Genomic DNA, 115,343 nt, shown 5'->3' on the forward strand with positions numbered 1-115,343 from the left:
AATTCCAAACTGCCTGGCATATAAAACTTCCGCTCCTGAAGCAGGTCATCATCATGACCACGGTTTTATCAATTATTGGTTCACTTCAATTATTTAATGAACCATATGTGCTTTCTTCTCTGACAAGTATACCGGCTACTTTTACACCAAATATGGATATCTATAATATGGCGTTTGCTTATGGGAATTTCACCTACTCTGCAACCCTATCGATTACTTTGGTTCTGATTACTTTTATTGCCTCCTTATTGTTTATGTATGCCACTTCTGAACGAACAACAGCTAAGAAGAAAAAAATTAGAAATAAAATCAATCGTCATACAACGGTGAGTTCGTCGACACTGTCCTATACAGGAGAAGGAGAGAAGACTACTATATGAGCCTAAAATCGAATTCATTTATAACAACTAATCTACAACGTGAGAATCATAGCAAATCAAAAAAAGAGAGAATAACCACTTCATTCTCGATGATTCTGATGATTGTAATGGCCGCTTACTTTTTATTTCCTCTTTATTGGCTGCTAGTCGCGATGACTAAAAGTACGAACCAATTATTTACTACATCGATGCTCGCCTTTCCTGAGCATTTACACTTAATGGCTAATCTAAAGTGGTTAAATTCTTATCAAGACGGTATGTTTTGGCGCTGGGTTTTAAACTCAGTGATCTATGCTGTAGGCGCGGGCCTCTTAGGAACTTTAGTAAGTTCGATGGCAGGCTACTCTCTAGCTAAATATGTGTTTAAGGGAAAAAATTTTTTAACGGTTGCTGTTTTAGGATCATTAATGATTCCAGGAGCGGCACTGTCGATACCTGTCTTTTTAATGATTAAATCGCTAGGTCTTATCAATACTTACGCTGGCGTCCTGTTACCCATGATTGTAAATCCATTTGGTGTCTATTTCATGATGGTTTTTATCAAGGAATCCATGCCGAATGAACTGATTGACTCTGGGAGAGTCGATGGGGCGAGCGACTACGGGATCTTTTTTCGAATTGCCCTTCCTATTATTCGTCCCGGTCTAGTGACACTCTTTCTAATCACTTTCATAGGGTCTTGGAATAACTTTTTCTTACCATTAGTTCTATTAAATAAAACAAGCCTTTATCCTTTAACAGTAGGCTTGCAAATCTGGACGGCTAACTTAAATGCGGCTGGCACAGGACAACCATTATATCCGTTAATTTTAATTGGTTCCTTCCTCTCGATTTTGCCAATGTTGATCCTGTTTCCGATTCTCCGAAAACATATTGTTTCAGGGATTGCAATGGGAGGGGTTAAATCTTAATTTTTAAAAGGCAGGTCTTTGAGTGGGGGTTGATTGAATTAATCTTTAAAGTAATGGATAAATCACTTAAATCAAATACATTTACTCTTGGAGCTTGTTATTATCCCGAACATTGGCCAGAAAGGCTTATGGGAAGAAGATTTTCAGAGAATGAAAGCAAGGGGACGGTTCTCTTGCTTTTTTTTTGTGAAAATAAAACTTGAATTATGGTGGTTTCCGATCTCAAAATAAGTTAAGAGCAGGGATATTCATTGTGCCTATTGACGAATTTGTATCTAATATCCCTTTTGTTTTTTGTTGTATTCTGGCTGGATTTTCCTTTTTGCTTTAACTATTCCTCAGGGTGATATTGATATTGCGTCAAATCTATGAGGCCATTCAGGCCAATTTCAACGCCTTCGCTTTCAAGGGAGAACAGCTGCTCATGATACGATTCATCGTCTGAGAGGGCAATCTTACCCTTGCTGTTGATAACACGGTGCCAAGGCAGTTTATACTTCCTGCTCATCGAATGAAGGACGCGAACCACCTGGCGGGCCGCACGGGGACTTCCAGCGAGTGCAGCAATTTGGCCGTAGGTCATCACTTTGCCTTCAGGGATGCTGCGAATAATCTGAATGACATTTTCCGTAAATGGGGTCATGGGAGTTGATCCTTTCCATGCAATTATTAGTTGCGCATAATTTATGATAAGTACATTATATAATATTTTGAACAGGCAAGCGGTCCGTTTTCGATTTGATGGCTAGTGATTTCATAGTTTCCTCGAATGATCCATCCTAAAAACTGAAAAATAAATTGCAGTAAAATAACATTTTTAAAAAAATTCTTTCGACAAATTCTTTGCGAGCCCATAGGCCCTTCAGCTTAAAATTTAAGGGAAAACCCTTGGTGCACGTGGCTTTCTCGCAAATGTCGAAAAAAAAGGAATTGTCCTATTTTCGAAAAGTTTCCTGACTGGCCTTGTCCCGTTTGTCTATTTTGTGCATAAACCCGTATCCAAGCTAATAAAATGGTTACAAACCTTTACAAAGAGAGTGTTTGAGGTGAGGAGTCGTTTGAAGATAACAGGTATTCAGCCGGGGACATGATTATTCATCGTATTGACAGAAGGTTACAACTTTCTGCCGTGTGGAACAAATATGCATTTGGTGTCCGCCTAACGTGGACAATGTCTTTTTGTGGTGCCTGTCACCATTAATACTACACACGGAAGTAGAATTCGTCGAAGTGATAAGCGGGTCTCATTTCACACTACTCACATCCAATTTAGGGAGGGCGAGAGTGTGCACGATTACATCAAAGAGAGAACTATCAAGATTGGAAAGTATATCGTGGAGACGAGGAAAACGGTTCGCGTTATTGCGAAGGAGTTTGGCGTATCCAAAAGTACAGTCCATAAGGATTTGACAGAAAGACTTCCTGAGATTAATCCAGAGCTGGCAAATGAGGTTAAAGAAATTCTAGATTACCATAAATCAATCCGTCACCTCAGGGGTGGAGAGGCGACAAAAATGAAATATCAAAAAGAAGAAAAGGAAGGCGAGGCCGTCAAGTAAGCAGATTTGCTAGAACCTGATCGAACAGGAATCTTCCATGAACCCGAAAAAAGAGAAACAAGCAATCTGATCCCAGATTGCTCTTTTCATGCAAACGATTCGATTTTCAATCAACGTCTCCCTTATTTTAACAAAATCCAACAAAAGTCATTAATATTGCATTAAATTGTTATGGAAAAGGTAACGAATATGATAAAATAGTCAATTAGGAATAGAATGTGGATTTTTGTTTCCAAGGAGGAAAGAAAAGAGAATGTTTGCAAGGGATATTGGGATTGACTTAGGGACGGCCAACGTGCTGATTCACGTTAAAGGCCGTGGTATTGTACTGAATGAACCTTCCGTCGTGGCGATTGATAAAAATACAAATAGAGTTTTAGCTGTCGGTGAAGAAGCGCGCCGCATGGTCGGCCGTACACCTGGAAACATCGTGGCAATTCGTCCGCTTAAAGACGGCGTAATCGCTGACTTCGATGTAACAGAGGCGATGCTAAAGCATTTCATTAATAAATTAAACGTAAAAGGCTTTTTATCAAAGCCGCGCATCCTGATTTGCTGCCCAACGAACATTACAAGTGTTGAGCAAAAGGCAATCAGAGAAGCTGCTGAAAAAAGCGGCGGCAAAAAGATTTACTTGGAAGAAGAGCCAAAGGTAGCGGCAATCGGTGCCGGAATGGACATCTTCCAGCCTAGCGGTAACATGGTAGTAGATATCGGGGGAGGAACAACCGATGTAGCGGTCCTTTCAATGGGCGATATCGTGACTTCTTCCTCCATCAAAATGGCCGGTGACAAGTTCGACATGGAGATCCTCAACCACATTAAGCGCGAGTATAAGCTCCTGATCGGGGAGCGCACGGCTGAAAATATTAAAATTAACATCGGTACAGTCTTCCCAGGTTCTCGTTCAGAAGAGATGGAAATCCGCGGCCGTGACATGGTCAGTGGGTTACCACGTACGATTTCCGTTCGTTCTGAAGAAATCGAAGGGGCATTACGTGAATCGGTGGCCGTTATTGTTCAAGCGGCAAAAAGTGTCTTAGAGCGCACACCACCAGAACTTTCTGCTGACATCATCGACCGCGGCGTTATTTTAACGGGCGGCGGCGCATTGCTGCACGGCATCGACATGCTCCTTGCTGAAGAGTTAAAGGTACCTGTATTAGTGGCTGAGAACCCAATGGATTGTGTAGCGATCGGAACAGGCATCATGCTCGATAACATTGACCGCATCTCACACCGCAAATTAGGATAAATAGTACGATACAAAAAGTCTAATGAAACAGGCCGGACAAGCCTCACTTCATTGGGCTTTTTTATTTTAAAAAAACATGGGGACGGTTCTCTTGCTTCGAAAGAAGCAAGAGAACCGTCCCCATGCTTCCAAAAAAAAGTTAATGAGTATTTGGGAATAATTTTTTATAATAGAGATAATGAATCGGATATAATATGTATTAACTCGTCGAATTCGTGAAACGTGCCGAATTTGGTTAAAGGGGAATTAACGAATGACAGCAAATAATGGACAAGTCAGTACGAGAGAAGAATATAAAAAGTCGAAACAAGAGGCAGTGGAAAATACGAAAGAGGAAAAACTCAAAAAGACAGAAACTGCAACAGCGCCTAAGACCGAAAAAAGAGTTCGGATCCGCTTGATTCCGATCTGGCTCCGCCTTGTTCTTTTACTTGCCAGTATCATCATCTGCGTGGTGGCGGGAGCTACGGTTGGTTACGGTATGCTCGGCGGCGGAAATGTGGGAGATGTATTTAAAGAATCAACTTGGACGCATATTATAGACTTAGTCGATAAGGAATAACCGGGAAGGGAGTAATTGCCCTTCCTATTTCTATATAGTAGAATGGAATCAGTTACTAGGAGGAGGTACTAAATATGTTGGATATCGAACAAATCAAAGAAATTATTCCGCACCGCTATCCATTTTTGCTCGTTGACCGTATTTTGGAAGTGGAAGAGGGAAAAAGAGCGGTTGGCATAAAAAATGTTTCAGCAAATGAGGAGTTTTTCAACGGCCACTTTCCTGATTACCCTGTCATGCCCGGTGTTCTAATTGTCGAAGCACTCGCGCAGGTCGGGGCTGTCGCCATGTTGAAAAAAGAAGAGAACCGCGGGCGCTTAGCGTTTTTTGCAGGTATTGATAATTGCCGTTTTAAAAAGCAAGTCAAGCCAGGCGACCAGCTGCGCCTTGAAGTGGAAATGACGCGTCTGCGCGGACCAATCGGCCGAGGAAAAGCGGTTGCGACCGTGGACGGAGAAATTGCCTGCGAAGCAGAAATCACTTTTGCACTTGGAGAGAAAAAGGAATAGGATTGTCAAAGCGGCTGAGGTGATCTCAGTCGTTTTTTTGGATAAAAGGCATTGGATGGAGGGTACCCTAATGAGGCAGACAACATTGCGAAAGGGGACCTCAACTTTGAAGATAAAACTTTTTCAATTATTCATCGGGTCTATTTTATCCGGGGTACTTTTAGCCGGCTGTAACAACAACGATGATGATCGAAAGGTGCCAATAACCGATAATAATATTCAAAATCCAACCAACAATAGAATTCAAAACCCTGCTGATAATCATTTAAGGGATGATAACAACGACGGTCTTGGCGATAACAATAATATTGATGACGATGATGTAAACGATAATGATCGTTATAGAAATACGAATGACATAAATACTGATACCGATAAGGATCCATCTAAAGACATCAACACAAGGCGTGAGGAAATGATGGAGGATGACCTTGATCGAAATGATAGAGACAACCGAGATCGATAAAAAAAGGGACAGGCGTACTGCCTGTCCTTTCCCTCAAGAAAATCCGTGGACCATGAATGCCGCTGCTAAAGCAATCAGGACAATGATGACAATATAGAAAAGAATCGCTATTATCGTAATGATCCATCCCGCCACTTTACGGCCTGTTTTTATAAAATAAATCCCTAAAGCAATGGGGCCAAAGATGAACCCTAAAATAGCCCACAACCAGCGGCTTTTGTTATACTTTGGTGCGTCAATAAATAAAAAAATGGCAAATGCTAAACTTATAATAAAACCAATTGCACTCTCCAAAAAACATCCCCCTTTCTCTCTTACTTTTAGTATCACTTAGAAATCCCCTAAAAGGCAACAAAAATTTACAATTCTGTTTTTACGAAAAAAACTAAATAAAAAACCAGCCTGGGCTGGTTTTAAGGATGTTTCACTTTAATTTTGGGTTTACTTTGCATTTTTTCCTTAAATTCTTTTAATAGTTCAGGTCCTTTGAAGCCCTTTTCAATCAGGTTGTCGAGCAATAGTTCAGAATAATCACTTTTATTCCGGCGTAATTGGCCTTGGAAAAGGACACTTATATGTTTTTCGAATTGAAGCAGCGAGCAGATCTTAGTTTGAAAATAGGCAGGGGCGTTCTCCTTCTTGGTGATAACCGCTTCAACAATAATGTCACGGTCCTCTTCGGAGATTTTTTTAAAATATTCATAGAGGGACAGGTTTGTATAAGCCTCAAGCAGCCAGGTGGAGTTTTCGTCTTCTTTGTTCAAAATCAAGCCATCCACTAATGGGATTTCCAGTGAGTTTCCATCATCAACTACATCCAATGAGTACAACTTAAAAGATTTCATCGCTACCTCCTGTTTATTTTTTCCTAATTATAGCATATGTCGGGCAAAAGCGAATGTCGAAAACTTTTTGTCGAAACTTGGTTATTCTGTTTTATCAGGGAAAAAGAAGCGGGTCGATGACAAAAACACGGGAGATAAATGAAATTCTAAACAAAAACAGCCCTGATAATCACTTTATCGCCATTTTACAACAGTGTAACACTAGCGCTATGATAAAGCCATCAAATGGTGAAGGAGATGAAAGCATGATTAATCAAGTCACACTTGTCGGCCGGTTAACCCGGGATCCAGAGTTAAAAAAGACGACGGAAGGAACGGCTGTGACGCATATTACCCTGGCAGTCAATCGCCCGTATCGCAATCATAATGGCGAGATTGAGACAGATTTTGTGCAATGTACACTTTGGCGGAAGGCGGCAGAAAACACCTGCCAATATTGTCGAAAAGGAGCAGTGGTTGGCATCACCGGCAGACTTCAAACGCGCAATTACGACAATAAAGAGGGGAAAAAGGTGTATGTCACGGAGGTAGTGGCAGAAACGATTCGTTTCCTAAGTACTAAGCCGCACGATATTGTACCAGAGCAAAGAAGGGAGGAAACCGCCGTTGGGATATCATGAGGACGACCTTGGCAGCTTAGAGCAGCTGCTTGAAAGTTTAATTAAAATGGTTGGAAAAGCTAATAAAAATGCCGACAGCCTGCAAGTCCGGGTGCGTCAGCTGGAATTGCTGATTCGGGAGCAGCAGATTGTCGTCAAGGAACGAGACCCCTTAGACATCTACCCGCGTCATCACCATCATTCTTCTGAAAAATTCCCATTACATCTTTGAAATACAATGAAGTCCAAGACCATTACCTTTGCCCTTTGGGGCTGTGGGTATTTAGATTGTTGAGCTCATGCACCAGGTGATTAGTGTTCATTTGCTAAACAGGTGCTTCCGCTATTGTTTTTTCCTTTATTATAAAGAATCAATCATTCCCCCGATCGCATCCCCATTTTTTCGGCATCCTCTCAGATGCCGTTTTTCTTATAAATACACACTTTTCAGAATATTAAACGTATAGATTTCAGCGTACAGGGTAAACTAATAGAAAAACCCCCCCTGTTTTTTAAAAAGAAGCCGCTGAAATATCTCAGCGGCTTCTTGGTGTTACATTTTGTCTCTATGCCTCTTATTTACCTTTATGAATGTGGTAATCGCGTCCGAATAGAAACTTTTACGTTTAGGGGGCATAAGGTGCAGCTCAATAAGTACCTTTTTTAATTCGGGCTCATCCTGTAAAAGCTGATAAATCATGCCAACATCCGGATCATTGAGTTTTTCCTTTAATACAAAGCCCGGGGCCTCTACATTGGGAAGCAGCTGGTTGAGTTCATCCACAAGATACTCCTTGTCCACCTTATAGACCTCCGCAAACCGTATCACTGTTTGGTAATTGGGAATCGCTTTTCCTGTTTCGTAACGACTAATCGTGGATCGGTGCATCTTCATCATGTCCGCCAGTGTTTCTTGCGACCAGTTTTGCTTATCACGCAGTTCTCTTAATTTATCTGATAAAGCCATCTCTCTCACCGCCGTAATAACAATTCATGTTTTTAACTTAACGGTTTAAAAGATTGAAAAGCCGTAATGTGAACGTTGTGCACATTTAATATCGTGAAAATCACGCACAAATGAAAAAATCTTGTACTTTTCGAAGCTTTATTAACAGGAGTTGCTGTTATTATTGTCGAATAATAAAAATTGGTGTAAATAATTGTCATTATTGGAGGTTTTGTGTTTGGATAATACTACTATATTGATGTTTATTGGAGAAATAATCAGCAATCAAGAAATACGGATTACGAAAAAACCAAGTATTTATGATGCTTTCTTAATAGCAGACGAGTCGTTCCCAGCTTTCTCATCATCATTGAGCGAATCCTATCAGTCAATCCCCCTAGTGGAACAGGCAAACCTTTCAATTCATATTCAAAATTACGAAATTGTACTCTCCTATGAACAACATTCCTTGCAAATAACCAAAACCGGTGAAATTCTTTCGGAAGATGAAGCATTAGAGGTGTTTACCAACTTTATTGTCAGGGTAGCCGACAAGGTTACCTATTTAGGCACTTCTCCCTATCGTAAAAAACGGTCACAAAGAAAGAAAAAAGAACGCATCATCGCCGTAGAAAAGAAGCTATAAGCAAGCTGCAGTGGTGCCTGTCACCATAAATGGTATTAACACTATATTAATCTATGAAATTAAATAGCTCGGACAAGCTGTCTAAAAACTGACACTGTTATGCCACAGAAAGGACACTTTCTCTTCAAATAAGACAAATTGTGATACACTTTTATTGTTTTTGTAACATAGCTGTTACATTAGTCTGGTATAAATATAGTTAATAAGGAGGGAGAAGCGTATGCAAACGACAAGAAAGCGTATAATTCTCGTGTTACTTACAACTATGTTATGTGTATCGGGATCAATGGTTACATATGCACAAACAAACACTGAGGCACTACATAATGCACAAGCTCAGCTCGAGCAGAAGCAACAAGTAGTAGAGCAAAAAGTACAAGAACAACAAGCGGTTAATAAAGATATAGAAAATATTCAAAATGAATTAAAATCCATTTCCGATGAGATTGCCAAAAACAGAGATGAAATGGCAAGTACACAGGAAAAAATCGACGCAACGAATAAGTTAATTGAAGAGAAAAAACAAGAGATCGTTGCGATTGAGGATAAAATGCTGGCTCGGGAAGACGTTATGAAAAAGCGGGCAGTAGCGATGCAGCAAAGCAGCAACGCTAATTTAATTATTAACATATTTTTTGAATCTGACAGTATTACAGATTTTATCCAGCGTGCTAGTGCTGCTTCTGAATTAATTGATGCAGACAAAGATATTTTGACAGCGCAGCAAGAGGATCTTAAACAGATCGAAAAAGATAAGGCAGAAATTGATCGCCAAGAGAAAGTGTTAGAAGAGGATCAGAAAGCGCTTGCAGATCAGCAGGCGGCACTGGATCAAAATATGCAAAAAAGACAACAAACATTAACCGTGATGCAACAAAAATTGGCGCAAGTTTCACAACAGGTGGCAGTAGCTCAGCAGGAGAAGGCCGGGATCGAGTCACAAATGAAAAACCTGCAAGCAGCCATCCAAAGAGAGCAAGCAGAAGCGAAAGCTCGTGCGGCAGCAGCGGCAGCTGCAGCCAAATTGAACGCAGCTACAGCTAGACCAGTGGCTGCGCCAGTAAAAGTGAAAGCAGCCTCAAATGATAACGGAGCTTCACAAGGCGTTGCACAAGGTAAAGAAATATATGTGACGGCAACGGCATATACAGCCGATTGTGCTGGCTGCTCCGGAATTACAACTACCGGTCAAAATGTTAAAGCGAATCCTAATATGAAGGTAATCGCGGTAGACCCAAGAATTATTCCGCTTGGAAGCAGAGTTTGGGTAGAAGGCTATGGCGTAGCCATTGCTGGTGACACAGGCGGTGCCATTAAGGGCCACAGAATCGATGTATTAATGCCAAATAAAGCAGCAGCACTTGCTTTTGGAAGAAAAACCGTAAAAGTTGTCATCTTAAATTAGACGCCATATAAGCGAGAGTACTAGAATTAGATTACTAACTAAAGCTTGATAGTTTTATAACATCACAAGAGACCTAACCAATAAAACGGTTAGGTCTCTTTTTTATGGTGCCTGTCACCATTTGTGGTATTAACACCATAACAATCATGATTTCAATGTCGTTGTGACAAGTTTCTTGAAGGAAAATTGCTGAAGCGAAAGAGAAGCGTCTAAACATCGATTAGTCTTGCTCGCTGTCACTTTCCTTAGGCAGCGTTGTTTGATTCCCTTTATTAATACTCTTAGAGATAATCGTGCCGTTATCCCCAATATTAATAGTACTGCCAATGATGGTTGAATTGGCGGTATGACTATTTTGATAAGTCGGGCCATAATTAATGTTGGCATTATTAGAAAGGCTGTCCACAATAAAATTAGTGACATTGATGAAGAATTTCATTTTAAAATCACCGTCCTAATTCATCCTATTGTGTACGATCAGGAATGATTGTCCAAAAACCTAATATTTACGAAAGAGGCTGTATCCCTATAAAGAAGGCTCTTTTTGTAAACTTCAGAATTCAAACCCTGACTTTCCGTTAGGGTTTTTTCGTTTTTCCTCCATACGTTTTGTCACATACATATCCTTATCTAATTAATAAATAGGGCCTCTCATTGATACCAGCTGAGAGTTTCTGTCTTCACACAATTGTTTTTTTCTATAAAAAAGTCCTTGCATTAACTATGTAAATGAGGTTACTATTATGGTAGTAACCAAATGAGAAAATCAGTGAAAGGCAGGTTGGATTCGTTGAACTTTAGAGTATATATTTTAGCCATTGTTTCTTTTGTTGTTGGAATGGCCGAATTAATTGTGGGAGGAATCTTAGACATTGTTTCGGACGGGCTAGGCGTTTCCATTAGTAAAGCTGGTGAACTAATCACCATCTATTCGCTTGTCTTTGCGATTTCGTCGCCTGTCCTGTTAACGTTAACGGCAAAGGTGGAAAGAAAACGATTAGCACTCATCACATTAACTTTATTTATTGCAGGGAATCTTGTCGCTTTTTTTAGTCCTAATTTTGCCGTACTTTTCCTATCGAGGATCATCTCAGCTGCATGTGGGTCATTATTAGTTGTTCTATGTGTAACAATTGGATCAAGCTTGGTGAAAGAGGAATTTCGTGCGCGGGCAATTGGCATCATCTTCATGGGAATCAGCGGCTCCCTAGTATTAGGTGTACCAGCGGGACTTATCGTCGGAAATCACTTCGGCTGGCGTTCACCATTCCTGTTCATTGCCATTCTTTCGCTTATTTCGATGCTTGGGGTTTATTTTTTCATGGATAAAATTGAACCTAAGCCAGTTATTTCGCTTGGCCAGCAATTAAAGACGTTAAAAAATTCAAAGATATTGTTTGCCCAATTAACCTCTATCTTATTTTTAACAGGCCATTTAACCCTATATGCTTACTTGACACCATTTCTAACATCTACCTTACATTTAGATGCGACATGGGTAAGTGTTTTTTATTTTATCTTTGGTATTTCTGCTGTGTTTGGCGGCGGCCTGGGCGGCTTTATGGCAGACAAGTGGGGTTCAAAGAAAAGTATTTTGACGATTGTGGCGATCTTTTGCCTTGTCATGTTTATCCTGCCAAAAGTAACCTTTTCCATTACTTTGTTTGTCATCGTGATGATGGTATGGAGTATGTTAAGCTGGGCGATTACACCGGCACAGCAAAACTATTTAATTGAGACTTCACCGGAGACAGCCGACATTCAGCAAAGTTTAAATAATTCCTCCCTGCATGTTGGAATTGCGTTAGGATCTGTGATTGGCGGTATGGTAATCAATCATTATTCAGTTCAATCTAATGCCTCGATTGGCGGAATTTTTGTTTTCTTCGCCCTGCTATGTGCGATTTTTTCGATTACACGGGGGAATGTGACAAGTAGTGAGGCTCAACAAATTTAAATATAGGAGGTGAGCATGGTTACAGCGGCATAATCGCTGTAATCATGATCAAATGAGTGTTCATATTAATGCAAAACAAGGTGAAATTGCTGAAAAAATTCTTTTGCCTGGAGATCCATTAAGGGCAAAGTATATTGCTGAGACCTTTTTAGAAGATGTTATTTGCTACAATGAGGTTCGGGGAATGCTGGGATTTACGGGAACGTATAAGGGCAAAAGAGTATCGGTTCAGGGAACAGGAATGGGGATCCCCTCCATTTCGATTTATGTAAATGAATTAATCCGCGATTATGGTGTAAAGAACTTAGTTCGGGTTGGTTCCTGTGGCGCGATTCAAAAGGATATCCATGTGCGCGATGTGATTCTTGCGATGACCTCATCTACTGATTCAAATATCAACCGCCAAAATTTCCAAGGGATTGATTATGCTCCATGTGCAGATTTTAATTTGTTAAATAGAGCTTTCGAAAATGGGGCTCAAATGGGAATGGACATTAAGGCTGGTAGTGTATTGTCAGCTGATGTGTTTTACCGTGATAGCATGGAGATCATCAAGAAGTTAGGAGACTACGGGGTATTGGCGGTTGAAATGGAAACAACAGCATTGTATACCTTAGCAGCTAAGTATGGGGTTTCGGCACTATCGATTCTAACTGTCAGCGATCATATTTTCACTGGAGAGGACACAACAGCTGAAGAGCGGCAAACAACCTTTAATGATATGGTAGTTATTGCTCTTGAAACCCTCACAAAATAAAAGGCAGGGGGATTTTCCTCTGCCTTCTTTTATAGAAGCTGTTTTTTTCGCTTTGACTAATAACGAAGCCGCAAGAGCAGCTGTTTAAATTCTTCATCATTCATTAGCTGATCTTCATATTTTTTTGGTAACTTTAGTTAACACAACGTCATGGTAGAAAAACTCAACAAAAAACTTCACAAAGGGCTTTGATTTTGTAATCATCGCTTGCCATGATTCGTTTTCAACGCCGGCAAACAAAATAGTCTCCTCATCAATAATGATGAGACGGTTTTTTTCCAATCTTCGGTGTTCTTCATTAGGCGACAGAATGTGGAGGGAAGATAAAGCAGATTCTGGAACATCCCCGACAACTAGTGCTTCCACTTTTACACCTGATCGTTCTTTTTCGATTAGAATCGGCATAAATGCTTGGAAATCTTCTTTCCAAACCGAGATCTGAATCGAATGCTGTGCTTCTTGGAGAAGCTGTTTACATTGGAGTTGAATCGAGGAATCGACCTTTAAACTCCAAACACGATCATCCGTCATGTTGTTTTGAGAGGTTTTATTTTTCAATTCACTTATATTGGCCTGAAATTCCTTGGTTAACTTTTCGATAACTAGATTCAAAGGCAGAGCCGTATAGAGTTTTTTCTTTTCGGAAACAGAGTCTAATACAAGCCCTTTTTCAATCATCCGCGAGAGCACTTCGTAGATTTTTGCTTTCGGGACACCGGAATATTTCACAATGAACGTCGCATCGAGCGGCTCATTTGAAGACGCGAGAACTTCATATACCTGGCTTTCATATTGAGAAAATCCAAACTTTTTAAGCATCATTCTGACCTCTTTTAAAAAAATTGGAAACACTAAATTAATCATATGGGATAAAACAAGCGTTGTAAAATATTTCTTATGACTAAATTGTGATTTCTGTCTTTACAAGATTGGTTACTACTGATATAGTAATCTTCGTTGTTAAAAAATTTGTAAGCGAATTCAAATAAACAGAAAGACAGCATGGAGGAACATAACTATGAAGTACATCATTGCTATTATTGGATTATTAGTTGTTTTTGGACTTGCTTTTCTGGCAAGCCATAATCGGAAACAAGTTAAATGGAAACCGATTATCCTTATGATCGTGATTCAAGTAATCTTATCTGCCTTGTTATTAAATACAACATTTGGTTTAGTGCTCATCAGAGGATTTGCTGGAGTGTTTAGTAAATTATTAGAATATGCCGCAAGCGGGGTATCGTTTGTGTTTGGCGGGCTGGCGAATAAAGGAGAGGCACCGTTTTTCTTAAACGTTCTTCTTCCGATAGTGTTCATTTCCGTCTTAATTGGGATTTTTCAATATTTAAAAATACTTCCATTCATCATGAAAGCAATTGGTTTATTACTAAGCAAGGTAAATGGCATGGGGAAATTGGAATCTTACAACGCAGTGGCTTCGGCCATTGTGGGTCAATCGGAAGTTTTTATAACGGTTAAGAAACAACTCGGTCAACTCCCGCCAAATCGTTTATATACGCTTTGTGCCTCAGCGATGTCAACTGTCTCTATGTCGATTGTCGGAGCCTATATGACCATGATTGAACCGAAATATGTGGTCACCGCCCTGGTTATTAATTTATTCGGCGGATTTATCATCACCTCGATTATTAACCCCTATTCGGTGAATCCAGATGAGGATATTCTAGTGATCCAAGACGAAGAAAAGCAAAGCTTCTTCGAGATGTTAGGGGAATATATTATCGATGGGTTTAAAGTAGCCATCATTGTTGGCGCGATGTTGATTGGTTTTGTTGCCTTAATGGCGGGAATTAATGACGTATTTGATTTGATTTTCGGAATTTCATTTCAAGAAATTTTAGGTTATGTTTTTTCGCCGCTTGCCTTTATCATGGGGGTCCCATTTTCAGAAACAGTCAAGGCTGGAGGAATTATGGCAACGAAGCTTGTCACGAATGAGTTTGTAGCGATGATGGATTTAACGAAAATACAATCTAGCTTTAGCCCTCGGACATTAGGGATCATTTCTGTATTCCTTGTCTCGTTTGCAAACTTCTCTTCGATCGGCATTGTTGCCGGGGCAGTAAAAAGCTTGCATGAAAGGCAGGGAAATACAGTCGCTCGCTTTGGTTTAATGCTCTTGTATGGCTCCACATTAGTCAGTGTTTTATCAGCCGTGATTGTAAGCATTGTTTTATAAATATTGGTCATAAAAAAATACGCCGCGTCCGCGGCGTATTTTTTGTGTTCACTTACCCAACTGCATGGAGCAGAAAATTAGTAAAGAACAACAGTGATATGATGACGCTTGAAACAGAAATCTGTTTTGATTTATTTGAGAAAACTTTTACAAGCGGATAAGCGATAAATCCGAAAGCAATTCCATCGACAATACTATAGGTTAATGGAATCATGATGATCACCAGAAAAGCCGGAAATGCTTCAGTAAAATCAGTGAAATCGATATTTACCACATTTTTCATCATCAATCCCCCGATAATGATCAGAATAGGAGTGATGGCGGCATCTGGTACTAGTTTTATAAACGGCATGAAAAAAAGCGATAGCAAAAGGAGTGAACCTGTTACAACAGAGGTTAAACCGGTTCTGCCACCCGTCGTAATACCCGCCGCTGTTTCAACCGTCGAAACAGCCGGACTTGTGCCTAATAATCCGCAGACAATGGTTGAAATAGAGATCGCCTTTAATGACTTTCCGTTCTTTTCGGGTGCCTGCAGCATCCCATTCACTTGGGAATGCACCAACCCAATATTTTCAAAGACGAGCACTAACACCAGTGAGAAGACAGCCGACCAAAAGGGAAGAAAAGACCACTTTCCTAAATGACTGCTTAGGAAAACATCCTTATAGCTCTCAAAGGAAATAAAGCTAGTGTCCATCCCGTTCATTGGGACAAGTCCAAAAAAGTAGGAAACAATCGTACCTAGGATGATAGTGATTAAAAAATTGCCTGGAATTTTCTTTAAGAACAGAAATAAGGCGATGATCAGATTAATGATCGAAGCCAGCACAACAGGCGATGATAACTCACCAAGGGACACAAAATTGGTCGGGCTCCCAGCAACAATTCCACTTTTTTGCAGACCAATAAAGGCAATAAAAAGGCCAATTCCTACTGAAATCGATTCTTTTAAAGAATCGGGAATCGCGCTGGTTACGATGTTGCGTAAGTTGGTAAAGGCAACGATCACAAACAGAATTCCAGAAAGAACAACAGCCCCTAAAGCCTCCCGGTAATCCAGCCCTAACGAACCGACAATCGTGAATGTAAATAAGGCATTAATCCCCATTCCCGGAACGATAATTAACGGTGTATTGGCAATAAAAGCAACCAATAAACATCCAATAAACGAAGAAAGTACGGTTGCAATGATTCCAGCCTCTAAAGGGATCCCTGCATCTTCCAAGATCTTTGCATTGACGGCCAGGATATAGACAATGGAAAAAAACGACGTTAACCCTGCAATAACCTCCTTTCGAATAGTTGTTTCATGCTGCTTAAGCTTAAATACTCCTTTCATCATATTAATCACACTTTCGCGATTTCCCTCTCCCACCCGCATCAAGTTCATATAATTAACTTATGCCGAGGGCTATTATAACACAAAATGCCCTAGGATAGAGGACCAAACACATAAATAATACAGCGAGGTAAAAAATGGTGCCTGTCACCATTTCTCACCTCGCTGTATTGGTTTGTACTAAAATAAAGGCTATTTTCCAACATTTACCCTTTTGATTAATAGGTTGCAAAGACCTGCTGTGGCAACAGGTCTTTCTCGGTTCATCTCCGTTTAAAACATCGCTGCCCACGTTTTCGGGCCGACGATGCCATCTGCTCCTAACCCATGACTTCTTTGAAATGCTTTGACAGCTGCTTCTGTTTTTGGACCGAAAATGCCATCAGCGGCAACCCCGACTCTTGCTTGGATCAGTTTTATATTATTGGTATCCGTAGAGCCCTTTTTGATCATGTGACCAGGGTAAGGACGATTTGGCGTGTTGGCCACTGCTTCGAGTTTTGCCTTGGTCTTCGGTCCAACAATTCCATCGACAGCAAGCCCATGCTTTGCCTGAAAGCTCCGAACTGCTGCTTCTGTTTCTTTTCCAAAGTCACCATCTGCCCCATATTTCGGGAGTCTTTCCCCAGCTTTAATGAGATACTGTTGCAGTTTTTTTACATCAGGCCCCGTATCGCCTAATTGTAACAAATTGGGACTGGATTTGGTTGTGGATGAGGAGGGTTGTTCCGTATGTGCGGCCGCAACCAAGGTGGGGTGAAGGGTATTATAATTGATGGCCTGACGAACAAACGCTTCTCTGTTGATGGAGGTTCCAGGGCAGGTTTTACTAGCATGCTCGCGATGGAACATGATTTGCGCACCACATGCTGTCACAAGATAATGCTGCAGTTTTAACATCGAATTCAGCTGGGCGCCTTCTAACACATCATGTCCGATGTCAAAGTTACCTAGCATCTCGGTCATAAAGGCCCCTTCGTTGTAGCCGGCAATACCAGCGGGTGTTTCATTAAAAGGCCTTCCAGTGACAAATAAACCATCTGGCATGAGGGTGACATGTTGTCCGATATCATCCCAACCACGCGTGTTTACATGATAATTCCTCATTGCTTGTTGTAGTTGGAGATGGTTCTTGCCGTTAAAATCATTATGACTAGGTTCCCAGGTATGGTGCACCTGTGAATATCTGTACTTCCTGCCTTTTAACCTTTGAATCACCTGGTCAACCGTGAGAATCTCAAATGCCATTTGTTTTCCACTCCTTCGCTCAACATATGTTACACTATGCAATCTTGGGTGGGCGGTGCCTGGCTATTTTGCGCCAACACCGAGAACTTCTAGCGAAATGAGCAAAAAAAAGATCCAGCTGACGGTCAGCTGGACTAAACTTATATGTTTAAAAGGGGGTCATTTATGAAAAAGAGGTAAAATCAATTTCATAGGTTTATCTTACTCCTGATAGATGAACAAACTATGAACAAATCGTTAAGGTTGTATAAAAATTTTTAAGTGGATCAATGGGCCGGAAAGTTCTATATAGTACATGATTTTTTACCAAAATTAATAGTATGATTGAATTTTAATTAAATTAGTATATAATACATTACTATATAGGAGGGTGTGAACATGCAACAAGTGAGTAAAGAATATCTCGAGTTAATCCCTAATTTGTTTAAAAGTTTTCAGCGCTTGAATCAAAAAGCTAGCAGCTTAACGCATTTACAAAATCAAATCCTTGAATACTTGTTTATGTATCAACATCCATTGGCCATTAAGCAAATAAGTGAAGGCCTCAATGTCCCGAAACAGCAAATGACAGACTTGCTTAAGCGATTATTTGAACAAGGACTTATTATAAAAAAACAAAATAAAAATGATAAACGGTCATTTCTGATCGAGTTAACCGAACAAGGAAAAATCACACAGCAAGAAAAGTGGTCAAAGATCTATCAGAATTTCGTTGAGGATCTATCCAAATTAGATGAAGAAGAACAGCTTGATCTCCAGTACGCCCTGCATAAAGTGAACTTTCTGCTGAAAAAAATGGAGGGATGAATAAATGACGATAAACTTACAATCCGTTCAAGCCACCATGCTCATCCCTCTTTGGGGCCGGGCAACAGCCAGTGAGAAGAATCCTGAGATCTTGTATGACAAGGAAGCAATCGAAATCATTGCCGGCTGTAAGGTCGATTTTACCGAAATTGCTAAAACATTTGGAGAATACGGGGGCATTAGCTATATTGTTCGGGCTCGTAAAATGGACGATACGATCCGGGCGTTTATCCATAAACATCCACGCGCCACCATTGTTAACATCGGGGCAGGGCTTGATACGACCTTTTCCAGAGTGGATAATGGAACGATTAACTGGTACAACCTTGATTTACCTGATGCGATTGCCTTTCGAAAAACGCTGATTGCCGATACACCAAGGAATAGCTGCATTGCCAAATCCTTTTTCGATGTATCGTGGTTCGAGGATGTTATTTTTAATAAGGAAGATGGCATCCTATTGATCTCGGCCGGAGTTTTCTACTATTTTGAGGAAAGTCAGCTCAAAGGAATGTTTCGGGAAATGGCCTCACGGTTTCCTGGCGGAGAGATTTATTTTGATGCAGAATCGAAGTTTGCCGTAAAGATTTCTAACCGTACTGTTGAAAAAACAGGAAACAAGGGCGCAAAAATGCATTTTTATGTTAACAATCCCAAGGTATTAGAAGGATGGTCGCCAAACCTTAAAGTGGTTTCGTGTGAAGCGTATTTTAAGGGGATACCGGTTAGCAGGGAGTGGGAGAGTGGGACGCGGCTCATGGTGCGGTTTGTGGATTTGATTAAGATGCTGAAGTTTGTTCATTTGCGTTTTTTGAAAAATTAAGGGATTCGGACTGATCTTGGGAGAGCTGAAACAAAATAGCAAGTTCATGTTATTCATGAGAACTTAACCTAGACCTTTCACGATAAAAAGCAAACCCTTCATAGGATAGGATATGATATACTTATTTTACTAAAAATTCCATTTTATTTGCTTCATTTATTTTACTTTTGGTTGAAAAAAAGGGGGGACGTTGAAATATGAAATCTGTTCAGGTGCTCCACTATGACGCGTTTAGCAAGGAGCCTCACAAAGGGAATCCTGCAGGGGTGGTTTTGAATGGAGAGAATTTGACTGATGAGGAAATGCAAGAGGTTGCGTTAAAAGTAGGATTCAATGAGACAGCTTTTCCTGTTCAATCAGACATCGCGGACCTGAGAATTCGTTTTTTTACACCAGGTCACGAAATGAATTTATGCGGACACGGAACGATGGCTATGGTGTACGCGTTAAAAACGAATGGCTTGTTAGGTGACAAGACTGATTTTACGATTGAAACAAAAGCGGGCATTTTACCGGTCAATATCAATGATACGAATATTACGATGAAGCAGGCCGCACCGCAGTTTAAAGAGTTTAGCGGTTCAAAAGAAGATTTAGCTATGGCAATTGGATTAACGAAAGAGGAAATCGACACTGACCTGCCGGTTCTCTATGGGAGTACGGGGATTTGGACACTTTTAGTCCCAATTTCAAACCTATCATCCTTTGAAAAAATGAAACCAAATAATAAGCTGTTTCCAACGATTTTAAAAGAAATGCCTAAAGCCTCAATCCATCCTTTTTGTTTGGAAACCTACCATCCGGAAGCAGATATGCATGGCCGCCACTTTTCGTCTCCTTACTCTGGTACCATTGAAGATCCGGTAACGGGTACGGCATCAGGTGTCATGGGGGCTTATTATGCCAAATACATAAAGAGGGATGTTGAAGAGTCTCTGAATCTAGTGGTGGAGCAAGGACAGGAGATGGGGAAGGATGGGCTGGTTAGAGTCCATGTCGAAAAGAATGAGGATACCTATAATATAGAGATTACTGGGAATGCGGTGTATGTTAAGGAGTTTGAGATAATTTTGTAGTCTTATATGAAATTTTTAGTACATTATTGTGTGGCTGTTTATAACGATATATCGAATTATGCACCAAAAAAGGCAGAAGGATGATCTTCTGCCCTTAGGCTACCCTAATATTCGTAAAGATTCTTGGACAAAGGCCGGGATATCATCCGGCTGCCTGCTCGTGACCAGCTGATTCTGGCACACGACCACTTCTTTGTCATGCAAATTTCCGCCGGCATTCTTTAAATCCACATGAATCGACTTATACCCCGTTACATCGCGGCCCTCAAGCGTTTCCGCTGTGATTAGCAGCTGGGGTCCGTGGCAAATGGCTAATACTGGCTTTTTAGCATCCATAAACGCTTTGGCGAATTGGACAAACCGCTCGTCTGCCCGAAGAATATCCGGTGAAAATCCGCCAGGGATGAACAGGGCATCAAAGTCCTCAGGAGAGGCCTCATCAATACTTTGATCGATGACCACTTCACTCTCGCCTTGTTTTCCTTTCACCGTTTTGCCTTTTTCCATTTCGATGGCGGTGACCTCATGCCCTTTTTCCTTAAAGGCCTGCACCGGTTCACTATACTCGGAATCCTCGAAATGATCTGTTACTAACACAGCAATTTTTTTGCTCATAGCAATCAACTCCTCTTCTAAGACTCCATATTAAAATACCCTCTATCACAATGGTTGAAACGTAACCATGGCCAATGAAACGACAAGAGGCTGACCCAAAAGGTGATTGATGAATAAATTTTGCACACTCTGTTGATTGGAGCGGAAGGCGCGAAGACTCCTGCGGGAGTACGGGGCAGGGGAGACCCCGCAGGAGCGAAGCGACGAGGAGGCTTCCCGTTCCGCCCGCGAACCGCTCGCGCCTGGAGCGGAAATCAACAGACTAATTTAATGTATAAAAAAGAAGGTGACCCTAAAAGTTATACTTTTGGGACACCTTCTTTGGTTCATATGAAAAATTTAATGCCAATCAAGATCGCTTCTACTACGGCAACGGCTAACAAAATGTTCATTTTTTGTGTGCTTTTCTTCTCTATTTTTTTCAGGTCTTCTTTGCTGGCCGTCTGGTTGGAGAGGATGTGGAGGAGCTCATTATGATGTTTACTCATCGATACCACTTTTTCCTGCAATAGTTCGATTTCCGACTTGTAGGATTCGAGCTGCTCAAGGTGTTTATGGGTAGAGTTCTGTAGCTGATAGATGACTTTATTGATGAGTGCTTCTTCGCGAACGACAAGAATGGTATTAATCGATTCGGAATGTTTATGGAACATTTCTTTGTATGATTTCTGCAGCCGCTCGAGGCGGTCCTCCATTTGCCGTAGTGCGGTTATGTGGGCAGCTAACTTTTCCTCTGTTTTCGCTAACTCTCCTTTAGTAAGGGCAACATACGCCTCATTTTGCTTCAAAAAGTTTCGGTTGTTCTCGGCTGAAACGGCTAGATCGCGGGTAAAGGCTGCTATTTCGTTAGAAGCGGTATCAATCACCGTTACAGCGTTGTCCAAGAGCTCCTTGTTATTGCTCTCTAATAGTTTCATTTTTTCTTTAAAATCACCGTAAAAAATATCTTCGTTCAGCTTCTTTAATTCTTCAACAGCCTTTTCGTATTCACTATTTGTAGGAAGTTTTGTGGTAACCATCTATATCATTGCCTCCTTTGTTTAATGATTCGATCATGTTTTCACCGTCTCGCCGCAAAAGCTGCAAATAGTGTGCCGCAAGAAAGCGGTCTTCCGTCTGACCATACAGGAAAGGCTGCTGCAGCTCTTCCTTATACTCCATCCAGTACTTGATCAAATAGCCTTGCAATTGAGAGGCGTGCTCACTGAATTGTTCCCACAATTGACAGGCTTTCAGATAACGGGCCTTCAGCTCCGCTTCTTCCTTTTGATAGGTGACTAATTGATTCTCGTGGCTGCTAATTTTGGCGCGGGACTCAAGCTTTAATGCTTCGACCTCTTTTAAGGCCTGTTCTTTCTGCTTTGTTAATTCGGTTAAAATCGATGTGAGTAATTGATTATAGTTTTGATACATCTCTGTAAGCCATTCGTGTGCTAGGTTGCGCATATGGGCCAGGGCTTTTTCATAGGTAGTTTTAAACCAGAAGGCGTCAATTTTCTGCTCGATTTCAGGTATAGGTGGCAGGAAGGGAAGTTCTAAAGGTTGTCCTAGCTCGATGTTTCCAGCACTAGCTTTCTGGTTGATGGTTAAAATCGAGTTTCCTAGTTCTCTTTCGGCCCAACTCTGTAATCTAGACACATCATAATTGATGACACTAGCTTTTTTATTATAGGGAGTATGCTCAATGATATCATCCACTAATTGCCAGAGGTGGTCGGGATCTGTGTTTTTAAGCTCTATCTGTTGGAGAAATTGATCATAATTATTTATTTTATTCAAAAATTGCTCCTCTTGTAATTGGGCCGTTTCTTTTTCATGGTCAATGATAGCTGTTTGTTTAGTGACTAACATCTGATAGGGAGCTAATTGTTTTTCATAGTTTTCTAGCTCAGTTTGCCGTTCTTTTTCCACTTCTTTATAAAATTGCTTGAGGCCATTGGTGGACGCTTCATTGGGATCTTCAAAGCGCGTTTGCAACATCCGCACCAGGCCCTCCGCTGAGTTGGTCATTCCCTTTGTATAAGCGGCTTCCGTTTTCAATTTATTAAACCGAGCGGAGAAATCCTTTAGGGCCTTAGAAACCCATTCAAACCGTTTTTTATGGAAATCAATAAATGTAGGATTCATTTTTATCGTCCAACTCCTGCATTTTAATCTATCAAAATCAGATTACTAGATTATTTTAACATTTTTACCGAGAAACAACTGATTTTTTCTCAGAGATTTGGAAAATGATTTATGCGGGGGAGAGAGGAGAAGAGGGGAGTAGTTGAATTAAAAAAGGGAGAAGATAAACTTCCCCCTTATGGAACGGTGTTAATCATCGTTTCGTTGGTCCGCGCGGGCGTTTCCGCCTTTTTCTCCGATTTCCTGATAAAATTCTTTATCGTGGTTCTCGGAAGTGGCTTCTCCGCCTTTTCTACCAATTTCTTGATAGAATTCCTTGTCGTGGTTCTCGGAAGTGGCTTCTCCACCTTTGCGTCCAATATCTTGGTAGAATTCCTTATCATGATTCTCGGAGGTAGCTTCTCCGCCTTTCCGTCCGATTTCTTGATAGAATTCCTTGTCATGGTTCTCAGAAGTGGCTTCTCCACCTTTGCGCCCAATTTCCTGGTAGAATTCCTTGTCATGGTTTCGAGCAGTCGCCTCTCCGCCTTTCCGGCCTGCTTCCTCCAGTGTCATATTACCTCTGTTTTCATTATCTTTGTTTGCCATAATAAAATCCCTCCTAATAATATTTGGAATTGCTATTTGACTTACAATTTTTTATCTACCCGTCCTTTTTGGTTTTCAAACCCACTTTCACCTTTTCCAAAATTACCCGCTTATTTGCAAAAGTGGTCAAATAGAAGGATATCAAAGGTTTAAAGCGAATAAAGGAATAGACGAGAGTATTGAAATGATAAGGAGTTAGTAACGATCATGCCGAAAAAAACAATACATATTCTAAATGGACAAGCCATGTACAATTATTACAAAGAGACCGATTTCCTTAAAGGCGAATTGATGGTCCCGTTTAACGAGGCAATGTGTTATGGAAGCACCTGCAAGGATTTATTCTCACCAGAATTCATCGACATACGTGCAAAAGCTCATCATGTCACGCCCGAACAATACACGGAGCACACAATAAAGCCATTGCATCCACTTATAAATAAAGAATTTACGAATATCATCTTATGGTTTGATGCCGATATGTTCTGCCAAATCAATCTTCTGACCATTCTTGCTTGGTTAGACAGGGCCGAGTTTAGTGAGGTTATTGATATCAATATAGTCGGCGATCAGTTTGAACCTGTCAGTCACTTTGGAGTAGCCGCCAAAGGGTATCAATCAATGTACGAACAAGTTCTCATTCAGAAAATACTACCTGATAATATTGAACCAGAACCTTTAAAAAAGGGGATTGAGCTATATTTAAGCTATCTTCATAATGACAGTGATCTGATGCTTTATATACAGGAGCACCAAGATGTCCCAGAAAAGGAACTTGTCCTAGCATTAATCAACAGATTTTCAACTGATTATGGATTGGGCGATACACAATACCTAGAAATCATAAAAACCCACCGCCAAAGCCAACAATAAATTGTTAGACAATAGGCTGCAAATAACAAAAAGGGCTGATTCAAGAGGAATCAACCCTTTTTTCCATGTTCAGTGTTGCTAATGGTGCCTGTCACCGTTCCTCATCTTATCACAGTACGAATCTTGCCCTCGCCGGCGCACTGCGGCCTCACCCCAAATAGACAAGGTCCTTCAGTTCATCGGTTGACAGCTCTGTGAGCCAGTTTTCACTGGTGATGATTTGGTCGTTCAGGAATTGCTTCTTCTCGAGCATAGCGTCAATCTTCTCTTCGAGTGTCCCGGTACAGATTAATTTATGGACATGGACAAATCTCGATTGGCCAATCCGATAAGCTCGGTCGGTTGCCTGGTTTTCAACTGCCGGATTCCACCAGCGGTCATAGTGAATAACGTGGTTGGCGGCCGTTAGGTTCAATCCAGTTCCGCCGCGCCTTCAATGACAACAGGAACACAGGGAACTCCTGATTTTGGAACCGTTCAATCATGGTATCACGCTGCGTTTTCGGGACACTTCCGTTCAAGAACGGCACCTCAATGCCAAACTTCTTCTTCAAGGTGCTCCGAATCATTTCGCCCATTTCAATATACTGGGTAAAAATCAAGCAGCTCTCGCCTTGATCCAAGACCGCATCAACGAGTTCAACTAGTTTCTCCATCTTATTCGAGCGGTCAAGCAGCTCGCGGCCAATGGCCTGCTCCTTTAAATAGAGGGCAGGGTGGTTACATAGCTGCTTCAAACGTGTCAGCATCTGTAAGATTAACCCTTTACGTTCAAAGCCGGACAATTTCTCAATCTCCGCAAACGTATCGTGGATCAGCTGCTCGTACAGCGATGCCTGCTCTGCAGTAAGCGGGCAGTACTCTTTCTGCTCCAGCTTATCAGGCAGATTAAGAGCAACCTCTTCATCTTTTTTCGTCCTGCGCAGCAGGAATGGACGAATCAACGACTGAAGCTGTTGAACCTTTTCCTTCTTTTCATCCTTTTCAATCGGGATGACGAACTTTTTCTGGAACTGCCCTAAGCTGCCAAGATAGCCGTGGTTAGTGAAATCGAAAATCGACCATAACTCGGAGAGGCGGTTTTCCATCGGTGTTCCGGTCAAGGCAATATGGTGTTGGCCGCGCAGCCGCCGTACGGCCTTCGATTGTTTTGTTTGGGCATTCTTAATGTTTTGCGCCTCATCAATCGCAATCGAACTCCAAACCATCGACTCAAACTCTTCCGAATCGAGATGGCTCAACCCATATGAAGTCAACACCACATCGGCATCTTGGACACGTTCCGAAAAGGCTTCTTCCTTAAGCCGGTTCGAACCATAATGAAGATACACTTTCATCTCCGGAGCAAACCGCTCTAACTCCTTCTGCCAGTTCCCCAACACAGACGTCGGGCAAATAATCAGCGCCGACCTCGTAGGAACCTTAACTTTAGGAGCAGAGTCTGGTTCATCCGCCGTTTTCCTACGCTTGGTAGTGCTAATGGTGTCAGGCACCATTTCTACTGTATCCTCATTCTTTACCTTTAATAGGTAGGAGATGAGCTGGACGGTTTTGCCGAGGCCCATGTCGTCGGCGAGGACGGCACCGAAGCCGAATTGGCGCAGGAACCAAAGCCAGCTCATGCCGAGCTGCTGGTAGGGACGGAGCTCACCCTGCAACCCTTCAGGGACGGTCTCAAGCGGTATTTCATGGACCTCAGACAGCATTTTGACCATCTGTTTCCATTGGCGGTTCAACTCGATTTGGATCTTTGCAAATGCCTTTGGATTTTCCAATTCTTCTTCCGTATCTGTTGAATCAACCAGTTCCTGCTCGAGCAAATCACGGACATGCAAGCCCTCTTTTTCGGCACGTTTCATCAAATCCTGAATCTGCCGAATAAACTGCGGGTCAAGCTTTACCCAGCGGCCGCGGATGAACACAAGCCGTCGTTTTTCCTCGACAAGCTTTCCAAACTCATCTTCTGATAAATCCACACCATTCATGGAAAAGCGCCAGTTGAAATCAAGCATCGCCTGCAGTCCCACGAAGGACGGCCGATGGCTGGATGATCCCTTCAATGACGCCTTTACCTTCAGGTTGGCATTCTTCATCGCCTGCCACCACGAAGGGAGGAGGATTTCAACATCCAGCGCGACCAAGGTTTCACTTGCATCGGTTAAAAACATCCAGGCCTCTTCCTCGGTAAGGTGGGTCTTAAAAAAGCCATCCTCCTCCAGCCATGGAATTAACCGGGCCCAGCGGATCCGCTCTTGATCTACCTTGTCTAAAAAGGGCTGCCACCTCGCAGGAATTTTTCTGACTCCCTCGACATCATAGATTTCATCGGTATTTTTCTTACTGCGCAAAAATACATCCAGAATCCAAGCACCCTCGCCATCAACCGGTTCATCGAGCCGGAGCCCAATCGTAAATGGCGTGTCGCTATCCTTAATGCCAACCCATTCGAGCCAGCTTTCTTCATCAAAATATCGGGCGAGCTCCACCCCTGAAATATTTTGTTTTCTTAGCAGATCCAGCTTTGGACCGAAAAGCTCTTTCATCGCAACATTTCTGGTTAGGTAAGCATCGAGAGCCCCATTATATAAATCAGAAATATAATCTTTGGTAGTGCCGAGCTCTCCATCGCCGCTGACTAAAGGAGCGGTGTCTTCCTCGACGGACTGTTCCCAAAAGGAAGAGTCGAATTCGTCCTTGACCCGTTCCGGCAGCTTCCAGCGGAAGTCACCATGCTCCCACACGGAGAAATCCGGAAGCCAATCCTTTTCGACAATCCCTTCATAAAGGGTCAATGCAGAAGCAAGACAAATTTCAGATTGCTCATTCCAATCCCAATCAATAAAGCGATTGAAGGACTCCTTGGCAAATAACGAGACGAGCTGCCAGCCGCTCACAACAATCCCTTCGACATCGTTGACCGTTTCTGTTTCTAGAAGAGTACCGAAAAAGCTTTCTTCATGGCTGCTAAAAACGAGGTTTTTCCACCTGAACGGGTTCATATAAGAACCTTGTTCGTTCTGGGCCGTCAACAGAAAGCGCCCATCCCCTAATTTAGTTGTCAGTAATTTGATAAACCTGGTTTTAAGCATAAAATAAAGTACCCCTTTAAATCGAACTACAGGCCTTAACCTGGGTAACTATGTTTATGTATATCAATGTCCACCTGGAATGAACAGTGTCCTCAAGTGGTGCCTGACACCATTTCCAATGCTGATGTATTGTAAAGTGGGCATCTAAACTGTATTCTTTAAAAAATCCATATTCCTATATTATACCCAAAATTTTGTGGTTAGAGGAGTAGGGAGCATAAAGTGTTTATGGATGCGGGTATTTTTTTGTTGAACTAACTGTTTACTTAAGTACCCATTATATATATTGGAGTCAATACAAGGAAAGTGAACAAACTAATAAGTACAAATAATTTTAATCATCAACTCATGAAGAAAGGTGGGTAGATAAATGGTTACCAAACGACAAAAAGACATCCTGTTGTCTTTAATGAACGAGAAAGAACCTGTTACAGCAGAATGGATGGCAAAAGAACTTGGTGTGAGTGATAGAACCATTCGCTCCGAGATCAAAGAACTTCAATCACAATGCTCTTCGTTAGGAATCATTATTGAATCACTGCGAGGAAAAGGATATCTATTAGAAATAAAGGATTATGAAGTGTTTGAAAAAGAAATTAATGGTCATGCCAATGATGCAATAGATGATCATCAATCTGATTTTTCTGATCAGGCAAGTAGGGTTATGTATATATTAAAACGATTTTTATTAGAAAAAGAACCAATAAAATCAGAGAGTCTTGAGGAAGAGCTATTTGTTTCCAAGCCTAAGCTCCAAAATGACATAAAAATCGTCCGTGAAATATTGGAAAGTTACAATTTGAGGTTAGTTTCCAGACCGCATTATGGTACACAGGTCGAAGGCGATGAATATAGGAAACGGCTCTGTTTTTCAAATTATATTTTAAGCCGAAATAGCAACTTAAACATTGACAGTACATCTTTTCAACTATTGGATGAAAAACTGTTTGAAAAGATAAAGGAAACGATCATAAAAAAGGTGAATCAATACAAAATTGAGATATCTGACATTGCACTCGATAATTTGGCCACCCATATCACAATTGGATGCAAGCGAATTGAAGAAGGATTTGTCATTGAAAACCTGGAACACGAATTAACAGCGAAATACCCCTTTGAAAAAATAGTTGCTAGTGAAATTGTAAAAGAAGTAGAGGAGTTTACCGGTTTAAAATTTCCAAAATCCGAGATTGATTATATTATTGTCCATTTGATGGGGACAAAATTAATACATAAAAATACATTGAATGAATTTAGTAAATTTGATGAGCTAGGAACCATTATTCATTGCATGCTGGAAAGATTAAAAAACGAATTAAATTGGGATTTTTATGACGATTCCGAATTCATTCAAGCGCTGACTTTGCACATTCGGCCGGCAATGAACAGGCTGCGCTATAACATGAGCATTCGCAATCCATTATTAGACGACATTAAACGGAAATATCCCAGCGCTTTTGAGGGCGCTGCCATTGCGAGCAGATGTATCGACGAATATTTGGACATTGAGGCAGGAGAACACGAAATTGCTTATATTGCCTTACATATCAGCGTGGCCTTAGAAAGAATGAAGTCAAGGCAGAAAAGGGCAAAACGGGTGATTGTGGTGTGTGCTTCTGGTGTTGGGAGCGCAAGGCTTTTATTTTATCGTTTGCAAAATGTATTTAAAGATGAAATCGATATTACGGCTACAACCAATTATTATCAATTAAAAGAATACGACCTATCCTCTATTGATTTTATTATTAGTACGATTCCAATAAAAGAAGAGATTGGCGTTCCCGTACAAGTCGTTAATACCTTTTTAGGAGAAGGGGATATTGCAAATATCCGGGAAGGTTTATCGTCTGTAAAAGAGTCTGAGGAACGGAGCTATTTAGATGAATCCAGGGTTTTTATTCATAAAGACCTTGAGGATAAAGAAAGCGTTATCCGTTTTATCTGTGACGAATTATACAAACAAAAGCTCGTCTCCAAGGATTATGTAAATTCGGTGTTGGAAAGGGAGGCAGTCGCTCCAACCAGCTTTGGGAATCTGGTGGCCATCCCTCACTCACTTACACCGGAAACAGAGGAAACATTTTGGACCGTGTGCACATTAAAGAAACCGATCGAATGGACAGATAAACAGATGGTTCAATTTATCTGCTTGTTAAATATCAGAAAAGGACCTGAGGGTGACTTGGAAAGGATGTATAAAAGGCTCCTTACTCTAATTGAAAACAGTACAAGGGTCCAAAAAATTCTAAAGAGTGACTCAGCTCAAGAAATTATTAGGATTTTAAATGAATCTTAAATGATCGATGCCACCTGAGGCAAACGTCGATATGGATAGAAAAGAATGGGGTATTCCAAATGGGATACCCCTTTTTAAAATTGTCCGGAGCTTTTTTCCGTTACAAACGGAAAAATCCTTTCTGTAAAATAAACCGTTTTCAACATAAACTATAAACAGAAAGTGATTAAAGCACACTTAAAACAGTTGCCAAACAGTTTAGATTAATTGGCTAATTGTTTTTGAAAAATAACTTATATGGATAAATAGGAGGAATAGATCGATGAATATTTTATTATGTTGTGCAGCAGGAATGAGTACAAGTTTGCTTGTGACTAAGATGGAAAAAGCAGCCCAAGAACAAGGGTTAGAAGGAAAAATCTGGGCGGCTCCGGCTAATCAAGTCAATCAACACATCGACAATGCTGATGTCATTCTCTTAGGACCGCAAGTTCGATTCCTGCTTGCTAATATGAAAAAGTTAGGTGAAGAAAAAGGCATTCCGGTCGATACGATCAATCCAGTCCACTACGGTATGTGTAATGGCGAGGAAGTCTTAAAAACAGCTATAAATCTAGTAAATAACAAATAATAAAAAAGGGGAAAAAAATAAAAATGAGTAAATTCAACAGCTTTCTAGAAGAGAAAGTCATGCCTGTTGCAGGAAAGATTGGTGCACAAAGACACTTATTAGCTCTTCGTGATGGTCTTATTGCGACTATGCCATTCATTGTCATTGGTTCATTTTTCTTGATCCTGGCGAACTTGCCAATTCCAGGTTATGCAGATTGGATGACTTCTATATTTGGTCCAACCTGGGCAGCTAAATTAAGTTATCCAGTAGATGCCACGTTCAATATCATGTCAATTATTGCAGCGTTCGCGGTGGCTTACCGACTAGCAGAAGGCTATAAGCTCGATGCGATGAGTGCGGGTGCTATTTCAGTTGCTGCTTTCCTTTTAACAACACCATTCAGTTTCATGTTTACTCCAACTGGAGCTGAAGACGGAGTTTTGGTTACTGGTGCGATTTCAAAAGCATTCTTGAGCAGTAAAGGGTTGTTTGTTGCGTTACTTTTTGCCATTATATCAACAGAAATTTATCGTTGGGTCGTCAAAAAAGATATTGTGATTAAAATGCCAGCGGGTGTTCCGCCAAGTGTTGGTAAATCATTTGCAGCTTTAATTCCAGGATTTATTGTTATTCTTGTAGTTTGGGTAATCCGTTTACTTGTTGAATTGACTCCTTACGAAAGTATCAACGGCTTAGTTACAACCCTTTTAGGTGACCCGCTAAAAATGGTAGGTCTTACGCTGGGAGGATCGATTGTTGCTGAATTATTCGTAACGATATTATGGGCTACTGGATTACACGGTACAAACATCGTTAAAAGTGTTATGGAACCAATTTGGTTTGGTGCGATGGGTGACAATATGACAGCCTATCAAGCCGGTCAACCGCTGCCACACATTGTTACACAACAATTCTGGGATAACTTCGTCCACATCGGTGGAACAGGTGTAACAATTGGTTTGGTTCTTTCAATGGTAATGTTTGCTAAATCACAACAAATGAAAAGTCTTGGTCGTTTGGCATTGGCTCCTAGTATCTTTAACATTAACGAACCATTAATCTTTGGTATGCCAATCGTGTTAAACCCAATCATGATCATTCCATTCGTCCTTACTTCAATCGTTACTGTTATTGTAACATTCCTTGGAATGGATATGGGATTGGTCGCAAAACCTTCAGGTATTGCCGTACCTTGGACAATGCCGCCAATTATCTCAGGATATCTGGCTTCTGGCGGACATATTTCAGGTGCCGTCATGAATTTAATTAACATTGTTATTTCATTCGTCATTTATCTTCCATTCTTCAAAATATATGATAAAGCGAAGAAGAGAGAAGAAGATGCGATGAAACAGAATATCGCGTAAGAAGTCCATGGGCATTAGTATGGCTAGTGCCCTTTCTCATTAATATTGAACCAAAATTGGCAGGAGAGGGGAATGTTCCTTTCCTAGTAATGATATGAAAGGCTGTTAATCATGAATAAATTAGCCATGAATAAAGAAGAACTTTACAATCTGGCATTTCAATTAATCCTTCATGCAGGGAATGCAAGAAGCTTGGCGATGGAAGCGATGCAAGAAGCGAAGAAAGGCAATTTTGCTGAAGCAGAAGCAAAACTAAATGAAGCAGATTCTGCCTTCAATGAAGCACATCATGTTCAAACTGATTTAATCCAAAAGGAAGCAGGCGGAGCAGAATTCAATCTTCCTCTGATTATGATTCATGCACAAGACCATTTGATGAACGCAATGACCCTTAAAGATATGGCCGGAGAAATCATCGATTTGCATAAACTGATCAAAAAGGATTAAAAAAGCAGGACAAGAAAAGCATAGCATTCAGACAATTTTCAATAAGTTTTTTAAAAAGTCATTAGAAACTATAGTTGAAAAAATGTCTGTCAATCTTTAATTGCCCAATTTAATTTGGGCTTTTTTTATTAAAATGCCTGGCATACTAATTCTAGCGATGATAATAAGGGGAGAATTTATTTTTTAGTCTTTCTAAAAAGCAAATGTGAGTTATATATCCGTTTAACCTTTATTTCAATACATTTAGAAAGGAATGAACGTTAATGAAAAAGACATTCCCAGAATATTTTTTATGGGGTGGAGCGACAGCGGCAAACCAATATGAAGGTGGATACAATCAAGGCGGAAGAGGGCTTGCAACAAGCGACTTCATCACAAATGGTACTGCAGACCGTCCAAGAAAAATTACCATCCAGTTAAATGATGGCACAAAAACAATGGTAAACCGACGACCAACTGGGGACCCCAAAATTGATACCATTCCGGAAGGCGCATCAGGTTATATTGATGAAAATGTTTATTATCCAAGCCATGAAGCGGTTGATTTTTACCATCATTACAAAGAAGATATTGCCCTGTTTGGAGAAATGGGTTTTAAGAGTTTCCGGCTATCGCTTAGTTGGTCCCGCATTTTCCCTAAAGGTGGAATTGAAGGGGAGCAACCAAATGAAGAAGGGTTAAAATTTTACGAAGATGTTTTTAAAGAGTGCAAAAAATATAATATCGAACCATTAGTCACTCTTTATCATTTTGAAACTCCTGCTTATTTGGCGGAACATTTTAATGGCTGGGGCGGTCGTGAGACGATTGACTGTTTTTTAAGAATGTGCAAAGAAGTCTTTACACGATATAAAGATTTAGTTAAGTATTGGATCACCATTAACGAAATTAATGTATTAAATGGCTACGCCTTTATGGGAACCAGGGAGGCTACCGCACAGGTTCGTTATCAGGCAAAGCATCATATGTTTGTTGCGAGTGCCCTTGCCAATAAGCTTTGTCACGAGATCATTCCAGAGGCAAAGATTGGCTGTATGGTGGCATTAAGCTGCATTTACCCGAAAGATTGTAAGCCGGAAAATGTATTTGGCGCTTTGGATTATCGAAGAGGAGCGTTGATTTATTCGGATATCATGATGAGGGGATATTACCCATCTTACGCCGATCGCTTTTTTGAAGAGATGGGGGTAACCATCAAAAAAGAACTAGGGGATGACGAAATAATCAAGGCGTATCCTTCTGATTTTTTATCATTTAGTTATTACCGCAGCAGTGTTTACCATACGGAAATCGTTCAGAATACGGATACCGGCGGACAAATGGGGGATGCAAATCCGTTCGTTGAAAAAACGGAGTGGGGTTGGGCGATTGACCCGATTGGCCTAAGATACACGTTATCAGAACTTTATGACCGTTATCAAAAACCTCTTTTTATTGTTGAAAATGGAATGGGAACGATTGATATACGGGATGAAAATGGATATGTAGAGGATGATTATCGAATTCAGTATTTCCGAGACCATATTGCAGAAATGAAAAAGGCGGTAACTTTAGACGGTGTTGATTTAATGGGCTATACACCATGGGGTTGCATTGATTTAGTTTCAGCAGGAACTGGCGAGATGAAAAAACGCTATGGTTTTATTTATGTAGATATGGACGACGAAGGAAATGGAACTTTAAAAAGAACAAAGAAAAAATCATTTGATTGGTACAAGAAAGTGATTGCAACTAACGGAGAAGACCTTAGTTTTTAGATTAAGCAGCCAAAAATAAAAACAGGTGCCTGGCATCTGTTTTTATTTTTATCAGTGAAAGTGGCCGGTAATACCAAAAATGGCTGGTAAAACCGCCAAAGCATTAAAAATGTCAATCAAATCACCATCAAATAAAGCCAGCTCCTACCGACAAAATCGATAGCGAACTGGCTCTCTTTTTTAAATATCCACCAACTTACTCCGACGGCACTCCTCATGAAACGCCCGCAATCGCTTCGTCCGCTCCATCAGTGTCTCCAAGAAATACTCCCAATCATCAACCCGCTTCAGCTTCTTATACAACGTCCGCAGCTTCTTCAAATGCCGCACCGCCATCTTGTAGCTTGAGCGGTTCTTCTGGTCAATCTCCCGCTGTGCTGTCTGATGAAGCATCCCAAGCAGTACGTCAGGCCGCTCCTTCTCAATCACCTTCAAGCGATCTTTCGGCAAATCATAAAAATCCAGCCCAACAAACGCCTGAAGCTCGCCCCAGCGGTCATACTGCTTGCGCTCAAACAATAAATACTCATACTCCCCAAAACTATACGGCAGCATCACGAGCAAACCGCGCTCATACAGATCGACCCGATCATTTTCCGCACAATATGCAGTCACAGTCTTGAGCGCGTTCCGAGCAAACGTCACACAACTATGATAGCCGCCCAAAGCAGTTAAATACGCCTTCACTTTTTGCAAAAATAACTCAATTAAGGCCCCAACCCGGCGCCACGCCTTTAGGCCCGACAAATAATCAATCCAATACAACAGATAAGGAACAATCTCTTCATCGGTAAATTGGCCGATCAGCTTCATCGCCGCCTCATCATTCCCGACGAGCAGGTGAAGATGAATCCCAGCCACCATCAGCGTAAGCGGGTTTTCCCAATCCTGAAGTCCCTTTAGCCCCGCTTGAATCTTCGTTAACTCTTCCTCACGCCAAGCCTTCTTTTTGAAAAATTGCACCCACATCAGCCGGTACAAAAAAATCCGTTCATATTCTAACCCACTCGCACACCGGAGCAGCTCAAAGGCATCATCCTTCAGCCGCTCAATAAACTCATCGAATGCAAACGGCAGCGACTGCACGCCAATTTTTATCGCCAATTCCTCCGCATCCTCCAACAAATTTTGGAACAAATGCAGATAGGCCCGCCGTACGGTCTCCTCATCATGGCCAAGCTGCTCACTCAGCGCGGCCAGCTTGCGGAATGAGACGACAATCGCAACCATTTCATATAACAGGCGCCATTCCTGTTCAACCGGCGCACTGGCATGGACCCGGCGCTCATAAATCCCATACAGCTCCGGAATCACATAGGGGCTTGTATACTTTTTCGAAGCCAGCAGCGTATCAAAGCTGACCTCAAACGAATGCACCCAGCGGCTGTAATCTGGCTTCAACACGCCGTTGGCCTTAATCAAATCCTTCGCCGTCTGCATGCCCCAGTCCGTAACTTCCTTCTGCTCTCGTGCAGGCTCGCGCCAAGCTGTTACCCAGTCGCCAACACTGCCGAACTTGGAAAGAGCGGCGAAAAAGGTAGCAACCTGGTGGCGGCAAAAGCCCTCGGCCGGACAGGTACACGTACTCATAGAGGCAAACACCAAATCGAGCTTCACATAGACACGCGTCACGTCTTGGACCATGGAGGTAATTTTATTATTAAATATTTGTAATTGCTTAACCGCCCCTTGGCGGTACAGCATTAAACCCTTTTGGACCAGCTTCGCATCCTCCGCATCCGTAGGAATGAGCAGTTCGCGAACTTGTTCCTCAAAATATTCCAATTGTTCATTAGCAGGTGTGGACGCCAAGGCCGCAACCCCCTTTATAAAAAAATCCATATTCATCTATTATATCCAAAAAATCAAGATAAGCGAAGCATGGGGACGGTTCTTTTGCTTCTTCGGAAGCAGAAGAACCGTCCCCATGCTTCCAAAGTAAATGCCCGGGCGCTTTTCTGCGCCCGGGCATTTTTTATGAGTTTTTTTAAAAGTAATTTCTTTACAAGCCGAAAGATTTTTTTAGAGTTTCTTAACTTAATGTTTAAAATAAGGGGGCCTGAGTGAAGTGGTTAATAAATAATAAGTGGTCGGTAAATCGTTGGTAAAAAATGAGCTAGTTCCCGTCTTAGTTAGAATTCCAAGATTACTCCGATTCTGCATAAGCTTCGATGGTCGTTTCTCTACACTCCCAGCACTCCACCCTATTTCTTTCCATGATAGCTAATTCTTCTCCGCATGAAATACAAATATCCATTAGTCATCCCTCTTTTCATGTTTTTTAATGAACAACTGCCAACCTTGTTTAGGATCTAAGTTGTTACCATTATTATAACACAAAATATTCTGAAAAGAAGGGCCTATATATGTTAATTTAGTGACAAAAGTTGCATTCATATCACATGACCATGTCAAATTTTCAGGCAGCCAGTAACGAGGGCAGTCTATTAATTACAAACGTTACTTTTATATTAAAAAGCGACAAAAACAATAGCATAGAATGATGGTTTTTATTAGAATGGGAGTCAAAATTAATGGTTCATGGAGGGATTAATTTGCTATTCAAAGCCAAAAAGAAAGCAGACATAGGCGATCGTATCTTTTTTAAAAATGGAGTAAAAGGAATCGTTGAGAAGGTTAATGATAATTCAGTCATAACCAAGATAACCGAAAATAAGACGGAGTTGGAGTTTAAAGAAAACATCACAGTGGTCGCACACAAAAATTATCAGGTTTTGGCATAACTGTACTGGATAGTCTTAAAAGGCTATCCAGTTTTTATATAACTGGGTTTATCTTCACCAGGAGAATAGTCTTATTTTGAAAAAAGTGAAGAAGAAAAAAGGAATTGGACATTAATCAAAGAATTAATTTGTATCAAATAATAAGGAGTGTGCGAAAATGGAAAAAATACATTTTTTAGTAAGTGAATTTTTCTTTAGTATAGCCTTATGTGTTGTTGCATTGTTTTTCGCTTTAAGATCAGATGTATTTACTATAAATGTTGTCTTTTTAGGATTGATTGCTGGGTCACTGATTGATATCAATTTACGTTCAATTTATAAAAATAAAGCTGTTAAAATTAGCGGGTATCTCGAACATAAACAAAGAATAGTAGAAAAAGAAACCAGTATGTAATTTCCCTCGATGAATGGGTGTGTGGGAGCATGGGGACGGTTCTCTTGCTTCTTTGGAAGCAGAAGAACCGTCCCTATGCTCCCACAATGTTACAAAACCATTAAAATATTTACAAATTCATTTATAATTCTAGCATTCTCTCTATTTCAACCTTTTAGTTGTTATAATGGAAAAAAAGTGAAATGCTGGAGGATACATACATATGAAGAAAATATTTAGTATGGCAGCTGCCGCATTTATGGGGTTCGGTCTATTTACGGCATCAGCCGAAGCATCTACCGTTGTCAATGCAGATGTATTGAATGTACGTCAAGCGCCCGCTACGAGCTCACTCATCATTGGGAAAGTAACAAATGGCCAGGCGTTGAACGTGACAAGCCGCCAAACTGGGTGGCTAAAGATTAACTATAATGGAAAAACAGGTTACGTAAGCTCACAATATACAAAAGAAACAAGCACTACAAGTAGCACAACTGCAATTAGCGGAACGTATTACGTCAATGCTACTTCACTGAATGTACGTTCTGGTGCCGGTACGGGCTATGCTTCAATTGGCAAATTAAACAGCGGACAAGCTGTCAGTGTAAAAAAGGACCTTGGGAACGGCTGGTATCAAATTAGTTATAATGGCAGAACAGGTTATGTTAGTAAGCAATATGTAGTTAAAACCGCTGTAAAAGCAGCAGCGGAGTTCATTGTTGAAGCGACGGCTTATACACCGCAGGAATCTACAAGTGGAATTACAGCTGCAGGCTACAATGTTCGTAAAAATCCAAACATGAAGCTGATTGCGGTAGATCCAAAAGTAATCCCGCTCGGTACCAAAGTCTGGGTCGAAGGCTATGGAGAGGCAATTGCAGGCGATACTGGCGGCGCCATTAAAGGAAAGAAAATTGATGTACTTTTTCCTACAGTAAAACAAGCCCTTCAATGGGGCCGAAAAAATGTAAAAGTAAGAATACTAAACTAAGGCGCGAAGCGCGGGGACGGTTCTATTGCTTCTTTGGAAGCAGGAGAACCGTCCCCGCGCTTCCTGTCATGATTAACATAAGGATTAAAATGCCACCGCTTATGTAGTATTGAAAATTAGGTTTGTAACCAAAACTGTTAAATATAAAAAAAGAGATAATGAACAAGAAAGATAGAAATAATTCAAAAATGAAGGCAAGGATTAAAAATAATTGATAAGGAATAACTACCTCTTTATGAGACACGTGTTGTAAAGTTAATCCTTCCCAACATAAATCTGCTAATTTACTTATTTTCCTCATTTTTACCACCTCTATTAATCCTCATATTTCTCTTCTCAGTTTTGACAATATTATGAGTTTCATAACAATGAATATTATTATTTTTTAACTGATGGTTGAGGCTCTTGAAGGCATTATGGAAAACGACTAATATATAATTTATGAAAAAACTCGTCAAAAAAGAGCATTGCTTACGAAAGCAATGCTCTAATCAATTAAGAGGGGATATTCATTTAAGCATGCCTAGATGATTGTTGCATTTTCGATCTCATTTCCACCACTTCCACCATTTCTTCTGACTGGCGGCCGCAATCTGCATTCTTGTTTCTTCCTCTAACTTACCTCGTTCAATCATCAATTGTTCTGTACGTTTTACATAATTTAAAATTTGATTAAGCCTCTCTTCTTGAGAAGCTTCCCGCACTGCCTTCTCCTTCAAATGAATGAGTAAATCTAAGTTTACTTGCTCCAAATGTTCGATACGGCCTAGTAGCTCGTCATGGTTACATTCCTGATTCATATCACGGTCATTAGTCGTCTCTAACGGTACTGCTTCTGTAACAGTTTCCGTAACAGTTTCCGTACGATCCTTTTCAGAAACAATTGTCATCACGGATATTGCTGCCTGTTCCAAAGGCACACCTTCTTGCTTACTAAGTACGATTAATTGGCGGAGAGTGCTAACATCTTTATCAAAATAGCCTCTGTGTCCTTTACTATTACGGTGAATGGGATACCCATGTCCTTCTAAAAGAGTGGCATACTTCCGTAAAGTACTACTATCTATTCCAAGCAAATCTTGTACGTAACTAGGTGAATATATTTCCGTCATGACATTACACCTCCGCTAGAAACTTCTTCAATAGAAATTTTACAGAATGATCTTTGTCCTTGAATTTGGCAGTTTATTTGATAAATTGATCAAAAGTAATTCTAACTAACCAGCCAAGAACAAGAGCAGCTGATAGATATGTACCAAGATAAAGCAAAATCTCCGGCAAGATTTCTCCTCCTCTAATTTTTTACTATGGGTTTCGAACCTCGAACCTCGAACCTTTATATAAAGCCATTATAACCAAGCGAATTTTAGAAATTTGTCGAACGAACAGAGAGTAACGTATTTGTTAGAAGAATGTTAACCTGACTTAACAAAAGTACAAGAAGATGGTAAGCGTAAACTTATTCATGGAGGGGGTTAGAGCCAGATTTCCCTAGGACACTATAAATGGAACTGTGCTATATTAACTATTTTAATAAGTAGGTAAGACTTAACTAGACAACACTATCATTGTTACTTAGACTAAAAACTAACCACGATAAACAACCTTGCTAGTCTACTTAATATAAAAAAGTGAAAATCCACAAAAAATTGAAAGAGAGTTCTTCGAGTAACCTTGATTTGTGCAAAACAAATCAGTTTGGATAACGAGGAGGAGAGATCATGTTGGAATTTGAGATGAAAAGGGACCAATTGGCCACGATTAAAGTAATCGGGGTTGGCGGCGGGGGAAACAACGCTGTGAATCGTATGATTGCGGACGGAGTGGAGGGCGTAGAATTTATTGCCGTTAATACAGATGCACAAGCGATTCATCAATCTAAAGCAGGGATCAAGATGCAAATCGGTCAATCCTTGACAAAAGGTTTAGGTGCAGGTGCAAATCCGGAGATAGGTAAATTAGCGGTGGAGGAAAGCAAAAGGCAGATCGAAGAAGTGTTATCAGGCGCTGACCTAGTTTTCGTTACTGCGGGAATGGGCGGCGGAACTGGCACGGGTGCAGCCCCTGCCATTGCTAAAATTGCCCGAAAGCTGGGTGCTCTGACAATTGGGGTTGTCACACGCCCGTTCAAATTTGAAGGCAGAAAACGTTCAGCAAATGCGGAAATTGGTATTGACGAAATGAGGGAAGCGGTTGATACCCTAATTATTATTCCAAATAATCGCTTATTGGAAATTGTAGATGAAAAGACCCCGATGCTTGAAGCCTTCCATGAAGCAGATAATGTACTTCGCCAAGGTGTGCAGGGGATTTCCGATTTAATTGCTGTCCCTGGTTTAATCAACCTTGATTTTGCTGACGTGAAAACGGTCATGTCCTATAAAGGAACGGCCTTAATGGGAATTGGGATTGCTACGGGTAACAATCGCGCTGCTGAGGCGGCCGAGAAAGCCTTAAATAGTCCATTACTCGAGACTTCCATCAATGGTGCACAGGGTGTCATTATGAACATAACGGGCGGTCAAAATATAAGTCTTTTTGAAGTACAGGAGGCTGCTGAAATCGTTGCTGCTGCTTCTCACGAGGAATTAAATATGATTTTTGGCTCGGTCATTAACGAAAATCTAAAGGATGAAATGATTGTCACGATCATTGCCACTGGATTTACGGAGCAAGAGAGTGAAAAAGAGAGTCCTGTAATACAAAATTCTCCCGTTCCATCAGAGGAAAACGTGTTTAATCCATATCGAAGGGAACGACGTAAACAACCTACTCTGATAAACCATGGCGAACCCGTTCAGGATTATCACCGGCACTCAGAAAAACCGGCAGATTCGCTGGATATTCCTACTTTCTTGCGCAATCGAAAAAGACGATAATGACCATTTAATAAAATGCAAAAATTCCTGCCTATGATTAAAAGGCAGGAATTTTTTCTATTGTTTATGATCTCGAAATTACGTTTCAATAGTTTTTTAACAGCATTTTATCTATTGTACGTACTTTATCATATGATTTTAATAGTTTATCAGGGACAAAGGTTCTGCCGTAATCCCAAGAATTCTTTTCGATTAAAGCTAGAAGCTGTTCTTTTTCTTCATCCTCACCATACTTTAGAGTCCGTAAATCATGTTTGTTTTTCTTAAAATCTAAAAAGTAGCCGAGCTGATGAAAAAGAATGAGTTTAACACAGTCTTCATCTGTCTCTTTAATTTTAAAGTTAATGTTGGCTATGTAACCATTTATTTGCAGGTAGTTAAATTTAATTGTATTGGTCGAAACGTTATAACTCATAGGTGCAGGTAGTTGATTGTTTAATTCATAATTAATGTCTAATTTATGCTCTTGCAATGTATTTTTAATGATTTCCTCAATATCCCATATATAAAGCAACTCTCCCATCACTACCTTCCCGAAGAATTTGATGCCTCTCATCTCTTTATTTTTAAAAAATGAAGGTGGAAAGTAAATCCTGCTATTTTCCTGTAGCCTTTATACCTATGTCGGATCGAACCATATTTATCTATTATTTTGAAAGCTGCCACCAGGTTAAAATAAACAAGCTGAAGGCAAAAGCTGTAATTTATGCCACAAAAAAGAGGTAAGCACGTTACAAATGCTTACCTGTTAAAACCTCATCCAGAGAAAGGATTCTATGTTTTAACTCATGATTTGAATCTAAAAAACCGATCACAATTTGATTATCCTCTGTAATGGTCGCATATCTAAATAGGTCATCCCCATTCATGAGAAAAGATGTTCCTTGTTTTGCCTCCATCTTCGCAAAGACGGTGTCTGTGTACTCAAGCGGGGAGAAAATCATCTAATCCTTCTGAAGGTTTACCAACCCATTTGAATAGGAAATCTTTGATTGAAAATTGCTCAATCATCGATAAGCTTTTCTTAAATGTTAGCTTATTTACGGCTACTGTTTTCAACTTAATCACTCCTCAAATAGTAAGTAAAGCTTACACCTTCAAATTCCTAACATCAACGGTATTACGGTGACAGAATATTTACATTTTGATTTCGGGGAAAATTGTATATTGAAGTAGTTGATAAAATAAAATCATATTACAATAAACTTAAGAGGGGAGATGGCAGTTATGAAAAATGCAAAACTATATGAAACACATGTAAATACGAGAAATCTGGAGCGGGCAATCGAATTCTATCAGTCACTTGATTTGGAACTTGCTCATGTAATCAAGGAGAGGCGGGTAGCTTTCTTTTGGCTGGGAGAAAGCACAGTGAAGGAATACATGCTAGGGGTCTGGGAAGTTTCGGAAGAGGAGTTCACTAGTTCGCACTTTGCCTTTGGCGTCTCGTTAGAAACACTAATGGAGGTGCCTGCATTCTTGGAAAAAAGGGGAATTAAGCTCCGTCCGTCATTCGGGGAAGAAACAATCGAACCTGAAGTCCATACCTGGATGCCGGCTGCGTCCTACTACTTTCGAGACCCTGATGGCAATTCACTTGAATACATAGCACTTCTGGAAGGATCGCCAAGACCTGAACTCGGAAGGATTCCTTTAAGTCAGTGGGTAAAATGAAAAACTCGGGAATCTCTTTTCCGGGTTTTTTGCATGCCGCCGTTAAATTCCTGATAACAGTTGATAAAACCAAAAGGCGGTCGGTAAAAATCAAAAGCAGCCCAAATCAAAAAAAGGCCAACTCTCATGTTTTATAGAGTTGGCTCAGTATTTAAATCATCATTTTTTGATAGAGTTGAAATATGTTCGAATAAATGAGTAAGGTAGCCGTTCAATTCAAATCCATCTTCCTTAACAAACTCCGATAATAGTAATAATTGATTGTTCATTTCATCCATCTCCCTTTGAAATGTCTTTACTATTACTATTCCCAATCTAGTACTCTTTTATACATGAAAAAATCTCCCAATTTGAGAGATTTTAATAGAAACGCTTAAATGCCGCAAAATGATCGGTATAGTATGGACTTGATAAGGTTGAAATCTTAATACCGTATTTTTCATCGGCGTGGATAAATTGATTATCACCAATAAAGATGCCTACGTGGGAGATTCCCTGTTTATATGTATTTTCAAAAAATACAAGGTCACCGGCTTTAGGTGAATTCACATAATAGCTGCGGTCATAATAGCCTGCAGCCGAAGTACGGGGCAGTGATTTGCCTGCTTTATTAGCAACATAATAAATAAATCCGCTGCAATCAAAACCAGAAGCCGTACTGCCACCCCAGACATAAGGGACTCCGATTAAACTTTTAGCAGTCGAAACAATCTGTGAGGCAGCATCCGTCTGAGTGACTGGTGCTGGCGCAGATACCGTTTTAACGGTGCCTGTCACCTTCAGCGTTTGCCCGACATAAATCCTGTCAGATGTTAAGTGGTTGAGCGACTTTAAGTCTTGGACGGTCATATCGTAGGTGATGGCAATTTTTCCAAGGGTATCGCCACTTTTGACAATATAATTACTAGTGGAAACCGTTGGAGTTGCCGCTGCCGGTTTAGCAGCTGCAGGAGCAGCCGGCACAGCGGGAGCTGGAGTACTGTTTTGCTTCGCATAAACCTTGAGCGTCTGTCCGACATAAATTAAATCTAATTTCAAGTTATTGAGTGTTTTCAATTCCGCAACAGTCATCCCAAATTGACTGCCGATTTCACTTAGACAATCGCCGCTTTTGACAGTATAAGTGGCAGTTGCTTGTGATGTAGAAGGAGTTGGCGTTGCCGCTGGCGCAGCCGTAGTGGGAGCGGATACTGTCACTGTTTTTCCAGGAGCAGATACCTTCAGTGTTTGTCCAACATAAATCAGCGTCCCCTTCAAATTATTCCACTGCTGCAGCTCGCCGACTGTAACATCGAAGCGGTTGGCTATTTTAATTAAAGCATCGCCGCTGACTACCTTATAAGTCGTCTGCTGAACTGCCTGAACGGAGGCAGTGGGTGTATTGGAGGAAAGCTGGAGCGTTTGATTAACATATATCCGATCAGAGCTTAAACTATTTAATTTCTTGATATTTTCCACACTAGTATTGTTATCTGAGGCAATTTTTGAAAGACTATCACCTTTTTGAACCTTATATGTAGCCGCCAATGCGGAACTAGCAAAAACGCAGGAAAAGAGAGCTGTTGTCGATAGAGTTCGAACGATTGTTTTCTTCATCTAAGAGAAATCACCTCGAATTTTCATATTTTTATTAATTTTACCATAGTTTGCTAATATTTTCAGAAAAATTCCCCATATTTCTCATGGAATTTTAATTTAACATGATTAATTCTACGTTTTACGAACTTTCATGAAATTAAACGACAAAACATTACAATTTGGTAACGTTTTCGACATATTATGGCAATCTAGCAAAATAGTTCGTAAACTGGAAATAGATTAATATCATTTGGGGGAAAGTATGAAAAAGAAACTTCTATCGTTCATTACTGCTACCGTATTAGGGACATCACTATATAGCACTTCAGCCATGGCTGCGACAATAAAAGTAAAAAGCGGGGATACTTTATCGAAGTATTCTAAACAATATAATCTATCAGTATCAGAAATTATGGCGGCTAACAAATTATCAAGTGATAGAATCAAAATAGGCCAAAATATCATCATTCCTGAAAAAGGCAAGGTCGTCGCTGCGGCTAAAACTAGCATCAGCCCGGCTTCAACAGTCTATACCGTTAAATCTGGTGATAGCTTGTCATTGATCGCTAAGAAATATAAGACAACAGTGGCACAACTTAAATCGTGGAACGGCCTGAAATCGGACATGCTTAAAATAGGTCAACAACTAAAGGTGAATGGAGCTCCTGCAGCGGCCGCACCAAAAACCACGACAACAGTGGCTGCTAAACCGGCAGTGTCCACGATTAATAAAGGCAAGTTAATACAAGACGCAAAAGCAATGATTGGCACTCCCTACAGATGGGGAGGAACGACGCCAAAAGGATTCGATTGCAGCGGATTCATTTACTATGTCATAAACAAACAAAAAACCGCGCCCCGTCAGACAGTTGATGGGTATTGGAATATAACGAAACCAGTATTTTCTATATCGGCTGGTGACTTCGTGTATTACCAAACCTATAAGAAAGGTCCTTCGCATATGGGGATCTATATTGGTAATGGTCAGTTCATTCATTCCGCGTCCAGCGGTGTCCAGATTACTGCTATGAGTAACTCGTATTGGAAAGCGCGGTATCTTGGAGCAAGACAATTGTAATAGAATTGAAAACCCATCTTCGATTTTGAAGATGGGTTTTTTATCTCTTTCCCAAAAAATCATAGAGTTAAAGACACTGCTAATAATAAATTTCAGATTGTTAACATACTAGCTTATGAGGTGATTTCCAATCTTTAATAACTATGAGAAACTGCAATCTTACGTGCAATTGACTCTGTTAAACGAGATGCTACTTTGGGAACAGCCCATTTGATAACGGGTGTTAACACTGCACCCGATAACCCGCCTGCACGGACTTCCACCCTGCAAGTCATTGTTGTTTTACCATTAACATCTTCTGAAGTAAAGTGACCGCTTCCTGTAAAATTATCTGATAAACCTTTTAGATCAAACTTAATATTAGAAGGTTCATTCCATTCGGTAATATCTACCTGCGCTTGGATTGTTTTTTTTATACCTTTCATACTGCCTTCAAATGTCCAAATAGACTGCTGGTCATTTATGATTTCATGTTCTTTATAGGCTGGTACTGTTGTTGCCCATTTTTCAAGGTCACTGACATAATCCCAAACTGCTTGTACACCTACTGGAATTTCTACTGTATGTACTCCTGTTGCCATTATGATTCCCACTTTCACTATGTATGTATTGTAAATATATATTTCTACAAAAAATAATTATTACATAAAAGACATAAACTTACATCCCTCATTACTCCTAGCTTTCTTTCTTCTAATAATCTTATTAACTCTTGTGCTGAGAATCATAAATTTTTCAAAAAACTAAGATTTTCACCACAAAAAATTGTATGATTTGTATATTGATAATGGTGGTAAATATAGGCGATACAAGAAAAATTATCTATAAGTATATAAAAGAAGGGGGATACAAAATGATACGTAAAGTACTTTTTACGCTTTTATTGTCCTTACTATTGCTCATTCCGAACATGGTTGATGCAGCAGGATTTAGAGGAGGGAGTTCTTCTCGTTCCTCCGGCTCATTTAGTTCTCACGGCAGCAGTTACAGCGGTTCATCACATGGTTCTTCTTATAGTGGTTCAAGCGCTAGACGCTCCTCATCGAGCAGTTCAAGTACAAAAAGTTCAACTTCAAAGTCCTCTTCCTTTTCAGGAGGTTCGAGTACAAAAGGTTCAACTTCTAAGTCCTCTTCTTTTTCGGGTGGCTCAAGTACAAAAAGTTCCTCTCATTCTCCAGGAGGAACTAGTACGAAAAGCACCACAAACAGTTATCAAAGGTCAGGTTCTTTCTCAGGCAGAACTTCAACGGTAACTGGAAAAGTCTACTCAGGTAACACGACAAAGGGATATTACCGTGGTCATCCAGTAAGTGTCCATCACTATTATCATGCGGGATATTCTCCATTTGGCTGGTTTGGTTATTACCACGGATTTACAATGGGGATGTTCATGGGAAGCATGTTCCATCCCTGGGGAGCAACTTATTATTCGGGTGGACATTATACCAATTATGGACCCTCACCATTAGCATGGATTATTGATGTCATTCTATTAATCCTAGTTATTTATTTACTATATGCATTTGTAAGAAGAAAGAAAAGTGGTAAAACAATCTATACGAGGAGATTTTAAACGATGAGATTGAAATTAAATGAACAGGAAGTTGTAGATGGGATTTGTGTATTGGTGGCAAATCAAAGGAACTGTCGTCCAGAAGATGTGGATGTGAAGGAAATTGACGCCAAGGAAAACGGAGATATTATTGCAAAAGCTTCCACGCATGGTGGCCAGACTCATAAGTACGACAATGATGAAATCTTAGAGGGAATTTTTCAATTCCTAGAAGAATATCACAGCTTCAATCGTGAAGCGATGTATGGAAACGTAGGATTCACAAAAACAGAAGGGTTCTTTGCTGAAATTTTCGTAAATGAACGGTAATTTTCCTAACTGAATAGATCGTAAGTAAAGTAGGACCATCAACATTGTTTGGTGGTCCCTTTCGTATGGAATGGAAAATTTTTCAAATTAAATCCGTCTAAATCATATATTATTTAAGTGCTGAACTTTGGCTTTGGAGACGAAATAATAATGCAAAAAGAAGGGACCCTTTTATTTGAGTGAATGTTAAAAATAATCAAAAAAATCTGCGGGATTTAAGTTAAATCATGGACAAAAATGGTAAAATAAAGTCAGTGGTGGAAATTTGCCTAGGTTAATAGATTAGAAGTTTGGAGGGATACATATTGAAGAGAAAATGGTTTAGTCTTTTTGCCATGGCGTTTCTTCTGGTGTTTAGTGTAGGTATTGCTGTGCCTCCAGATTCCGCATCTGCGGCTGGATCATCTACTCTTGTTAGTACAAGTGGGACCATTCTTAAAAGAGGAAGCCGGGGACCTTCTGTCACAGAGCTACAGAAAAAACTTACATCGCTTGGATACAGCACAAAAGGAATTGATGGTATCTTTGGAGTAAACACAGAAAATGCGGTCCGGCAATTTCAAAAAGCTCGTCATCTACAAGTAGACGGAATTGTGGGCCCGGCTACGGCAAAAGCGCTAGGGACAAACATTCAAAGCAGCATTGTATTGAATGTTCCACTGCAAAATCAATTGGCTGCACCTCGTTTAAAAAATGGATGTGAAGTGACCAGTTTAGCTATGATTTTAAACTATCACGGTGTTAAAGTGACGAAAAATACATTAGCAAACCAGGTGAATAAAGTTCCTTGGATGTATAGTAATGGCTTAAGGGGAAACCCAAATGTAGGGTTTGTAGGTGATATGGCAAACGGACCGGGTTTAGCTGTATACAATGGCCCAGTTTTATCACTTGCAAAAAAATATGTAGGAAATAAAGCTGTTAACTTAACGAAGAAGCCTTTTTCTGAAGTATTAGGCTATGTCGGAAAAGGACTTCCAGTTTGGATTATAACGACAACTACTTTTGCACCGGTATCTAATTTCCAGTTGTGGAATACACCACAAGGACCGATTCGAATTACGTTTAGCGAGCATAGCGTTGTGATTACCGGTTATGATCAAAACTATATTTATATTAATAACCCTTATGGCAATAAAAATCAAAAATTAAACAAGACTAACTTTATTAAAGCTTGGGAACAGATGGGTAGCCAAGCAATCGTCATAATAAAATAAAGCTCACATGAAGAAAATGCGGAAGGTATTTCTGTCGTATGCAATATCTTCATACGAATACCACCGGGATGCATGATCCCTTAAACAGACTTGCATTTTTACTTAATGAAGAGACATTTCATTTACCGTATCGAGGGTAAAATGCATCTCATCGGGCAAAGAAAAGACATTTCATTTACCGTATCGGGGGTAAAATGCATCTCATCGGGCAAAGAAAAGGCATTTCATTTACCGTGTCGGGATAAAATTCACCTCATCGGGCAAAGAAAAGGCATTTCATTTACCGTGTCGGGGAAAAAAAGCATCTCATCGGGCAAAGAAAAGGCATTTCATTTACCGTGTCGGGATAAAATTCACCTCATCGGGCAATGAAAGAGCTCTTCATTTACCGTGGCCTTTCCTGCCGGAACAGATTGTACGCAACCCCGGCCAGCCAAGAATTGAAATTGTATTTTTAGCCTAAGGGAATGTTTCTTCTATTCAAAGAAAAATAGGATGCCTCCAATTTCCATTTGGTAGCATCCTATTTTATGGTCAGCTGCTTTCCGTGTCATAAAGCCATCCCTCGATAATGGTATTAGGTAACTTTTTATTTTAATTGGATTTCATTAAATAAACGGATTACAGGACGTATAAGCATTTGGGTACTTCCTGTTATAAATAAACAAACAGCTAGAATTTCCGTAGATGGAAAAAGAAATAATACACTCCCTATTAAAAATTCAAGCCCTAACAAAATATCATTTAATGTATAAATCACCTTAAAATTCCTTTTAATAAATAAGCTGAAAGGACCGGCTTTTACTTTAATATTTCTTTTCTGAAACTTTATTTTAAACATTTGCAGCCTCCTGTGAAATGTATATCAAATAATATCATTTCATTAGAATCCCTAAAAATCTGTAATGAGACTAATGACATAAGGACGATTACTCCAATTATGTAGTTGCCAAAGGGCAAAAAAGAAAACAAAGGAAACGAAAAACTCTCCTTTGTTTTTTTTAAATCGACCGGAATTTCTTGACTATTAAGTAATGAACCTTTTACAACCAAATTACTTTTGCTTGTATCTTTTCTTGTGCAGACACAACAAACATCCCTTTACGAATGTACTACCCCATTGATAGTGGAAAGTAACAATTTTTTACTTTATGCCATCAAACATTTCTCCTGTTAAATGATTTTTTAAACATTGATAAATAAAAAAGAAGACGTATGCCAATTCATACGCCTATTTTGTGTTCTAGGAAATTATAGATTTACTACTTGTGGATAACTTTTTACAGGGTTAGATACACCCAGGTTTTTAAATTATAGGAACAACCGCTGGAACAGCCAAATCGCACCTAACGCCACAATCGCATACGAACCGTAGGTGACTACTTTTCCAGAGTTCTTCAACTTAAATAAGTACGATAATAACGGAAGCAGCAGACAGACAATCGTCAACTGAACCGCCTCAATCCCCAAGTTGAAATTAATCAGCGCCACAGCCAAATGGCTCTTCGGAATCGCCATTTCTTTTAAAATCGTCGCAAATCCGAGACCGTGAATCAAACCAAACAAGAACGTGATGCTCCAGCGGTAGCGGATTTCTTTTCTAAAAATATTCTCCAGCGCAACATAACAAATACTAAAGGCAATCACTGCCTCGACAAAACGGGAGGGGAGCGTAACCCAACCCAGTACCGCAAGACTAAGCGTAATACTATGCGCAAGCGTAAACGACGTGACGATCGCGGCATACTGTTTAAAGGTTTGCTTCCGCAGCAGTAAGGCAAGCAAAAATAGTAAGTGATCATAGCCCGTTAAGATATGAAGCATTCCCAGTTTAAAAAAGGAAAACCATGACGTCGCAGGCGTTTTTTCAACAGGCGTTGCAGCCAGTTTCGGCTGTACCTGATGAGAATCAGGCTGAGTCGTTTGCCCTTGCTCCTGCTGAATTTCCGTTACTAAAACGGTCCAGGTCCGATCTTTTCCTTGCAATACTCCTTCACTAGATTCCCCATTAATCGTAGCCGTGATCAGGTCGACATAGTTGGTACCGGTGTCATGAAAATAAAAACCATCATTATAGTTAATCGTGTCACCAGGTGAGAAGGCGGGGAACGTCATATAGGTCGACAAAAATTCTTTATTCTCTTTTTTAACAAGTTTCATACTTTCAATTTTAGGAGTTTGTTCCTTGTTCCCTTTATCAAGGGTCAGGCCTTCCTCGATTAGCTCTTCCAGATGATGCTTGTTTTTAGTGATTTCCGATTTTTCAAGGACAAAGTTTTTATTTGCATCAATGGAGGGTATTAATTCAAGAATGGACAACGTATCTAAAGTAAAGACAAGCTCTGTGTGTTTACTGTCCATGGTTATCTTTGTATAACTGGCACTGTAAGCATGTGCGTATGCTTTAGAAGGAATCGAAATCCAAATTAATAGAATGGGTAATAATACCAAGATTAAAGGTATAAATCGATGTTTGTCGAATAATATAGGCACAGTATTCCTCCTGTAATTACTATATTTAAATAATGAACGTATAGGGTAATGGATAAGGATAAATTTAAATTATATTTATATATAAACATATTTTGAATCCATTTGTACACATGGCAATAACTACTAAATAAATAATGTTCGTAAATCTAACAAACTATATATCTTTATAATTTAAAATTTTGTAGAATAATGGTGTAATTAAAATTATTCAGAAAGAAAGGGGATTTCGGTCTACTTTTTGTCGAAAAAACTATAAAAGGGTGGAGAATGAATGAAGGGGAAGAATAGGCAGTTCAAGCGATGGACAAGTTCGTTCATGGCAGCACTTCTATTGATTGGTACATTTTTGCCGAGTAGTTTAATAGGCAGAGCTCATGCTGAGCAGGCTGATCATGTGGTGATCTCGCAAGTTTATGGAGGGGGAGGAAATACAAGCGCTCCCTACAATAAAGACTTTATTGAATTATATAATCCCACAGATCAACCAGTGGATCTTACCGGATGGTCTGTCCAATATGCTTCCGCTAGCGGTACATCATGGGGGGTAACTCCTTTAGCTGGAACCATTCAGGCACATGGCTATTACCTTATTTCCGAAGGCGGTGGCGCAAACGGTGTAGATCTTCCGACACCAGACGCTTCAGGTGCAATTTCCATGTCAGGAACTTCCGGAAAAGTGGCACTAATTAAAGATAAGACAACTGCGTCATCAGGCGCTAAACCAGAGAGTACCATTGACTTTGTAGGATTTGGCGGTGCGACCGCATTTGAAGGCTTAGGTGGAACAAAATCCCCATCTAACACAACAAGCGCTCAACGCAGGCCTTACGCTAATGTAGACCCAGCACCTGGCAAAGGGAACGCCTGGGATACCGATGATAACGCAGCAGATTTCTCTACAGCTGCACCAACTCCTAGAAACACAGCAAGCCCAACTGAGGCTCCAATGGTTCCCGTAACCAGCCTACAGCCGAAAGGATTGAACATCCAATTCCTACAAACCGGCACAGCAGTTAAAGTAATCGGGAAACCAGAAGCAGTAGAACCAGGCTCAACCGTAAAAGTATATGACACCGCAGCAAAAGGAACCGCATTAGGTACAACAACGGCCGGTGCTGACGGATCATTTAACATTGAATTCACAAAAGAAGCGCTATCCTCTATTTACGTTACGTCAACGCAAACAGGACTGGATGAAAGTGTAGCGATCCAAATCAACGTCGCAGCACCAAGCACATCAATTACACAAGCAAAACTAAGCTATGTCGTAGCAGACGGAGTAGGTACACTGATTGGCGGCGCAGGTGCAGCGGCAGCAAATGCCAGCATCAATGTCTACCCAAATGACACAGCAACACCATCTGAAAAATTAAATACACAAGAAGTGACAGCTGGAACAGCAGGAGACTTCACTGTTACGATTAACAACGCTCCTAATACAGTTTATGTCACACAAACAACGAGCTCGGCAAAAGGAATCATGCTGCAAAGTGGACCAGTATCGGTATCAAAAGCCGACACAACCGCAGTGGCAAAGATTGCCGATGTCCGCGCGTCAGATACGAAAGGCCAGCCAGTCAATCTGAATAAGTTCTTTACGATTGAAGGTGTGGCAACCGTAGATAATCAAATCCTTGGCACACAAAAGCAAAACTTCTATGTGCAAGATGATACGGCAGGCATTAACATTTTTAATACTTCCCTAGATTTAGGCTATCAAATCCTGAAAGGGGACAAGGTCCGCATTACAGGGAAAGTCCTAGTCTATAATGGCTTAACGGAATTCGAACCAACTTCAATTGAAAAAATCAGTGAAGGAAATCCAATTCCACCAGCTAAAACGTTAACGATCAATGATTTAAACACTTACGCAGCGGCTGAACCACTTGAAGGCAGCCTGGTAACAGTGACAGGAAAGGTTTCAGCAGTGGCAGCTTCAGGCGCCAACTATAACGTTACCTTTGTCGATGAAAACAGTAAAACCACTACCTTAAGGGTAATGAGTACAACAGGCATCAATCCAGATAATGATCTTGTGACTGGAAAAAGCTATACCGTAACAGGGGTATTAGGGCAATATACAACCAATGCATCCGCAACGAACGGATACCAATTGTATCCTCGTAATGTAAAAGATATTGCACCAATACTTGGTATTACCCACACAGCATTAACAAAAGTCTACAAAGACGCAAATGTAGAATTCGAAGCAAATGCGGATGGTGCTGAATCGGTAACACTTTACTACCGGGCAACAGGAACAACCGATTATACGGCATTGCCGATGGTAAACGGAGGCGACGGGCGTTACACAGCTACTTTAGCAGCAGCGAATGTCCCTCAAAACGGCTTTGACTATTACATCGAAGCAAAAGCAGGAACACAAGTACAAACAGCTGGTACAAGTGCAGTGCCATATCCAGTAACCTTAATTGAAGATACCACTGGACCAGAAATTTCAGGGTTAACACCACAGGACACAACCAAAGTAGAAAGCCCAACACCAGAAATTTCTGCTTTAATTGATGACGCAAGCGGTGTCGACCAAACAACAGTTCAACTGTGGCTGGATGGCCAAGAGCTAACAGCGCCAGCGGCAACAATCAGCAAAACACAGGTAAAATACACACCTGAAACAGACCTTGCCCTTGGAACACACAAGGTAAAGGTTGCAGCAAAGGATACAAAAGGCAACCTAACGGAAAAAGAATGGACATTTGAAGTGGTTCCTCGTTTTACAGGCGGTAATCACTACCGTGGTACAACGCATAACCATACTAATATCTCTCATGACGCAGCTGGTACACCTGAAGAGGCGTTAAAAGCAGGACAATACCATCATTACGATTGGTTTGCTTTCTCAGACCACTCTCACGATATTGATCCTGAAAAATTGGGAACAGATACGGTTGAACGGAAAACAGCAGATGGTAAGGCTGTACCAGAACGTTCAGGTGGATCAGACTGGCAGTTAACCAAAGATCTTGCTAAAGAGTACACAACAAATGACTATGTAGTATTCCCAGCATTTGAGATGACTTCAACAACATGGGGACACTCTAACATTTTCGGTACTGATAACTTTATCGACCGAAATATTAACGGTAAACAATACCAAGACTTAAGCCAGTACTATGCATGGGTCATGACATACGACGATATCGTGGGTCAATTCAACCACCCAGATATGTCAGCCAATGCGTTTAACAACTTTAAGCCTTATGACGCGAATGTTGATAAGCTATTTACCATGTTAGAAGTAGGTAATGGTTCAGGACACTACGGCTATGCTAACGCGGAGGGTAAATTCTTCTCAGCGCTAGATTTAGGCTGGCACGTAGCACCAACTTATGGGGAAGACAACCATGAAGGAACTTGGGGACAAGTCAATGCTCGTACAGTTATCGTAGCAGATGATCTTACACAAGCATCCCTTCTTCACTCGATGCGTAATATGCGCGTCTACATGGAAGAGGATCCTAACTTCACGTTAGACGTATTAGCCAATGGATATTACATGGGGTCAACTGTCGATAGCAAAGCCCTAAAATTTGATATTAAGGGCAGCGATTTAGTAGCAGAAGCTCATAACGACACAGACTATAGCTATCTGCCAACAAGCTACAAATCCGATGATAGAATCCAAAAAGTAGAATTAATCACCAATGGCGGTAAAGTAGTTGATTCCTATGAGCCAATGACGAAGGACTTCAATTGGAAACCTTCTTACACGGTTACAGGCGGCCAGCAATGGTTTGTTGTCAAAGTAACTCAAATGGACGGCGAAAGAATTTACTCTTCACCAATCTGGTCAAAAGAAGAACCAGTGGACGTAAAAGTAAACAGCATTGATGTCGACGGCGGCGTCGTGATCGGCGGCAACCCGGCAACATTAAAAGCAACAGTAGCGAACAACGGTACACAGCCAGTTAAAAACCTAAAAGTAGACTTCTATTATGATGAAGTAAACGAAACCAACTTAATTGGAACAAACAACATTTCTTCGATTCTACCGAAGAGTTCAGCAACAGCATCTGCAACATGGGCAGCCCCATCAACAGGCGACCACAAAATAATTGCAGTTGTCACGTCATTAGAAGGTCTGGATCTAGGTGATACGAAGTTTGTTTTACCAGTAAAAATTAAAGAGCCGCTCGGCATAAAAGTATTAATCGATGCCAACCATGGCAACGAAAATACAAGCGGCGACAGCGGAACGTATAAGGATAACCTAAAATCATTCACCCTTATGCTTCAAAAAGAAGGCTATACCGTTACGGAAAATAAAGCAGCACTTACAGATGCAGCATTAAGCGATGTGAAGGTATTAGTACTCACCCACACAAGAACCGCCCTAACAGCAGCTGAAGATACAGCAGTGGCGAATTTTGTGAAAAATGGCGGCTCCTTATTAATGGCAGGGAAGAGCAATAACAGCACCGACCCTACAATTAACAACGCTCTTCTTGGCGAAATGGGCTCGGCGATCCGCATGAGCAGTGATGGAGTCTTTGACGACAGCAAGAGCGGTAACTTCTGGAGTGATCCAAAAGTCAGCCCATATGCAGTCCGAGTGCATCCAGGATTAGTATCAAACTTAATTACAGACCGCGTATCCTTTATTGATTACTACAGCGGTTCAAGCTTATCAGGTGCGAATAATCAGCCTCTAACTGATGGTGGTAAGGTGACCATCCTTGCAAAAGGAAATGAAACCACCTACCAAAACAATATTAAAGGCAGCTACACCTATGATGCGGTTTCCGATGAAACCGGCGGTTCAGCGATTCCGTTAATTGCCTCTGAAGAAATTGGTACGAACGGACGGATTGTCGTGTCCGGTATGAACATCTTCAATGACAAACAAATGGATGAATCATTCGAGCCAAAAGGAAATGACGAATTCACGTTAAATGCCGTCAACTGGCTGGCACATCGTGAAACGACAGTATCCAAAATTGCCGATGCACGTTCCCAGGCAGATGGCACAGATGTAGTCGTTGAAGGAACAGTAACAACTGGAGCAGGCAATTTCTTCGATGCATTCTACCTACAGGATGAAACCGGCGGTATTATGGCATTCCAAGAAGTTCCGGAAGGTTCACTGAAACTAGGCGACAAAGTTCGTGTCCATGGTCACATTAAGACATTTGAAAATAACAAAGAACTAGAGTTTACAACTTTTGCAAGTGACGTGATTAAAATTGGTTCGGGTGATCCAATCCAGCCGAAGGCAGTGGCAACTGGAGAAGCAACTTCTTCAACAAACCAAGGCCTGCTAGTAAAAGTAACAGGAAAAGTCGTATCTAAGTATGATGATAATTCCTATGTAATCAACGATGGTTCTGGTGATGTATTAGTCTTCACAGACGGATACATTGTCAACCAAAGCGGTCCTGTCCCAGCTCTTAAAGTAGGCGACACGTTAGCAGCTGTCGGTCTTTCTGGGGCATTTGCAGAAGGGACGCGGATTCGTGTAAGAGATACGAAGGAATTGGTTGGAAAAGATACTACAGCTCCAGAAGCACCAGCTGTAAATGGAGTAACCGATAAAGATGAAACCATCACTGGTACAACAGAGGCAAATGCGGCTGTTAAAGCAGTGGCAGGCGACCAAGAAATCGGTACAGCCACAGCAGATGCGGATGGTAAGTTTACAATTACGATTGCAAAACAAACAGCAGGTACTAAAATTGCAGTAACAGCTACAGACGTTGCTGGAAATCATAGTACAGCAACTGAAGTAACTGTAATTGACGTAACAGCTCCAGTTGCACCAAGCATCAACCCATTAAACGATAACGATCGAGTAATCACTGGTTCAGCGGAGTCAGGTGCAACAGTAGTAGCGAAGGTCAATGACCAAGAGATTGGGAAAGTAACAGCGGGCTTTGACGGCACATATTCCATTGCTATTGCCAAGCAAACCGCTGGTTCAACCATCTTCATTACGGCTACAGATGCTGCTGGCAATAGTAGCTCAGCGGCCAGTGTAAAAGTTACAGATGAAAAAGTAATGAAGGTAAGTGTCACAACAGCTAAGCCTGGTACACAGGTATTTAAAGACCCAATTCAATTTACAGCAGTCTCAGAAGGCAGCAGAACTCCTGAATATCGTTTCTATATCATCGATAAAAAGGGCGATGTCATCTACACACAAGCTTATGGGGCAAGCAATACATTGAAATGGACAGCTAAAAATCCTGGAACCTATATGGTTGTTGTTGAAGCAAAAGACAAGTTTAATTCCGGTTTATTCTCAACGTATTCTGAGGCAAAAACAGAATTAACCTTTGAGGTTGCAGCAGGCAAGGCTACTAAATAGAGATAGTTTTTAAAAACTTAAATATTTTTTCATAGTTTGTTCATATACAGAGGATAGAATAAGGACATGAAGAGGAAAGCTATTTCAAACCTTTTTCATAACCCCCCTTTTGTATAGATAGTTGTCCGGCCTCGTGCCGGATATTTTTTTTTGCAGTTCCCTGCCACCGTGTTTCTTGGTTAACTTTTATCTGTTATCATGCCAGAGCGGGGGGATATACTGAGGATCTCACTTTTATTTAAAAAGAGAGGGCTATTTTGGTAACGGGTTCCGTTACCTATCGTAAAATTTGATTTTGTTCCTCGTAAAGTGATATTAAATTGCACTACAGTGCTTTTTGATTGTGAAAAAAATAGTCCAATCCGAATTGGACTGAGCTACTTCATAATTTATTTCTGAAACATCTTCAACTAACGCTACCCGTTACTTTAAGTGTACTTTTTCACAATCTCTACGCTAATAAAAAAATGCAATGCCTTTTAAAAGCATCGCACCCAGTTGCTGAATGAGTCGATTCTAATTATTTCACAAACTTTTGTTATTCTAAATTGAGCAAGTCCTTTTTCATAATTGGGGTACCGCCAACATAACGCGGAAAACGTACGCTAAGGAATATTTGTTGATCATCCACCTGTTCGAAGAAAATAAAGTCTTAGACTGGAGTTGTTGATTTGACGCTCACTCTTTTACTCCATGAACGAGCGTTCGTTCGAGGCATCGTATTTTAGAATGTCCATTCTCATCCTGTTTCCCCACTTTTTTAAAAACGGCACCGACTCATGTGTTTCAACATGGGCCGTCAGCGATTCTTGATCTTGCCACCGCTGGACAGTCAGCATGCGTCCGGCGCGCGCATCTTCCAAAGTAAAGGCATAAAAGAGGCATCCATTTTCAGCTCTCGTGCTGGAAACGACGGCCTGAACGTCTGTAGTAAACTCATTCACATCAGACGGATTTACGTGAACGTAACCCATGAGTATAATCATTGTTGTTCATCCTTTTTTTCTGAATTTAATTAGCAAATTTTTTCAAAGTCATTCGCGGTCCTCGCTAGTGGAACACCGCAAAGTTTTGCGACGTTCCACTAGGAGTGCGATAATCATTCGAGCTGTCGTCCTTACATAACCATAAGCACGATCTTGCCTTGAATGTGCCCACGGGCGGCTCGTTCGTGCGCCCTGCGAGCATCGGCAAGTGGAAACGTGCTGTCGATGGCGACGCGAACCGTCCCGGCATCGAGCAAGCGCCCTAATTCCGCTAGCTGCGGGCCGTTTGAGCGTACTTGGGTCATCGATACCGTGACGCCCAGCTTTGCGGCCTCCTCGGCGTCGGAGAAGCCTATGAACACTGGGAACAAAGCGCCGCCACGCTTGAGCGTACGCAAGAAACGACCGGTTGTTGGACCGCCAAGGGTATCGAGGACGAGATCAACGTCATGGGCGATGTCTTCGGGAGGGCTCTTGGTGTAGTCGATGAATTCGTCGGCACCGAGTTCTCGCAGGAACGACTCATGCTTGCCCGATGCCACCGCGATGACATGCGCACCCTTCCATTTAGCCAGTTGCACCGCTAAGTGCCCCACGCCGCCCGCGGCACCATTGACGAGTACCGTCTTGCCGTTGAGCGGCAGCGGGCGATGAGACTCCGGTTGAAACGGATTCGCTTCATTGTGCCCCAACTCGATCAGGAACTGCCATCCGGTGAGACCTGCCATCGGTGCACCTGCGGCGTGCACGTGATCAATGCCAGCCGGTTTGAGTGCAAGATCCGACGCTGGCGCGGCGACGTACTCGGCATAAGCAGCGCTCTCCCCCATGCTAGGAAAGCGAACCATGCCGAAAACTTCATCGCCGATTGAGAAGCCTTGCACATCCGTGGCTACCGCCTTGACGACGCCCGATATGTCCGACCCCAGAATGAAGGGAAAGGACACCGCCGGTTGCCATTCAGGAGGAAGATCCTTATACCCCTCGCGCAGGTACCAGTCGGGGGGGTTGATGCCAACCGCGTGAACACGGACAAGCACCTCACCCGGTTTCAGTTCGGGAAGCGGGGCCTCCTCGTAACGCAGTACCTCAGGGCCGCCGAATTTGTGCAGCCGAATCGCCTTCATTGTGTTTGTAGACATCGCTTTCTCCTTTCACACAAATGTGTTATCCTTATTTAGAGCAGTGCTCCACTTAAAAGGAACACTGTTCCGCTTATTATTATACGGAGCACTGCTCCGATTGTCAAGGAGGAATCAGATGCGAGCCGATGCGAAGAAAAACTATGAGCACATACTCGCAGTCGCGAGCGTCGTTATAACCGAGCACGGCGTCGATGCATCGCTGCGCGATATCGCTCGCCGAGCTGGTGTCGGGCTCGGCACACTGTATCGTCATTTCCCGACGAGAGAGGCGCTGCTCGAAGCTTTGCTCCGCGCAAGCTTCGACGAGTTTACGACAAAGGCACGTGAGCTCGAAACTGCGAGTTCACCCGCTGATGCACTCGTGTCGTGGCTACGCGACGTCGTTGCATTCACGGGCAACTATCAAGGTGTTGTGGACACGATGATGGCAGCCAAGGAGGATCCGGAGTCCGCACTCCACGCTTCATGCGTCACGATGCGCACGGCAGGCACGCGACTTCTCGCTCGCGCTCAGGCTGAGGGTCTGGCACGTACCGACATGGATGGTGATGACCTGTTCTCGCTAGCTGCTGCGCTTGCGTGGCTCAGTAACCAACCCTCGTCCGCGTCACGAGCTGAGCATCTCTTCAGTATTATCGCGAGCGCGATCTTGACGAATGAAGCGAGAAGAAGGATATAAGGTTCTTTCTATTTGGTGGGACTAAAAAAGGGATAGCATAGACTATCCCTTAATTCATTCTTAAATCAACATTAAACTTTAACATAGCTTTTATTAAATAAAGGATTAATCCTTTGTTAAACAATCGCGCCCGTTAGTTTAAGTGCATCTTTTCACAAATTGCTATTTTCTTTTGATGCAACCAATAGAAGCCGTCATTATTTTATTAAAAATAATAACACCAATAATCATAAGTAAAAAATATATATTACTTTGCTCTATAGGGCATTTTAAAAATATATGCAACCAGGAGGTTAATTACTTATGAATTCTGAACATAATATTCGACTTACTTCCGCTGAAATAGCTCAGCTTTGGACTGGATACATGAATAATAGTATGTCAAAGTGTGTATTGAAGTATTTTAAAGAAAAGACCCAAGATGAGGAAATACGAACAGTAATAAATTTGGCAATTTCAATATCTGATACAATGTTACAAAACATTACAGAAATTTATGTTAAAGAAAATCATCCTATTCCCGTTGCTTTTAGTGAAAATGAGGATGTTAATATAAATGCACCTGCACTATATTCTGATACCTTTTTTTTAAATTTTGTTCACAGTATGTCAAGACATGGATTGGCTGCATATGGTGCAGCTTTATCTGGTTCTACTCGCTCCGATGTATTAGAACTTTTTTCAAGTGCAATAGACTTCACTAGGGAATTATATTTAAAATCCTTAAATACATCATTAGAAAAAGGATTATATTCTAGAGCTGCCTATATCCCAATTCCCGATAAAGTTGAATTTATTGAGAAACAAGGATATTTAACTGGTTGGTTTGGAGAACGTCGCCCAATCAATTCTCTAGAAATTATGCACTTTTTTGAAAATATGGAAAGAAATGCAGTTGGCAAAGCGTTACTATTAGGCTTTGCTCAAGTTGCTGGATTAAAAGAGGTTCAAAATTATATGGTTAAAGGTGCAAATATCGCTAATAAAGTTGTGGACATTATGGCACATATTTTAGCAGAAGAAAATATATCTGAATCACCAACATATGATTCAGAAGTTCTTAAATCTACGACTCCACCATTTTCTGATAAGTTAATGATGTTCCAAGTATCCATGCTTACAGGAATGTCACTCGGCTATTATGGAACTGCAATAGGTACGGTTGCTAGACGTGACTTGGGTTCAAAGTTTCTACGCATTTTTCTCGAGGCAGTTCAATTTGCGGAAGACGGAGCGAACATTATGATTGAACATGGTTGGATGGAAAAACCCCCTGCATCAATTGATGAAATTGAAATAGCTAAAACAAAAAGGAAATAGGGATTATGATTGAATAAGAATGCGATTGAGAAATTATTATGGTCCATTGCTTTGCCTGGTTTTGGACAACTATTGAATCAAAAATATGTTAAGGGCGTATTGTTCATTTTCCTTGAATTTCTTGTAAATATCCAATCAAATTTTAATGAAGCAATCATTTCAAGCTTTCATGGTAATACTGATACTTCTATTGAGCAAATCAATTTCAAGTGGCTTATGTTTTATCCCTGTTTGTATTTTTTTTCAATGTGGGATGCAGTAAAGGATGCAAATGGCGGAGGAGAGAATTCTTCCTTTTTATTTCTTCCTTTTGTTTTTGCAGCGTATTTTGTCACTATTGGGTTGATTTATTCTACTGATATTAAAATCTTCGGTGTATTGTTTGGACCTGTTCTTTTACCAATGTTATTTGTTATTCCAGGAGTGATAATTGGATTAGTTGTAAAAAAATTCATTACTTCATTGATAAAATAAGAATGCCAAGTTGATTTCGTAAGATGCAATCTATGGCATTCTTTTTTTATCTCTATTAACAAAAATGCTCTTCCACTAAACTGCCCAGTTAGTTTAAGTATAAAATTTCACATTCTTATATTTGTTTAACATAAATATCCAATAATGGTTCATTAATCAAAACCAAGTCCATACCTTTTTGTACATTAATTTGTATACAAAATGTAGGTGAAATTGTAGGGGTACTCCAGCCATTGTATCCTTATAATTTTATATACTTTTTGCTTTACAATATTCAGTAAAAAACAGCATAAAAATCGCTATATACCATTTTTGCCTTACGTTTTCTTTGTTTGTGGTAGGAAACGGGACCCTTTAATATTTCAGTTGGTTTTGTTAATAAGTATAAGAATTTTGTTAATATTTTATGCTTTTTGTTAATAAAATTCTAACTTTGTTAATAAACATCAAATTTTTGTTAATAAAATAGCTTGGGGTTGATTTTAAGAAGGGATGAATCGGAATTCTACGTAAATCAGGGTTTTTTCTACAAAGTTAGAGGAGAATTCTACGAAGCTAGAGACCAATTCTACGTAACTTACATATAATTCCATGCCCCCCAAAAACGATGTCGTCATCACGGGTAAGACAGAGTCAGGTGCAACAGTAGTAGCGACGGTCAATGACCAAGAGATTGGGAAAGTAACAGCTGGCTTTGACGGCACATATTCCATTGCCAAGCAAACCGCTGGTTCAACCATCGCCATTACGGCTACTGATGCTGCTGGTAATATTAGCTCAGCTGCTAGTGTAAAAGTTGCAGATGAGGTTTGTTTGATTCACCACAAATCAGTTCCATATCACCTCTACTATAAAAAAAACTGTATCCCAAAGGGGACACAGTTTTTTAGCACATTAAAAACTAATGGTTTCAATCAGCCTTTTATTCAATTTATTTCGATTTACCTCATATCCAATTCCAAATCCTTTAGGAACCTCTATGACTCCATCCACCATGGTTACCTCTGGATCAATGATGTCTTCGTCCCAATAGTGCTGTGATGGGGCGGTATCACCTGGAATTGTGAAATTAGGTAATGTGGTGATTTGGATATTCAGTGCTCGGCCGATACCGGTTTCGAGCATGCCTCCGCACCATACTGGAATGTTGTTGCTTTGGCATAAATCATGGATTCTAACGGCTTCGCGCAAGCCGCCAACGCGACCGATTTTAATATTCACAATCCTGCCGCTGCCTAGTTCAATGGCTTTCTTAGTCGTTTCAAAGCTATACACACTTTCGTCTAGACAAATAGGTGTTTGAAGACTTTTTTGAAGAATGGCATGGTCGATGATATCATCATGTGCCAATGGCTGTTCAATCATAATCAGGTTAAACGCATCAAGCTTTTTCAAGTGGTTCATATCGTTTAAGGTGTATGCAGAGTTGGCATCGGCCATTAAAGGAACATCAGGAAACTTTTCGCGTACGGCCATGATATATTGAACATCAGAGCCTGGTTTTATTTTAACCTTTATTTTTTTGAAGCCTTCATTTAAAAACTGTCCTACCTTATCAACTAAATGGTCAGGAGTTGGTTGGATGCCGATACTTTTTCCTACTTGGATTCGATCTTTTACTCCGCCGATCACTTTGTATAAAGGTTTTTCATTTTTCTTTGCAAAAACATCCCATATGGCTGTTTCAATTGCAGACTTTGCCATATTGTTTCGTTTTACAAACCGAAACATATCAAACACTTCATTAGGGTGTGCGATATCTTTTTTCAGAATGGTTCGAATCAAAAACTTCTTCAGTATATACACGGCTGTATACGTGGTTTCTTCGTTATAATCCGGCTCATTGAAGGTTACGGTTTCTCCCCAGCCAGAGAGGCCTGATTCATCCACGACTTCTACAATACAGACTTCCTTCGATCTCATGGTCCCGAAACTGGTTGTAAACGGAGCTTTTAGTGCTACATCAATAATGTGCAGGTTCACTTTCTCAATCCGTATGGGCTGCATACCTTAATCCTCCATGCTGTGTAGTTTGATAACTTCGGTAAAAATGTTGATTCCGTTAAATAATGAATCAATATCAAAATGCATGTTAGGGTGGTGTAAGCCTGGTGCTAGATCACATCCTAATCCAATCATGGTTGCCTTTAAGTTCGGTACATTGACTTTATAAAAATGGAAGTCGTCTCCTCCAGGGGTAATGATTGGAGGAACTAATTTGTCGGAGCCCAGTACATTCCCAATGGCTTTAGCCGCAAACTGTTGTGCTCCTTCACTAGATTCAGCAGCAACAATTCCATAATCATCTGTTACTACAATTTCTGTTTGATATAGTTCTCTTGCATTGTGAATAATATCAAGCACACGCTTGTGCAATTCATCCATCAGTTCGTTGCTTTGTGCTCTCATATCAAAAGCTAAAGAAGCTTTACCAGGTATGATATTGGTATTTCTTCCACCTGAGATAAACCGTGTTACTTTTGCAGAGTGCGGAATATTCGGGTCAAAATACAAGGAATGGATCGCATTAATAATGAAGGTACCAATTTCAATTGCATTTTGTGTTAAATGTGGTCTTGCTCCGTGAGCATCTTGGCTATGAATGTCAAATTGGATTGACCGTGTCGCACTATGTACGATCGAAGGTGCTGCATATCCACTTCGTAATTCTTGGATTGGGCGAAGATGGATGCCATATAAGTACTCCACATCATCAACTGCACCTTTTTCTACTAATTTTAATGCGCCTGCTCCAACTTCTTCTGCTGGTTGGAAAATAAAGCGGACACCCACTCGTTTTTTGAGCTCTTCATTTTGTTGAATATTCCATAAAACTCCTAAAACGGTTGTCATATGCGCGTCATGTCCGCAGGAATGGTTTGCCTGCATTTTTCCATTTACTTCTTGATACAAGGCATCCATATCCGCACGAATCGCAATAATCGGACGTTCACCGCTAAAGTTTCCAATATCACCAAAGACTCCTGTGCAGTCATCAAATGAAACTACGCGGTGACAGCCGGCATCCTTTAGCAATTGTTTAGTATATTTAGTGGTTTCCTTCTCTTCCCAGCTAAGCTCTGGATTTTGATGCAGATGATTGAATGTTTCATAGATCCTCTGTTTAAAGACTTGCGTTAAAGTTTGAGTTCCCACTTCACCCATCCCTTTCCTTATTTAATGTAATACCTGCTGACAGGGTTTACTGCTTCTAACATTTCAATTTTTTGCGCCATATGGAGCAGAATCGAATTTAAAAGGGAAAAGGTCACGGGTCCTTTTTCCAAAATAGACTTCTGTGCAACTTGAATCGATAAAACGTAATCTCCTAAGTGGCTTATAGGGGAGAGTGCAGAATCGGTAATAATGATGACGGTGTTCCCGTTTGCTTTTGCTTCTTCTGCAATTCTGATCGACTCAAGGGCATATCGGTAATAAGAGAAGATAACGACGCAATACTCTTTTCCTTTATGCTTAATACCTGTGTCTGTATCAGGACGATGCAATGACACTTTATTTAATAAACCATCAAGAGTATAGGAAAACCAATGTGCATATGAATAAGATTGATAGTATCCTACTATTTTAATTTCCTTTGCCGAAAGAAGTTTTTCAACAATCTGTTCTGCAACCCCCCAATCGATATTGGAAGTTGCTTGTTGGATATTTTCAGCATCAACCTTCATAATGCTTTCAAATGAATTGTTCTTTTTGCTAATATCAGAATCCCGTTTTAAGGAGAGCATGGAATGCTGAACATCCAATTGCAATTCACGATATCCATGATATCCAATTGCTTTGCAAAAACGAATGACCATCGTTTCACTTGTATCCAGTGTTTCTGCACTTTTTTTGGCAGAATAGGTGGCAAATATAATGGGATTCGATAGCAGTGCTTCTGCGATCTTTTTTAAACCTTTTGTCAGATTAGGATAACTCTCTTTTGTTCTTTCGTAATAATTCATATAACACCTACTTAACAAGTGATCAATGTGGTCCCCAGCCAATTGCAACTCCGATAACAAGGATGATTAAACCAATCACAAACCACATACCGACTAATGGAAGTACAAATCGTACCCATTTACCATAAGGGATGCCGCTCGCTGCTAACACACCCATTAAAACGCCGGATGTTGGGTTGAAACAGTTGACTACACCTTCACCAACCATAACCGCTTGGATGGCTACTTGCCTAGTTATATGCATTAGATCGGCAAGAGGTGTAAGAATTGGTACTAATACTACCGCCTCTCCGCTTCCGGATGAAATAAAGAAGTGTAATAAGGCACTTAATAGATACATTCCAAAAGCGCCGAAGAATGGGTTTAGGCCATGTAACAAATTCGCTAGGGAGTTCACGATGGTATCTAATAGATTTCCTTCTGTTAATATTACAGAAATGGATCTTGCCATACCTACAATTAACGCGCCGTATACAAGATTTTGACAGCCACCTACAAAGGTTCTGGCAATATCATTAATTTTTAAACCGCCGATAACACCTGCTAGAATGGCGATTAAAATAAATACTGCTGACATTTGATTGTCAGCCCAACCAAGTTTAAAGGCTCCATATACATATATGATTAGTAATAAAGCGGTGACGCCCAAAATAAGTTTTTGTTTGCCAGTGAATGGTGTTTTTTCTACTTTACCAGAAGCTCCAGCAATACTTTTGTCTGGGAACCAATCGTCGCCTAACAAACTTTTGTTGGTCTTTTTTAATTTTTTTGTGTAGAAATATAAATAAGCAATGGTGACGGAAATGAAGGCCAGATAGTTTATAATCCGGAGTCCCATTCCCGAAAACATTGGAAGTTCCGCCATCTTCTGCGAAACTCCTAATGGAGTAGGGGATAGGAATTGTGAGTTAAATCCTGCATATGTCCCTAGGTAGATGACAGCTGCACCAACCATCGCATCCCATTTGAGTGCTCTCGCAACAAGTATACCAAGTGGAATAAAGCCGATAACGGAGTTCACTACAATACCTGTGGTTCCTAAGATAGAAAATAAGAATCCAACAGCAGCGATAAATAATAATTGCTTGGTTTTAAATTTGTCAACAACTGAATGAATAAGACCGTTAACCGCACCTGTTTTTTCAAGAACGGCAATGGTACCGCCAGTAAACATGACTAGAAAGATAATAGAAGCTGAGGCAGCCATTCCTTCTGGGATAGCTGAGAAAAATTGAATAAAGCTGACCGGCGTTTGGGCAATATGATGATAACTGCCTGGTATAACAACGGTGATATCACCTTTTAAAACTCTCTTAAATGCTCCTGCTGGGACCACGTAGGAAGCAATGGCTGCGACAAGTGCGATGGTCAACATGAGCACATACGCATCTGGACGTTGAAAACCCCTCTTCGGCTTTCCTTGAAACGCTGGTTCTGGTCGTGGATTTGTATTCATCTTGTTCCTCCTTATCGTTTTAAAAGTAATAGTATAAAAAATATTCATACTATTCTAAAGTTAATAATAATTATATTAAATGATTTCCTTTATTTCAATGTGAAATGAAGGAAAAACTTTATTTTTATAAAAAGATTAAGAGGTTCGAAGAATTAAATGATTGAGTAACGTAACGCCCTGAAGGGTTATCTCTTAGAAGAGCTCATTTTGGTAATGGGCTCCGTTGCCTAACACTACATTTAAATTGTGTATAAAATGGCTATGGTATTTTTTTTGTATTGCCCCATGGATAGTAATTGCCATATGAAAAAGTATGTCTTTCAGGGTTGTTTGGTTTACGATTGAACAATACCCACAAAGAGCATACTTTTTTTGGTCCAACGGCACTATTAAAGAACCATCCTTTGCGTTTTCCTACCTCTTATGCTTATGGAAGCATGAGAACCGTCCCTTTGCGTTTTTGTGCATTTTTGTGAATAGGTTGAAAATTCTGTTAGATTAGTTTATAATTTTTGGTAGGTTAAGCGCTTTCTTTAATGAAGAAGAACAACAAAAAGCAAATTTTTTTAGATGAATGGTTAAGCGCTTTCCCAAGTAATGAAATGGGGGGGAGAAGGTACTACTTAGTTTTTATTTCAAAAACATTATTAAGAGAAAACTAGTTTAAGAGGGGAGAGGACCTAAGAATGAAAAAATTAACGAAGCATCTTTCAATTGCCGCCTTGTCTCTGCCGTTACTTCTAACTTCCTTAAATGGAGGTAAGGTGAGTGCGGCTGCAAATCCTAAGCCACAATCGGAACAAACTGTTTTTCCAACGAACGTAAATCCACCGGCGCAACCATCCTGGGGGTATTTTGTAGATACATACAAAAATAATAGTTCCGCCAATACGACGGTCAATTCCAACCCGACCATTGGGGTGCTTTCTGAATTTAATAAGCTATGGGCTCCCGGTCCTACTTGGGATACAGGGACTAAACTGAATAGCGCTGTATTGGATGCCAACATTCAAAAGGTACTTGACATTACAAGCAGCCGTACCCCCAGTGAAGCGGATGCAGCCTATTTCGATGAGCGTCGAAATCAAAGCTACAGTGTCATCGACGGACTCGGTTCGCTAACCGATGTCTATCGTGAAAATGCCGGAGCGACAACCACTATCAATAGTATCCCGGCAGATGCTGAGACTGTAAAATATAACGATGGGGGAACCGATGCAGGACTTCCTGATTCCAATCTTGGGAACATCGTAAGTTTGGTTAAGACTTTGCGCGGCAATTATTCATCCACAACACCGGCTAAGAACTACTTTAATTATATGCGCCCGTTTCGCTGGACCAGCACTGACATTGTCGTTCCATCCATTCGCTCTTCGATAGACCCTGATCCGAGCAAAAATGGCGGCTTCCCGAGCGGCCATACCAATGCGGCTTATCTTGCTTCTATTGCGATGGCCTATGCCATTCCGGAACGCTATCAGGAAATGCTTACGCGTGCTTCGGAGCTTGGTAACAACCGGATTGTTGCCGGTATGCACTCTACCCTGGACGTAATTGGCGGACGTGTTATGGCTACTGCACTGGCGGCGGCGATTCTATCAGATCCAGACAATGAGAGTTTGAAAAAGGCGGCCTATGACGAAGCTCAAACTAAATTAGTGACCCAAACGGGTACAGCGGTAGACCGGTTTGCGGATTATGCCAAGAACAAACAAAATTTTACGCAACGATTAACCTATGGATTTGACCAGATTAACCAAACCATAAAACCAATGGTTGTTCCTAAGGGCGCAGAAGTTTTGCTTGAAACACGTCTGCCGTATCTTGACAGCACTCAGCGCCGCTGGGTTTTAGCCACTACAGGCCTGCCTTCTGGCTATCCTGTACTTGATGATCCTGAGGGATGGGGACGGTTAAATCTCTTCGCAGCAGCAGATGGCTATGGCGCATTTATTAATAACGTAACGGTGACAATGGATGCTTCCAAAGGTGGTTTCAATGCATTCGACCGCTGGAGAAACGATATTTCTGGCACTGGAAAGCTGACTAAAAAGGGAACAGGTACGTTAGTGCTGAAAGGCCACAATACTTACTCCGGTGGTACAGTGATCGACCAAGGCACACTCGAAGGTGATTCCGAGACTGCTTTTGGCAGCGGGGATGTTGTGAATAACGGAGGCACACTTAAAGAAAATGTTTCCGGAAAATGGGTAATAGGCGGCAATTACAAACAATCTGAACAGGGAACGCTTGAGCTCACCCTTGACAGTCCAAATGATCAGGTTGATATAGAGGGAAAGGCTACTATTAATGGGAAATTGCGTCTGGATTTTTCTGGTAATAACGTACCTGCTAATGAATTAACGCTTATAAACTATGACAAGAATCAGCTTGAAGGTAAATTTTCTTCCATTGAGGCCGTGGGTTTACCAAGCCAATACAATGTAAAGGTAATCTATAAGTCCAACAAAATACAGTTAAAGGTCATAAAAAAATAGCTAGTTTAAAATCCATTCCAGTTATCTTGACGGGAATGGATTTTTTTTGACTTTAGGGCGGCAGATCAAGGGGGGCTGACTCCCGGTTGATTAAGGCGGTAAAGTACTTTAAGAGAGTCAAACGAATTAGCTTTATTCAACGTACCATCATAAAAATATACTAAATTAGAAGGCCCATTCATAAAAAAGAGAAATTCTCTCTGCTAAATAGAATTGTTAATAAGTATAAGGATTTTGTTAATAAAACTATTTTTTTGTTAATAAATCCCTAATTTCCTTAATAACCTCAAATTTTTGTTAAAGGAGTTTGGTAAATCCTCACTAAACCCGCATAAAAAAGACTCTTACAACGAATGTAAGAGCCCAATTCTTTAATATACCTTTACCAATACCGATCGACTTTGATTACCCGCTTTATCCATGGCGGAAACATCAAGAGTGGATCCTTTTGCCTGTGCTTTAATAGCTGCTTTAAAATTACCATAACTGTCGGACACGGCTTTTCCTACCAGGCTAGTGCCCTTGTAAATATAAACCGTTGCTCCTACTTCAGCTTTACCAGTGACTGTGGTTGACAGATACGTCACCTTATTAACACTAGGTACAGACGGAGGGGTCTTATCTACCACCGTTACCGAAGTAGAACTTTGATTCCCTACTTTATCGCTTGCATAAATCGTGACAACGGTCCCGGCTTTTTGAACACGGCTCATTTTGACCACAAACGTTCCTGCCGTAGTAGCATAGCCTTGTCCTAACACCGTGCTTCCGGTCTTAATCACAATCTTTGCCCCAGCTTCCGTTTTTCCGATAATAACGGTTTGATTATCTTTAATAGAAGTAGTAAGAGCTGGCTTGATTGGAGCAGTCTTATCCAAGACCGTTACCGGAACCTCCTTACTTTTATTACCTGCACGATCCTGAGCATAGACCGCCAGTTTGGTCCCGGCTTTTTGGACCAAAATCTTCACGGAAAAGCCCCCAGTACTTGCAGCTAGCGCATTTCCTAACACGGCAGTTCCTGATTTTACATAGACAGTCGAACCAGCTTCAGCGGTACCAGTAACCGTTGTTTGATTGTCGCCGACGGGGTTAACAGTCGGCGGCGCTGGAGGGGTTGTATCTGTCGTATTGTCACCTATAAGAGTATAGGTGATTCCCGAATCATTATCTGTAGGAGCTGTAAATGGTAAATCGGATACTTTAACAACTGCACCACCACCATGTAAATTAGTTCCATACCCGCTGTAGATTTTAGGGATCAGCGCATCAAATGCAGGTACTCCTTTAAATCCATACAGTCCCGTAGCCTGCTTTAGCAATAAAGCCTCTCGAAACGAGGTCATAAACTTTCCAAATGTCATCGACGGATCAATGTATTTTTGGATTACCGCTTCAACCGCACGATAATCATTGTTTGGATTCTCGAGGATTTCCTTAAATATTCTGTCGCCTTGGCCCGTTTGCAGCTTGAGATATTGAAAGAACAAGTAGGACAAGGAGTAGTTTGACAATACATCACCGTAATCGTCCCAATACAATAACGAATGGCCGTTTGTAATCGAATCAGAGTAATTGTAATAATCAATCCGATCGGTTAGGGCGCTTCCTGTATACATCTGTTCAGCGGCCATTGACAATCCTTCATCTAACCAAGTATCCATTTGCGAGGTGCTGCCTTCGATAAAGGCCGTGCGGTTAAAGTCCACCATGTGTTGAAATTCATGTGCTAGCGTGCTGTAAGCTTGTGAAACATCTTTTCCAGTACCAATTCCCATCGTTGGATAGGTATCGATGTTGAAGACCTCCATTTCATTGGAGTAAGGAGAATCATAGAGATCGTTTGGATTAAAGTATCCTGCCACATAACCGCCGGTTCCGCTAAAGCCATCCTGGATATCATAGCAAAGGATATTTACTTTCCCATTTCCATCTACGTCGGATTCCATCCCAAAGTTGGTATTGATCATTGGTTTTATTTTCGTATCAAACTCTTGACCTAGCTTCTGAGCATCGGCAGAGGTAATTTGATTGTTATAGACCCACACATTTGAAGTTGTTCCGCTGTAAAGCAGTTGAGCCGTAATTTCATAATCATAATCGGATTCAATATTAGCTACCCAAAAGGATTTGCTGTCTCCTAGTGCAAACGACGAGGTAGACAACGTATTTCGACGAACTTTACTAGTTTTGTTTTTTGCGATATTAAAAGGTTTAACATAATCCATTTTATAAGCACTAGGCTTTAATTGTTTATTAAACGTATAGTTCTTATTGTTAATCTTAAAAGATCCCGTATAGGCGGTTCCATCTCCATCTGTGGACTCGTTATTGATGATCACATAGCCCTGACCTGCTGTTATCGCATGTGCGGTTTCTCCAGCAGAAACAGAGAATAATAGAAGGCTGGATAAGGCGATACAAAATAATCGTTTAAATATATTCATAAGAGCTCCTCTCAACTCATCATTGATTTCTATCTATTACCTTAGTAAACGGTTGTCCAAGCAGAACTACTTTGATTTCCGCCTTTATCGATGGCCAGCACTTCTAATTTTATACCCCGCTTCTGAGCTGGTATCACCGCTTTAAAGTTTCCGTAACCGTCGCTGGTGGCTTGTCCAACCAATGTGGATCCATAGAAAATATAAACTCCGGTACCAGCCTCTGCTTTTCCAGTTATGGAGGTAGAGGTACTTGTCACTTTATTTACGGTTGGTACAGCCGGTGCCGTTACATCCATTATGGTTACAGCGTTTCCAACACTCCGATTCCCAGCTGAATCGATGGCATAAGCGGTTAAGACGGTGCCTGCTTTCTTGATTGCTGTGAGTTTAATAGTGAAGGCGCCTGTACTTGAAGCAGTGATTTGCCCTATGACCGTAGTTCCTTGTCTAATCTCTACTCTAGCGTTTGCTTCTGTCGTTCCATTAATAATAGTTTGGTTATCACCAATTGAATAAACAGTTGGTTTGCCTGGAGCCGTTTTATCAATCACCGTAACGGTGGTACCTGTGCTCTGGTTTCCGGCAGCATCTTTGGCATAAACTGTTAGTTTGGTTCCTGCCTTTTGTTTAGGGATTAGCACGCCAAATGCACCGGATGCGTTAGCTTTATTACTCGCAATCGTGGTACTTCCATTTTTGACAATCACGGTTGAATTCCCTTCTGCTGTCCCATAGACTCCAGTGTCATTGTCGTCCACCGTATAGACAGTCGGCTTGGCTGGAGGCGTTTTGTCAACAACTGGCGGAGTATAGAACGGATTTGTCACTTTAAATTGAGTGACATCTTGGTAATATGAATCACTAGGATACTCCAAAACTCCTATTCTTGCATAAATGTAGGGCTGGCCTTGAAAGATAGCTTTATTCATATAAGAATGTAACGTAACGCTCATATAACCGGATGTATCAAAATTCGTTTCGCCCACATATTGTAAAGTCCCGGCATTATTTTTATAAAACTCAACCGAAATATATGGATCTTTTAAATAGTAATAATCGGATTGATATAACATTTGAAAATCCATAGCAGTGGTTGAATAATTCGCTACAGTCATAAAGGTAAAATAGTGATAGCTATAATAACTATCTAACAAGGTATCTACATATGTATTACTTGCTTTAAATGGATAATCCCCCGGGTTCACAGAGAGGGATTTCCTTACTACTGTTCCACGTAGGCTGCTTGTGGTTATTTTGCTGCTTAAACTTTTTTGCATCGGAATTAATTCCTCCGCATGTGCACTAATCGGTATCCCAATTAAACCTAAAAATAATAAACATAATACAACCCTTAAATTTTTCATGACTTCACTCCCTGAGTATAAATTCATAGGACCATTGTCCTTTATAAAGAATATTATAAATTATTTTTATTATAAAATATATCTAAAGTGGAAAATTTTTGTATTATAAAAAAGGAACCTAGAACTAGGCTCCCTGAGAAACTATTAAATAGTAGAAACTATTGTTTAGAGGCATTAGGAATAAATAATGGTTTACCAAACTTGGTTTTATCATATTTTCTAATAACCAGCGGGTCGCTTTAGCAAGGGCGATAGTTTTCAAGCCAGAGTTGTTGCTTTTAGATGAACCTACCGCCAATCTTGATACTTATAATGTGCAAAAGATGGAGCGGGCAATATTGAACTACTGTAAGATAAAAAAGGCAACCTTGATTCTGGATACTGATAATATGAATCAACCGAAACGGATCGGCCAATATGGGCCTTTTGTAGCAAAAGGTTTATTGAAAGAGTTTGGGAAGCGGCCTAACCTCTCGGAAAGGCCAACTTCCGATGAACTAATTGAATTCCTAGAATGGTTTAATAAAAAGACACATTCAAGTGAAAAGGGCTTCTTCCTCTGGGGGAAGTTTTTATTTCCTCTTTTAAACCTAGTTTCTTCTATTATATATATTGAAACGCTTACAATTAATAAAGCCGCAAAAAAAGCAAACTCTAATAGAGTCCGCTTATTTATTCGTGAAGTATTTAGTTAAGTAATTACTCCATACCTGATACCCTTTTTCACTGGGTGCACTCATATCTGGTTGTAGGTATTCTTTAAAGGTACCCGTATTTGAATTCGGCCAGGCCGACCAATGATCAAGGTAGGCAATCTTATTTTCCTCTGCAAACTTCTTCAAGATGGCTACCTGACTAGGATAAATCTTGGCATGATAAAGTGGATAAGATGGCTGAAGAATAAAGGTGGTGTCAGGATTCTTTGCCTTAATGTCATCCATAATCGTTGTTACATCATTTAAGGTTTGGCTAGGTAATACAACCCCGTTATTCAGCAAAATAAATGGCTCGAATACAATTAAATCCGCCTTTTTTGCTGCTATTTCAGCCGGGTGATGATCACGAATAAACTTGGTGGAGGTAGAATCAAAGGTTTTTAAATCCACTTGAATATTCTTTTTTCCGAAAGTCTTGATTAGATTTTCTTTTATAATCGGAAAACTTCCTGACTTTTCAGAGCCCATGGCCTGAGAACCAACAAATAGAACTTTATAGGTTCGTTTCTGTTTAAGGGCTTTTTTAAAAGCATCGACAGCGGTGGAAGGCCAATTAGTAGTAGAAGCTAATAAATCTTCTTGCGTTGAAGTAGAAGGTTTCTGTGATCTCTCGTCATTTGATGCCTGAGAGAATGAGGCAATAGCTTGATTCGACGCTGCTTCAATTTTATTATTCCAATGAGAATGGCCCACAAGAATGACTGCAACACTGACAATGCCCAATAGTATAGATAAGAACTTTCTCATTAATATGATACCCCCAAAATATTCTGCACATCCATTATAACAAATATGGATTTGAAAATTACTTCCAATTTCAAATTTTATCTACAAAAAATTACAATTCCGTGTAAAATAGTAAAAGTGTTAAGAAAAAAACAAAGATATGACAAATACAAGATAAAATTACAAATTTCGTCAACAGAGGCCAAAATTTATGCTATAATAATTTTTGGCTTATTTTCTGAAAATAAAGGGAGGACAACATGAAAGAAACCTTGGGTTTAAAAGAGTTGTTGAATATATTAAAAAAACGACTTACTTTAATATTGAGCATCACATTCGCTGCTATATTAGTCAGTGGTCTGATTAGTTATTTTTTCTTAACACCAATTTATCAAACATCCACACAATTGCTTGTCAATCAAGCAAAAAGTGATAAAACTTCTTACCAATACAATGAAGTACAAACCAATCTTCAATTAATTAATACCTACAATGTCATTATAAAAAGTCCTGCAATCCTTGAAAAAGTTATTAAAGACTTGAATTTAAATATGACTGTTTCTGAACTGAACGAAAAAATTATAGTTCAAAACGAAAAGGATTCACAGGTAGTGAACCTTGCAGTAGAAGATGAAAATGCTGCAACATCCGCTAAGATTGCTAATAAAACCGCAGAGGTCTTTAAAGAAGAAATTGTAAAAATTATGAATGTTGATAATGTAAGTATCCTAGCAAAAGCAACTGTGGCAGATGAAGTTTCTCCAATCAAACCTAAACCATTAATTAATATAGCTGCTGCACTTGTAGTAGGTCTGATGGTTGGAGTAGGGTTATCTTTACTTCTTGAGTACTTTGACAATACAGTTAAAGAAGAACAGGAAATTGAACGACTTCTTGGTTTACCGGTGTTAGGTGTAATTACAAAGATGGATAATTCGACGATGAATAATAGCAGGAAAAGAAATTCTGAAGGAAATAGTAGATTAAGAGGTGAGACTATTGGCTCTTAAAAAAAATAATAGAAATCCTATAATGAATAATAAGAGAAATCTCATTACGATGTACGACCCGAAGTCACCCGTTTCAGAACAGTATCGAACTATCAGAACAAATATTCAATTCTCCTCAATAGATAAGGACGTAAGAACTCTAATGGTTACATCAACTGGACCTGGTGAAGGGAAGTCCACAACAACAGCAAATTTAGCAGTTGTATTTGCCCAACAAGGTAAAACAGTATTGCTGGTAGATGCAGATTTGAGAAAACCAACAGTTCATTATACATTTAATCAGACCAACACATTTGGTTTGACAAGTGTATTATCGAAACAAATGACGTTAGAAAAGGCAGCCGAAGCAACAAATGAGAAGAACCTCTTTGTACTATCAAGCGGCCCAATACCGCCTAATCCAGCTGAATTGCTAAGCTCTAAGGCAATGGAGCAGTTTTTTCATGATGCACTAGATGATTTTGATGTGGTTCTATTTGATACCCCACCATTACTAGCAGTAACAGATGCTCAGATTTTAGCTAACAAATGTGAGGGTACTATTTTAGTAGTCTCTAGTGGAAAAACAGTGAAGGATCATTTAGTGAAGGCGAAAGAACTGCTTGCTACAGCCCAAGGTAAGTTGCTAGGTGTCGTTTTAAATAACAAGGAAATAAAAGAAACAAATTACTACTATTATTACGGAGAAAAGTAACAAAGTTCCACAATTCCCACTTATTTCCTTGTTAAGTATAACTTTACATGGAGAAGGTTTGTGTTATTTCAAAAAATTAGAAGGGTGTGTGTGTGATGGTAGATATTCATTGTCATATATTGTCGGGAATTGACGACGGAGCAAAAGATCTCTCAGACAGCATAACCATGGCTAGGGAAGCTGAAAAAGAAGGAATTCGTACCATTATCGCCACCCCTCATTTAAATAATCAATATGATAACCGTAAGGATCTTATCTTAACCAAGGTTAACGAACTTAATCGGGCACTAAAGGAAACTGGAGTGAATGTGACGATCCTTCCAGGGCAGGAGCCTCGGATATACGGTGATATCATTGACGATTTTGAAAAAAATGAGATTCAGACTTTAAATGATAGCCAATATCTTTTTATTGAATTTCCCTCAAACCATGTTCCTAGATATTCGGAACAATTATTATTCGATATACAATTAAAAGGGTTAACCCCAATTATTGTCCATCCTGAAAGAAATTCGGAACTAATAGAAAAGCCTGAGTTACTCTATCAATTAGTTGAAAAGGGTGCATTAACTCAAGTAACAGCTTCCAGTCTGTGTGGTTATTTCGGCAAAAAAATTAAGAGCTTTTCCATGCAGATTTTAGAGGCGAATTTAACTCACTTTATTGCATCTGATGCTCACAATATTCATAATCGCACCTTCAAAATGATGGAAGCTTTCAGTTTCATAGAAGAAGAATATGGAACAGACTATGTTTATCTATTTAAGGAGAATGCGGACCTTCTGGTTGATGGGAAAAATATTATGAAGGAAATTCCGATGCCTATAAAAAAGAAAAAGAAGTTTATATTTTTTTAATTTAAAAGTGCCGATAGAATTACAGTTATGATTAATTATCTTAATTAGGATAAACATCCTAGTACGGCGAGGCTCCCTGTCCGTTATCGATGGGGGCACTCGACCATGCTTTGGGAAGAGGATTTATTTCTCATCTTAGATGCCTGTCGTCGATAGCATGGTGTGAGGAGGGGTTAGATGCCCACTTTAAATAAGAAAACAACATAAATATCTAATGAAAAGGCACGTCTGAAAGCACTTGCAATTCCATTAGGTATTTATTTTTTTGCCTCTTTACTTTAAGAAGCAAAAAAATGATAGATAGATTCTAAAAAATGGGGGAATTAAGTTGAAAAAAGTAAGAAAAGCTATTATTCCAGCAGCAGGTTTAGGAACACGATTTTTACCAGCAACAAAAGCTATGCCAAAAGAAATGTTACCAATCGTTGATAAGCCAACGATTCAATATATTATTGAAGAAGCTGTGGCGGCTGGTATTGAAGATATTATCATAGTCACTGGTAAGGGTAAGCGAGCGATCGAAGATCATTTTGATATGGCGATGGAGCTTGAAGAAAACCTAAAAGAAAAGAAGAAATTTGACCTGTTAGATAGGGTTCAATTTGCGACAAATCTAGCAGATATCCATTACATCCGTCAGAAGGAGCCAAAAGGACTTGGACATGCGGTATGGTGTGCCCGAAACTTTATTGGAAATGAACCTTTTGCTGTCCTATTAGGTGATGACATTGTTCAAAGTGATACTCCATGTTTACGCCAATTGATTGATCAATATGAAGAGACTTTCTCTTCAGTCATCGGTGTTCAATCCGTTCCTGAGCACGAAACCAATCGCTATGGTATTATTGATCCTTCTTCACAAGAAGGAAGATTATATCAGGTGAATAATTTTGTTGAAAAACCAAAATCGGGCACGGCTCCTTCAAATTTAGCCATTATGGGCAGATATGTTTTAACTCCAGAAATTTTTATGTTCCTTGACCAACAAGAACAAGGAGCAGGAGGCGAAATTCAATTAACAGATGCGATTCAAAAATTGAATCAGATTCAAAGAGTGTTTGCGTATGACTTTGAAGGCAAGAGATATGATGTAGGTGAAAAGTTTGGTTTTGTTAAAACAACCGTTGAATTCGCCCTTCAGCATGAAGACCTTCATGATGACATGATAGATTATTTGAAAAATCTAGTTTCTTCATTAGAAAAAGAAAAAATAACGTTATAGTGGGAAGGAAGAGGTCAAGAGTGTCTGATTTGGCGAATCAAGAGGCAGACTATCTAGTTAAAGATTTAGGTAACCTAGCAAAAGAGAGAAAGTCCTACGTAGCAGCAAAAAGAACGATTGACATCATCGGTTCCTTATGTGGAATCCTTGTACTAAGTTTGCTATTTATTATGGTAGCTATTCTTATTAAATTGGAAGATCCAAAGGGTTCAGTTTTCTTTTCCCAAAAGAGAATTGGATTAAATGGGAAAGAATTTAAAATGTACAAATTCCGTTCCATGGTCTCAGATGCAGAGGAAAAGTTAAAAGAACTCTTAAAATATAATGAAGTCTCTGGTGCCATGTTTAAAATGAAGGACGACCCGCGAATCACAAAGATAGGGAAATTTATCCGGAAAACCAGTATCGATGAGCTTCCACAACTTTTTAATGTATTAAAAGGGGACATGAGTTTAGTTGGACCTCGTCCCCCACTTCCCCGTGAGGTCGCTGAATATTCCGATTATGATAAACAACGTTTATTAGTAGTTCCAGGATGTACAGGTCTTTGGCAAGTAACTGGCCGAAATAGTGTAGGTTTTGAAGAAATGGTAGAACTAGACTTAGAATACATTCAAAGTAGAACCGTATTATATGATGTGAAAATCATTGCTAAAACGGTATTAGTATTGTTCGGTTCGAAAAATGCGTTTTAAAAAGTGTGGATGGCTGATCACCAGTGATATTGAATAGTAAAGTGGCACTCAGAGAACACTTTAGTAAAAACACAGTTAGGAGAAAAAATGCGTATTTTACACATTGGAGAGTATGCAAAAGGTGGAGTTGCTACCTATCTTGAGGAAGTAATCCACTATCAACAAGATGTATTAGGCAAGGATAATGTTTATTTAGCCGTTTGTGACTATAATTCAGAACCATTTAGTTTTATTCCAAAAGAGAATATCAAAAGGTATTCCTATAAAAGATCTCTTAAAAATCTTTTCTTATTACCATTTACGCTCAAAAGAATCGTGGAAAGTATTAATCCTGATGTTGTACATTTGCATAGTACCTTCGCGGGATTTGCTTTCCGCATTTTCAAGAAAAGCAAAAAGTGGAAGGTCATTTATACACCCCATGGCTGGGCTTTTAATCAAGATACAGCAGACATGAAGAAGAATATCTATGCATTTGCCGAAAAGGCATTGGCTGCAAGAACCGATCGAATCACGGACATTTCAAAATTTGAAATGCAGACGGCAATCGAAAGGAAAATCGATAAAGACAAAATCACCTTAATTTATAATGGGATATCAGAAAAAGAAGCCGCAGGGGATCATACAAATTTTGAAGTTAATAATGATAAGATAAATTTATTGTTTATTGGCCGATTTGATAAACAAAAAGGGTTAGATATATTACTTTCTTTTTTCTCTACTTATAAAACAGATCATATTGATTTGTATGTGATCGGTGAAAGTGTAATCGCGAAGGAAACAGCGTTTGTCTACCCGGATAATGTACACTTTATTGGGAAGGTAGATAATTCTTTAATAGATGAATATATTCAAAAAGTTGATGCGTTGATTGTTCCTTCTCGCTGGGAAGGTTTTGGCTTAGTGGCGGTAGAAGCGATGAGAAATAAAAAGCCAGCCATCGTAAGTAATAAAGGGGCCTTGCCGGAGGTAGTTGGAAATAAAGCTTGTGGATATGTATTTGATTTAGACGATCTGGATACTTTAAAGAAGATATTGGATGATCTTTCTAAAGAAACGCTCAAAGGTATGGGCGAAATCAGTTATCAAAGGTACTTGGACATGTTCACTAGTAAAAAAATGAACGAATCCATCGTCGAACTCTATAAAGAAGTACAGATAGATTAGGAAAATACCCAAGAGAGACTGCAAAAGTCAAGTCTTGGTTAAGGAGATAGAATAAATGAATGGAGTAAGTGTGATTATTCCCATTTATAATGTTGAAAAATACATTAAGCACTGTTTAGAATCAATTGCTACAAGTATGAAAGATTTTACGAATATTCAAGTGATCCTTGTAAATGATGGGACGAAAGACCAATCGGGAGAAATAGCAGAAGAGTTTGCCAAAGACCATCCTAATTTTTTATACGTAAATAAGGAAAATGGCGGATTATCAGATGCAAGGAACTACGGCCTTCAATACGTGAAATATGACTATGTTACATTTATAGACAGTGATGATTTCATTGGTGAAGATTATTTTACGGAAGTAGTAAAAGCATTAAATTCAAACCCAGATATGATTGTATTTGACTGGATGGATATTATTGACGACCAGCCTCATGGAGTCGTCAAGGGGATCGATAATCCAGATTCCTTATGGACAGTGCAGCCAAGTGCCTGGAACAAGGTATATAGGGCATCCTATTTTGTTGAAGTGAAATTTCCGAAAGGGAAGATCTATGAGGATGTTGGCACGATTTATAAATTGTTATATAAAGTGCAAGATTTTATCTATATTAATAAACCATTATATATGTACAGGAAAAATCGAGATGGAAGTATTCTAACAACCATTTCTCCTAAAATAAATGACATTTATGAGGTCTTAGAAAATACCTATTCCTATTATAAAAATAATAATCTGTTCACAAAAGAGAGTAAGGATGGCCTTTGTTATCAATATGTGAAATTATTGATGTGGTCGAATATGTATAGACAGCTAAAGTTTTTCAAGTTTAATTTCATGGGCTTCTTTAAAAAGATGAGAGAAACAAGAAGAATCGTTGTGGAGAAATTTCCAAATTGGAAAGAAAACCAGTTGCTGCTGGACAACTCCGATTATTTTATTAATCGCTTAGGTAAAGGATATATTCATTCCCTGGATCGACTGGGTAAAAATATGTTCAGCACGATGAGTACAATTATGTTTTTAGTTCAGAAAAACATTAAGAGAAGTTGATTTGAGGAGAAAGAATGCAAATATATATTTATCTTATAATATTAATTATATTGATTGGGATTTACACGGATCAAGACATCATTCAAATACAAGATCGGATTGTCATTAACCCCAATGCCTATTTATTATTTTCTTGTCTAGTCCTCTTTTCTTTGTCTGCATTGAGACATGGAATTGGAACCGACTATGCCCTTTATAATGGAATTTATCTATCAGGGGTTGAAAGAGAATTAAATCTTGGTTGGTTATTCTCATCCATCAGTGATGTATCAAGGAAGCTTCATATCAATTATCAGTTATTTTTAGCCTTTAATGCTTTATTATATATGTCTGCTGTTTATCTCTTAATTCGTTTATTTTCTCCTTATAAGTATATTTCATTATTCATACTTCTAGGCTCCTATAGCTTTTTTTCTAGTATGAATACATTTAGACAATTCAGTTCAATCTCACTTGTTATCTTTGCTCTTGTTTTATTTTATAAATATAAAAAAATGTACCTGAGTATTTTCATCTATATATTAGCCATAGCGATGCATAGTAGTTCACTTTTATTTGCCCCGTTATTTTTATTAAATATCATTAAGTTTGAAACCAAAGGATATTTAATTATTATGGGTGTTTGTTTTCTGTCGTTTTTTGGACTGCCTGATTCACTTAAATCGGAAATTTTCACATCCGTTTTAAAATTGAACAGTTTCTTTTATGAAAAGTATTCTAGTTCAGAGCTTTCCGTGTTCACAGAAGGGGCGGAAAGAGGACTTAATAATCGATTGTTTTATTTGTTTTATTGGATTGTGACATTTGTTTATATCTTTAAAAAGGCCAAATTGAAAGAAAATATTGATTGGATCGATAAAATCTTTTTATTTTATTTCCTATTCAATAGCTTTATGCCATTTTCAACACTTGTGGAGAGACTTTCTTATCTTTTTGACTTATTTTCAATCATTATTTTTCCTAGATTTATTAATATCCAAGAAACGGAATTTAACAGAAATATCTTTAAGGTTGTCATTGCTTTAATATTCATTTTCAGAATGATATCCGTACTTTTAAAAAATGGAGATGGAGTGGTTCCATATAGCTCTATTTTCTTGATTTTCTAGGATATAAGAGAGGAGAATTATTCTGGAGCCTTTAGTTTCTATAATCATTCCAGTTTATAATGTGGAAAAGTATTTAAATCGTTGTTTAGATTCCGTTGTTGGTCAAACCTACAAAAACTTAGAAATTATTATCATTAATGACGGCTCACCGGATCGATCATTAGAGATCGCTGAAAGCTATAGCTGTAAAGATGATCGAATCATTCTAATATCCCAGGAAAACGGCGGGCAGGCGAATGCCAGAAACCATGGTTTATCCATATGCCGCGGGGACTATATCCTGTTTGTGGACAGTGATGACTGGATTGAATTGGACTGCGTCGAAAAGTGTGTCAATAAAGCCATCGAGACCAATGGAGATATCGTGATTTTTGATTGGAATACGGTCAAAACCGGCCATGTAGTTTATGAAAAAGCAGGATTAGAATTAGCTGACAGTCAATCCCACCCTTGGAATAAGATGTACGCAAAAAAAGTATGGGAAGGTCATTCGTTCCCTGAGGGAGTCTGGTATGAGGACTTGGGAATCGTACCAATCGTTGTTGGATTGAATGACAAAAGGGCCAAACTTGATGAAGCGTTATACAATTATGACTTTACAAGAACGGATTCGCAATCTCATCAGCTAAACAATGAAAAGAATATGGATATAATCAAAATGCTGGAATTGGTTTATGCTGCCTTAAACGGTAAGGTTGAAAAGGAACAACTTGAATCTCTTTATATCAAACATTTAATGCTTGGTTTAGTATTACGTAAAATTTTGGTGTATAAAGAGCTGGATATCAACGCACTGAAAACAGCCTTGGATTATATGAATAATCAATTCCCTCAGTGGGAATCCAATAGATATTATTTAGAGAAAAGCGGCAAACAAACGATAATAGAAAAAGCGATCTTCTCTTTGCTAAAACAACATCTCTATAAAACGTCACGTTTTACTTGGATCACCATTAATAATTTCTATAAGAATATGTTCAAGATGAAGAAACGTTTCAGCCCGAATTGATAAATCAACTATATGGTAGAAAATAAAGGATTGAAAAAATGAAAAAAGTAATGATCTATGCTTATACAGAGTTTAATCTAGGCGATGATTTATTCATAAAGATTCTCTGTGAAAGATACCCAAACACAGAATTCGTCTTATATGCCCCAAGTCAATATAAAGAACTATTTAAAAACATAAAAAATATTAGTTTTTCCCCGAGTGATTTACTTGTGATTAAAGGAACGAACTATATCCTAAGGAAATTTAAGGTCCCTAATTTCTTCCGCAGTCTTGCAGCCAATGGCTGTGATGGTGCGGTCTATATTGGCGGTTCTCTATTTATCCAAGAAGATAATTGGAATAAACATCTTGAAAATACAAAAAGTATGATGATCAAAGATAAACCGTTTTTCCTTCTAGGAGCGAATTTTGGACCATTTACCGATCAGCAATTCTACAATAAATATAAAGAATTATTTAAACAATATACGGATATCTGTTTTAGGGAAAAACATTCCTATGAATTATTTAAGGAACTAGACAATGTCAGGGTAGCAGATGATATCATCTTTCAATTAAAGACACGATCTGTAAGTAAGGCAGTTCAAAATATCGTAATATCTGTGATTAAGCCGTCCTTCCGAGCAGAACTATCTCATTATGATGAGATTTATTATCAAAAAATGAAGGATACAGCGGTCTATTTTATTGAAAAAGGATATCGTGTGACGCTGATGTCATTCTGTGAATTTCAAGGTGATGTTGAGGCGATAGAAAAAATTATGAGTTTGATTCCAAAGCAATACTTAAATAAGGTGGATTCCTACTCGTATAAGTTAGATATTGAAGAATCATTGGAAATCATAGGAAAAGCAAACTTTATTGTGGCCACTAGATTTCATTCCATGATTTTAGGTTGGATTTATAATAAACCTGTCTTCCCGATTGTCTATAGTAAAAAAATGACCAATGTGATGACAGATGTTGGGTTTAACGGACTTTATGCGGAATTGAAAAATATTGGTGAGTTGAAGCCAGAAGACGTCTTTGAAGGAATGCAGACTAATTTGATCGATGTTTCGAAACAAGTGAAGGATGCAGAAAGACATTTTAAAGTATTGGATCAATATGTATCCAAATAATGAGTAAGGAAAATGATTATGGGTAGAGAGAAAACGTTATTTAAAAATTCCATCATATACCTGGTTGGAAATTTTGGTTCAAAATTCCTTGGGATTTTAATCATTCCATTATATACACATTACTTAAATAAAGAACAATTTGGTTATTTTGACTTGGTCACTTCATATATAACCTTGCTATTGCCGCTTGTTACTTTTCAGATTACGGATGCACTCTATCGATATTTATTAGAGTCAAATGATAGGTTGGAAACATCCAAAATTATCTCGAATTCCTATCATATCATGCTGCGGAATTTGATTCTTTTAAATGTACTTGTGGTGGTTTTATTCCAGTTTGTTGATTTGGATTATAAGTATCTCTTTTTACTGCAGCTCGATACCTTAGTTCTCTATACGATCTGGATTCAAACCGCTAGGGGACTGAAGGAAAATATCTTGTATTCTGTTTCTGGTGTGATCTTTACGGTCGTCTCTTTAGCATCTAATCTGTTTTTTATCATTTACATGCGTATCGAGGTCAATGGTTTAATTTACTCCAATATTCTTGCTTCGGCTATTACATTTATATATGTGGAATACAAACTTAGATTATCCAAGTATTTTAGCTTTAAATATTTGAGTAAGGATTATAATGGGAAGTTGATCAAATTCTCCCTTCCTTTAATTCCAAATATTATAAGCTGGTGGGTCATGAATGTTTCGGATCGAACGCTATTAAATCACTATATTGGTATGGATGCGAACGGGTTATATGCCATTGCGAATAAATTTCCTTCGATTCTGTTGATGCTAAATACAATCTTTTCATTGGCATGGCAGGAATCGGTTATTACTGAGGCCAAATCAAAAGGAAATAATGAGTTCTATACCAAAATGTTTAATTACTACATTATCTTCCAATTTACAGGCGTCATTATCTTCCTGTCCATCACCAAATTCTTGATGCAATTTTTAGTGGATGAAAGCTATTTTATCTCTTGGCGATACATTCCATTTCTTTACTTAGCAACGGTTTTTTCTGGATTCTCTTCTTTTTATGGAGCGAGCTACTTAAGTTCAGAAAAGACCATGGGATCTTTTTATACCTCTGTGCTAGGTGCCGTTGTGAATTTAATCTTTAATATTGCTTTAATACCCGTCATTGGAATTCAAGGTGCTTCTGTATCCACTATGTTATCTTTTGTAATCATGTGGGTGGCAAGAATGTACAATACAAGGAAATACTTTAAGATCCAGATTAATATTAAAACGTTGGTGTCATTATCGATAATTACGACCGTTTATGTTTTCTTATATTATTACGAAAATACGATTTTACAGGTTGTTTTATTTATCCTTGCGTTTGTGATATTTGCTTTTTATAATAAAATGCTATTATTAAAAGTAAAAGATGTACTATTTAGTAAGCTTAAGTTTCTAAAAAAGTAAAGGCTTAATGGTAACAAGGCAGCGTCCGAAGACGCTGCCTTTGTTTTTTTATTTTATCACTAGGTAGGCTGGTATAGAGGTTAGTTGTAAATGAATTTGACTGTTTGGCCACTTCACTGGTTGTTCTTTTCCATAAAGGGTCACAAATTTTCCTGTTTCCGAAGGAAGGGATAAGGTGATTCGATGGGTAGGATTGGTGGTCCAGAATATATAGATCTTCTTTTTCTGTTTATTTGCAAATTCAAAAATATAATCGTCTTGATGGATGTTGGTCGTGATTCGTTTACTATATTGATATCCATTTAAAAGCTTGGTTAAATTCGCGTAGGCAAGATACGATGATTTTGGTTGATAATCATTCTTTAATAAACCGAAATTATGTTCTTGTTTATTTGGATCTACACCGTCATTTCTCCAGTCATACCAGATACTTACGGGAATTTGTTCTGAAGCATTTAAAGTAAGCATCCTTACTAGAAATTCCGCTTGTTTTTGTTCATTGATCACAAAATTTCCTGAATAAGAGTTCACAGCAAATCCCCATTCCCCTGAGAAAATAGGAAGCGGTTTGTCTGAATATTTCTTGATAAGGCTTCTTATTTTTTGGTAATCCCGAAGAACTGTTTCCGGTTTCACATTATTATATGGATGAACCGAAATAGCATCTATACTTGAAAGGACCTTCGTCCGCTTTAAAAAGTTTTCTAACCAGTCAAGCGGCTCTGCGGAAGTTCCTGATAAAGCCGGAGCAACTACTAGTCCACTCTTATCATAACGTTTGATCAATGGTGCGACTTGGTCCACTAAAAGACTGTAATTAACATAACTTGACTGTTCATTCCAATAGGATAGATGATTAGGTTCATTCCAGATTTCCCATACACCCTGTTGATTCTTATATCTACTTACAACAGCTTTCACATAATTACTAAAAGCCTTTCGTCCTTTTTCTGTTAAAACGGCTGTTTTATCTTCGTAAAGTTTATTGGAATAATCAAGAATATAATAGGGACTGATATGATTTTTAATTAAAGTGTTGTTTAATTGATCATATCTTTCAAAATTATAGTGGCCTTTCTTTGTTTCAATTTCCCGCCAAGTGAGGTCAATTCTAACCCACTTAATATGGGCTGCCTTCATTTTTTGTATATCCTTCTTACTCAAATCTCCATGCATACTTACTCCAAACGTATTTGGTAACGTCTTTGGTATAACCTTATGGGTGTCTAATTTTGGATGATTATCTTTTTCGCTGCATCCAGCTAAGATAACCATAAAAATAATGGGTGCTATTACTAAATTCTTTAACGTTTTAAATTTCATTATTCCCCTAACTCCTATATCATGATGCTTTTATCCTTTAGATGGATAATTAAATAACTCCCAATGTGCTGGAAGTTCTACCTTCTATCATAACATACTCTTGGAAGGCTTCTGACGGAATGGTACTAAATAGGACTTTAGTAACGAGTGCAGTCCTTTTCATAAATAGTAGATTGATTAATTAATTTAAAAGTAAATTAATGTTAAGATAGTCGATAGAAACTATATTAATAGAATGGAGGCTTAATGTGTGAAAGCAATTTTACTGAGGGTAGGATTATTGACAAGCATCATTTTCATAAGTTTCTTTTACAAAGAAGCTTCAGCAGAAGTGACATGGGCATCCAAATGTACATCATTATATGGAGAGATTCAACCCAATCAAAATCCCTCATTTCAGCATTTGAACTGTTTATTAACGAATGCAGCATTAGAAGCAAATATCCCTCCTGAAGTAGTAAAGGCGGTGGCTGCACAAGAGAGTGACTGGAGACAATTTGAGAATGGACAGCCTTTAGTTACTGATGATGGTGGAATTGGGATTATGCAGATTACGAACAAAGAAGGTTATGACGAACAGAACTTGAAAAATGATATTACCTATAATATTCAAGCTGGAGTCGATCTTCTAAGTTATATGTATGGCCGAAAGGACTTACCTAAAATAAAGGGTGCGGGAGAAGGCATCATTGAAAATTGGTATTTTCCGATTATGGCTTATAACGGAACGAAACCAATTAATAGTCCGCTTTATCAGGCAACAGGAGAAAGAAATGGGGATGCCTACCAAGAGCAGGTCTTTGCAAAGGTTGAAAATAACGAGTTTTTTAATGATACTAAATTAGGGCAGTATCCTTTTAGTACAGCTGACTTTGATTATGATCCAAACAGCGATAAAAATATTGTATTCAAAAAGTTAGAATATACATTATCGGATCGAATACATACTTCTAATTATCTTTTTCAGAGTGGGGACAGGGTGTTTGTAACAGAGGATGGTGCTGGTTTAAGAGAAAAACCAACTAAATCTTCGAATGGAATCCTACTGCCTGAAAATACCATACTAATGGTTGATGGAAATTTTACTTATGATGAATCGGTAGACAGTAAAAATCAATTTGTGTGGTATCCTGTGAAAAGCATCGACAATAAGTTTGTAGGTTATATTTCATCCGCATATATTATGAAAGCTGGAAAAGTAACTAGTGTAACTGTCACCACCAATAATGTGAGCCCGCAAGTGGCTGGTACTTCAGTCAACATCACGGCCACATCAACAGGAAGTAGTAACCCGGATTATCGGTTCTATGTAAAGGATGCGGCAGGAAATCTTACGACGCTGCAAGAATATGGGGCAAATAAGACAGTAACATGGACTCCAACTCAACCTGGTACTTACACAATCATTGTCCATGCCAAGGATATGAGTAAGTCCGGTGGGAGTACCTTCTATGAAGCCCGGACAGAAATGATCTATCAGGTGAATGGGAAGGTAACCAGTGTGAATGTACAGGCGGATAAGCCATCGCCTCAAAATGCAGGGACTTCCATCCAATTGAAAGCTGCGTCACAAGGAAGTCCAACTCCTGAATACCGGTTTTATGTTCGAGATGAAAAAGGAAACCTGACGACTCTACAAGAATATGGAAGCAGTGATACAGTGACATGGACGCCTACAACAGCTGGGACGTACACGATTATTGTTCATGCGAAGGATAAGAATAAGTCTGGCGGGAGTACCTTTTATGAGGCCCGGACAGAAATGACCTACCAGGTGAATGGGAAGGTCACCAGTGTAAATGTACAGGCTGACAAGCCAGCACCTCAGATGGCAGGGACGTCTATCCAATTAAAAGCTGCGTCACAAGGAAGTTCAACTCCGGAATACCGGTTCTATGTCCGAGACGAAAAGGGAAACCTGAACACTCTTCAGGAATATGGCAGCAATGATACAACAACATGGATACCAACCACAGCTGGTACGTACACAATTATTGTTCATGCCAAGGATAAGAATAAATCCGGGGCGAATAGCTATTATGAAGCCCGGACAGAAATGGTCTATCAAGTAAGCCCAGGCAAAGTCACCAGTGTAAATGTACAAACAGACAAGGTCAGCCCTCAGTTAGCTGGTAACTCCATTACCCTAAAGGCTACGTCACAAGGAAGCACGGAACCTGAGTATCGCTTCATGATTCGAGATGCCACTGGAAACCTTACAACCTTGCAGGAGTATGGAATAGGAGATACGGCTACATGGACACCTACAAAACCAGGAGCGTATACGATGATCGTTCATGCGAAGGATAAGAATAAATCTGGGGCTAATTATTTCTATGAAGCTCGAACAGAAGCTGTCTATAAAATAGAATAATTGGTTCTATCATAAAAACGCCTTTCCAACAGGGAGGGGCGTTTTCTTGTAAGATTTTGCTAGTCACCAATTGTAAAATTTTTGTAGAATTGTTACAGTCCTAGTAGTAATATAAGGATTGTATTTTTATATTAAGGGGAGAGAGAAAAGGTATATGAAGAAGGGCTCTAATAGTGTTTTCATTTTATTGCTGGTACTTTCCATACTAATCAGCATAGCTTTGCCTCAGCGGACTTTTGCTGAAGCTGACGCAACTCCGCCAGTATTAGAAAAAGTGGAGCTAAGCAATTCAGAAATAACAGCGGGGGAGAGTAATACCATCTATATCACTACAACAGATGATCTATCTGGCATAGATTATATTTGGTACCAGGTTAAAAGTCCCTCTGGAAACCAAACCTATTCAACGATCAGCCGGACAAGAGATACACAAGGAAGATGGTATGGGTCCATTCCAACAAATATATATGCTGAAAGTGGAACGTGGAAAGTTTCGGCTATTGCCTTGCAGGATAAAGCCGGTAATTCAAAATTCTACTACTACGGACAGGATTATATAGGAAACTTTATAGTAAACAATGAGAATGGAGATGCCACAGCACCACTATTGGAAAAAGTGGAGTTGGGTAATTCGGAAATCACAGCAGGGGTAAGTAATACCATTTATATTACAACAACAGATGATCTATCAGGCGTAGATTATATATGGTATCAGGTTAAAAGTCCTTCCGGGAGCCAATCCTATTCAACAATCAGCCGGACAAGAGATGCGCAAGGCAGATGGTATGGATCGATTCCAACCAATATAAGTGCTGAAAGCGGAACGTGGAAAATTACAGCCATTGCCTTACAGGATAATGCCGGTAATTCAAAATTCTACTACTACGGACAGGATTATATAGCAAACTTTGTAGTGAACAATGAGAATGGAGATGCCACAGCCCCAGTATTGGAAAAAGTGGAGTTGGGTAACTCGGAAATCAAAGCAGGAGAAAGTAATACCATTTATATTACGACAACAGATGATTTATCAGGCGTAGATTATATATGGTATCAGGTTAAAAGTCCTTCTGGGAACCAAACCTATTCAACGATTAGCCGTACAAGAGATACGCAGGGCAGATGGTATGGATCCATTCCTACCAATATTAATGCAGAAAGTGGAACGTGGAAAATTTCGGCTATTGCCTTGCAGGACAAAGCCGGTAATTCAAAATTCTACTATTACGGCCAGGACTACATACTTGGCTTTACTGTCAAAAATGAGCCCTCAAAAGTGAATTCAGTTAATCTGTTAATAGATCCTCCAAGTCCACAAAAAGCAGGTTCCAACATCCAGTTAAAAGCAACTTCAGATGGCAGTGACACTCCGGAGTACCGTTTTATGATTCGAGATGAAAAAGGGAATCTGACGACTCTTCAGGAATATGGATCAAGTGATACAGCGGTATGGACACCTGCAAAAGAGGGAACCTATACGATCATTGTTCACGCAAAAGATAAAAGTAAGTCTGGCGCAAACTATTACTATGAAGCTAGGTCAGAAATGATCTATAAGGTTGAACCAGCAAAAGTGATCAGTGTTGAATTATCAGCGGACAAACCTTCTCCGCAGGTAACGGGATCCTCCATAAATATTAAGGCAGCATCACAAGGAAGTCCAAATACGGAATATCGATTCTTCGTTAAAGATCAACAAGGCAACCTGACTACCCTTCAGGAATATGGGAGCAATGATACTGCCACATGGATCCCAACAAAGCCAGGAACGTATACGATTATTGCTCATGCGAAGGATAAAAGTAAGTCCGGAGCCAACAATTATTACGAAGCTCGCAGCGAAATGGTTTACAAGATTACTGCTGGAAAAGTATCAAGTGTCTCCTTGCTTGCCAGCAAGTTATCACCACAAGTAGAGGGAACAACCATTAGTTTAAAGGCCGGGTCACAAGGCAGTTCGACACCAGAGTATCGTTTCTATATTCGCGACGAAAAGGGAAACCTAACCACACTTCAAGAGTATAGCAGCAATGATACAGTGGCATGGACCCCAAACAAGGCAGGAACCTATACGATTATTGCTCATGCAAAGGACAAAAATAATGCAGGGTCGAGCAGTTACTATGAAGCCCGGACAGAAATGGTCTTTAAGGTTAATCCGGCAAAAGTAACTCAGGTTAGTCTGGTGGTAAGCAAGCCGTCCCCTCAATTAGCGGGTACGCCAATCAGTATAAAGGCAGCATCACAAGGCAGTCAAAGTCCAGAATATCGATTCTATATAAAAGATGAACAGGGCAATCTAACCACCCTACAGGAATACAGCAGCAATGATTCTGTGACTTGGACCCCAACAAAGTCTGGGAACTACACAATCATTGTTCATGCAAAAGACAAAAGTAATGCAGGGACAAACTTCTACTACGAAGCAAGGACAGAAGTGGTCTATCGGATTAATTAACCAATAGTTGAAGTGGGAAAAAGTAATTAAAATATAAAGGTGAAAGTGCACAATTAACGCTTTCACCTTTTTTGCATTTTAAGGAATTAGAGTATTAATATTGTGATATATAAAAAGCTGCCATATGTGATCACATATGGCAGCTTACATTTTTTACTGAAAGTTATTAGTTATCGCCTTTACTTGTTCTTGATTAATAACAATTTGATAGTTGTTTGCTTTTAAAATATCATCATAAAGCATCTTACTGTCACCATGGATCTGCTGATAAACCAACTGTGTTTTTGGATCGAAATCTTTTGCAGAAAGTCCAAGGCTTAACATATCGGATGTTGACATGTTAGTCGCTACGACAAAGTCTGGGATGGTTTTAACAAGGGCAGGCAATTTGGTAATATTGCTAGGGCTTAGAGCTTTTTTAGCAATTCCTTTTAGTGCCTCTTCTTGTAATTGCTGACGCCCGTATTCACCGTTTTTAAGTGAATAACGCTCATGAGTAACCTCGGAGACCATTTTTCCATCAAACGAATGAGTTCCAGCAGTTATTACTTTGTTGAGATTCTCTCCATACCATGGATGAGTTAATGTTACATTAAAAGGCACATTCATCTTAATTCCACCTAATGAATCAACCATGGCTTGTAAGCCCCAATAATTCGTTTCAACATAATAATTAATAGGGACACCCGCGAACTCACTTACAGCTTCCACAGCTGCCTCTACTCCTTTTTGAGAGCCATGCTTCGCTTGCATAATATATTGAACACTTGTTAGTTTTGTATATCCATAACCATCTAAGTGGACACGAGTATCACGCGGGATGCTGACTGCTTGATACTTGTTCTTATTTAAATCGACATGAACTAGGACCATGGAATCGGAATGACCTAATTTATCGCCTTTTCTTTGATCGGATCCTATTAAAAGTACATTAAATACAGGTGTTTTAACTTCCGCGTTTTCATCTGCAGTAGTGGAACCAGATGTATTCTTCGCTCCCACTACAGGTACGGATGTAAAATGATTCTTCGGCTGTAATTGATAGTATTCATACCCAAAGGCAGCAATGCCCAAAACGAAGATCCCTAGGATGCTAAAGCCAAGAACTTTCCACTTACTTCTTCCTTTTTTCTTCATATTTTCCTCCATAATATTTAAAAGTAGTTATTTAGATTTATAATTACCGACTAATTTTACTATTTTTAGAGATTTGATTCAATGAATTATAAATGGTAATACGCAATAATTGTGGAAAATTGCAGAATTTCGACGTCGACGTGGACATATAGAGTTAAAGAAGACTGATCAATTTAGTAATTTTGTATCTCAAAAATGAAAGCGTTCTCTAGTACCCTCTGTCCAAAAACTATGTAAAAGTTGTAATATAAATACTTCCAATTACCTAAATCCTCTTTAAATTTCCAGCAAAATGGTGTTTAATAGTAAAGGAGATTTATTTTGACAGAGAACTTAATATTATGACAAATTATGATACAATCGTTTTGCATTACATATGAAACAAGGAGGACATCATGGAGGAGACCATTGATTTAAAAGAACTATTGCAACAGCTAAGGAAACGGTTGTTCTTAATACTCGGTATAACCATCGCAGCAGGTATTTTGATGGTGCTGGTCAGCTTTTTTTATTTAACTCCGATTTATCAATCATCGACAAAAATATTAATTAATCAATCGAAAAGTGACCAAACCACATCAAATTCTACAAATCTACAGTCGGAAGTGCAAGGGAATTTACAGTTAATTGATACGTATAACGAAATCATCAAGAGTGCCACGATTCTTGATAAGGTCGCTGCGAAACTTGGCAACAATGTGACATCTGAACAACTAAACAACGAAATTTCAATCGCAAGTACAGAGAACTCACAAGTCATCACAATCTTGGTTCAGGATGCAAATGCCAAGCAAGCAGCCAAAATAGCCGATACCACAGCTGAAGTTTTCCAAACGGAAATCGTCAAAATTATGAAGATAGATAATGTAAATATCCTTGACTATGCAAAGGTAAACCTATCACCGGTTAAACCTAATAAGTTGATGAATATCGCTATTGCCCTTGTGGTTGGGCTGATGATAGGGGTAGGCCTTACCTTCGTGCTTCATTATTTTAATCGGACCTTAACAACCGAAAAGGATATTGAAAATGAATTAGGACTTCCAGTGATCGGGATGATTTCGAAAATAGAAGATTCTAATCTAGCGATATTAAATCGAGGAAGTTCAACGAGATCAGCAGTGAGGAGTGAGAAACTTGGCTCTTAAAAAAAAGAAAACATCCAACAACTCTGTTAACAGGAATAAGCTTGTGGCAAGTTTAAATCCTAAGTCGCCTATTTCAGAGCAATATCGCTCTTTTAGAACGAACATTCAATATTCATCAGTTGATGAAGAACTAAGAACCATTATGGTCACTTCATCAGAACCAGGAGAAGGAAAATCGACTACGATTGCCAATCTCGCTGTTGTATTTGCTCAACAAGGAAAAAAGGTATTAATTGTCGATGCGGACCTGCGGAAACCCACTTTACACTATATGTTTAACGTGAATAATACCTTTGGCTTTACAACCGTGCTGACGAAACAAACGACTTTATTAAAAGCAGTAGAAAAGACGGAAGAAGATAACCTTTATTTACTAACGAGTGGACCAACTCCACCTAATCCAGCGGAACTATTGAGTTCAAAATCGATGGAGCAATTTATTGAAGAAGCAAAAGAAGAGTTTGATATGGTTTTGTTTGATACCCCGCCACTGTTAGCTGTTGCCGACCCACAAATTATGGCTAACCAATGTGATGGATCAATTCTGGTTGTTTATAGCGGTAAAACAGAAATTGATCATGCGAAAAAAAGTAAAGAATTATTAGAAGGCGCAAAAGGAAAACTCCTTGGCGTCGTCCTTAACCAAATAGAAAATGCAAATGGTGCCTACTACTATTATTATGGTGGTTCCAGCAACAAAAAATAAGAATATCTTTACAGTTTTAGTGTCGTTTATGTGTGGGATTAGATACAGAAAAATAGCTATGCATACGAAGATTAAAGAGAAATTTTAACTATAACTAAACAGTGACTTCAGGATGAACCACCTGAACGGCGAGGCCCCTCTGTCCGATATCCCTGGGGGCACTCGGTCATACTGTGGGTCCATGGGAATGGGACCTTAGGCGCTTGTTGTCATTAGCATGATGTGAGGACGGGTTAGATGCCCATTTTAACTATTAACTATATAAATATCTAATGAAAGAATAAGTGATTAAGCACTTACCATTCCATTAGGTATTTATTTTTTTGCCCATGTGCTTTAGTCGGCAAAAGTGTGAAGATAAAAAAGATAGAAAAAGTGGGGGAATACAGGAGTGACATATGGGAAGAGGTTGACCACGCTTGCATTACTTGATTCCATTATTGTGTTAACAGCCGTATACATAAGCTACTTTACGCTGAATCCAGAACTACAAGTTTTTAAGATTCCGATGCTGCTTGTTACGTCGATTACCTTATTAATTAACCATCATCTATTTGCCTCTTTATATAAACTTTATAATAAGGCATGGGAATATGCGAGTGTTGGAGAGTTAATCGCCATTGTAAAAGCTGTGACGTTTACCATTATGGTAACAGCGATCATGCAAGAACTAGTTTTTCGTAATATGTATGTTAGGGCATTAATGATTACTTGGATGCTTCATGTACTATTTATCGGTGGATCGCGGTTTTCATGGCGAGTGTTTCGCGATAATTTAATGATAAAACAGTCTAATATTAAAAGAACATTAATCATAGGAGCCGGCCGGGGTGGCTCGATGGTAGCCAGACATCTACTTAATAGCCATGATACTGATCTAAAACCAGTTGCTTTTATTGACGATGATCCAAAGAAGTATAAATTAGAAATCCTTGGAACCGCTGTGGTCGGAGATTCCAGTCACATCAAGGAAACAGTAGAAAAATATAAGATTGATAATATTGTGATTGCTATTCCCTCTTTACCGCAGAAGGCGTTAAATCGAATATTTGAAGAATGTGCGAAAACAAAAGCAAAAACGCAGATTATTCCAAAGATTGAAGACTTAATGACAGGAAAAATAACAGTCAATCAATTCCGGGATGTCCAGGTGGAGGATTTATTGGGTAGAGAACCGGTAGTATTAGATATTGCTGGGATTTCAGAAAAGGTTTCGGGAAAAACAGTCTTGGTTACTGGTGCTGGCGGCTCAATTGGTTCGGAAATTTGCCGTCAAATCTGTAAGTTTAATCCTAGAAAAATTGTTCTTCTAGGACACGGGGAAAACAGTATTTACTTGATTGATATGGAACTACGAAGAAAGTATCAGAATCAAATTGAGATTGTTCCGGTTATTGGGGATATACAGGATCGGGCAAGGATTTTTGAAGTAATGGAAGAGCATCAACCATTTGTTGTGTATCATGCAGCTGCACATAAGCATGTACCGTTAATGGAATATAATCCGAGAGAAGCGGTTAAAAATAATATTTTCGGAACAAGGAATGTAGCTGAAGCTGCGGATACCTTTGGAGTTAATACATTTGTGTTAATCTCTTCAGATAAGGCTGTTAATCCTCCGAATGTCATGGGAGCGACGAAGCGATTTGCGGAGATGATTATTCAGAGTCTGGCACCTACTAGTAAAACTAAGTTTGTTGCGGTACGGTTCGGAAATGTGCTCGGAAGTCGTGGTAGTGTAATTCCGTTATTTAAGAAACAAATTGCAGCGGGTGGGCCTGTAACGGTTACTCACGCTGAGATGACTCGTTACTTTATGACGATTCCGGAAGCATCAAGGCTTGTAATTCAGGCTGGTTCATTAGCCCGTGGCGGTGAGGTATTTGTGCTTGATATGGGTGAGCCAGTTAAGATTGTGGATTTGGCAAAAAATCTTATTAAGTTGTCAGGATATACAGAAGAAGAAATCGGGATTAATTACACGGGCCTCAGACCTGGGGAGAAGATGTACGAGGAGCTTCTTAATGAGAATGAAGTACATCCAGAGCATGTCTTTCCTAAGATTCATATTGGAAAGGCGAAAGTTATTCAAGCTACGGCGTTAGGGGAGCTAATCGAGAGTTTATTAATTATGTCTGAACAAGAAATGCACGATACATTAATAGCGATCGCTAATAATAAATTTGATAGGGCGGCTGCTTTATCGATGACTAACTCATAAAGAGTACTTATATATTCCGTTATTTAAATTTAGAGATTTAAGGTGGATTGTATATGAAAAAGGTGCGTAAAGCAATTATACCGGCATCTGGTCTTGGAACATGTTTCCTTCCGGCTACAAAGGCAATGCCCAAGGAAATGTTACCGATTGTTGATAAACCAACTATTCAATACATTGTGGAAGTGGCAGTTGACTCTGATATTGAAGATATTATTATTGTTGACTGGTAAAGGAAAAAGAGCAATCGAAGATCATTTTGATGTTGTGCCAGAACTTGAGCAAAACTTAATAGAGAAAGGTAAAACCGAGTTATTGGAGGAAGTACGATATTCTAGTAATCTGGTAGACATTCACTACATTCGACAAAAAGAGCCAAAAGGTTTAGGACATGCTGTCTGGTGCGCGCGTAATTTTATCGGTGACGAACCATTTGCTGTTCTATTAGGTGATGATATTGTCCAAAGTGAATCTCCTTGTTTAAAACAATTGATCAATATATATGAGGAAACTCGATCATCCGTTATCGGTGTTCAAACAGTACCGGATGATGAAACGCATCGCTACGGAATTATTGATCCCGCAAGCAAGATGGGAGACGTTATCAAGTAAACAACTTTGTAGAAAAACCAAAAAAAGGAACAGCCCCAACAAACTTAGCAATAATGGGCCGTTACGTTTTAACACCGGAAATCTTTATGTTTTTGGATCAGCAGGAAACTGGTGCAGGTGATGAAATTCAATTAACTGATGCTATTCAGAAATTGAACCAAATTCAACGTGTATTTGCTTATGACTTTGAGGGGAAGCGATATGATGTCGGTGAAAAAATTGGTTTTGTAAAGACAATGATTGATTTTGCTCTGCAACATGAGGAGCTTAAAGAAGATATTTTAAAGGTATTTAAAAGAGGTAATAAGTAAAGAAGTGACCTTATTATAAATTTTTTTGCAAGAGATGAATTTGGATTGAAACCGGTTAGTCAGGTGGCTAACCGGACCAGTTTTGTAATCGTTTTTTATCACAAATAAAATGCCTATTATCCAGCTAGCTTAGGAAAAAACTCGGTTGTAGGTCTAGAGGGAAATATCTATTTCGTATTTGCTTCATGAATTGATAGATAGACGACGTGAGTAAATGATATAGCTGAGTTTTAGTGGGATTAAGTAGTTGGTTGAAAAAAGCTACTCTAACTAAGTACTAAGCTACTAAACCATTTTTTGTTTTGAGACAAAATTTTAATAAAGTGAGGAAAAACAAGATGATATATACCGAATTAAGAAATATTTCTTTTTCACCACCTGATATTACTGATGCAGAGATTGAAGAAGTTATAAAGGCAATGAAATCTGGTTGGATTACTACTGGACCAAAAACAAAGGAATTTGAAAAAAGAATTGCAGAATATGTTGGAACTAATAAAGCTGTCTGTCTAAACTCCGCAACAGCGGCTTTGGAACTTACTCTTCGTATTATAGGAGTAGGTGCAGGGGATGAAGTTATAACTTCAGCTTATACTTATACTGCATCTGCTTCAGTTATAGAGCATGTTGGTGCAAAAATTGTATTAGTTGATACGGCACCAGAATCATTTGAAATGGATTATGAAAAATTAGCTGATGCTATAACAGAAAAAACTAAAGTGATTATTCCAGTTGATATTGCTGGGAAGATGTGTGATTACGATAAAATATATAAGATAGTAGAAAGAAAGAAAGAGCTGTTTAAGCCGAAAAATGAACGCCAATGTTTATTTAATAGGATAATTGTTATGGCCGATGCTGCTCATGCTTTTGGCGCTGAGAGAAGAGGAAGGAAGTGTGGTCAAGTTGCTGATTTTACTTGTTTTTCTTTTCATGCAGTAAAGAATCTGACTACGGCTGAAGGTGGAGCTGTTGTATGGCGGAATGACCGTGGACTTGATGATGAGTGGTTTTATAAACAATTTATGCTATACAGTCTTCATGGGCAATCAAAAGATGCGCTTGCTAAGACACAAAAAGGTGCATGGGAATATGATATTGTTTACCCTGCCTACAAGTGCAACATGACGGATATTATGGCTAGTATCGGTTTAATTCAGTTAGATAGATATAAAGATTTATTGCAAAGGCGTAGAGAAATAATTGAAATGTATGATAATGAACTATTGCCATTAGGTATTAAAAGTCTACAACACTACGCCGAGGACCTTACTTCGAGCGGCCATCTTTATTTAGCGAGAATACCTGGGATTAGTGAAAAAGATAGAAATGAAATTATTGTTAAGATGGCTGAAGCAGGAGTTGCTAGTAACGTCCATTATAAGCCATTGCCAATGTTTACGGCTTATAAGAATTTAGGGTTTGATATTCTGGATTATCCTAATGCTTATAAGCAGTATATTAACGAAATTACGCTTCCGCTTCATACTTTGTTGATTGATGAGGATGTGAAGTATGTGGTTGAGAATTTAAAAAGGATAATGAATGAAGTTTAAGGTGGGGTTATGGAATGTATAAGAATTTTTTTAAAAGAGTTTTTGATTTAATCTTAGCATTAATAGCCTTGCCATTTTGGCTTATTATTCTAGTGGTTATAGGGCCAATCATTTACTTTCAAGATAAAGGCCCTATATTTTATAATGCGTCTCGACTGGGCAAGAACGGCAAAGTATTTAATATGTATAAATTTCCGTTCTATGAAACTCAATGCTCCAGACCTTAGAAATGAGGATGGTTCCACTTTTAATGCAGAAGATGACCCTAGATTAACTAAGATTGGAAAGATTATTCGTAAAACAAGTCTAGATGAGACGCCGCAGATATTTAATATTATTAAGGGGGATATGAGTATAATTGGTCCAAGACCTGATCTACCTGAACATCAGAATCTATATGAGGATAATGAAAAAAGAAAACTGGAAATAAGACCGGGTATTACTGGATTTAGCCAAGCTTATTATAGAAATACCATACCATGGAAAAAAAGAATCCAAAATGATATTTATTACATTGACAATCTATCTTGGTGGCTTGATATCAAAATTTTCTCTAAAACTGTAATTTCCGTTTTAAGACGTAAAGATATATTTGTAACTGATACCAATACTAGGAAAAAAGAAAATACCGGCACTGGAATTTAAGGTGGTTAATAAAATGAGTGAAAATAACAATTCATTTACTTTCTATGAATTGAATTGGGATACAGAGTTTTTTGGTGTTAAAAGTGCCAAGGTAATTCTGAATAAGCAACTTTCTTGTAATGAGTGGATAGAATTAAAGGCAAGATTTAAATATTTTCAGTTTATTTCAATAGAGAACAGAAATTCTGAGCCAGTTAATGCACAGTTCATAGGAAAGGATACCACGGCTTTTTTAGCGGATGTAAATATCCAATTTATTAAGAAGGTAGAAGGGATTTATAAACTTCCTTTCCATATTACCCTGCATAGGGCACTAAAGAGAAATAATAGAATTATTGATTTAGCAAGTTTCCAGTGTTCTAAGTTTACTGAAGATCCTGAGCTAGCAAAGCGAGGAGGTAATAGAGTTTATAAACAATGGATTATTAATTCTTTTAATAACATTGATAAGTATTATGCATTATCTAAGGATGAAAACGATAATATTAATGGATTTGCATTGTACTCCTTTTCAGGTAGTGCATGTGTTATAGAACTTATTGCAGTAGATAAAACAATAACTAAACATGGTATCGGTACGCACTTATTCAATGCAGTTGAATTTTCTGCAATTCAAAAGGATACTAACATAATAAAAGTTGGAACTCAAATACGGAATATTGGAGCCATTAACTTTTATCAGAAAGTTGGTTGTAGACAGGGTGGGTGTCATCAAGTTTATCATTTTTGGAATATGTAAATATTAAGAGTTAGTTTATTCGGGGGATATAAATGAAGAAAATTCTTATTGTCTCAACAGTAAGCAGGCAATTCTATCTTTTTGAACAAGGTAACATAGAGGTTTTGAAATCTCTTGGATATGAAGTACATGCAGCTGCTAATTTTAGTGATGCTAACGAGAGATTGAAAGATTTAGATATTATTAGACACCCGTTTGATATCGAACGATCTCCATTTTCGATAAAAAATATAAAAGCTTATAAGCAACTTATAAAGATAATGAAATCAGAGAAGTTTGATGCCGTACACTGTCACTCACCTATGGGTGGAGTGCTAGCGAGACTTGCTGCAAGGTCTGTTGGCATATCTCCTATTTTATATACCGCTCATGGCTTCCATTTTTATAAAGGGGCTCCACTTGTTAATTGGTTAGTATATTATCCAATTGAAAAGTTTTTATCTAGATATACCAATGTTCTCATAACTATTAATGAAGAGGATTATTGTAAAGCGAAGGAATTTAGTCCGAATAAAGTGGTTAATGTTCATGGTATCGGTGTAGATACAAAAAAAGTAATTAATTGTGTTGTGGACAGAGAGAAAAAACGAGAAGATCTAAAAATACCTAATAATGCTACTGTTTTACTTTCAGTTGGTGAAATGATTAGAAGGAAAAATCACGAAACTGCTCTTTATGCTCTCTCCAAGTTGGATAACCAAAACTATGTTTATCTTATTTGCGGCAGAGGGGAATTAGAAGACTATTTGAGAGACATTGCCAAAAAGCTTGGAATTGAAGATAAAGTTAAGTTCTTGGGGTATAGAAGTGATATTTCTGAAATATGTTTAGCTTCAGATATTTTTGTATTTCCTTCATTTCAAGAAGGCTTACCTGTATCTGTGATGGAAGCAATGTCTGCAGGATTACCGATCGTTGGATCATCTATAAGAGGTACATCAGACTTAATTGAAAATGGGATAAATGGTTATTTACTGAGTGCAAAGGACCATGATGGATTTGCAGTGGCTATATCTAAACTAATTAATAATTTCAGTGAGCGGTTTAAAATGGGGAAAAATAATATGGAAAAAGTAAAAAAATATGAAAAAGAGTTAGTAAAGCAGGAAATGAAAATAATTTATAGTAATTACTTGTCTTAAAAATAATAAAAGTGGATAAATAATAATCGATTATAGGTTACAACTAACTTTTTATATAATTTAATTCAAATAACCTAATGCTCTTTGTAAAATAAAAAAGATGATTTTTTAACCATTATTAAAAAATTTTAATTATGAAGGTGTAATAAATATGAATTTACCCAAGGTAAGTGTGATTATTCCTACTTACAAAAGACCGGAAACACTGACAAGAGCAATAGAAAGTGTGATAAATCAAACTTATAAGAATATAGAAATTATTATTGTAGATGATAATGATCCGACAAGTGTTTTCAGAAAAGATACTGAAATTGTCATGGGAAAATATGTGAACTATAAAAATATAAATTATATTAGACACCTGCAGAACAAAAATGGCGCAGTTGCAAGAAATACAGGTATAAAAGTTTCAACGGGAAAATATATTGCTTTTTTAGATGACGATGATGAATTTTTACCACCTAAAATTCAAAACCAAGTCGATAAAATGGAAAGCTTAGACTATTCCTGGGGAGCTTGTTATTGCTCATATAAAAAATTAAATTACAACTCAGAACAGTACTCAGGTGAAAAAAGAGAAGGAAACTTGTATTTGGAAGCACTGATGAGAAGCATATATCTTGGCTCAGGTTCAAATTTACTTGTGAGAAGAAGTGTAGTTGAGGAAATAAATGGGTTTGATGAAACGTTTAAAAGAAACCAGGATTTGGAATTTTTAGTTAGAATTTTAGAAAGGTATAAACTTTCTTATGTAGATTCTTGTGATTTATTGGTGCATTATGAAGTTAGAGATGTAAAACGGACTTATGCTGAATTACTCGAAATAGATGAATATTATCTATTGAAGTTTCAAGATAAAATCGAAAAACTTAGTGAAAAAGATAAAAAAAGGCTTTACACAATTGTAGCTTTAGAAAGCTTTAGAAATGCAATAGCATGTAAATCTATATTGAGAGGGATAAAACAATTAATCTTTAAAAAAGTAAACATACTAATTTTTTTCAAGTATGTTCTTTATCTATATAGGAGAAAAGTTACAAATAAAAGCTATGGCTTTGAGATATAAAAGAGTAGGGAGTAGCTGCATTTAATAATAATAATAAAAGGTAATAAGTAATGGGGGAAATTACTTGAACATTGTAATCGTGCCATCATGGTATCGTAATAAAATGCAACCTAATAACGGAAGCTTTTTTAGGGAGCAAGCAAAAGCAATAGCTAATAAAGGTCATAAAGTTGTAATACTAGATCCAAGTTTACGTGTAAGAAAAGGTTGGTTTTCTAAAGATTGTATGAGATTTCAAAAAACTGTAGATGAGACTATTACTGTATATTCTTTTAACTTTCCTTCACTATTTTTTGGTCGATTCCCTTTAATATATTCCTTTATTTTTAAGTTGACACTTGAATTTCTCTTAAAAAAACTCAAAAAAGATAATTTTGAACCAGATATTATACATGCTCACTCTGCCTATGCAGCTGGTTATGCATTATATAGAACTAAATTAGTTAAAGGTACGCCGGTTATTGTGACAGAACATAATAGTATTTTTAATAATAAAGTTACAAAAAAGTCTTTAAAATATATTTTAAATAAAACTGTAGAAAATTCTGATGGTTTTATTTGTGTTTCAAGTTTTCTTAAAAGTAATATTGAGGAGAATCTTGATACCAAAGTAAATATTAGAGTTATTCCAAATATGATAAATAATATATTCAGTTATCAAGAAAGGCAACTTAAAGATAATTTTATTTTTTTATCAGTAGGCAACCTCGTAGAAATTAAGCGCATGGACTTACTAATAAAAGCATTTGCGAAAAAATTTTCAAATAGAAAGAATATCTACCTTAGAATAGCTGGAACTGGTTATCTTTTTAATGTTTTAGAAGACCTAATTACAAAGCTTGAAATACAAGATCAAGTTACTTTGGTTGGAGAATTAGACAGGCTGGAATTATTAAAGGAATATCAAAATTGCGATGCATTTGTTCTTGCTAGTGCTTTTGAAACATTTGGTGTTGCTTTTAGAGAAGCCATGGCTGTAGGTAGACCAGTAATCTCAACACAAAATGGAGGAATCAACGAAGATAAAAGCGAAATTAATGGAATTTTCCTTAATGGTGATTCAGTAGAGGACTTGGCTAAAGGATTGGAAAAAATGTATAACAATATAGGCGCTTATGATGGTGAAATAATATCACGGAATTGTAGAAATAAATATAACTCCAATATAATTATTGATAAAATTATAGAAACTTACAAAGAATTACTTTAATGGCCAACTATTGTTTAATATATCATTCATATAAGGAGTTAAAAATTGAGACATGTTAATAATATAGTTTATAAAAAACAATTGATTTTTTTAGTTCCATTTATATTGTTGTATTTTTTATCTATAAAGGTTGCTGAAAATAGGTATTACTTATTTGCAACCTTAAGTTTATGGTTTTTAGTTGCAATAGTTTTTTCTAGTAAAAAGGTGATAAAATCTTTTAATATTAAATATATTTTATTATTTATTTTCTTTATGTTTCTAATTACATTTTCATTTAATGGAAATATAATAGACACGTTTAAAATAATAGGATTAACAATTGTAAATTTTATACCCATTTTCTTATTTGATTACTTCTTTAGGACAAGGAGTAAATCGGAAAAACATTTTAACGGTAAGTTTTTGTTTTTGGTAATCAGCATAATACTGCTATACTTAAGTTTTGCTACTTTATATTATTTAACAACAAATCCTATGATTGCAAGATATTTAACATCATATGATCCATCGACATCAACAGGGTTTGGGAGTGATTTGCCCAAGGCAATTGGAGGAGGATTTAATTTAGCGTATGGAATAATTTTTGTCCCTCCATTGTTAATCTACTTTGTAAAACATATTAAATCTTCATTTAAAATTAAAATATTAGTATCTCTATTTATTATTTATTTAATGTACTTCATTTTAAAATTAAATTTTACTATAGCTTTCCTATTAGCAGCAGTATTTTCATTATTTGTACTGTTCTCAAGAGGCAAGAGAACACATGATATGATTCTTTTAATCAGTATTATTTGTTTAACATGTATTTTGTTATTATTTATTAAGCAAAATTTGGATTCAATTATCCTAACTTTATCAAACTTTATTTCTCCCCAGAGCGTAATTCACCTTAGACTTACTCAGTTAGCTGAATTTGTTTCAGGTAGCGGGGGAGATAGTAGTGTATCATATAGAATTGATAATATAGTTCGTTCACTAGGATCATTTATTAACAGCCCGTTTATAGGAAAAGGATACTTAGTCGGCTTTGATTTTAGAGATGAGGCTACATTTGTTGGACAGCATAGTGAATGGATTGATATTTTAGCTAGATATGGAATCATAGGGGGTATTCCGTACTTACTATTTATTATTCTTTCATTAAGAGATTTATATAAAGAATATATATATTCAAAATTTGCTTCATTATTATTATATCTATATATTATGCTTTTAATTTTAGGAATACTTAATCCTTTTATTGGTTCTACGGTATTAATGATTATTTTTATCTATATTCCAAGTTGGATTGAGATTGGGGATTCTAGCGCTAGAAAGGACTAACAATAATGAAAATAATATTACCAATTTTCATACCTATTCACAAGCTCCCGCCAGTTTTAACAATTCTAAAAGTTTTAGAAACAAAAGATGATTTAGATATTCATGTAATAATGCCATTTAACTCAAAATATTATTCTAATCATTTAAATGGTAAAAGTATAACATTTCATTATCTATTCGATTATAACTGGTATGACGAACTAAATAACATGAATTTCTTCAAGAAAATGTATAGTAGAACAACAATGATTAATAAAAGGTTTTATAAAAAACTAGATGAATTATACGATAACAATTCATTAGTATGGATTATTCATGAAGAAACAGCATTCTACCTAAATAAAAATATACTAAAATATAACTATATTATTTCTATTTATGAATTAAATAAGAAAATAAAAATGTTTAAGTACTTAGATTCAAATGTACACAAAATTGCTAAAAATGCAATAAATATAGTTGTACCCGAATATTCTAGAGCTCATATATTAAAGGCATGGTGGAATCTAAAATATCTACCATTTGTACTACCAAATAAAACATATGACTTACATTATGAAAAAAACTCACCCATAGAAATTAATGAAGTTGAAACTACAATAAAGTCATTAAAAGATAAAAAAATTATATTATACCAAGGTGCATTTGGTTATGATAGAAAGCTAGATACATTTATTCAAGCAATAAATATACTTGGAGACGAATATAAACTCGTTTTGCTTGGAAGAGAGAATGAATATATTAATGATTTAAAAAGGAAAGGACTTAAATTTATTCATATTAATTCTATTCCCGCTCCCATGCACTTACAAGTAACAAGTCATGCATATATTGGTATATTATCTTATGTCCCGAATGAAAACATAAAAAAGTATGAGCCTTTAAATGCGATATTTTGCGCACCGAATAAAATTTATGAGTATGGTGGTTTTGGAATACCTATGATTTGTAATAATGTTCCTGGTTTAATTAATACAGTTGGTAAATATAATGCTGGTGTTTGTATCGATAGTAATAATATATCCCAAATAATAAATGGAATAAAAAAAATTGAAGGGTCTTATGAAATTATGTCAGCAAATTCAAGAAGATTATTTGATGATTGTGATGTTAATGCAATAATAACTGAAATTATTAGTGACACGCAAAGTAAAATGAAAGATTTTGAATTAAAAAATAATTAATTATTAATACTTATTCGAACATTTTTGGTAACTATATTAATTATTTTGATTGGAGAATGTTGTGGTGAAAAAGAAAATTTTGGTTTTTGTTCATCATATGGAAATAGGGGGGGTAGAAAAAACTCTTCTTTCATTATTATCCGCTATAGATGAAAATGTTTATGATGTGGATTTATATTTAGTCAATAAAAAAGGGCCGTTTTTAGAATATATACCAAATTATGTAAGGATACATGAGGTCGATCTACCCCAGTATGTATATGATGAAGTATTTTATGGAAGAAAATATACAATAATTAAATTCATTAAAAATAGGAGCTATTTTAAAGCATTTGCTAAGAGTTTATCTGCTCTAAAGTTTTTATTTATTCCTAGAAATAAAAAGAAACTATATGAATTTGAATATCTTTCTTCTAAAATAGCAAAGTTAGACACTAGTTATGATTTAGCTCTTGATTTTATGGGATATATGACCTTTGGAACTTTTTTTATTGCAGAAAAAGTTAATGCAAAAGCAAAAGCCACTTGGTTGCATAGTGAATTAAAGCAGTCTAACACTAACCCTCTTCCATTTAAAAAATATTATGAAAAATACAACAAAATATTTGGTGTTTCAAAAAAATGTGTAGAAGACTTTGTTGAGTATTTTCCAGAATACAGGGAAAAAACAATGGTTTTCTATAATATAATCTCAAGTAAATTAATTGAAAATATGGCGATGTATGGAAAGTGTTTTAATGACAATTTTGACGGAATCAGAATACTTACTGTGGGAAGGCTTTCAAATGAAAAAGGCTATGATATTGCTATTTCTGTACTTGATCAGTTATTAAAAGCGGGTTATAACGTTAAATGGTATGTACTAGGTGAGGGAAAAGAATTAAACAACTTAACTAAATTAATCAAATCTTATAAAGTTGAGGAAAACTTTATACTATTAGGAGCAGATCCAAACCCATATAGATATATGTTGGAGTGTGATTTATATGTACAACCTTCGCGATATGAAGGTTATAGCACTACTACCAATGAGGCTAGGATATTAGCAAAACCAATAATTACAACGGATGTCTCTGGGGCTCGTGAACAATTTGTTAATAAAGTCACCGGTTTAATAGTAAACTGTAACCGTACCGAATTATTTAATTCGATAATAAAATTAATAAAAGACCCGGATTTATGTAACACTTTATCAGAGAATTTGTCGAAACAAACAATTGATACATCATCTGAAATAAATAAGCTTTATAATTTAATTAATACTGAATCATAAATTAAAATAAAGTAAAATTTCTATTTTATTTTTAGGGTAAAAAGTGAGGGATATCCGTGAAGGCCATAAGGCTAGTTCATGATGCTATAGCCAAGTTTGGTAGGAAATATATAATTGATACCAAGCATTATAAAAAGAGATTACTGAACCATGAATTCACAATTGTTTCTAATAATTGTCTAGGTGGTATTCTATACCATGAGTTAGGTGAGAGATTTAGAACTCCTACAATAAACTTATATTTTGATGACAATGATTTTATTAAGTTTGTGGAAAATCTTGAAAAATATATAGATATGGATTTAATAGAAGAAGAAAATACAAATGAAGATTACCCAGTTGGTCTTCTTGATGACATTAGGATTCATTTCTTGCATTATCCAAATTTTAATACTGCTAAAGAAAAATGGGAGCAACGGTTAAAAAGAATCAATTTTAATAATATTTTTATTATAATGACTGATACTAATGGTTGTAACATTGACTTAATGAGAAAATTTGACAAAATGCGATATAAGAATAAAGTTTTGTTAACTCATAAACCCATTACATCGCGTACTATAAAATCGGTCTATTATATAAATGGTTTTGAAAGTCAAAATGGTTTGGGAATTCTATGGAACTATCAAAATATACTTGGTTATAAGTACTTTGACCAATTTGATTTTATATCATGGTTTAATTCGGGCAATAAATAACTAAACAGAATACTTTAAAATTAAGTGTTAGAGGTTCTGTATAATTCGAACTAGACAAATATAATTCATAATAAATTTAAACTTAGGTGGCGTGATGAAATTTAAAAAAATTGCAAATAATATATTTTCCGGATTATTTAACCAACTAATCACAATTTTATTGGGCTTGGTTATCCCACGACTCTTCCTCGAAAATTTTGGATCCGAAGTTAATGGTTTAATATCTTCAATAGGACAAGTATTTGTTTATATTGGACTACTAGAGGCGGGGATTGGTATTGCAACTATTCAAGCTCTATATTCGCCGATATCAAAGGATAATAAAACAAAAATAAATAGTATATTAGCTGCAACTGATATTTTTTATAAAAAAATAGGTATTTACTATACAATTATTGTAATATTATTTTCTATAATTTATCCTTATGTTATACCCTCAGAACTAAGTAATTCAACAGTAACTTTAGTAATATTACTATCTGGGTCAACTGGAATATTAACCTTTTTTTTGTATGGAAAATATCGGCTTCTTTTACTAGCGGAGGGTAAAAATTATATTGTTACTAGAATAGCTACTATTATAAGTGTTCTAACAGGTGTTGCAAAAATTATTTTGCTTCTTTACGGAACTACAATTATATATATATATTTGGCTATTTTTTTATTTAATATTTTTCAAATGAGTTTATTTATTATTTATATAAAAAAAAACTATGGGTGGATAAACTTAAAAGTCTCCCCCAATTTTAAAGCTATATCCCAAAGGGGTTCAGCATTTATACATCAATTTGCATCATTAATATTCAATAATACGGATGTTCTCCTTTTAACGGTATTTTGTGGATTAAAAGTAGTAAGTGTCTATGTTTTATATAATTTAATATTTAGTATGATTGAAGCTTTAATAAATAATATTAGTAATAGTATTGTTTTTTTACTAGGTCTTAAATATCACCAAAATCGTCGCGAATATATAAAGTTATATGATGCTTATGAATTGTATTATTTTAGCATTTCATATGCTATATATGCAGTTGCTTTTATCATGGTTTTACCATTTATGAAATTGTATACAGCGGGTATAAACGATATTAATTATATTGATTTTTGGGTGCCTGTTCTTTTTGTAACTTTAAAATTATTAAGTGCTGCAAGAATACCAGGCGTAAATACAATTAGTATTGCCGGGCACTTTAAACAAACACAATTTAGAGCATTAATTGAAGTAATATTAAATATTGTTTGTTCCTCAGTTCTAGTATATAAATTTGGTATATATGGAGTTCTTCTTGGTACAATTATAGCCCTTATTTATCGAACAAATGATATTATTATTTATTTTAATAAGTATATATTCGAACGTGGTCCTTTGATAACGTATAAAAGATGGTTTATTAATATCTTTGCCTTTATTGTGGTAACTTTTATAGCTATGAGAATAGATATAAACCCTGATTCTTATCTCGGTATTGTAATAATATCCGCTCTCCTTTGTCTAATATTAATACCATTTTTTATAATAATCAGTTCTCTATCTGATATTAATGCAGCTAAGTATGCCATAAATCATATGAAGTCTTATTTTTATAAAATAATTAAGTAATTTGGTAATAAAATAATTATCGGTCATATTTTATATAAATAGTAGGGAAATAAAGAAATGTGGATCGATTCTTAGAGTGGCGACAAAAGAATCTTAATAGAATTAAAGATACGGATAAAATGTAAGCTACTATTTAACTTTACAATAGATGATTAAATAAGGAGTTTAATATGGTTAATAGATTGAAGGTAATGACTGTTTTTGGGACAAGGCCAGAAGCAATTAAAATGGCTCCTCTTGTAAAGGAACTAGAAAAAAATAATGAATATATAGAGTCTATTGTTACTGTAACTGCACAACATCGTGAAATGCTTGATCAAGTGCTTAGTATTTTTGATATCATACCTCAATATGATTTGAATATTATGAGGGATAGACAGACTTTAATTAATGTAACAACTAGAAGCTTAGAAGGATTAAATAAGGTATTAATTGATGTTAAGCCTGATATTGTTTTAGTACATGGTGATACTACAACTACCTTTGTTGCAAGCCTAGCAGCTTTTTATAACTCAATACCAGTAGGTCATGTTGAGGCAGGGTTAAGGACAAGAAATAAATATTCCCCTTATCCAGAAGAAATCAATCGTCAACTTACCGGGATCTTAGCTGATCTTCACTTTGCGCCAACTGAGCAATCAAAAATTAATCTTTTAGTAGAAAATAAGCAAGAAGACGCAATTTTTATTACCGGTAATACCGCAATAGATGCATTACAGACAACGGTAAAAATAAATTATTGTCACCCAATTTTAGATAAGGTAGGAAATGATCGTTTAGTATTATTGACAGCTCACAGACGCGAAAATACTGGAAAACCAATGGAAAATATGTTTAACGCTATACGTCGTCTTTTGAAAAAGCATGATGATATTCAAGTGGTTTATCCGGTTCATTTGAACCCAATTGTTCGAGAAATTGCTACTAGAATTCTTGGGGACAATAATCGGGTTCATTTAATAGAGCCATTAGATGTTGTAGACTTTCATAATTTTGCTTCCAGGGCATACGTAATCTTAACGGATTCTGGTGGCGTACAAGAAGAGGCGCCATCCCTTGGAATTCCAGTCTTAGTCTTGCGAGATACTACAGAGAGGCCAGAAGGCGTTAATGCTGGAACATTAAAGTTAGCTGGTACGGATGAAGAAACAATCTATAATCTTGCAAATGAGATTTTAACGGATAAACGAGCCTATCGCAAAATGGCTAAGGCAACTAATCCGTACGGTGATGGTAATGCATCAAAAAGAATCGTCAACGCTATTCTATACCACTTTGGTTATAAAAATGAAAGGCCAATGGATATAGGACATAACAAATTCTAAAATGGAACTTGGATTATGGACGACCATGGGGGATCTAGAGACCTACTGTATTTAGGCTTACAGCGAGCCGAATAACTACTGTTCGAGTTTATATTCGAGATTACGTAATGAATTTAAGATAGATAAAGAGTAATAACCAAGAAACTATGAAGCTATCACTGATGCATCAATGAGGGAACAGATTCCTGCTGATCTAGGTTAAAACAAAGAAACATAAATTATAAGGTATCTGTTTTATGTCATTCCAGATATAAAGACAAAGTATGATTAGATATACCTTTTACAACAGAATATGAAAGTAGAGCATACGAGAATGCATTACATGCGTTTGAGGGCATCCGTAGGGATTAGTTTTCTATATCATTTATATTGCTGAAATCCCTTTGATAGAATTACATCTCCACGTATTTTCATTTAACTTTCGGGTTTACCGGAAGTTAATCCAGAAAGTAAAGGTAGGATTGAAAATGATAGGTTTTATCATTAAACACAATTTCGCTAAACTAAGGGTTAGGTTTAACTCTTAAGAAATTTATGGGAAATGGAGTAGATCTTCCCTTTGCTAAGAAATCACTGTATTCAACTATCTATTTAATGATGGGGTAATAAGTTGGAAGTAAAATGGATAGGATAACTAGCGAGTTTCACTAAACCATAACCTTTTATTTTTCAAATATGAGGATTTAGTTATTTGTGATTAATTGAGCTAAATTCATATTGTTAAGATGTATATATGAGAATATTATTGTAGTTTATAATATTATTTATTTAGGGGACCTGCAAAAAGACAATTGTCCAACAAAATAGGGGAAAAAATACCAAAAAATGATTCGGAGGAATATTTAGTGAAAATAGCTGTAGCAGGAACCGGATATGTAGGTTTAGTAACGGGAGTTTGTTTAGCAGAACATGGACATACTGTTTCTTGTGTGGATATAGACGAGCGAAAAGTAGCATTGTTGAGTTCAGGTGTTTCACCTATTTATGAGCCAGGCTTGGATGAATTAATGCAAAAGAATCTGGATAAACTCCTCTTTACCACAGACTATAAAAAGGCTTATAAAGATGTAGATGTTATCTTTATAGGAGTAGGAACTCCAGAAAAGCATGATGGTTCTGCCAATTTAAAATATGTGAATGAAGTTGCTCTTGAAATTGCGGAAAGTGTTGAAAAAGATTGTGTAGTAGTAATTAAATCGACCGTACCAATCGGAACAAACGAAAAAATTGAAAATCTAATTAAAGCTAACTTAATTCATAATGTTCATGTGAGTATAGCCTCAAATCCAGAATTTTTATCACAAGGTACAGCGGTTCATGACACATTACATGCTTCTAGAATTGTTATTGGCGTAGAAGAAGATTCTGCAGGAGAAATTTTAAGGGAAGTTTATAAAGATTTTGGGGCTCCGATTTTGGTTACAAATAGAAAAAGCGCTGAGATGATTAAATATGCATCAAATGACTTTTTAGCATTGAAAATTTCATTTATTAATGAGATAGCTAACTTATGTGAAATTGTTGGAGCAAACATTGACGATGTAGCCCTTGGCATGGGATATGACAGCCGTATCGGTAATCGCTTCTTAAATTCTGGTATTGGTTACGGAGGCTCTTGTTTCCCTAAAGATACCAAAGCATTACACTGGTTAGCCAATTTCCATGACTATGAATTGAAGACTATTAAGGCAGCCATAGATGTAAATGAAAACCAAAAATTAAAATTAATTAAGAAATCCCGCAAGTACTTTGATAGTTTAAAAGGTTTAAACGTAGCAGTTCTTGGGTTGACTTTTAAGCCTGGTACAGATGATTTACGGGAAGCCCCATCCTTAGTTAATATACCGATTATGCTGGAGGATGGAGCGAATGTTCGCGCTTGGGACCCCGTGGGTAGAGAGAATTTCGAGAAACTATATCCGGAAAATATTACTTATTGCCAAACCATTGAAGATACCCTCAAGGATACTGACGTATGTTTTATTTTTACAGAATGGCATGAAGTTAAAGAATTTAATTTAAATAACTACAGTAAACTTATGAGAAATCCAATTGTTCTGGATGGTAGAAACTGTTATAAACTGGCCGATGCTAAGAAGGCGAACCTTATTTATGATTCAATTGGAAGAGAAACAATTAATAGTTTAGAGACCATTCTTGTATAATTATCAAACGCCCTTGCCGATAAAAGAGTGTGCAAGGGCGTTATTTTAGCTTATTTAAGTTTTTAATAATATTAGATTAGGAAGTTATGACTCCAATTTCCATTCCTACGGTGTTACTGACACTTTATAAAGACAAGAAATTGAATTCAGGGTTCAGACCCCCACTCAGCTAAAGTTTAACGCATTAAAGTGTGATAGAGAGGCGAGTGTTAATGTCAATCAAAAAGTTGACCACTACGCTAATGAAATAGTTGACCACCTAGAGTTATAAAAAACCCCCAACTCAGGTGGTAAATTTTTTGATTAGCGAAGCTGGGGGAGTATTTTTATAATATTTGCGATTTTAATGATTCCTTGAATCTATAGCTATCTCCATTCATGACTAAGATATGAGAGCGGTGGGTAAACGATCAACTAGTGCTGCTGTCATTTGTTCATCACCAAAAACTTGAGTCCAGTTAGAGAATTCAAGATTACTAGTAACGATCATACTACCCTTTTCATATCGAGAAGCACAGAACTGAAATAGTAACTGAGCACCAGCTTTGCTAAATGGGATATATCCAATATTGATTACGGCCATAAGATTTTACCACCCTCGCCCTTTTTTTTACCACTGCTTTCCAAGGAATTTACCAGGCTACGCCAGCGTATTTACCAATCTATAAAATTAAAATACGAGAATGCATTCATGTGACACTTCATCAGCTGTTCCAGATTCATAGAGGTTG

Annotated in this window: 100 protein-coding genes and 6 pseudogenes (2 of these 106 only partly in view); 69 read left to right on the plus strand and 37 right to left on the minus strand. The window is 38.3% G+C overall.

All coding sequences use genetic code 11. The features are described from left to right. Both ACZ9EE_RS17300 and ACZ9EE_RS17305 read left to right on the plus strand, forming a co-directional pair. Positions 1–380 carry the 3' portion of a carbohydrate ABC transporter permease gene (locus ACZ9EE_RS17300; RefSeq protein WP_476028915.1) on the plus strand. Its footprint begins 577 nt before the window's first position, so the window shows 380 of its 957 coding nt (coding positions 578–957); its start codon lies off the left edge, out of view; it ends in the stop codon at positions 378–380. Continuing rightward, positions 377–1,291 carry a carbohydrate ABC transporter permease gene (locus ACZ9EE_RS17305; RefSeq protein WP_476028917.1) on the plus strand — a complete coding sequence of 305 codons (915 nt, stop codon included), beginning with the start codon at positions 377–379 and terminating at the stop codon, positions 1,289–1,291. The genes ACZ9EE_RS17300 and ACZ9EE_RS17305 overlap by 4 nt, the downstream gene beginning before the upstream one ends. 331 nt (positions 1,292–1,622) lie before the next feature. On the opposite strand, the gene ACZ9EE_RS17310 is transcribed toward ACZ9EE_RS17305, so the two are convergent. After that, positions 1,623–1,934, minus strand: a complete 312-nt coding sequence (locus tag ACZ9EE_RS17310; RefSeq protein ID WP_476028919.1) for an MGMT family protein — start codon at positions 1,932–1,934, stop codon at positions 1,623–1,625. A gap of 643 nt (positions 1,935–2,577) precedes the next feature. Between ACZ9EE_RS17310 and spoIIID the strand changes: the two genes are divergently transcribed. The 5 genes from spoIIID to ACZ9EE_RS17335 all read left to right on the plus strand — a co-directional run bounded on the left by spoIIID (position 2,578) and on the right by ACZ9EE_RS17335 (position 5,642). Beyond that, a complete protein-coding gene (spoIIID, locus tag ACZ9EE_RS17315) occupies positions 2,578–2,850 on the plus strand; it encodes a sporulation transcriptional regulator SpoIIID (RefSeq protein ID WP_007086083.1) in 273 nt (90 codons plus the stop codon). Between the two features lie 253 nt (positions 2,851–3,103). Beyond that, a complete protein-coding gene (gene mreB, locus ACZ9EE_RS17320; RefSeq protein WP_476028922.1) occupies positions 3,104–4,105 on the plus strand; it encodes a rod shape-determining protein MreB in 1,002 nt (333 codons plus the stop codon). Between the two features lie 253 nt (positions 4,106–4,358). Beyond that, the gene (locus ACZ9EE_RS17325) at positions 4,359–4,667 is read left to right on the plus strand and encodes a DNA-directed RNA polymerase subunit beta (RefSeq protein ID WP_476028924.1); all 309 of its coding nucleotides are present in this window, start codon (positions 4,359–4,361) and stop codon (positions 4,665–4,667) included. A gap of 74 nt (positions 4,668–4,741) precedes the next feature. Further along, entirely contained in the window at positions 4,742–5,176 is a 435-nt protein-coding gene (gene fabZ, locus ACZ9EE_RS17330; protein WP_098527832.1) for a 3-hydroxyacyl-ACP dehydratase FabZ, read from the plus strand. Positions 5,177–5,282: 106 nt separating this feature from the next. Beyond that, positions 5,283–5,642, plus strand: coding sequence for a hypothetical protein (locus tag ACZ9EE_RS17335; protein WP_476028926.1), 360 nt, complete (start codon positions 5,283–5,285; stop codon positions 5,640–5,642). 33 nt (positions 5,643–5,675) lie between these two features. Here ACZ9EE_RS17335 and ACZ9EE_RS17340 read toward each other — a convergent pair whose 3' ends face one another. Continuing rightward, entirely contained in the window at positions 5,676–5,936 is a 261-nt protein-coding gene (locus ACZ9EE_RS17340; RefSeq protein ID WP_476028928.1) for a hypothetical protein, read from the minus strand. Positions 5,937–6,055: 119 nt separating this feature from the next. After that, the gene (locus ACZ9EE_RS17345; RefSeq protein ID WP_476028930.1) at positions 6,056–6,487 is read right to left on the minus strand and encodes a YwpF family protein; all 432 of its coding nucleotides are present in this window, start codon (positions 6,485–6,487) and stop codon (positions 6,056–6,058) included. Positions 6,488–6,732: 245 nt separating this feature from the next. Between ACZ9EE_RS17345 and ssb the strand changes: the two genes are divergently transcribed. Both ssb and ACZ9EE_RS17355 read left to right on the plus strand, forming a co-directional pair. Beyond that, a complete protein-coding gene (gene ssb / locus ACZ9EE_RS17350) occupies positions 6,733–7,107 on the plus strand; it encodes a single-stranded DNA-binding protein (protein WP_476032991.1) in 375 nt (124 codons plus the stop codon). Next, positions 7,094–7,318 (plus strand): hypothetical protein, encoded by a 225-nt coding sequence (locus ACZ9EE_RS17355; protein ID WP_476028932.1) that lies wholly within the window; start codon positions 7,094–7,096, stop codon positions 7,316–7,318. Before ssb ends, ACZ9EE_RS17355 begins: the two co-directional genes overlap by 14 nt. 321 nt (positions 7,319–7,639) lie before the next feature. On the opposite strand, the gene ACZ9EE_RS17360 is transcribed toward ACZ9EE_RS17355, so the two are convergent. Further along, positions 7,640–8,053, minus strand: a complete 414-nt coding sequence (locus tag ACZ9EE_RS17360; protein WP_476028934.1) for a helix-turn-helix domain-containing protein — start codon at positions 8,051–8,053, stop codon at positions 7,640–7,642. A gap of 217 nt (positions 8,054–8,270) precedes the next feature. Here ACZ9EE_RS17360 and ACZ9EE_RS17365 point away from each other — a divergent pair, with 217 nt between their 5' ends. After that, on the plus strand, positions 8,271–8,678 hold the full coding sequence (locus ACZ9EE_RS17365) for a hypothetical protein (RefSeq protein ID WP_476028936.1): 408 nt from the start codon (positions 8,271–8,273) through the stop codon (positions 8,676–8,678). Positions 8,679–8,898: 220 nt separating this feature from the next. Beyond that, positions 8,899–10,083, plus strand: coding sequence for a 3D domain-containing protein (locus tag ACZ9EE_RS17370; protein WP_476028938.1), 1,185 nt, complete (start codon positions 8,899–8,901; stop codon positions 10,081–10,083). 220 nt (positions 10,084–10,303) lie between these two features. On the opposite strand, the gene ACZ9EE_RS17375 is transcribed toward ACZ9EE_RS17370, so the two are convergent. Further along, positions 10,304–10,522 (minus strand): hypothetical protein, encoded by a 219-nt coding sequence (locus ACZ9EE_RS17375; RefSeq protein WP_476028940.1) that lies wholly within the window; start codon positions 10,520–10,522, stop codon positions 10,304–10,306. A gap of 318 nt (positions 10,523–10,840) precedes the next feature. On the opposite strand from ACZ9EE_RS17375, the gene ACZ9EE_RS17380 reads away from it, so the two are divergent. Both ACZ9EE_RS17380 and deoD read left to right on the plus strand, forming a co-directional pair. Further along, positions 10,841–12,040: an MFS transporter gene (locus ACZ9EE_RS17380; RefSeq protein ID WP_476028942.1), complete on the plus strand. Its 1,200-nt coding sequence runs from the start codon at positions 10,841–10,843 to the stop codon at positions 12,038–12,040. Positions 12,041–12,092: 52 nt separating this feature from the next. Continuing rightward, positions 12,093–12,797 carry a purine-nucleoside phosphorylase gene (gene deoD / locus ACZ9EE_RS17385; protein ID WP_476028944.1) on the plus strand — a complete coding sequence of 235 codons (705 nt, stop codon included), beginning with the start codon at positions 12,093–12,095 and terminating at the stop codon, positions 12,795–12,797. A gap of 56 nt (positions 12,798–12,853) precedes the next feature. On the opposite strand, the pseudogene ACZ9EE_RS17390 reads toward deoD, so the two are convergent. Next, a pseudogene (locus ACZ9EE_RS17390) lies at positions 12,854–13,616 on the minus strand (TrmB family transcriptional regulator). 199 nt (positions 13,617–13,815) lie between these two features. On the opposite strand from ACZ9EE_RS17390, the gene ACZ9EE_RS17395 reads away from it, so the two are divergent. After that, a complete protein-coding gene (locus ACZ9EE_RS17395; protein WP_476028945.1) occupies positions 13,816–14,997 on the plus strand; it encodes a NupC/NupG family nucleoside CNT transporter in 1,182 nt (393 codons plus the stop codon). A 52-nt stretch (positions 14,998–15,049) separates the two neighbouring features. Here the strand turns inward: ACZ9EE_RS17395 and ACZ9EE_RS17400 are convergent, their stop codons facing one another. Both ACZ9EE_RS17400 and ACZ9EE_RS17405 read right to left on the minus strand, forming a co-directional pair. Further along, on the minus strand, positions 15,050–16,339 hold the full coding sequence (locus ACZ9EE_RS17400; protein ID WP_476032992.1) for an NCS2 family permease: 1,290 nt from the start codon (positions 16,337–16,339) through the stop codon (positions 15,050–15,052). Between the two features lie 273 nt (positions 16,340–16,612). Continuing rightward, complete coding sequence (locus ACZ9EE_RS17405) at positions 16,613–17,587, minus strand: peptidoglycan recognition protein family protein (protein ID WP_476028947.1); 975 nt, start codon at positions 17,585–17,587, stop codon at positions 16,613–16,615. Between the two features lie 378 nt (positions 17,588–17,965). On the opposite strand from ACZ9EE_RS17405, the gene ACZ9EE_RS17410 reads away from it, so the two are divergent. The 3 genes from ACZ9EE_RS17410 to ACZ9EE_RS17420 all read left to right on the plus strand — a co-directional run bounded on the left by ACZ9EE_RS17410 (position 17,966) and on the right by ACZ9EE_RS17420 (position 20,293). After that, positions 17,966–18,394, plus strand: a complete 429-nt coding sequence (locus ACZ9EE_RS17410; protein ID WP_476028949.1) for a MarR family winged helix-turn-helix transcriptional regulator — start codon at positions 17,966–17,968, stop codon at positions 18,392–18,394. Positions 18,395–18,398: 4 nt separating this feature from the next. After that, positions 18,399–19,217 carry a class I SAM-dependent methyltransferase gene (locus ACZ9EE_RS17415; protein ID WP_476028951.1) on the plus strand — a complete coding sequence of 273 codons (819 nt, stop codon included), beginning with the start codon at positions 18,399–18,401 and terminating at the stop codon, positions 19,215–19,217. Between the two features lie 197 nt (positions 19,218–19,414). Beyond that, positions 19,415–20,293, plus strand: a complete 879-nt coding sequence (locus tag ACZ9EE_RS17420; protein WP_476028953.1) for a PhzF family phenazine biosynthesis isomerase — start codon at positions 19,415–19,417, stop codon at positions 20,291–20,293. Positions 20,294–20,392: 99 nt separating this feature from the next. Here ACZ9EE_RS17420 and ACZ9EE_RS17425 read toward each other — a convergent pair whose 3' ends face one another. The 4 genes from ACZ9EE_RS17425 to gsiB all read right to left on the minus strand — a co-directional run bounded on the left by ACZ9EE_RS17425 (position 20,393) and on the right by gsiB (position 23,590). Next, complete coding sequence (locus ACZ9EE_RS17425) at positions 20,393–20,908, minus strand: type 1 glutamine amidotransferase domain-containing protein (protein ID WP_476028955.1); 516 nt, start codon at positions 20,906–20,908, stop codon at positions 20,393–20,395. Between the two features lie 326 nt (positions 20,909–21,234). Continuing rightward, complete coding sequence (locus tag ACZ9EE_RS17430; protein ID WP_476028957.1) at positions 21,235–21,927, minus strand: hypothetical protein; 693 nt, start codon at positions 21,925–21,927, stop codon at positions 21,235–21,237. Continuing rightward, entirely contained in the window at positions 21,899–23,035 is a 1,137-nt protein-coding gene (locus ACZ9EE_RS17435) for a hypothetical protein (RefSeq protein ID WP_476028959.1), read from the minus strand. Before ACZ9EE_RS17435 ends, ACZ9EE_RS17430 begins: the two co-directional genes overlap by 29 nt. A 189-nt stretch (positions 23,036–23,224) precedes the next feature. Further along, positions 23,225–23,590, minus strand: a complete 366-nt coding sequence (gene gsiB, locus ACZ9EE_RS17440) for a glucose starvation-inducible protein GsiB (protein WP_476032993.1) — start codon at positions 23,588–23,590, stop codon at positions 23,225–23,227. Positions 23,591–23,830: 240 nt separating this feature from the next. Between gsiB and ACZ9EE_RS17445 the strand changes: the two genes are divergently transcribed. Continuing rightward, positions 23,831–24,496 (plus strand): AraC family transcriptional regulator, encoded by a 666-nt coding sequence (locus ACZ9EE_RS17445; protein WP_476028961.1) that lies wholly within the window; start codon positions 23,831–23,833, stop codon positions 24,494–24,496. A 148-nt stretch (positions 24,497–24,644) separates the two neighbouring features. Here the strand turns inward: ACZ9EE_RS17445 and ACZ9EE_RS17450 are convergent. Beyond that, a pseudogene (locus ACZ9EE_RS17450) lies at positions 24,645–27,585 on the minus strand (DEAD/DEAH box helicase). A gap of 370 nt (positions 27,586–27,955) precedes the next feature. Here ACZ9EE_RS17450 and ACZ9EE_RS17455 point away from each other — a divergent pair. The 5 genes from ACZ9EE_RS17455 (at position 27,956) to ACZ9EE_RS17475 (ending at position 34,005) form a co-directional block, all read left to right on the plus strand. Then, the gene (locus ACZ9EE_RS17455) at positions 27,956–29,881 is read left to right on the plus strand and encodes a BglG family transcription antiterminator (RefSeq protein WP_476028963.1); all 1,926 of its coding nucleotides are present in this window, start codon (positions 27,956–27,958) and stop codon (positions 29,879–29,881) included. A gap of 262 nt (positions 29,882–30,143) precedes the next feature. Next, complete coding sequence (locus ACZ9EE_RS17460) at positions 30,144–30,452, plus strand: lactose/cellobiose PTS transporter subunit IIB (protein WP_476028965.1); 309 nt, start codon at positions 30,144–30,146, stop codon at positions 30,450–30,452. A 23-nt stretch (positions 30,453–30,475) separates the two neighbouring features. Continuing rightward, the gene (celB, locus tag ACZ9EE_RS17465) at positions 30,476–31,801 is read left to right on the plus strand and encodes a PTS cellobiose transporter subunit IIC (RefSeq protein ID WP_476028967.1); all 1,326 of its coding nucleotides are present in this window, start codon (positions 30,476–30,478) and stop codon (positions 31,799–31,801) included. 111 nt (positions 31,802–31,912) lie between these two features. Then, complete coding sequence (locus tag ACZ9EE_RS17470) at positions 31,913–32,248, plus strand: PTS sugar transporter subunit IIA (protein WP_476028969.1); 336 nt, start codon at positions 31,913–31,915, stop codon at positions 32,246–32,248. Positions 32,249–32,511: 263 nt separating this feature from the next. Further along, the gene (locus ACZ9EE_RS17475) at positions 32,512–34,005 is read left to right on the plus strand and encodes a family 1 glycosylhydrolase (RefSeq protein ID WP_476028971.1); all 1,494 of its coding nucleotides are present in this window, start codon (positions 32,512–32,514) and stop codon (positions 34,003–34,005) included. Between the two features lie 180 nt (positions 34,006–34,185). Here ACZ9EE_RS17475 and ACZ9EE_RS17480 read toward each other — a convergent pair whose 3' ends face one another. Continuing rightward, positions 34,186–35,817: an SWIM zinc finger family protein gene (locus ACZ9EE_RS17480; protein WP_476028973.1), complete on the minus strand. Its 1,632-nt coding sequence runs from the start codon at positions 35,815–35,817 to the stop codon at positions 34,186–34,188. Positions 35,818–36,539: 722 nt separating this feature from the next. Here ACZ9EE_RS17480 and ACZ9EE_RS17485 point away from each other — a divergent pair. From ACZ9EE_RS17485 to ACZ9EE_RS17495, 3 genes are all read left to right on the plus strand, one after another. After that, positions 36,540–36,749 carry a DUF2187 family protein gene (locus tag ACZ9EE_RS17485; protein WP_476028975.1) on the plus strand — a complete coding sequence of 70 codons (210 nt, stop codon included), beginning with the start codon at positions 36,540–36,542 and terminating at the stop codon, positions 36,747–36,749. Between the two features lie 157 nt (positions 36,750–36,906). Then, entirely contained in the window at positions 36,907–37,143 is a 237-nt protein-coding gene (locus ACZ9EE_RS17490) for a hypothetical protein (protein WP_476028977.1), read from the plus strand. Between the two features lie 202 nt (positions 37,144–37,345). After that, the gene (locus tag ACZ9EE_RS17495; RefSeq protein ID WP_476028979.1) at positions 37,346–38,113 is read left to right on the plus strand and encodes an SH3 domain-containing protein; all 768 of its coding nucleotides are present in this window, start codon (positions 37,346–37,348) and stop codon (positions 38,111–38,113) included. 22 nt (positions 38,114–38,135) lie between these two features. Here the strand turns inward: ACZ9EE_RS17495 and ACZ9EE_RS17500 are convergent, their stop codons facing one another. Then, positions 38,136–38,414 (minus strand): hypothetical protein, encoded by a 279-nt coding sequence (locus ACZ9EE_RS17500; RefSeq protein WP_476028981.1) that lies wholly within the window; start codon positions 38,412–38,414, stop codon positions 38,136–38,138. A gap of 247 nt (positions 38,415–38,661) precedes the next feature. After that, positions 38,662–39,225: a MerR family transcriptional regulator gene (locus ACZ9EE_RS17505; RefSeq protein WP_476028983.1), complete on the minus strand. Its 564-nt coding sequence runs from the start codon at positions 39,223–39,225 to the stop codon at positions 38,662–38,664. Between the two features lie 609 nt (positions 39,226–39,834). Between ACZ9EE_RS17505 and ftsZ the strand changes: the two genes are divergently transcribed. Beyond that, positions 39,835–40,992: a cell division protein FtsZ gene (gene ftsZ, locus ACZ9EE_RS17510; protein WP_476028985.1), complete on the plus strand. Its 1,158-nt coding sequence runs from the start codon at positions 39,835–39,837 to the stop codon at positions 40,990–40,992. Between the two features lie 85 nt (positions 40,993–41,077). On the opposite strand, the gene ACZ9EE_RS17515 is transcribed toward ftsZ, so the two are convergent. The 3 genes from ACZ9EE_RS17515 to ACZ9EE_RS17525 all read right to left on the minus strand — a co-directional run bounded on the left by ACZ9EE_RS17515 (position 41,078) and on the right by ACZ9EE_RS17525 (position 42,051). Beyond that, positions 41,078–41,515, minus strand: coding sequence for a hypothetical protein (locus tag ACZ9EE_RS17515; RefSeq protein WP_476028987.1), 438 nt, complete (start codon positions 41,513–41,515; stop codon positions 41,078–41,080). A 208-nt stretch (positions 41,516–41,723) separates the two neighbouring features. Continuing rightward, entirely contained in the window at positions 41,724–41,891 is a 168-nt protein-coding gene (locus tag ACZ9EE_RS17520) for a hypothetical protein (protein WP_476028989.1), read from the minus strand. A 25-nt stretch (positions 41,892–41,916) separates the two neighbouring features. Further along, the gene (locus tag ACZ9EE_RS17525; RefSeq protein WP_476028991.1) at positions 41,917–42,051 is read right to left on the minus strand and encodes a hypothetical protein; all 135 of its coding nucleotides are present in this window, start codon (positions 42,049–42,051) and stop codon (positions 41,917–41,919) included. A 168-nt stretch (positions 42,052–42,219) separates the two neighbouring features. Between ACZ9EE_RS17525 and ACZ9EE_RS17530 the strand changes: the two genes are divergently transcribed. Then, positions 42,220–42,666: a VOC family protein gene (locus tag ACZ9EE_RS17530; protein ID WP_476028993.1), complete on the plus strand. Its 447-nt coding sequence runs from the start codon at positions 42,220–42,222 to the stop codon at positions 42,664–42,666. Positions 42,667–42,797: 131 nt separating this feature from the next. Here the strand turns inward: ACZ9EE_RS17530 and ACZ9EE_RS17535 are convergent, their stop codons facing one another. Together ACZ9EE_RS17535 and ACZ9EE_RS17540 are read right to left on the minus strand one after the other, a co-directional pair. Continuing rightward, positions 42,798–42,935 (minus strand): hypothetical protein, encoded by a 138-nt coding sequence (locus tag ACZ9EE_RS17535; RefSeq protein WP_476028995.1) that lies wholly within the window; start codon positions 42,933–42,935, stop codon positions 42,798–42,800. A gap of 91 nt (positions 42,936–43,026) precedes the next feature. Further along, complete coding sequence (locus ACZ9EE_RS17540; protein WP_476028997.1) at positions 43,027–44,262, minus strand: C40 family peptidase; 1,236 nt, start codon at positions 44,260–44,262, stop codon at positions 43,027–43,029. 244 nt (positions 44,263–44,506) lie between these two features. Here ACZ9EE_RS17540 and ACZ9EE_RS17545 point away from each other — a divergent pair, with 244 nt between their 5' ends. Beyond that, entirely contained in the window at positions 44,507–45,322 is an 816-nt protein-coding gene (locus ACZ9EE_RS17545) for a C40 family peptidase (RefSeq protein ID WP_476028999.1), read from the plus strand. A 134-nt stretch (positions 45,323–45,456) separates the two neighbouring features. Here ACZ9EE_RS17545 and ACZ9EE_RS17550 read toward each other — a convergent pair whose 3' ends face one another. Next, on the minus strand, positions 45,457–45,903 hold the full coding sequence (locus ACZ9EE_RS17550) for a CoxG family protein (protein ID WP_476029001.1): 447 nt from the start codon (positions 45,901–45,903) through the stop codon (positions 45,457–45,459). Positions 45,904–46,175: 272 nt separating this feature from the next. Between ACZ9EE_RS17550 and ACZ9EE_RS17555 the strand changes: the two genes are divergently transcribed. From ACZ9EE_RS17555 to ACZ9EE_RS17565, 3 genes are all read left to right on the plus strand, one after another. Continuing rightward, positions 46,176–46,895 carry a hypothetical protein gene (locus ACZ9EE_RS17555; RefSeq protein ID WP_476029003.1) on the plus strand — a complete coding sequence of 240 codons (720 nt, stop codon included), beginning with the start codon at positions 46,176–46,178 and terminating at the stop codon, positions 46,893–46,895. A gap of 3 nt (positions 46,896–46,898) precedes the next feature. Next, positions 46,899–47,204 carry a DUF2653 family protein gene (locus ACZ9EE_RS17560; RefSeq protein ID WP_476029005.1) on the plus strand — a complete coding sequence of 102 codons (306 nt, stop codon included), beginning with the start codon at positions 46,899–46,901 and terminating at the stop codon, positions 47,202–47,204. A gap of 305 nt (positions 47,205–47,509) precedes the next feature. After that, the gene (locus ACZ9EE_RS17565; protein WP_476029007.1) at positions 47,510–48,421 is read left to right on the plus strand and encodes a C39 family peptidase; all 912 of its coding nucleotides are present in this window, start codon (positions 47,510–47,512) and stop codon (positions 48,419–48,421) included. Positions 48,422–49,010: 589 nt separating this feature from the next. On the opposite strand, the gene ACZ9EE_RS17570 is transcribed toward ACZ9EE_RS17565, so the two are convergent. Together ACZ9EE_RS17570 and ACZ9EE_RS17575 are read right to left on the minus strand one after the other, a co-directional pair. Further along, positions 49,011–49,262, minus strand: coding sequence for a YrhK family protein (locus ACZ9EE_RS17570; protein WP_476029009.1), 252 nt, complete (start codon positions 49,260–49,262; stop codon positions 49,011–49,013). 470 nt (positions 49,263–49,732) lie between these two features. Beyond that, positions 49,733–50,914: a HupE/UreJ family protein gene (locus ACZ9EE_RS17575; protein ID WP_476029011.1), complete on the minus strand. Its 1,182-nt coding sequence runs from the start codon at positions 50,912–50,914 to the stop codon at positions 49,733–49,735. Positions 50,915–51,185: 271 nt separating this feature from the next. Between ACZ9EE_RS17575 and ACZ9EE_RS17580 the strand changes: the two genes are divergently transcribed. Beyond that, positions 51,186–57,239 (plus strand): DUF4350 domain-containing protein, encoded by a 6,054-nt coding sequence (locus ACZ9EE_RS17580; RefSeq protein WP_476029013.1) that lies wholly within the window; start codon positions 51,186–51,188, stop codon positions 57,237–57,239. A 686-nt stretch (positions 57,240–57,925) separates the two neighbouring features. Here the strand turns inward: ACZ9EE_RS17580 and ACZ9EE_RS17585 are convergent. Further along, the gene (locus ACZ9EE_RS17585) at positions 57,926–58,225 is read right to left on the minus strand and encodes a putative quinol monooxygenase (protein ID WP_476029015.1); all 300 of its coding nucleotides are present in this window, start codon (positions 58,223–58,225) and stop codon (positions 57,926–57,928) included. 131 nt (positions 58,226–58,356) lie between these two features. After that, a complete protein-coding gene (locus ACZ9EE_RS17590) occupies positions 58,357–59,352 on the minus strand; it encodes an NADP-dependent oxidoreductase (protein WP_476029017.1) in 996 nt (331 codons plus the stop codon). Between the two features lie 133 nt (positions 59,353–59,485). Between ACZ9EE_RS17590 and ACZ9EE_RS17595 the strand changes: the two genes are divergently transcribed. The 4 genes and pseudogenes from ACZ9EE_RS17595 to ACZ9EE_RS17610 form a co-directional block, all read left to right on the plus strand. Then, a complete protein-coding gene (locus ACZ9EE_RS17595; protein WP_476029019.1) occupies positions 59,486–60,049 on the plus strand; it encodes a TetR/AcrR family transcriptional regulator in 564 nt (187 codons plus the stop codon). 303 nt (positions 60,050–60,352) lie between these two features. Then, positions 60,353–61,369, plus strand: coding sequence for a DUF3231 family protein (locus ACZ9EE_RS17600; RefSeq protein WP_476029021.1), 1,017 nt, complete (start codon positions 60,353–60,355; stop codon positions 61,367–61,369). Positions 61,370–61,378: 9 nt separating this feature from the next. Further along, entirely contained in the window at positions 61,379–61,843 is a 465-nt protein-coding gene (locus tag ACZ9EE_RS17605; RefSeq protein ID WP_476029023.1) for a hypothetical protein, read from the plus strand. Between the two features lie 591 nt (positions 61,844–62,434). Continuing rightward, positions 62,435–62,587, plus strand: a pseudogene (locus ACZ9EE_RS17610) (Ig-like domain-containing protein); the annotation flags it as partial. Between the two features lie 150 nt (positions 62,588–62,737). Here the strand turns inward: ACZ9EE_RS17610 and menC are convergent. From menC to ACZ9EE_RS17630, 4 genes are read right to left on the minus strand one after another with little or no spacing between them, the layout of a single operon-like run. Beyond that, positions 62,738–63,850: an o-succinylbenzoate synthase gene (gene menC, locus ACZ9EE_RS17615; RefSeq protein ID WP_476029025.1), complete on the minus strand. Its 1,113-nt coding sequence runs from the start codon at positions 63,848–63,850 to the stop codon at positions 62,738–62,740. 3 nt (positions 63,851–63,853) lie between these two features. Further along, entirely contained in the window at positions 63,854–64,999 is a 1,146-nt protein-coding gene (locus tag ACZ9EE_RS17620; protein WP_476029027.1) for a M20 peptidase aminoacylase family protein, read from the minus strand. Between the two features lie 17 nt (positions 65,000–65,016). Continuing rightward, positions 65,017–65,808 carry a MurR/RpiR family transcriptional regulator gene (locus ACZ9EE_RS17625; protein ID WP_476029028.1) on the minus strand — a complete coding sequence of 264 codons (792 nt, stop codon included), beginning with the start codon at positions 65,806–65,808 and terminating at the stop codon, positions 65,017–65,019. Positions 65,809–65,830: 22 nt separating this feature from the next. After that, a complete protein-coding gene (locus tag ACZ9EE_RS17630) occupies positions 65,831–67,264 on the minus strand; it encodes a YfcC family protein (RefSeq protein WP_476029030.1) in 1,434 nt (477 codons plus the stop codon). A gap of 686 nt (positions 67,265–67,950) precedes the next feature. On the opposite strand from ACZ9EE_RS17630, the gene ACZ9EE_RS17635 reads away from it, so the two are divergent. Further along, entirely contained in the window at positions 67,951–69,762 is a 1,812-nt protein-coding gene (locus tag ACZ9EE_RS17635; RefSeq protein ID WP_476029032.1) for an acid phosphatase, read from the plus strand. 371 nt (positions 69,763–70,133) lie between these two features. Here ACZ9EE_RS17635 and ACZ9EE_RS17640 read toward each other — a convergent pair whose 3' ends face one another. Together ACZ9EE_RS17640 and ACZ9EE_RS17645 are read right to left on the minus strand one after the other, a co-directional pair. Continuing rightward, complete coding sequence (locus ACZ9EE_RS17640; protein ID WP_476029034.1) at positions 70,134–72,209, minus strand: Ig-like domain-containing protein; 2,076 nt, start codon at positions 72,207–72,209, stop codon at positions 70,134–70,136. Positions 72,210–72,250: 41 nt separating this feature from the next. Beyond that, a complete protein-coding gene (locus ACZ9EE_RS17645) occupies positions 72,251–73,573 on the minus strand; it encodes an Ig-like domain-containing protein (RefSeq protein ID WP_476029036.1) in 1,323 nt (440 codons plus the stop codon). Positions 73,574–73,845: 272 nt separating this feature from the next. Between ACZ9EE_RS17645 and ACZ9EE_RS17650 the strand changes: the two genes are divergently transcribed. Beyond that, positions 73,846–74,268, plus strand: coding sequence for a hypothetical protein (locus ACZ9EE_RS17650; protein WP_476029038.1), 423 nt, complete (start codon positions 73,846–73,848; stop codon positions 74,266–74,268). On the opposite strand, the gene ACZ9EE_RS17655 is transcribed toward ACZ9EE_RS17650, so the two are convergent. After that, the gene (locus tag ACZ9EE_RS17655) at positions 74,242–75,036 is read right to left on the minus strand and encodes an SGNH/GDSL hydrolase family protein (protein ID WP_476029040.1); all 795 of its coding nucleotides are present in this window, start codon (positions 75,034–75,036) and stop codon (positions 74,242–74,244) included. The genes ACZ9EE_RS17650 and ACZ9EE_RS17655 overlap by 27 nt on opposite strands. Positions 75,037–75,275: 239 nt before the next feature. On the opposite strand from ACZ9EE_RS17655, the gene ACZ9EE_RS17660 reads away from it, so the two are divergent. From ACZ9EE_RS17660 to ACZ9EE_RS17710, 11 genes are all read left to right on the plus strand, one after another. After that, positions 75,276–76,025: a YveK family protein gene (locus tag ACZ9EE_RS17660; protein WP_476029042.1), complete on the plus strand. Its 750-nt coding sequence runs from the start codon at positions 75,276–75,278 to the stop codon at positions 76,023–76,025. 22 nt (positions 76,026–76,047) lie between these two features. Continuing rightward, positions 76,048–76,719: a CpsD/CapB family tyrosine-protein kinase gene (locus ACZ9EE_RS17665; RefSeq protein WP_476029043.1), complete on the plus strand. Its 672-nt coding sequence runs from the start codon at positions 76,048–76,050 to the stop codon at positions 76,717–76,719. Between the two features lie 95 nt (positions 76,720–76,814). After that, positions 76,815–77,576 carry a tyrosine-protein phosphatase gene (locus tag ACZ9EE_RS17670; protein WP_476032994.1) on the plus strand — a complete coding sequence of 254 codons (762 nt, stop codon included), beginning with the start codon at positions 76,815–76,817 and terminating at the stop codon, positions 77,574–77,576. Between the two features lie 328 nt (positions 77,577–77,904). Next, positions 77,905–78,798: a UTP--glucose-1-phosphate uridylyltransferase GalU gene (galU, locus tag ACZ9EE_RS17675; RefSeq protein WP_476029045.1), complete on the plus strand. Its 894-nt coding sequence runs from the start codon at positions 77,905–77,907 to the stop codon at positions 78,796–78,798. 29 nt (positions 78,799–78,827) lie between these two features. Beyond that, a complete protein-coding gene (locus ACZ9EE_RS17680; RefSeq protein WP_476032995.1) occupies positions 78,828–79,493 on the plus strand; it encodes a sugar transferase in 666 nt (221 codons plus the stop codon). Between the two features lie 87 nt (positions 79,494–79,580). Beyond that, positions 79,581–80,660: a glycosyltransferase family 4 protein gene (locus ACZ9EE_RS17685; protein WP_476029047.1), complete on the plus strand. Its 1,080-nt coding sequence runs from the start codon at positions 79,581–79,583 to the stop codon at positions 80,658–80,660. Between the two features lie 55 nt (positions 80,661–80,715). Next, positions 80,716–81,717, plus strand: a complete 1,002-nt coding sequence (locus tag ACZ9EE_RS17690) for a glycosyltransferase family 2 protein (protein ID WP_476029049.1) — start codon at positions 80,716–80,718, stop codon at positions 81,715–81,717. A gap of 14 nt (positions 81,718–81,731) precedes the next feature. After that, positions 81,732–82,826: an EpsG family protein gene (locus tag ACZ9EE_RS17695; RefSeq protein WP_476029051.1), complete on the plus strand. Its 1,095-nt coding sequence runs from the start codon at positions 81,732–81,734 to the stop codon at positions 82,824–82,826. Between the two features lie 43 nt (positions 82,827–82,869). Then, positions 82,870–83,835 (plus strand): glycosyltransferase family 2 protein, encoded by a 966-nt coding sequence (locus tag ACZ9EE_RS17700; RefSeq protein ID WP_476032996.1) that lies wholly within the window; start codon positions 82,870–82,872, stop codon positions 83,833–83,835. Positions 83,836–83,873: 38 nt separating this feature from the next. Then, complete coding sequence (locus ACZ9EE_RS17705) at positions 83,874–84,959, plus strand: polysaccharide pyruvyl transferase family protein (RefSeq protein ID WP_476029053.1); 1,086 nt, start codon at positions 83,874–83,876, stop codon at positions 84,957–84,959. Between the two features lie 12 nt (positions 84,960–84,971). Then, positions 84,972–86,390: a lipopolysaccharide biosynthesis protein gene (locus ACZ9EE_RS17710; protein ID WP_476029055.1), complete on the plus strand. Its 1,419-nt coding sequence runs from the start codon at positions 84,972–84,974 to the stop codon at positions 86,388–86,390. A 48-nt stretch (positions 86,391–86,438) separates the two neighbouring features. Here ACZ9EE_RS17710 and ACZ9EE_RS17715 read toward each other — a convergent pair whose 3' ends face one another. Beyond that, a complete protein-coding gene (locus ACZ9EE_RS17715) occupies positions 86,439–87,713 on the minus strand; it encodes a GH39 family glycosyl hydrolase (RefSeq protein WP_476029057.1) in 1,275 nt (424 codons plus the stop codon). Positions 87,714–87,963: 250 nt separating this feature from the next. Between ACZ9EE_RS17715 and ACZ9EE_RS17720 the strand changes: the two genes are divergently transcribed. Together ACZ9EE_RS17720 and ACZ9EE_RS17725 are read left to right on the plus strand one after the other, a co-directional pair. Beyond that, a complete protein-coding gene (locus tag ACZ9EE_RS17720) occupies positions 87,964–90,087 on the plus strand; it encodes a triple tyrosine motif-containing protein (RefSeq protein WP_476029059.1) in 2,124 nt (707 codons plus the stop codon). Between the two features lie 154 nt (positions 90,088–90,241). Then, complete coding sequence (locus ACZ9EE_RS17725) at positions 90,242–92,545, plus strand: triple tyrosine motif-containing protein (RefSeq protein ID WP_476029061.1); 2,304 nt, start codon at positions 90,242–90,244, stop codon at positions 92,543–92,545. A 153-nt stretch (positions 92,546–92,698) separates the two neighbouring features. On the opposite strand, the gene ACZ9EE_RS17730 is transcribed toward ACZ9EE_RS17725, so the two are convergent. Next, entirely contained in the window at positions 92,699–93,682 is a 984-nt protein-coding gene (locus ACZ9EE_RS17730; RefSeq protein ID WP_476029063.1) for an LCP family protein, read from the minus strand. Positions 93,683–94,077: 395 nt separating this feature from the next. On the opposite strand from ACZ9EE_RS17730, the gene ACZ9EE_RS17735 reads away from it, so the two are divergent. The 17 genes and pseudogenes from ACZ9EE_RS17735 to ACZ9EE_RS17815 all read left to right on the plus strand — a co-directional run bounded on the left by ACZ9EE_RS17735 (position 94,078) and on the right by ACZ9EE_RS17815 (position 114,612). After that, entirely contained in the window at positions 94,078–94,830 is a 753-nt protein-coding gene (locus tag ACZ9EE_RS17735; RefSeq protein WP_476029065.1) for a YveK family protein, read from the plus strand. After that, positions 94,820–95,536 (plus strand): CpsD/CapB family tyrosine-protein kinase, encoded by a 717-nt coding sequence (locus ACZ9EE_RS17740; protein WP_476029067.1) that lies wholly within the window; start codon positions 94,820–94,822, stop codon positions 95,534–95,536. The genes ACZ9EE_RS17735 and ACZ9EE_RS17740 overlap by 11 nt, the downstream gene beginning before the upstream one ends. A gap of 391 nt (positions 95,537–95,927) precedes the next feature. Further along, entirely contained in the window at positions 95,928–97,757 is a 1,830-nt protein-coding gene (locus tag ACZ9EE_RS17745; RefSeq protein ID WP_476029069.1) for a polysaccharide biosynthesis protein, read from the plus strand. A gap of 53 nt (positions 97,758–97,810) precedes the next feature. Continuing rightward, positions 97,811–98,677 (plus strand): annotated as a pseudogene (galU, locus tag ACZ9EE_RS17750) (UTP--glucose-1-phosphate uridylyltransferase GalU). 338 nt (positions 98,678–99,015) lie between these two features. After that, positions 99,016–100,233, plus strand: a complete 1,218-nt coding sequence (locus ACZ9EE_RS17755) for a DegT/DnrJ/EryC1/StrS family aminotransferase (RefSeq protein WP_476029071.1) — start codon at positions 99,016–99,018, stop codon at positions 100,231–100,233. Between the two features lie 14 nt (positions 100,234–100,247). Beyond that, positions 100,248–100,878: pseudogene (locus tag ACZ9EE_RS17760) on the plus strand (sugar transferase). Positions 100,879–100,891: 13 nt separating this feature from the next. Further along, positions 100,892–101,617 (plus strand): GNAT family N-acetyltransferase, encoded by a 726-nt coding sequence (locus ACZ9EE_RS17765; RefSeq protein ID WP_476029073.1) that lies wholly within the window; start codon positions 100,892–100,894, stop codon positions 101,615–101,617. Between the two features lie 32 nt (positions 101,618–101,649). Beyond that, entirely contained in the window at positions 101,650–102,759 is a 1,110-nt protein-coding gene (locus ACZ9EE_RS17770; protein ID WP_476029075.1) for a glycosyltransferase family 4 protein, read from the plus strand. A gap of 151 nt (positions 102,760–102,910) precedes the next feature. Then, complete coding sequence (locus tag ACZ9EE_RS17775; protein ID WP_476029077.1) at positions 102,911–103,825, plus strand: glycosyltransferase family 2 protein; 915 nt, start codon at positions 102,911–102,913, stop codon at positions 103,823–103,825. Positions 103,826–103,889: 64 nt separating this feature from the next. Then, positions 103,890–105,035 carry a glycosyltransferase gene (locus ACZ9EE_RS17780; RefSeq protein ID WP_476029079.1) on the plus strand — a complete coding sequence of 382 codons (1,146 nt, stop codon included), beginning with the start codon at positions 103,890–103,892 and terminating at the stop codon, positions 105,033–105,035. Positions 105,036–105,080: 45 nt separating this feature from the next. Further along, complete coding sequence (locus tag ACZ9EE_RS17785) at positions 105,081–106,364, plus strand: O-antigen ligase family protein (RefSeq protein WP_476029080.1); 1,284 nt, start codon at positions 105,081–105,083, stop codon at positions 106,362–106,364. A 5-nt stretch (positions 106,365–106,369) separates the two neighbouring features. Beyond that, a complete protein-coding gene (locus tag ACZ9EE_RS17790) occupies positions 106,370–107,548 on the plus strand; it encodes a glycosyltransferase (RefSeq protein WP_476029082.1) in 1,179 nt (392 codons plus the stop codon). 64 nt (positions 107,549–107,612) lie between these two features. Beyond that, positions 107,613–108,821 (plus strand): glycosyltransferase, encoded by a 1,209-nt coding sequence (locus ACZ9EE_RS17795; RefSeq protein ID WP_476029084.1) that lies wholly within the window; start codon positions 107,613–107,615, stop codon positions 108,819–108,821. A gap of 56 nt (positions 108,822–108,877) precedes the next feature. Further along, positions 108,878–109,519, plus strand: a complete 642-nt coding sequence (locus ACZ9EE_RS17800) for a DUF1919 domain-containing protein (RefSeq protein ID WP_476029086.1) — start codon at positions 108,878–108,880, stop codon at positions 109,517–109,519. Positions 109,520–109,613: 94 nt separating this feature from the next. Continuing rightward, complete coding sequence (locus tag ACZ9EE_RS17805) at positions 109,614–111,122, plus strand: lipopolysaccharide biosynthesis protein (protein ID WP_476029088.1); 1,509 nt, start codon at positions 109,614–109,616, stop codon at positions 111,120–111,122. Between the two features lie 170 nt (positions 111,123–111,292). Then, the gene (gene wecB / locus ACZ9EE_RS17810; RefSeq protein ID WP_476029090.1) at positions 111,293–112,447 is read left to right on the plus strand and encodes a non-hydrolyzing UDP-N-acetylglucosamine 2-epimerase; all 1,155 of its coding nucleotides are present in this window, start codon (positions 111,293–111,295) and stop codon (positions 112,445–112,447) included. Between the two features lie 845 nt (positions 112,448–113,292). After that, positions 113,293–114,612: a UDP-glucose dehydrogenase family protein gene (locus tag ACZ9EE_RS17815; protein WP_476029092.1), complete on the plus strand. Its 1,320-nt coding sequence runs from the start codon at positions 113,293–113,295 to the stop codon at positions 114,610–114,612. 382 nt (positions 114,613–114,994) lie between these two features. Here ACZ9EE_RS17815 and ACZ9EE_RS17820 read toward each other — a convergent pair whose 3' ends face one another. Both ACZ9EE_RS17820 and ACZ9EE_RS17825 read right to left on the minus strand, forming a co-directional pair. Continuing rightward, positions 114,995–115,195 carry an ATP-binding protein gene (locus ACZ9EE_RS17820; protein WP_476029094.1) on the minus strand — a complete coding sequence of 67 codons (201 nt, stop codon included), beginning with the start codon at positions 115,193–115,195 and terminating at the stop codon, positions 114,995–114,997. Between the two features lie 86 nt (positions 115,196–115,281). Then, positions 115,282–115,343, minus strand: a pseudogene (locus tag ACZ9EE_RS17825) (IS21 family transposase); its annotated part runs 355 nt beyond the window's last position; the annotation flags it as partial.

The organism is Bacillus sp. URHA0034 (assembly GCF_056280405.1).

Coding starts and splice junctions, on each gene's coding strand:
- ACZ9EE_RS17765 (WP_476029073.1), top strand. CDS start 100,892: ATGAGTGAAAATAACAATTCATTTACTTTCTATGAATTGAATTGGGAT.
- ACZ9EE_RS17520 (WP_476028989.1), bottom strand. CDS start 41,891: ATGGAGGCAAAACAAGGAACATCTTTTCTCATGAATGGGGATGACCTA.
- ftsZ (WP_476028985.1), top strand. CDS start 39,835: ATGTTGGAATTTGAGATGAAAAGGGACCAATTGGCCACGATTAAAGTA.
- ACZ9EE_RS17515 (WP_476028987.1), bottom strand. CDS start 41,515: ATGGGAGAGTTGCTTTATATATGGGATATTGAGGAAATCATTAAAAAT.
- ACZ9EE_RS17660 (WP_476029042.1), top strand. CDS start 75,276: ATGAAAGAAACCTTGGGTTTAAAAGAGTTGTTGAATATATTAAAAAAA.
- ACZ9EE_RS17435 (WP_476028959.1), bottom strand. CDS start 23,035: ATGAATCCTACATTTATTGATTTCCATAAAAAACGGTTTGAATGGGTT.
- ACZ9EE_RS17595 (WP_476029019.1), top strand. CDS start 59,486: ATGCGAGCCGATGCGAAGAAAAACTATGAGCACATACTCGCAGTCGCG.
- ACZ9EE_RS17305 (WP_476028917.1), top strand. CDS start 377: ATGAGCCTAAAATCGAATTCATTTATAACAACTAATCTACAACGTGAG.
- ACZ9EE_RS17545 (WP_476028999.1), top strand. CDS start 44,507: ATGAAAAAGAAACTTCTATCGTTCATTACTGCTACCGTATTAGGGACA.
- ACZ9EE_RS17445 (WP_476028961.1), top strand. CDS start 23,831: ATGCCGAAAAAAACAATACATATTCTAAATGGACAAGCCATGTACAAT.
- ACZ9EE_RS17405 (WP_476028947.1), bottom strand. CDS start 17,587: ATGGCATTTGAGATTCTCACGGTTGACCAGGTGATTCAAAGGTTAAAA.
- ACZ9EE_RS17775 (WP_476029077.1), top strand. CDS start 102,911: ATGAATTTACCCAAGGTAAGTGTGATTATTCCTACTTACAAAAGACCG.
- ACZ9EE_RS17695 (WP_476029051.1), top strand. CDS start 81,732: ATGCAAATATATATTTATCTTATAATATTAATTATATTGATTGGGATT.
- ACZ9EE_RS17670 (WP_476032994.1), top strand. CDS start 76,815: ATGGTAGATATTCATTGTCATATATTGTCGGGAATTGACGACGGAGCA.
- ACZ9EE_RS17655 (WP_476029040.1), bottom strand. CDS start 75,036: ATGAGAAAGTTCTTATCTATACTATTGGGCATTGTCAGTGTTGCAGTC.
- ACZ9EE_RS17375 (WP_476028940.1), bottom strand. CDS start 10,522: ATGAAATTCTTCATCAATGTCACTAATTTTATTGTGGACAGCCTTTCT.
- ACZ9EE_RS17790 (WP_476029082.1), top strand. CDS start 106,370: ATGAAAATAATATTACCAATTTTCATACCTATTCACAAGCTCCCGCCA.
- ssb (WP_476032991.1), top strand. CDS start 6,733: ATGATTAATCAAGTCACACTTGTCGGCCGGTTAACCCGGGATCCAGAG.
- ACZ9EE_RS17495 (WP_476028979.1), top strand. CDS start 37,346: ATGAAGAAAATATTTAGTATGGCAGCTGCCGCATTTATGGGGTTCGGT.
- ACZ9EE_RS17685 (WP_476029047.1), top strand. CDS start 79,581: ATGCGTATTTTACACATTGGAGAGTATGCAAAAGGTGGAGTTGCTACC.
- ACZ9EE_RS17325 (WP_476028924.1), top strand. CDS start 4,359: ATGACAGCAAATAATGGACAAGTCAGTACGAGAGAAGAATATAAAAAG.
- ACZ9EE_RS17710 (WP_476029055.1), top strand. CDS start 84,972: ATGATTATGGGTAGAGAGAAAACGTTATTTAAAAATTCCATCATATAC.
- ACZ9EE_RS17715 (WP_476029057.1), bottom strand. CDS start 87,713: ATGAAATTTAAAACGTTAAAGAATTTAGTAATAGCACCCATTATTTTT.
- ACZ9EE_RS17665 (WP_476029043.1), top strand. CDS start 76,048: ATGAATAATAAGAGAAATCTCATTACGATGTACGACCCGAAGTCACCC.
- celB (WP_476028967.1), top strand. CDS start 30,476: ATGAGTAAATTCAACAGCTTTCTAGAAGAGAAAGTCATGCCTGTTGCA.
- gsiB (WP_476032993.1), bottom strand. CDS start 23,590: ATGACACTGGAGGAAGCAGGCCGGAAAGGCGGAGAGGCGACTGCTCGA.
- ACZ9EE_RS17560 (WP_476029005.1), top strand. CDS start 46,899: ATGAGATTGAAATTAAATGAACAGGAAGTTGTAGATGGGATTTGTGTA.
- ACZ9EE_RS17625 (WP_476029028.1), bottom strand. CDS start 65,808: ATGAATTATTACGAAAGAACAAAAGAGAGTTATCCTAATCTGACAAAA.
- ACZ9EE_RS17705 (WP_476029053.1), top strand. CDS start 83,874: ATGAAAAAAGTAATGATCTATGCTTATACAGAGTTTAATCTAGGCGAT.
- deoD (WP_476028944.1), top strand. CDS start 12,093: ATGAGTGTTCATATTAATGCAAAACAAGGTGAAATTGCTGAAAAAATT.
- ACZ9EE_RS17555 (WP_476029003.1), top strand. CDS start 46,176: ATGATACGTAAAGTACTTTTTACGCTTTTATTGTCCTTACTATTGCTC.
- ACZ9EE_RS17470 (WP_476028969.1), top strand. CDS start 31,913: ATGAATAAATTAGCCATGAATAAAGAAGAACTTTACAATCTGGCATTT.
- mreB (WP_476028922.1), top strand. CDS start 3,104: ATGTTTGCAAGGGATATTGGGATTGACTTAGGGACGGCCAACGTGCTG.
- ACZ9EE_RS17590 (WP_476029017.1), bottom strand. CDS start 59,352: ATGAAGGCGATTCGGCTGCACAAATTCGGCGGCCCTGAGGTACTGCGT.
- ACZ9EE_RS17725 (WP_476029061.1), top strand. CDS start 90,242: ATGAAGAAGGGCTCTAATAGTGTTTTCATTTTATTGCTGGTACTTTCC.
- ACZ9EE_RS17805 (WP_476029088.1), top strand. CDS start 109,614: ATGAAATTTAAAAAAATTGCAAATAATATATTTTCCGGATTATTTAAC.
- ACZ9EE_RS17820 (WP_476029094.1), bottom strand. CDS start 115,195: ATGGCCGTAATCAATATTGGATATATCCCATTTAGCAAAGCTGGTGCT.
- ACZ9EE_RS17455 (WP_476028963.1), top strand. CDS start 27,956: ATGGTTACCAAACGACAAAAAGACATCCTGTTGTCTTTAATGAACGAG.
- ACZ9EE_RS17380 (WP_476028942.1), top strand. CDS start 10,841: ATGAGAAAATCAGTGAAAGGCAGGTTGGATTCGTTGAACTTTAGAGTA.
- ACZ9EE_RS17345 (WP_476028930.1), bottom strand. CDS start 6,487: ATGAAATCTTTTAAGTTGTACTCATTGGATGTAGTTGATGATGGAAAC.
- ACZ9EE_RS17410 (WP_476028949.1), top strand. CDS start 17,966: ATGCAACAAGTGAGTAAAGAATATCTCGAGTTAATCCCTAATTTGTTT.
- ACZ9EE_RS17530 (WP_476028993.1), top strand. CDS start 42,220: ATGAAAAATGCAAAACTATATGAAACACATGTAAATACGAGAAATCTG.
- ACZ9EE_RS17420 (WP_476028953.1), top strand. CDS start 19,415: ATGAAATCTGTTCAGGTGCTCCACTATGACGCGTTTAGCAAGGAGCCT.
- ACZ9EE_RS17505 (WP_476028983.1), bottom strand. CDS start 39,225: ATGACGGAAATATATTCACCTAGTTACGTACAAGATTTGCTTGGAATA.
- ACZ9EE_RS17570 (WP_476029009.1), bottom strand. CDS start 49,262: ATGTTTAAAATAAAGTTTCAGAAAAGAAATATTAAAGTAAAAGCCGGT.
- ACZ9EE_RS17730 (WP_476029063.1), bottom strand. CDS start 93,682: ATGAAGAAAAAAGGAAGAAGTAAGTGGAAAGTTCTTGGCTTTAGCATC.
- ACZ9EE_RS17475 (WP_476028971.1), top strand. CDS start 32,512: ATGAAAAAGACATTCCCAGAATATTTTTTATGGGGTGGAGCGACAGCG.
- ACZ9EE_RS17395 (WP_476028945.1), top strand. CDS start 13,816: ATGAAGTACATCATTGCTATTATTGGATTATTAGTTGTTTTTGGACTT.
- ACZ9EE_RS17600 (WP_476029021.1), top strand. CDS start 60,353: ATGAATTCTGAACATAATATTCGACTTACTTCCGCTGAAATAGCTCAG.
- ACZ9EE_RS17460 (WP_476028965.1), top strand. CDS start 30,144: ATGAATATTTTATTATGTTGTGCAGCAGGAATGAGTACAAGTTTGCTT.
- ACZ9EE_RS17540 (WP_476028997.1), bottom strand. CDS start 44,262: ATGAAGAAAACAATCGTTCGAACTCTATCGACAACAGCTCTCTTTTCC.
- ACZ9EE_RS17500 (WP_476028981.1), bottom strand. CDS start 38,414: ATGAGGAAAATAAGTAAATTAGCAGATTTATGTTGGGAAGGATTAACT.
- ACZ9EE_RS17360 (WP_476028934.1), bottom strand. CDS start 8,053: ATGGCTTTATCAGATAAATTAAGAGAACTGCGTGATAAGCAAAACTGG.
- ACZ9EE_RS17310 (WP_476028919.1), bottom strand. CDS start 1,934: ATGACCCCATTTACGGAAAATGTCATTCAGATTATTCGCAGCATCCCT.
- ACZ9EE_RS17415 (WP_476028951.1), top strand. CDS start 18,399: ATGACGATAAACTTACAATCCGTTCAAGCCACCATGCTCATCCCTCTT.
- ACZ9EE_RS17430 (WP_476028957.1), bottom strand. CDS start 21,927: ATGGTTACCACAAAACTTCCTACAAATAGTGAATACGAAAAGGCTGTT.
- ACZ9EE_RS17370 (WP_476028938.1), top strand. CDS start 8,899: ATGCAAACGACAAGAAAGCGTATAATTCTCGTGTTACTTACAACTATG.
- ACZ9EE_RS17425 (WP_476028955.1), bottom strand. CDS start 20,908: ATGAGCAAAAAAATTGCTGTGTTAGTAACAGATCATTTCGAGGATTCC.
- ACZ9EE_RS17550 (WP_476029001.1), bottom strand. CDS start 45,903: ATGGCAACAGGAGTACATACAGTAGAAATTCCAGTAGGTGTACAAGCA.
- ACZ9EE_RS17630 (WP_476029030.1), bottom strand. CDS start 67,264: ATGAATACAAATCCACGACCAGAACCAGCGTTTCAAGGAAAGCCGAAG.
- ACZ9EE_RS17400 (WP_476032992.1), bottom strand. CDS start 16,339: ATGAAAGGAGTATTTAAGCTTAAGCAGCATGAAACAACTATTCGAAAG.
- ACZ9EE_RS17640 (WP_476029034.1), bottom strand. CDS start 72,209: ATGAATATATTTAAACGATTATTTTGTATCGCCTTATCCAGCCTTCTA.
- ACZ9EE_RS17690 (WP_476029049.1), top strand. CDS start 80,716: ATGAATGGAGTAAGTGTGATTATTCCCATTTATAATGTTGAAAAATAC.
- ACZ9EE_RS17490 (WP_476028977.1), top strand. CDS start 36,907: ATGGAAAAAATACATTTTTTAGTAAGTGAATTTTTCTTTAGTATAGCC.
- ACZ9EE_RS17770 (WP_476029075.1), top strand. CDS start 101,650: ATGAAGAAAATTCTTATTGTCTCAACAGTAAGCAGGCAATTCTATCTT.
- ACZ9EE_RS17755 (WP_476029071.1), top strand. CDS start 99,016: ATGATATATACCGAATTAAGAAATATTTCTTTTTCACCACCTGATATT.
- ACZ9EE_RS17580 (WP_476029013.1), top strand. CDS start 51,186: ATGAAGGGGAAGAATAGGCAGTTCAAGCGATGGACAAGTTCGTTCATG.
- ACZ9EE_RS17485 (WP_476028975.1), top strand. CDS start 36,540: ATGGTTCATGGAGGGATTAATTTGCTATTCAAAGCCAAAAAGAAAGCA.
- ACZ9EE_RS17585 (WP_476029015.1), bottom strand. CDS start 58,225: ATGATTATACTCATGGGTTACGTTCACGTAAATCCGTCTGATGTGAAT.
- menC (WP_476029025.1), bottom strand. CDS start 63,850: ATGCAGCCCATACGGATTGAGAAAGTGAACCTGCACATTATTGATGTA.
- ACZ9EE_RS17535 (WP_476028995.1), bottom strand. CDS start 42,935: ATGAACAATCAATTATTACTATTATCGGAGTTTGTTAAGGAAGATGGA.
- fabZ (WP_098527832.1), top strand. CDS start 4,742: ATGTTGGATATCGAACAAATCAAAGAAATTATTCCGCACCGCTATCCA.
- wecB (WP_476029090.1), top strand. CDS start 111,293: ATGGTTAATAGATTGAAGGTAATGACTGTTTTTGGGACAAGGCCAGAA.
- ACZ9EE_RS17735 (WP_476029065.1), top strand. CDS start 94,078: ATGGAGGAGACCATTGATTTAAAAGAACTATTGCAACAGCTAAGGAAA.
- ACZ9EE_RS17645 (WP_476029036.1), bottom strand. CDS start 73,573: ATGAAAAATTTAAGGGTTGTATTATGTTTATTATTTTTAGGTTTAATT.
- ACZ9EE_RS17635 (WP_476029032.1), top strand. CDS start 67,951: ATGAAAAAATTAACGAAGCATCTTTCAATTGCCGCCTTGTCTCTGCCG.